General features: G+C 71.1%; 106 protein-coding genes (1 of these 106 cut by a window edge). 40 read left to right on the top strand and 66 right to left on the bottom strand.

All coding sequences use genetic code 11. From position 1 onward, the window contains the following. From ABZ815_RS13920 to ABZ815_RS13865, 12 genes are all read right to left on the bottom strand, one after another. Positions 1–547: the 5' portion of an electron transfer flavoprotein subunit alpha/FixB family protein gene (locus ABZ815_RS13920; protein ID WP_357697528.1), read on the bottom strand. Its footprint begins 407 nt before the window's first position; 547 of the gene's 954 nt are visible here — the first part of the coding sequence; its start codon is at positions 545–547; the stop codon falls past the left edge of the window. Between the two features lie 19 nt (positions 548–566). After that, the gene (locus tag ABZ815_RS13915) at positions 567–1,346 is read right to left on the bottom strand and encodes an electron transfer flavoprotein subunit beta/FixA family protein (protein ID WP_357697526.1); all 780 of its coding nucleotides are present in this window, start codon (positions 1,344–1,346) and stop codon (positions 567–569) included. Positions 1,347–1,598: 252 nt separating this feature from the next. After that, positions 1,599–2,819, bottom strand: a complete 1,221-nt coding sequence (locus tag ABZ815_RS13910; RefSeq protein WP_357697524.1) for a serine/threonine-protein kinase — start codon at positions 2,817–2,819, stop codon at positions 1,599–1,601. A gap of 35 nt (positions 2,820–2,854) precedes the next feature. Further along, complete coding sequence (locus ABZ815_RS13905) at positions 2,855–4,630, bottom strand: serine/threonine-protein kinase (protein WP_357697522.1); 1,776 nt, start codon at positions 4,628–4,630, stop codon at positions 2,855–2,857. A gap of 16 nt (positions 4,631–4,646) precedes the next feature. Beyond that, complete coding sequence (locus tag ABZ815_RS13900) at positions 4,647–6,836, bottom strand: serine/threonine-protein kinase (RefSeq protein WP_357697770.1); 2,190 nt, start codon at positions 6,834–6,836, stop codon at positions 4,647–4,649. A 198-nt stretch (positions 6,837–7,034) separates the two neighbouring features. After that, positions 7,035–7,547, bottom strand: a complete 513-nt coding sequence (locus tag ABZ815_RS13895; protein WP_357697520.1) for a YbaK/EbsC family protein — start codon at positions 7,545–7,547, stop codon at positions 7,035–7,037. Positions 7,548–7,610: 63 nt separating this feature from the next. Continuing rightward, positions 7,611–9,167 (bottom strand): flavin monoamine oxidase family protein, encoded by a 1,557-nt coding sequence (locus ABZ815_RS13890; protein ID WP_357697518.1) that lies wholly within the window; start codon positions 9,165–9,167, stop codon positions 7,611–7,613. Positions 9,168–9,197: 30 nt separating this feature from the next. After that, positions 9,198–10,040: a M55 family metallopeptidase gene (locus ABZ815_RS13885; RefSeq protein ID WP_357697516.1), complete on the bottom strand. Its 843-nt coding sequence runs from the start codon at positions 10,038–10,040 to the stop codon at positions 9,198–9,200. Between the two features lie 43 nt (positions 10,041–10,083). Continuing rightward, a complete protein-coding gene (locus ABZ815_RS13880; RefSeq protein ID WP_357697514.1) occupies positions 10,084–11,289 on the bottom strand; it encodes a DUF6395 domain-containing protein in 1,206 nt (401 codons plus the stop codon). Next, positions 11,280–11,639 carry a hypothetical protein gene (locus ABZ815_RS13875; RefSeq protein WP_357697512.1) on the bottom strand — a complete coding sequence of 120 codons (360 nt, stop codon included), beginning with the start codon at positions 11,637–11,639 and terminating at the stop codon, positions 11,280–11,282. Before ABZ815_RS13875 ends, ABZ815_RS13880 begins: the two co-directional genes overlap by 10 nt. 80 nt (positions 11,640–11,719) lie before the next feature. Then, entirely contained in the window at positions 11,720–12,493 is a 774-nt protein-coding gene (locus ABZ815_RS13870) for an enoyl-CoA hydratase-related protein (protein ID WP_357697510.1), read from the bottom strand. Between the two features lie 28 nt (positions 12,494–12,521). Next, the gene (locus ABZ815_RS13865; RefSeq protein ID WP_357697508.1) at positions 12,522–13,178 is read right to left on the bottom strand and encodes an endonuclease; all 657 of its coding nucleotides are present in this window, start codon (positions 13,176–13,178) and stop codon (positions 12,522–12,524) included. Positions 13,179–13,279: 101 nt separating this feature from the next. Here ABZ815_RS13865 and ABZ815_RS13860 point away from each other — a divergent pair, with 101 nt between their 5' ends. Continuing rightward, positions 13,280–13,564 (top strand): Fe-S cluster assembly protein HesB, encoded by a 285-nt coding sequence (locus ABZ815_RS13860; protein WP_357697506.1) that lies wholly within the window; start codon positions 13,280–13,282, stop codon positions 13,562–13,564. 76 nt (positions 13,565–13,640) lie between these two features. Here the strand turns inward: ABZ815_RS13860 and ABZ815_RS13855 are convergent, their stop codons facing one another. From ABZ815_RS13855 to ABZ815_RS13845, 3 genes are all read right to left on the bottom strand, one after another. Further along, positions 13,641–14,699, bottom strand: a complete 1,059-nt coding sequence (locus ABZ815_RS13855) for a 3-deoxy-7-phosphoheptulonate synthase (protein ID WP_357697504.1) — start codon at positions 14,697–14,699, stop codon at positions 13,641–13,643. A gap of 250 nt (positions 14,700–14,949) precedes the next feature. Further along, positions 14,950–15,642, bottom strand: coding sequence for a CBS domain-containing protein (locus ABZ815_RS13850; RefSeq protein WP_357697502.1), 693 nt, complete (start codon positions 15,640–15,642; stop codon positions 14,950–14,952). Positions 15,643–15,649: 7 nt separating this feature from the next. Further along, positions 15,650–15,853: a hypothetical protein gene (locus tag ABZ815_RS13845; RefSeq protein WP_357697500.1), complete on the bottom strand. Its 204-nt coding sequence runs from the start codon at positions 15,851–15,853 to the stop codon at positions 15,650–15,652. A 186-nt stretch (positions 15,854–16,039) separates the two neighbouring features. On the opposite strand from ABZ815_RS13845, the gene ABZ815_RS13840 reads away from it, so the two are divergent. Next, entirely contained in the window at positions 16,040–17,950 is a 1,911-nt protein-coding gene (locus ABZ815_RS13840) for a peptidoglycan recognition family protein (RefSeq protein WP_357697498.1), read from the top strand. Here the strand turns inward: ABZ815_RS13840 and ABZ815_RS13835 are convergent. Beyond that, complete coding sequence (locus ABZ815_RS13835; RefSeq protein WP_357697496.1) at positions 17,913–18,809, bottom strand: MurR/RpiR family transcriptional regulator; 897 nt, start codon at positions 18,807–18,809, stop codon at positions 17,913–17,915. The two genes, ABZ815_RS13840 and ABZ815_RS13835, sit on opposite strands and share 38 nt — an antisense overlap. A gap of 50 nt (positions 18,810–18,859) precedes the next feature. Next, entirely contained in the window at positions 18,860–21,439 is a 2,580-nt protein-coding gene (glgP, locus tag ABZ815_RS13830) for an alpha-glucan family phosphorylase (RefSeq protein ID WP_357697494.1), read from the bottom strand. 293 nt (positions 21,440–21,732) lie between these two features. Between glgP and ABZ815_RS13825 the strand changes: the two genes are divergently transcribed. From ABZ815_RS13825 to ABZ815_RS13815, 3 genes are all read left to right on the top strand, one after another. Then, positions 21,733–23,838, top strand: coding sequence for an alpha-1,4-glucan--maltose-1-phosphate maltosyltransferase (locus ABZ815_RS13825; RefSeq protein ID WP_357697492.1), 2,106 nt, complete (start codon positions 21,733–21,735; stop codon positions 23,836–23,838). Between the two features lie 71 nt (positions 23,839–23,909). Next, complete coding sequence (gene treS / locus ABZ815_RS13820; RefSeq protein WP_357697490.1) at positions 23,910–25,610, top strand: maltose alpha-D-glucosyltransferase; 1,701 nt, start codon at positions 23,910–23,912, stop codon at positions 25,608–25,610. A 3-nt stretch (positions 25,611–25,613) separates the two neighbouring features. After that, positions 25,614–26,945 carry a phosphotransferase gene (locus tag ABZ815_RS13815; RefSeq protein WP_357697488.1) on the top strand — a complete coding sequence of 444 codons (1,332 nt, stop codon included), beginning with the start codon at positions 25,614–25,616 and terminating at the stop codon, positions 26,943–26,945. Positions 26,946–26,977: 32 nt separating this feature from the next. Here ABZ815_RS13815 and ABZ815_RS13810 read toward each other — a convergent pair whose 3' ends face one another. Further along, on the bottom strand, positions 26,978–27,832 hold the full coding sequence (locus tag ABZ815_RS13810; RefSeq protein ID WP_357697486.1) for an NAD(P)-binding domain-containing protein: 855 nt from the start codon (positions 27,830–27,832) through the stop codon (positions 26,978–26,980). Positions 27,833–27,906: 74 nt separating this feature from the next. Between ABZ815_RS13810 and ABZ815_RS13805 the strand changes: the two genes are divergently transcribed. From ABZ815_RS13805 to ABZ815_RS13780, 6 genes are all read left to right on the top strand, one after another. Then, complete coding sequence (locus ABZ815_RS13805) at positions 27,907–31,026, top strand: BTAD domain-containing putative transcriptional regulator (RefSeq protein WP_357697484.1); 3,120 nt, start codon at positions 27,907–27,909, stop codon at positions 31,024–31,026. A 170-nt stretch (positions 31,027–31,196) separates the two neighbouring features. Next, positions 31,197–33,365, top strand: a complete 2,169-nt coding sequence (gene glgB / locus ABZ815_RS13800; protein WP_357697482.1) for a 1,4-alpha-glucan branching protein GlgB — start codon at positions 31,197–31,199, stop codon at positions 33,363–33,365. A 97-nt stretch (positions 33,366–33,462) separates the two neighbouring features. Then, positions 33,463–35,337, top strand: coding sequence for a S8 family serine peptidase (locus tag ABZ815_RS13795; RefSeq protein WP_357697480.1), 1,875 nt, complete (start codon positions 33,463–33,465; stop codon positions 35,335–35,337). Between the two features lie 166 nt (positions 35,338–35,503). Then, positions 35,504–36,883, top strand: a complete 1,380-nt coding sequence (locus ABZ815_RS13790) for a S8 family serine peptidase (protein ID WP_357697478.1) — start codon at positions 35,504–35,506, stop codon at positions 36,881–36,883. A 101-nt stretch (positions 36,884–36,984) separates the two neighbouring features. Next, positions 36,985–38,682 (top strand): signal peptide peptidase SppA, encoded by a 1,698-nt coding sequence (gene sppA, locus ABZ815_RS13785; RefSeq protein WP_357697476.1) that lies wholly within the window; start codon positions 36,985–36,987, stop codon positions 38,680–38,682. Positions 38,683–38,747: 65 nt separating this feature from the next. Continuing rightward, positions 38,748–39,494: a hypothetical protein gene (locus ABZ815_RS13780; protein ID WP_357697474.1), complete on the top strand. Its 747-nt coding sequence runs from the start codon at positions 38,748–38,750 to the stop codon at positions 39,492–39,494. On the opposite strand, the gene ABZ815_RS13775 is transcribed toward ABZ815_RS13780, so the two are convergent. The 6 genes from ABZ815_RS13775 to ABZ815_RS13750 are packed head-to-tail and all read right to left on the bottom strand — an operon-like array spanning position 39,442 to position 43,927. Then, positions 39,442–40,029, bottom strand: a complete 588-nt coding sequence (locus ABZ815_RS13775) for an NAD(P)H-dependent oxidoreductase (protein WP_357697472.1) — start codon at positions 40,027–40,029, stop codon at positions 39,442–39,444. The genes ABZ815_RS13780 and ABZ815_RS13775 overlap by 53 nt on opposite strands. Positions 40,030–40,032: 3 nt before the next feature. Then, positions 40,033–40,512 carry a flavin reductase family protein gene (locus ABZ815_RS13770; protein WP_357697471.1) on the bottom strand — a complete coding sequence of 160 codons (480 nt, stop codon included), beginning with the start codon at positions 40,510–40,512 and terminating at the stop codon, positions 40,033–40,035. A 37-nt stretch (positions 40,513–40,549) separates the two neighbouring features. Further along, positions 40,550–41,476 carry an ABC transporter substrate-binding protein gene (locus ABZ815_RS13765; RefSeq protein ID WP_357697470.1) on the bottom strand — a complete coding sequence of 309 codons (927 nt, stop codon included), beginning with the start codon at positions 41,474–41,476 and terminating at the stop codon, positions 40,550–40,552. A 39-nt stretch (positions 41,477–41,515) separates the two neighbouring features. Continuing rightward, complete coding sequence (locus tag ABZ815_RS13760; RefSeq protein WP_357697468.1) at positions 41,516–42,208, bottom strand: ABC transporter permease subunit; 693 nt, start codon at positions 42,206–42,208, stop codon at positions 41,516–41,518. Further along, positions 42,205–42,882, bottom strand: a complete 678-nt coding sequence (locus ABZ815_RS13755) for an ABC transporter permease subunit (protein WP_357697466.1) — start codon at positions 42,880–42,882, stop codon at positions 42,205–42,207. The genes ABZ815_RS13760 and ABZ815_RS13755 overlap by 4 nt, the downstream gene beginning before the upstream one ends. Next, a complete protein-coding gene (locus ABZ815_RS13750; protein ID WP_357697464.1) occupies positions 42,875–43,927 on the bottom strand; it encodes an ABC transporter ATP-binding protein in 1,053 nt (350 codons plus the stop codon). The genes ABZ815_RS13755 and ABZ815_RS13750 overlap by 8 nt, the downstream gene beginning before the upstream one ends. A gap of 263 nt (positions 43,928–44,190) precedes the next feature. Between ABZ815_RS13750 and ABZ815_RS13745 the strand changes: the two genes are divergently transcribed. Further along, positions 44,191–45,966 carry a sigma factor-like helix-turn-helix DNA-binding protein gene (locus ABZ815_RS13745; RefSeq protein ID WP_357697462.1) on the top strand — a complete coding sequence of 592 codons (1,776 nt, stop codon included), beginning with the start codon at positions 44,191–44,193 and terminating at the stop codon, positions 45,964–45,966. Positions 45,967–45,970: 4 nt separating this feature from the next. On the opposite strand, the gene ABZ815_RS13740 is transcribed toward ABZ815_RS13745, so the two are convergent. Genes ABZ815_RS13740 through ABZ815_RS13710 form a run of 7 tightly spaced genes read right to left on the bottom strand, consistent with a single transcriptional unit; the run spans position 45,971 to position 53,011 of the window. After that, positions 45,971–46,696, bottom strand: a complete 726-nt coding sequence (locus tag ABZ815_RS13740) for a DUF981 domain-containing protein (RefSeq protein WP_357697460.1) — start codon at positions 46,694–46,696, stop codon at positions 45,971–45,973. 41 nt (positions 46,697–46,737) lie between these two features. Next, positions 46,738–47,904 carry a lipid-transfer protein gene (locus ABZ815_RS13735; RefSeq protein WP_357697458.1) on the bottom strand — a complete coding sequence of 389 codons (1,167 nt, stop codon included), beginning with the start codon at positions 47,902–47,904 and terminating at the stop codon, positions 46,738–46,740. Continuing rightward, complete coding sequence (locus ABZ815_RS13730; protein WP_357697456.1) at positions 47,904–48,299, bottom strand: MaoC/PaaZ C-terminal domain-containing protein; 396 nt, start codon at positions 48,297–48,299, stop codon at positions 47,904–47,906. Before ABZ815_RS13730 ends, ABZ815_RS13735 begins: the two co-directional genes overlap by 1 nt. Then, positions 48,296–49,234 carry a bifunctional MaoC family dehydratase N-terminal/OB-fold nucleic acid binding domain-containing protein gene (locus ABZ815_RS13725; RefSeq protein WP_357697454.1) on the bottom strand — a complete coding sequence of 313 codons (939 nt, stop codon included), beginning with the start codon at positions 49,232–49,234 and terminating at the stop codon, positions 48,296–48,298. The genes ABZ815_RS13730 and ABZ815_RS13725 overlap by 4 nt, the downstream gene beginning before the upstream one ends. Then, positions 49,231–50,385 (bottom strand): acyl-CoA dehydrogenase family protein, encoded by a 1,155-nt coding sequence (locus ABZ815_RS13720; RefSeq protein WP_357697452.1) that lies wholly within the window; start codon positions 50,383–50,385, stop codon positions 49,231–49,233. Before ABZ815_RS13720 ends, ABZ815_RS13725 begins: the two co-directional genes overlap by 4 nt. After that, positions 50,385–51,407, bottom strand: a complete 1,023-nt coding sequence (locus ABZ815_RS13715) for an acyl-CoA dehydrogenase family protein (protein ID WP_357697450.1) — start codon at positions 51,405–51,407, stop codon at positions 50,385–50,387. The genes ABZ815_RS13720 and ABZ815_RS13715 overlap by 1 nt, the downstream gene beginning before the upstream one ends. Next, positions 51,407–53,011 carry an AMP-binding protein gene (locus ABZ815_RS13710; protein ID WP_357697448.1) on the bottom strand — a complete coding sequence of 535 codons (1,605 nt, stop codon included), beginning with the start codon at positions 53,009–53,011 and terminating at the stop codon, positions 51,407–51,409. The genes ABZ815_RS13715 and ABZ815_RS13710 overlap by 1 nt, the downstream gene beginning before the upstream one ends. Positions 53,012–53,198: 187 nt before the next feature. Between ABZ815_RS13710 and ABZ815_RS13705 the strand changes: the two genes are divergently transcribed. The 6 genes from ABZ815_RS13705 to ABZ815_RS13680 all read left to right on the top strand — a co-directional run bounded on the left by ABZ815_RS13705 (position 53,199) and on the right by ABZ815_RS13680 (position 58,846). Continuing rightward, on the top strand, positions 53,199–53,849 hold the full coding sequence (locus ABZ815_RS13705; protein ID WP_357697446.1) for a TetR family transcriptional regulator: 651 nt from the start codon (positions 53,199–53,201) through the stop codon (positions 53,847–53,849). Positions 53,850–53,933: 84 nt separating this feature from the next. Beyond that, on the top strand, positions 53,934–54,938 hold the full coding sequence (locus ABZ815_RS13700; protein ID WP_357697444.1) for a sigma-70 family RNA polymerase sigma factor: 1,005 nt from the start codon (positions 53,934–53,936) through the stop codon (positions 54,936–54,938). A gap of 43 nt (positions 54,939–54,981) precedes the next feature. Then, positions 54,982–56,097, top strand: coding sequence for a steroid 3-ketoacyl-CoA thiolase (locus ABZ815_RS13695; protein ID WP_357697442.1), 1,116 nt, complete (start codon positions 54,982–54,984; stop codon positions 56,095–56,097). Positions 56,098–56,134: 37 nt separating this feature from the next. Then, positions 56,135–57,160 (top strand): MBL fold metallo-hydrolase, encoded by a 1,026-nt coding sequence (locus ABZ815_RS13690; protein ID WP_357697440.1) that lies wholly within the window; start codon positions 56,135–56,137, stop codon positions 57,158–57,160. 25 nt (positions 57,161–57,185) lie between these two features. Then, positions 57,186–57,860, top strand: a complete 675-nt coding sequence (locus ABZ815_RS13685; protein WP_357697438.1) for a FadR/GntR family transcriptional regulator — start codon at positions 57,186–57,188, stop codon at positions 57,858–57,860. A 38-nt stretch (positions 57,861–57,898) separates the two neighbouring features. Further along, a complete protein-coding gene (locus tag ABZ815_RS13680) occupies positions 57,899–58,846 on the top strand; it encodes a DNA polymerase ligase N-terminal domain-containing protein (protein ID WP_357697436.1) in 948 nt (315 codons plus the stop codon). A 17-nt stretch (positions 58,847–58,863) separates the two neighbouring features. Here ABZ815_RS13680 and ABZ815_RS13675 read toward each other — a convergent pair whose 3' ends face one another. From ABZ815_RS13675 to ABZ815_RS13635, 9 genes are all read right to left on the bottom strand, one after another. Then, positions 58,864–59,784 (bottom strand): aldo/keto reductase, encoded by a 921-nt coding sequence (locus ABZ815_RS13675; RefSeq protein ID WP_357697434.1) that lies wholly within the window; start codon positions 59,782–59,784, stop codon positions 58,864–58,866. Further along, entirely contained in the window at positions 59,781–60,086 is a 306-nt protein-coding gene (locus tag ABZ815_RS13670; RefSeq protein ID WP_357697432.1) for an L-rhamnose mutarotase, read from the bottom strand. Before ABZ815_RS13670 ends, ABZ815_RS13675 begins: the two co-directional genes overlap by 4 nt. Beyond that, the gene (locus ABZ815_RS13665) at positions 60,086–61,075 is read right to left on the bottom strand and encodes an ABC transporter permease (RefSeq protein ID WP_357697430.1); all 990 of its coding nucleotides are present in this window, start codon (positions 61,073–61,075) and stop codon (positions 60,086–60,088) included. Before ABZ815_RS13665 ends, ABZ815_RS13670 begins: the two co-directional genes overlap by 1 nt. Further along, a complete protein-coding gene (locus tag ABZ815_RS13660; RefSeq protein WP_357697428.1) occupies positions 61,072–62,553 on the bottom strand; it encodes a sugar ABC transporter ATP-binding protein in 1,482 nt (493 codons plus the stop codon). Before ABZ815_RS13660 ends, ABZ815_RS13665 begins: the two co-directional genes overlap by 4 nt. Next, positions 62,553–63,593, bottom strand: coding sequence for a sugar ABC transporter substrate-binding protein (locus ABZ815_RS13655; RefSeq protein ID WP_357697426.1), 1,041 nt, complete (start codon positions 63,591–63,593; stop codon positions 62,553–62,555). The genes ABZ815_RS13660 and ABZ815_RS13655 overlap by 1 nt, the downstream gene beginning before the upstream one ends. Before the next feature lie 6 nt (positions 63,594–63,599). Then, entirely contained in the window at positions 63,600–64,343 is a 744-nt protein-coding gene (locus ABZ815_RS13650) for an SDR family oxidoreductase (protein WP_357697424.1), read from the bottom strand. Next, positions 64,340–65,629 (bottom strand): L-fuconate dehydratase, encoded by a 1,290-nt coding sequence (locus ABZ815_RS13645; protein ID WP_357697422.1) that lies wholly within the window; start codon positions 65,627–65,629, stop codon positions 64,340–64,342. Before ABZ815_RS13645 ends, ABZ815_RS13650 begins: the two co-directional genes overlap by 4 nt. Continuing rightward, positions 65,629–66,474 carry a fumarylacetoacetate hydrolase family protein gene (locus ABZ815_RS13640; RefSeq protein WP_357697421.1) on the bottom strand — a complete coding sequence of 282 codons (846 nt, stop codon included), beginning with the start codon at positions 66,472–66,474 and terminating at the stop codon, positions 65,629–65,631. Before ABZ815_RS13640 ends, ABZ815_RS13645 begins: the two co-directional genes overlap by 1 nt. A 294-nt stretch (positions 66,475–66,768) precedes the next feature. Beyond that, positions 66,769–67,050, bottom strand: a complete 282-nt coding sequence (locus tag ABZ815_RS13635) for a hypothetical protein (RefSeq protein ID WP_357697419.1) — start codon at positions 67,048–67,050, stop codon at positions 66,769–66,771. Positions 67,051–67,255: 205 nt separating this feature from the next. Between ABZ815_RS13635 and ABZ815_RS13630 the strand changes: the two genes are divergently transcribed. Then, positions 67,256–68,440, top strand: coding sequence for a cytochrome P450 (locus ABZ815_RS13630; RefSeq protein ID WP_357697417.1), 1,185 nt, complete (start codon positions 67,256–67,258; stop codon positions 68,438–68,440). Positions 68,441–68,466: 26 nt separating this feature from the next. Here the strand turns inward: ABZ815_RS13630 and ABZ815_RS13625 are convergent, their stop codons facing one another. The 4 genes from ABZ815_RS13625 to ABZ815_RS13610 form a co-directional block, all read right to left on the bottom strand. Continuing rightward, complete coding sequence (locus ABZ815_RS13625; RefSeq protein WP_357697415.1) at positions 68,467–69,045, bottom strand: hypothetical protein; 579 nt, start codon at positions 69,043–69,045, stop codon at positions 68,467–68,469. A gap of 279 nt (positions 69,046–69,324) precedes the next feature. Next, entirely contained in the window at positions 69,325–70,173 is an 849-nt protein-coding gene (locus ABZ815_RS13620; protein ID WP_357697413.1) for a CU044_5270 family protein, read from the bottom strand. Beyond that, on the bottom strand, positions 70,166–70,738 hold the full coding sequence (locus ABZ815_RS13615; RefSeq protein WP_357697411.1) for an RNA polymerase sigma factor: 573 nt from the start codon (positions 70,736–70,738) through the stop codon (positions 70,166–70,168). The genes ABZ815_RS13620 and ABZ815_RS13615 overlap by 8 nt, the downstream gene beginning before the upstream one ends. 97 nt (positions 70,739–70,835) lie before the next feature. Then, positions 70,836–71,675 (bottom strand): LLM class flavin-dependent oxidoreductase, encoded by an 840-nt coding sequence (locus ABZ815_RS13610; protein WP_357697409.1) that lies wholly within the window; start codon positions 71,673–71,675, stop codon positions 70,836–70,838. A gap of 76 nt (positions 71,676–71,751) precedes the next feature. On the opposite strand from ABZ815_RS13610, the gene ABZ815_RS13605 reads away from it, so the two are divergent. Then, on the top strand, positions 71,752–72,225 hold the full coding sequence (locus ABZ815_RS13605; protein ID WP_357697407.1) for a MarR family winged helix-turn-helix transcriptional regulator: 474 nt from the start codon (positions 71,752–71,754) through the stop codon (positions 72,223–72,225). A gap of 5 nt (positions 72,226–72,230) precedes the next feature. Here the strand turns inward: ABZ815_RS13605 and ABZ815_RS13600 are convergent, their stop codons facing one another. The 3 genes from ABZ815_RS13600 to ABZ815_RS13590 form a co-directional block, all read right to left on the bottom strand. After that, positions 72,231–73,070 carry an SRPBCC family protein gene (locus ABZ815_RS13600; RefSeq protein WP_357697406.1) on the bottom strand — a complete coding sequence of 280 codons (840 nt, stop codon included), beginning with the start codon at positions 73,068–73,070 and terminating at the stop codon, positions 72,231–72,233. Beyond that, entirely contained in the window at positions 73,063–73,620 is a 558-nt protein-coding gene (locus ABZ815_RS13595) for a helix-turn-helix domain-containing protein (protein WP_357697404.1), read from the bottom strand. Before ABZ815_RS13595 ends, ABZ815_RS13600 begins: the two co-directional genes overlap by 8 nt. A 262-nt stretch (positions 73,621–73,882) precedes the next feature. Then, positions 73,883–74,911, bottom strand: coding sequence for a GDP-mannose 4,6-dehydratase (locus ABZ815_RS13590; protein ID WP_357697402.1), 1,029 nt, complete (start codon positions 74,909–74,911; stop codon positions 73,883–73,885). Between the two features lie 265 nt (positions 74,912–75,176). Between ABZ815_RS13590 and ABZ815_RS13585 the strand changes: the two genes are divergently transcribed. The 4 genes from ABZ815_RS13585 to ABZ815_RS13570 all read left to right on the top strand — a co-directional run bounded on the left by ABZ815_RS13585 (position 75,177) and on the right by ABZ815_RS13570 (position 79,379). Then, positions 75,177–76,448 (top strand): glycosyltransferase family 4 protein, encoded by a 1,272-nt coding sequence (locus ABZ815_RS13585; protein ID WP_357697400.1) that lies wholly within the window; start codon positions 75,177–75,179, stop codon positions 76,446–76,448. A 46-nt stretch (positions 76,449–76,494) separates the two neighbouring features. Then, positions 76,495–77,205: a methyltransferase domain-containing protein gene (locus ABZ815_RS13580; RefSeq protein ID WP_357697398.1), complete on the top strand. Its 711-nt coding sequence runs from the start codon at positions 76,495–76,497 to the stop codon at positions 77,203–77,205. Next, positions 77,202–78,257, top strand: a complete 1,056-nt coding sequence (locus ABZ815_RS13575; RefSeq protein WP_357697396.1) for a prenyltransferase — start codon at positions 77,202–77,204, stop codon at positions 78,255–78,257. The genes ABZ815_RS13580 and ABZ815_RS13575 overlap by 4 nt, the downstream gene beginning before the upstream one ends. A gap of 75 nt (positions 78,258–78,332) precedes the next feature. After that, complete coding sequence (locus tag ABZ815_RS13570) at positions 78,333–79,379, top strand: DUF1702 family protein (protein ID WP_357697394.1); 1,047 nt, start codon at positions 78,333–78,335, stop codon at positions 79,377–79,379. A gap of 69 nt (positions 79,380–79,448) precedes the next feature. Here the strand turns inward: ABZ815_RS13570 and ABZ815_RS13565 are convergent, their stop codons facing one another. Continuing rightward, on the bottom strand, positions 79,449–80,090 hold the full coding sequence (locus ABZ815_RS13565; protein WP_357697392.1) for a class I SAM-dependent methyltransferase: 642 nt from the start codon (positions 80,088–80,090) through the stop codon (positions 79,449–79,451). A gap of 73 nt (positions 80,091–80,163) precedes the next feature. Between ABZ815_RS13565 and ABZ815_RS13560 the strand changes: the two genes are divergently transcribed. The 4 genes from ABZ815_RS13560 (at position 80,164) to ABZ815_RS13545 (ending at position 82,411) form a co-directional block, all read left to right on the top strand. Further along, positions 80,164–80,616: a pyridoxamine 5'-phosphate oxidase family protein gene (locus ABZ815_RS13560; protein ID WP_357697390.1), complete on the top strand. Its 453-nt coding sequence runs from the start codon at positions 80,164–80,166 to the stop codon at positions 80,614–80,616. After that, positions 80,613–80,804 carry a ferredoxin gene (locus ABZ815_RS13555; protein ID WP_357697388.1) on the top strand — a complete coding sequence of 64 codons (192 nt, stop codon included), beginning with the start codon at positions 80,613–80,615 and terminating at the stop codon, positions 80,802–80,804. Before ABZ815_RS13560 ends, ABZ815_RS13555 begins: the two co-directional genes overlap by 4 nt. 22 nt (positions 80,805–80,826) lie before the next feature. Further along, positions 80,827–81,915 carry a Zn-dependent alcohol dehydrogenase gene (locus ABZ815_RS13550; protein ID WP_357697386.1) on the top strand — a complete coding sequence of 363 codons (1,089 nt, stop codon included), beginning with the start codon at positions 80,827–80,829 and terminating at the stop codon, positions 81,913–81,915. A gap of 172 nt (positions 81,916–82,087) precedes the next feature. Continuing rightward, positions 82,088–82,411, top strand: a complete 324-nt coding sequence (locus ABZ815_RS13545; RefSeq protein WP_357697384.1) for a hypothetical protein — start codon at positions 82,088–82,090, stop codon at positions 82,409–82,411. A gap of 66 nt (positions 82,412–82,477) precedes the next feature. Here ABZ815_RS13545 and ABZ815_RS13540 read toward each other — a convergent pair whose 3' ends face one another. Then, on the bottom strand, positions 82,478–82,846 hold the full coding sequence (locus tag ABZ815_RS13540) for a MerR family transcriptional regulator (RefSeq protein WP_357697768.1): 369 nt from the start codon (positions 82,844–82,846) through the stop codon (positions 82,478–82,480). 101 nt (positions 82,847–82,947) lie between these two features. Here ABZ815_RS13540 and ABZ815_RS13535 point away from each other — a divergent pair, with 101 nt between their 5' ends. Further along, on the top strand, positions 82,948–83,643 hold the full coding sequence (locus tag ABZ815_RS13535; protein ID WP_357697382.1) for an SDR family oxidoreductase: 696 nt from the start codon (positions 82,948–82,950) through the stop codon (positions 83,641–83,643). A 31-nt stretch (positions 83,644–83,674) separates the two neighbouring features. Here the strand turns inward: ABZ815_RS13535 and ABZ815_RS13530 are convergent, their stop codons facing one another. Beyond that, positions 83,675–84,898: an FAD-dependent oxidoreductase gene (locus ABZ815_RS13530; protein ID WP_357697380.1), complete on the bottom strand. Its 1,224-nt coding sequence runs from the start codon at positions 84,896–84,898 to the stop codon at positions 83,675–83,677. 252 nt (positions 84,899–85,150) lie between these two features. Here ABZ815_RS13530 and ABZ815_RS13525 point away from each other — a divergent pair, with 252 nt between their 5' ends. Beyond that, the gene (locus ABZ815_RS13525; RefSeq protein WP_357697379.1) at positions 85,151–85,678 is read left to right on the top strand and encodes a hypothetical protein; all 528 of its coding nucleotides are present in this window, start codon (positions 85,151–85,153) and stop codon (positions 85,676–85,678) included. Positions 85,679–85,704: 26 nt separating this feature from the next. Here the strand turns inward: ABZ815_RS13525 and ABZ815_RS13520 are convergent, their stop codons facing one another. The 8 genes from ABZ815_RS13520 to ABZ815_RS13485 all read right to left on the bottom strand — a co-directional run bounded on the left by ABZ815_RS13520 (position 85,705) and on the right by ABZ815_RS13485 (position 94,741). Continuing rightward, entirely contained in the window at positions 85,705–86,712 is a 1,008-nt protein-coding gene (locus ABZ815_RS13520) for a sugar phosphate isomerase/epimerase family protein (protein ID WP_357697766.1), read from the bottom strand. Beyond that, complete coding sequence (locus ABZ815_RS13515) at positions 86,709–87,860, bottom strand: Gfo/Idh/MocA family oxidoreductase (RefSeq protein ID WP_357697377.1); 1,152 nt, start codon at positions 87,858–87,860, stop codon at positions 86,709–86,711. Before ABZ815_RS13515 ends, ABZ815_RS13520 begins: the two co-directional genes overlap by 4 nt. An 11-nt stretch (positions 87,861–87,871) precedes the next feature. Next, the gene (locus ABZ815_RS13510) at positions 87,872–88,918 is read right to left on the bottom strand and encodes a substrate-binding domain-containing protein (protein ID WP_357697375.1); all 1,047 of its coding nucleotides are present in this window, start codon (positions 88,916–88,918) and stop codon (positions 87,872–87,874) included. Then, positions 88,915–89,922 carry an ABC transporter permease gene (locus ABZ815_RS13505; protein WP_357697373.1) on the bottom strand — a complete coding sequence of 336 codons (1,008 nt, stop codon included), beginning with the start codon at positions 89,920–89,922 and terminating at the stop codon, positions 88,915–88,917. Before ABZ815_RS13505 ends, ABZ815_RS13510 begins: the two co-directional genes overlap by 4 nt. Further along, on the bottom strand, positions 89,922–91,406 hold the full coding sequence (locus ABZ815_RS13500; protein WP_357697371.1) for a sugar ABC transporter ATP-binding protein: 1,485 nt from the start codon (positions 91,404–91,406) through the stop codon (positions 89,922–89,924). The genes ABZ815_RS13505 and ABZ815_RS13500 overlap by 1 nt, the downstream gene beginning before the upstream one ends. Positions 91,407–91,418: 12 nt before the next feature. Beyond that, positions 91,419–92,576, bottom strand: coding sequence for an ROK family transcriptional regulator (locus tag ABZ815_RS13495; RefSeq protein ID WP_357697369.1), 1,158 nt, complete (start codon positions 92,574–92,576; stop codon positions 91,419–91,421). A 178-nt stretch (positions 92,577–92,754) separates the two neighbouring features. After that, positions 92,755–93,627 (bottom strand): SDR family oxidoreductase, encoded by an 873-nt coding sequence (locus ABZ815_RS13490; protein ID WP_357697367.1) that lies wholly within the window; start codon positions 93,625–93,627, stop codon positions 92,755–92,757. Between the two features lie 55 nt (positions 93,628–93,682). Beyond that, positions 93,683–94,741, bottom strand: a complete 1,059-nt coding sequence (locus ABZ815_RS13485; RefSeq protein WP_357697365.1) for an MBL fold metallo-hydrolase — start codon at positions 94,739–94,741, stop codon at positions 93,683–93,685. A gap of 46 nt (positions 94,742–94,787) precedes the next feature. Between ABZ815_RS13485 and ABZ815_RS13480 the strand changes: the two genes are divergently transcribed. Beyond that, positions 94,788–95,633, top strand: a complete 846-nt coding sequence (locus ABZ815_RS13480; protein ID WP_357697363.1) for a glutathione S-transferase C-terminal domain-containing protein — start codon at positions 94,788–94,790, stop codon at positions 95,631–95,633. Here ABZ815_RS13480 and ABZ815_RS13475 read toward each other — a convergent pair. Next, a complete protein-coding gene (locus ABZ815_RS13475) occupies positions 95,581–96,870 on the bottom strand; it encodes an MFS transporter (protein WP_357697361.1) in 1,290 nt (429 codons plus the stop codon). The genes ABZ815_RS13480 and ABZ815_RS13475 overlap by 53 nt on opposite strands. Further along, a complete protein-coding gene (locus ABZ815_RS13470) occupies positions 96,867–97,445 on the bottom strand; it encodes a helix-turn-helix domain-containing protein (RefSeq protein ID WP_357697359.1) in 579 nt (192 codons plus the stop codon). The genes ABZ815_RS13475 and ABZ815_RS13470 overlap by 4 nt, the downstream gene beginning before the upstream one ends. A 75-nt stretch (positions 97,446–97,520) precedes the next feature. Here ABZ815_RS13470 and ABZ815_RS13465 point away from each other — a divergent pair, with 75 nt between their 5' ends. From ABZ815_RS13465 to ABZ815_RS13445, 5 genes are all read left to right on the top strand, one after another. Next, positions 97,521–98,165 (top strand): phenylalanine--tRNA ligase beta subunit-related protein, encoded by a 645-nt coding sequence (locus ABZ815_RS13465; protein ID WP_357697357.1) that lies wholly within the window; start codon positions 97,521–97,523, stop codon positions 98,163–98,165. Between the two features lie 204 nt (positions 98,166–98,369). Then, positions 98,370–102,008: a multifunctional oxoglutarate decarboxylase/oxoglutarate dehydrogenase thiamine pyrophosphate-binding subunit/dihydrolipoyllysine-residue succinyltransferase subunit gene (locus ABZ815_RS13460; RefSeq protein ID WP_357697355.1), complete on the top strand. Its 3,639-nt coding sequence runs from the start codon at positions 98,370–98,372 to the stop codon at positions 102,006–102,008. Positions 102,009–102,098: 90 nt separating this feature from the next. Beyond that, on the top strand, positions 102,099–102,278 hold the full coding sequence (locus tag ABZ815_RS13455; RefSeq protein WP_352323532.1) for a DUF6104 family protein: 180 nt from the start codon (positions 102,099–102,101) through the stop codon (positions 102,276–102,278). Positions 102,279–102,377: 99 nt separating this feature from the next. Beyond that, positions 102,378–103,181 (top strand): DUF4097 family beta strand repeat-containing protein, encoded by an 804-nt coding sequence (locus ABZ815_RS13450; RefSeq protein WP_357697353.1) that lies wholly within the window; start codon positions 102,378–102,380, stop codon positions 103,179–103,181. After that, positions 103,178–103,906 (top strand): PadR family transcriptional regulator, encoded by a 729-nt coding sequence (locus ABZ815_RS13445; RefSeq protein WP_357697351.1) that lies wholly within the window; start codon positions 103,178–103,180, stop codon positions 103,904–103,906. The genes ABZ815_RS13450 and ABZ815_RS13445 overlap by 4 nt, the downstream gene beginning before the upstream one ends. Positions 103,907–103,954: 48 nt before the next feature. Here ABZ815_RS13445 and ABZ815_RS13440 read toward each other — a convergent pair whose 3' ends face one another. The 5 genes from ABZ815_RS13440 to ABZ815_RS13420 form a co-directional block, all read right to left on the bottom strand. Continuing rightward, entirely contained in the window at positions 103,955–104,812 is an 858-nt protein-coding gene (locus ABZ815_RS13440; protein WP_357697349.1) for an oxygenase MpaB family protein, read from the bottom strand. Between the two features lie 75 nt (positions 104,813–104,887). Beyond that, entirely contained in the window at positions 104,888–105,844 is a 957-nt protein-coding gene (locus tag ABZ815_RS13435) for a zinc-binding dehydrogenase (protein ID WP_357697347.1), read from the bottom strand. A gap of 101 nt (positions 105,845–105,945) precedes the next feature. Then, positions 105,946–106,821 (bottom strand): hypothetical protein, encoded by an 876-nt coding sequence (locus tag ABZ815_RS13430; protein WP_357697345.1) that lies wholly within the window; start codon positions 106,819–106,821, stop codon positions 105,946–105,948. Positions 106,822–106,950: 129 nt separating this feature from the next. Then, entirely contained in the window at positions 106,951–108,390 is a 1,440-nt protein-coding gene (locus tag ABZ815_RS13425) for an acetyl-CoA synthetase (protein ID WP_357697343.1), read from the bottom strand. A 332-nt stretch (positions 108,391–108,722) separates the two neighbouring features. Continuing rightward, on the bottom strand, positions 108,723–108,965 hold the full coding sequence (locus ABZ815_RS13420) for an SSI family serine proteinase inhibitor (protein ID WP_357697341.1): 243 nt from the start codon (positions 108,963–108,965) through the stop codon (positions 108,723–108,725). A 346-nt stretch (positions 108,966–109,311) separates the two neighbouring features. On the opposite strand from ABZ815_RS13420, the gene ABZ815_RS13415 reads away from it, so the two are divergent. From ABZ815_RS13415 to ABZ815_RS13405, 3 genes are all read left to right on the top strand, one after another. Continuing rightward, complete coding sequence (locus ABZ815_RS13415) at positions 109,312–110,433, top strand: hypothetical protein (protein ID WP_357697339.1); 1,122 nt, start codon at positions 109,312–109,314, stop codon at positions 110,431–110,433. Between the two features lie 197 nt (positions 110,434–110,630). Next, on the top strand, positions 110,631–111,791 hold the full coding sequence (locus tag ABZ815_RS13410; RefSeq protein ID WP_357697338.1) for a hypothetical protein: 1,161 nt from the start codon (positions 110,631–110,633) through the stop codon (positions 111,789–111,791). A 187-nt stretch (positions 111,792–111,978) separates the two neighbouring features. Continuing rightward, a complete protein-coding gene (locus ABZ815_RS13405) occupies positions 111,979–112,173 on the top strand; it encodes a hypothetical protein (RefSeq protein WP_357697336.1) in 195 nt (64 codons plus the stop codon). Positions 112,174–112,343: 170 nt separating this feature from the next. Here ABZ815_RS13405 and ABZ815_RS13400 read toward each other — a convergent pair whose 3' ends face one another. Continuing rightward, positions 112,344–112,628: a GntR family transcriptional regulator gene (locus ABZ815_RS13400; RefSeq protein ID WP_357697334.1), complete on the bottom strand. Its 285-nt coding sequence runs from the start codon at positions 112,626–112,628 to the stop codon at positions 112,344–112,346. A 179-nt stretch (positions 112,629–112,807) separates the two neighbouring features. Between ABZ815_RS13400 and ABZ815_RS13395 the strand changes: the two genes are divergently transcribed. Next, positions 112,808–113,023, top strand: coding sequence for a DUF397 domain-containing protein (locus ABZ815_RS13395; protein ID WP_357697332.1), 216 nt, complete (start codon positions 112,808–112,810; stop codon positions 113,021–113,023). The last annotated feature ends 108 nt before the right edge of the window (positions 113,024–113,131 follow it).

Here is a 113,131-nt window from a genome sequence, read left to right as displayed (position 1 = left end):
CGACGATGCGGGCGGCCTTCGCCGCCTCGCTCAGCGCGACCGACACCTCCTCGACGGCCCCGGCGCCCGCGGCGGCCTGCGGGGCCGTCGAGTTCGGGCGTACGGCGACGATCGGGGTGCCCCTGCGCACCTTGGAGTGCACGTTGACGCCGCCACCGAAGATCGACTGGTCGGCCACGAAGCCCTCGGACAGGCCCACGGCGTCGGTGATGACGCCGGAGTCGGTCTTGACGGCCAGGCGACCGGCGACCTCCTTGCCCTCGGCCGTGGCGGCCACGAGCACCGCGGCGGGCGACTTCCCGGCGACGAGCTGGGCCAGCAGCTCGGCCTTGGGCGCCACCACGTGGTCGACGATGTCGGCGGACGCGGCGTCGTAGATCTTCTCGGCGCCGTACTCGGCCAGCTTGGCCTTGGCGGCGTCGCCGAGGCCGGGGCCGGCCCAGACGGCGGCGGGCGTGCCGAGCGAGCGGGCCAGGGTCAGCAGTTCGAGCGTGACCTTCTTGACCTCGCCTTCGACCTGCTCCACGAGAACGAGAATCTCCGACATATCAGTAAAACCCCCGTTCTCAGATGAACTTCTTGGAGGCGAGGAAGTCGGCGGCCTTGGAACCGCCGTCGCCCTCGTCCTTGACGATCGTGCCGGCGGCGCGCGGCGGCGCGGCGGCGAAGTCGACCACCTCGGACCAGGCGGCACCCAGGCCGACCTGGGCGGCGTCGATCTCGGCGTCGGCGATGGCCAGCGTCTCGACCGGCTTCTTCTTGGCCGCCATGATGCCCTTGAAGGACGGGTAGCGCGGCTCGTTGATCTTCTCGACCACGGACACGACGGCCGGCAGCGTGGCCTGGACCTTGTCGTAGCCGTAGTCGGTGATGCGCTGGACGCTGATCGAGGAGCCCTCGACCTCGACCTTGTTGGCCAGGGTGAGCTGGGCCGTGCCCAGGCGCTCGGCCAGCATCGCGGCCAGCACGCCGGTACGGGCGTCGGTCGACTCGGAGCCCAGGACGACCAGGTCGAACCCGATCTTCTTGAGCACCTGGGCCATCGCGTACGAGGTGGACAGCGCGTCGGAGCCGTGCAGCGCGTCGTCGCTCAGATGGACGGCCTTGTCGGCGCCCATGGCCAGGGCCTTGCGGATGGTCTCGGTGGCCTTGCCCGGGCCCATGGTGAGCACGGTGACCTCGCCACCGTGCGCCTCCTTGAGCTTCAGCGCCTCCTCGACCGCGTACTCGTCAAGCTCGTTGACCACGCCGTCGACGGCGTCACGATCGAGCGTGTTGTCATCGGACCGCAGCTTGCGCTCGGTCGCCGTATCGGGGACCTGCTTCACGCAGACGACGATGTTCATGGCCGGTGGCCGACCTCCCGTGTTCGCGTGCGCCCACCGCGTCGCTGCGATAGGCGCCGAATGCAATGCTGACCAGACTGCCAGGTTCCCGACGGGCTCCTGACACGGGGTGGGTCAGAGTCGTGCCCTGGCTCCCGCGGTCATGTTACCCGTGGGTAGCTTACGCGCAAACCGGCGGTTCCCGCGAAAAGCCCTCCCGTTCCCACCATACCGAACTTTATTCGGTACGGTCCGACCGCCCCCATGGGGAAGTCAGGCGGACAACAGGAACACGATGCCCACCACCAGGGCCGTACCCGCGAACAGGGCCAGTGTGAACGTGCTGAACACCGCGGCGAGCCCGAAACAGAGCCCCACCACCCCCGCCACGCTCACCAGGTCGGTCACCATCCGGCTCCGCCGGAACGGCCCCCGCGAGAACAGCGCCACCCCGGCGTCGCTCACCACCCCCAGCGCGTAGGCGGCCAGCAGGAAGAGCGCCACCTCCGGCAGCGGCCCGCGGGCGGCCGCCGCCAGCAGCGACACGAACAGGCCCGAGCCGATGAGCCATCGCCTGCGCACCTTCTCCCGGTGCCGCGCCCTGGACTCCTCGACCGACCTGCGACGGCTGTCGCCCGGCCGCCACTCTCTCGTGCTCATGTCGTCGGCCGGCCGGGGACCCACCGCCGTGGCCGAGGGACGGGGACCGGCCGGGCGTACGTGCGGGACGGCGGCGACGCCCAGCCGGGCGCAGATCCGCGCGGCCGTGGGACGCGCGGCGGGGTCGGTGGACAGGCACTCGCGTAACAGCGGCGCCAGCCACTCCGGCACGCCCTCCAGGTCGGGCGGGTGGTGCACCACCCGGTAGGCCACCGCCGAGGCCGGCCCCTGCCCGTACGGCTGCCGCCCGGTGGCGGCGTAGGCCAGCGTCGCGCCGAAGGAGAACACGTCGGCCTCGACGCCCGCGCTCCCGCCTTCGAGGATCTCCGGGGCCAGGTAGCCGGGCGTGCCGACGACCGCGCCCGAGGCCGTGACCGACAGCGAGTCGAGTGCGCTGGCGATGCCGAAGTCGATGACGACCGGGCCGTCCTCGCTCATCATCACGTTGGCCGGCTTGAGATCGCGGTGGACGACCCCGGACTCGTGCATGGCGAGCAGCGCGTCGGCCAGCCCCGAGGCCAGGGCGGCCAGGTCGGCGACCGGCACGGGCACGGCGCTGAGCGGGCGGCCCTGGACGTAGCGGGTCACCAGGTAGGGCCTGGAGCCGTCGAGGGAGGCGTCGAGCACCTCGGCGACGTGCGGACCGCCGACCCGGCGCATGGTCTCGACCTCGCGGTCGAGGCGGCCGAGCGCGAGGCCGTCGGCCGCGACGTGCGGATGCAGCACCTTCACCGCGACCGTGCGCCCCTGGGCGTCGAGCGCCAGATGGACCTCACCGAAGCCGCCCGCGCCGAGCCGGGAGAGAAGCTCGTAGGGGCCGAGGCGCTCGCTCATACCTCATCTCTCCCCCGCCACGCCGAGGGGGACACTCAGGACCACGGGGTCAGGAAGCCCAACCCCAGTCCGTCGAGCAGACTTTCGATCAGACCGGTGATCAGCCCGATCGTGCTCTGCCTGGCGTCGCTCGCCAGGCCGTCGATCACGCTCTGCGGGGCCCGCCAGGGCGCCCAGACCGGGTCCTGGCCGAGCGCGAACATCGCCGCGAACAGCGCCGCCGTGCCCACCGCGACGACCGCCACCAGCGCGGCGCCGGGGCTGCGCAGCACGCCGGTGAGCGTGCGGGTCACGGCCTTGCGCGGCGCGCCGCCGCCCGGCAGCACGAACAGGCCGCCGGCGAACGCGCCCGCGGCGAAGGCGGCGGCCTGGTTGGTGCCCATGCCGCCGGCCCAGTGGAGCGCGCCCCAGACGCACGCGCCGAACAGCAGCGCGAGCGGCACGTGGACCAGCGTCACCAGCGCGGCCTTGACCAGCGCCCACGGCGTGCCGACCAGCGCGAGCAGCGGATCGGCCGAGCTGCTGCCGCGGATCTGGCGGCGCTTGACCATGTCGCCGAACAGGTACTCGCCCACGCGCAGCACCACCGCCAGCGCGACGGCCACCGCGCCCACCACGACGGGCATCATGACCGTCAGCGCCACCAGCGTGACCAGCAGCAGCAGCCCGGTCACCTGGGCGCCGAACAGATACCTCTTCCGCTCCGCCGGCGGCACGTGGCTGCGCGGCTGGGGCGGCGGCGTGTAGGGGCGCGGCTGCGGCGGCGGCGCCGGATAGCCCGCCACGCGCTGGTCGGTGCGCGGCACCGGGCGCGCCGACGTCGGCGCGGGCACGTAGGGCGGCGGCCGCTCGTCGCGCCGCGCGGGCGGCGGGGGTGGCGGGGGCGGCGGGGGCGGCGCGGCCTTGCGGTACTCGACCGGCGGCAGCAGGTCGGAGAACGTGTCCATGGCGCGCGTACCGCTGCCGATGCGCTTGGTGCCGGTCGGCCCCTCGAACTCGTTGAACGTCGTCACCGACGGGTCGAGCTCCCTGGCCATCCGCAGCAGCTCCTGCGCGCTCGGCCGGGCGGTGGGGTCGACCCGCAGCGCGCGCGACAACCAGCCGCGCAGCCACGCGGGCGCCCGGTCGAGCTGGGCCCGCCCCTCCATGATGTTGAAGCAGACCGCCTCGAACGTCCCGGTGCCGAACGGCGGCGCGCCCGTGGCGGCGAAGAACACCGTCGAGGCCAGCGCGTGCACGTCGGCCGCCTGGGTGATGTCGCTGTCGCGGATGATCTCGGGCGCCAGGTAGCCCGGCGTGCCGACGAACATGCCGGTCTGGGTCAGCCGGGTCGCGTTCACCAGGTGGGCGATGCCGAAGTCGATGACCAGCGGCTCGCCGTCGACCAGCATGACGTTGGACGGCTTGAAGTCGCGGTGGATCACGTCGGCCGCGTGGATGGCGACCAGCGCCTGGCACAGCCCCTGGGCCAGCCTGATGACCTGCCGCGCCTCCAGGGCGCCCTCGCTCAGCACGGTCTCTTCCAGCGTGCGGCCCGGGGCGAAGCGGGTCACGACGTAGGGCTGGCCCCCCACCAGCTCGGCGTCGATGACCTCGGCGACGTGCGGGCTGCGCACCCGTCGCATGGTCTCGACCTCGCGCGTGAGCCGGTCGCGGGCCTTGAGATCGGCGGCCACGTGCGGGTGGAGCACCTTGATGGCGACCTCGCGGCCCTCACCGTCGAGACCCAGGTGGACGACCCCCATGCCGCCCTCGCCGATCTTTCTGACGATGCGGTAGGGGCCGAGGCGTTCCGGCGCTTGGATGCTCATCGCCACCTTCCTCGGCTCAGCCGCCCTTCAGGCTGGTGAGCTGCTTCGTCACGGGTGTGACGTCCAGCGGACTCCATACACTCCCCCTTGGCGTGTCCCCGAACGTGCCATAGGCGAGGATCAGCGAGAGCGCGGCGCCCACCGCCAGCACTCCCGCCATCACCATGGCCGCTGTTCTCGAGGGTACGAGCGATGAGAGCGTTCTGCGCATCTGCCGCCCCGGGCCCTCGACGCCCGGCCCCGCGCAGAGGGTCCAGAGCGCGACCGCGGCGCCCCACGCGAGGGCGTTGGCCGAGTCCATCTTGACCACCACGCTGAGCAGCAGCGTCACCGGCAGGCCGAGGATGAGGGCGTACAGGACGAGGGCGAGCGTGATGCCGACGGACTTGGCCAGCGCCTGCGGCCGGGCGAAGACCCTGAGCACGTCGAGCGCGGCGGCGCCGGCGGGCCGGCGGCCGTTGAAGGCCGGCTGGGCCAGGTCGGCCGCCCGCAGCAGCACGGCGATCGGGATCGCCACCACCGCCACCAGGACGGGCGCCGTCACCGCCGCCACGATCATGAGGATCAGCAACATCGCGCTCGCCACCCCGTACGCCTTCGAGCGCTGCAACGTCTGCCCCGGACGCGCGCCCGGGTTGTACGGCTCGTGAGCGGCCTGCGGGTCATGGGGCGGATATTGCTGCTGCACCGGGATGTAGGGCGGCGGCTGCGCGGGCACCGGGCCCGGCCTGCCGTAGTCGTGCTGCTCGGCCGCCGCGTTGCCCCGCCGGTAGTCGATCGCGTCCGGGCCGGCGTTGACCCGTCCGTAGTCCATGGCTTCGGGGACGACGTTGGCACGGCCGTAGTCCATCGGCTCCGGGACGGCGTTGGCGCGACCGTGGTTCACGGGTTCCGGGCCGGCGGCGTACCGGCCGTGGTCCACCGGCTGGGGGCCGGAGCTGAGCCGGCCGAACTCGGCCGAGTCCGGGCGTACGCGCCGGGTGGGCACGTCGGCCTCGTGGTGGTCGACGTGCGGCTGCGGCTGGGGGTGGAGCGGGGGCTGCTGCTGCGGCCAGGGCTGGCTGGGCCCGGCCTCGCGCTGGATCTGGCGAAGCTCCTCCGGCGACACCCGGCGGGTCGGCCACGGGTCACCCGCGCCCGGCAGCTCCGCGCCGTGGTCGGCCGGCCCGGCGCCCTGTCCGGCCAGGCCCTGGCCGGGAAGCCCCTGGCCGGGAAGCCCCTGGGCCGGCGGTCCCTGAACGGGCAGCCCCTGGGCGGGCGGTCCCTGGCTGGGCAGCAGCGAGACGAAGTGGGGGTCGGCGGGCGGCTGGACCGGCTGCTCCTGGCCGTCGATCAGCCGGCGCGGCGTCATCGGCGGCGTGGAGACGTCGTAGGAGGGCTTCTCCCCCACGAACGGCGCCCGCCTGGTCGGGTAGTCCTCGGGCGCGTCGGGCCGCGGCACGGTGGAGATCTCGTCGGGCCCGCCCAGCGGCGGCCTCGGCAACATCCGGGCCGTCTGCTCGGCCAGGTCGGCGGCCTTGGGCCGCTTGGCCGGGTTGCGCTGGAAGCCCGCCTTGAGCAGCGGCTGCAGCTCGGACGGCACGCCGCTGATGTCGGCCTTGCCGGCGGTGATGTTGTAGAAGATCATCTCCAGCGTGCCCTTGCCGAAGGGCGGCTGGCCGGTGGCGGCGTAGAGCAGCGTGCCCGCCCAGGCGTGGATGTCGACCTCGGGGCCGGCCTCCTGGCCTTCGATGATCTCGGGCGCGAGGTAGCCGGGCGTGCCGATGAACATGCCGGTCTGGGTCAGCCGGGTCGCGTCGACCGCCTGGGCGATGCCGAAGTCGATCAGGACCGGCTCGCCGTCGAGGATGAGCACGTTGCCCGGCTTGAGGTCGCGGTGGATCACGCCGACGGAGTGGACCTCCGACAGCGCCGAGGCCACGCCATGGGCGATCCGGACCAGCGCGGGCAGGTCGAGCGGCCCGTCGTCCTTGACGATCTCGTCGAGAGGACGGCCGGGCACGTAACGCGTGACGATGTAGGGACGATGACCGGTTACGTCCGCATCGACCACTTCTGCAATGAATTTGCTGCGGACCCGGCGCATGGTCTCGACCTCACGCGAAAGCCGCCGCCTGGCGACCTCGTCACCGGCGACCTCTCCGCGCAGGACCTTGACCGCCACCTGCCGGCCCTGAGGGTCGACAGCGAGGTGGACAACGCCCATCCCGCCTTCACCGAGCCGCCTGAGCAGCCGGTAAGGGCCTAGTCGGTCATCGTTCATGGCATGAAGCACCATACCGGCTTAATCCCCGCCCACGAGATGAACCATGAGGCCACATTCCCAGTCGTACAACGTCCGATACGGCCTCATCGGTTTCCCATCCAACGGTCTCGAATTGGCTTCAGTTCGGCTTCGGCGCCTTCAGGTGGTCAGGGACAGGACCTCGGCGCCCTTCAGCCCGGCCAGCGTGGCCCCCGGGACGGCGAGCTTCGACCTGCGCAGGCCGCTGCCGATCACCACCCTGGGATGGGCGGCGACGTGCTCGTCCACCAGGACGGGCCAGTCGGAGGGCAGCCCGAGCGGCGTGATGCCGCCGTACTCCATGCCGGTCAGCTCGACCGCGTCGGCCATCGGCGCGAAACTCGCCTTCCGGGCGTCGAGGTGCCTGCGCACCACGCCGTTGACGTCGACGCGCATCGTCGCGAGCACCATGCAGGCGGCGTAGCGCGTCTCGCCGCCGCGCTTGGCGGCCACGACCACGCAGTTGGCGGACTCGTCGAGCCGTACGCCGTAGCGTTCGCAGAACGCGGCCGTGTCGGCCAGGTCGGGGTCGATCTCCGTCACCTCGGCACCCTCGATGCCCGGGACGGCGAGCGCCACCGGCTCGGCCAGCAGGTCACCACGGTCGGTCGCGGGCACCCAGTGCAACGTCATCCTCGTCTCCTCGATCGCTCTTCCCGACCGACCCTATGCCGGTCGCGGAAGCAGCGTGCGACGTCACGTGGACTGCAACACCCGCTGGTGCAGCAGGGTGACGACGCTGCGGGCCGACTCCATGGCGCCTGCCTGCCAGGCGATCAAGTGGGTGAGCCAGTCGCCCGCGAAGTAAACCCTTCCGGCGGGGCGTTGCAGAAGAGTGAAGGACGAATCAAAGGAGGGCCAGTACATCCAGCCTCCCTGGATGTGCTCCTGACGGTGCCAGGCGATGGAGACGCTGGACAGGAGGTCCTGACGGTATTTGTCGCCGTGGATCTTCCTGCCCTGGGTGAGCGCCTTGCGCCGTCTGTCCTCGGGGGTGAGGGAGCCGTACAGCTCGGCGTTCTGCTCGGTGTTGTAGTAGCCGACGATCAGGCCGCGTTCGGAGTGGTAGCCGTGAGAGGGGTACCAGATGTGGGTGATGTCCAGGTCGGTCTCGGTGACGCCGCCGTAGATGCGGTCCTCCAGCTCCCACCAGCGCCTGCCGTACTCCAGGCCGATCTTGCCGGCGGCGATCGGGATGGGGGTGCTCAGTGCGCTGGTGATCTGCGCTCCGAGGTTGTGCGGGATCTTGGCGAGGAGGTGCGGGGGGAGGGTGGCGACGCAGTAGTCGGCCTTGACGCTGCCGCCGCTGTACGCCACCTCGACGCCGTCGTCCAGGGTCGTGATCCTGGTGACCTTGGCGCCGGTCCTGATGCGGTCGGCCCCGACGGCCTCGGTCAGCTTCCTGACGATCGCGTCCATGCCGCCGACCGGCTGGAACATGGGGGTGGCCATGTCGTAGCCGAAGTCGTTGGTGATGGCGCGGCCGGTGGCGGCGGCCAGGACGTCGTGCAGGGTGCCGGGGGGCGGGACGGGGGTTCCGGTGTCGAGCGCCGGGTACTTGGTGAACCCGCGCCGGGATGAGCCCTCGTAGTCGAGCTTGGGCCCCAGGTCGCCGAACCGGCGGAGGAATTCGAGCAGGCGCTGCCGGTCGTCGGCGGTGATCGCCTTGTCGAGCGCACCGATATTTGTGGCTTTGGCCAGCAGTTCTGCGACATATCCGTACATGTCGGCTCGGGCGGTGCGGGCCCGCACGGTCCTGCCGTTGGTGTGGACGTACGCGGAGGCGTTGTTGTTGACGAACGTCTCGATCGGGACGCCCAGCTCGCGGCAGTAGTCGAGGGTGACCATCCAGGGGGCGATGCGTCCGGGCCCGGCGTTGAAGTAGACGCCCTCGCCGAGCCTGACGTCCTGGGCCGGGCCGTTCAGCTCGGTCAGGCGGTCGCCGCCGCGCAGCGTGAGGTTCCGGCCGCCGGCCCTGTCCCTGGCCTCCAGCAGGGTGCAGTCGTAACCGGCCTTGCCCAGCTCGTACGCGGCGGTCAGCCCGGCCACGCCCGCGCCGAGGATCACCACCTTGGCCGCGCCCTTGCCGCGCAGGGAGAAGTCGCCGGGGCGCGGCGCGGCGAACTCCTTGTCCTGCTCGGAGGGGGCAAGCCCGAGCGCGCCCATGGCGGCGTACATGGCGCCCGCGCCGCCCACCGCCCCGATCCCGACGAGCAGCCCCCGCCGGGTCAGCGCCGCGCCTTCCACCGTCACCCGCTCCCTAGGTCAGCAGTAACCGACATGTCAGCCGTAGGGCCCGCTGCCGCAGGCCACCTGGCCGCCGATGGTGGCGAAAATCCCGAGCAACGCCATGATCTGGCGGAAGTCGTCGGTGGTGAACTCGGTGTGCCGCGAGCCGACGGTCTTCACGCCGGGCACCAGCGCCACCGCCGCCGCGATGGCGGTCGAGTTCCACTCCACTCCCAGCGTGTACGGCGCCTCCACCCGGTAGGGCGTGAAGTCGCTCAACCTGGAAAGCCCGCGAGCGGCGGCCTCACGAATCTTCGCCTGGGCGACGCTCGGCGGCAGCAACTCGGCCGAGAACTTGTCGATCCCCTTCTTCACCGCGACCGTCTCGACGTCGCCGAGCAGCTCGCGCGCCTCCTCGCCGACGGCCTCGTCCCCGGTCACCAGCACCACGGGCACGCCGTGGAAGCCCGCGCACGCCGCGACCAGCCGGGTCTCGCCGCACAGCTCGCCGTTGAGGTAGACGTTCTGGATCTCCTTGCCCATCCACGTGTGGTTGAGCACGCCGTGCTGGACGCCGGCCCTGGCGTGGTAGCCCACGAAGCACGCGGCCTGGAACGTGCCGTCGAGCCCCTGGGCCATGCGCTGGGCCTTGCCCGGCCCCCTGATCAGGGTGGCCCGCGGGTCCAGGAGGTCGATCCGCAGGTTCTTGGTGGACCCGTGCGCGTCGTTGACCAGCACCGACCCGGCGCCGGCCGCGAACGCGCCCTCGACGGCGGCGTTGGCGTCGGCGGTCATCAGCTCGCAGCCGCGGTCGTAGCCGCGCTTGCCGGCGTGCATCTCCTCGGGGTCGGTCAACCCCGTCACGCCCTCCATGTCCACCGACAGATAAACCTTCACGCAGTCAACTCCTCGTACTTCACCGGATCCGTCCCGTGGACGGTCACGCGCCCCACGTCTCCACCTGCCGCACCTCGGCCTCGGTCATGAGACCGACCTTGGAGGTCAGGAAGGCGGCCGCCTCCGTCCGCCACGGCTCGGGGATCTCCTCGATCGCCGGCGGGTAGCAGTGGTCGAGCCAGCTCGTGGACTCCTCGGTGGCCTCGAAGTGGTCGAGGGCCTTGGCGAACAGGGACCGTTCGATGCCGGGGACGCGGGCCAGGCCGTACTCGATCATCTCCTGGCCGCCGTAGGGCGGCGGCTGCAGCCACTTGCGGGCCACGGGACGGTCGGCGGTGACGGGCGTGTCCAGGGGACGGCGCTCGACGGCGGCCTGGATGAGCTCCTTGTACAGGCACTTGCCGCAGGTGCGGCAGGGGCCGTCGGTGCCGCGCAGGCACCAGCGCACCTGGTCCTTGAGCTCTGAGTTCAGGGCCAGCCGCATGGTGACGGCCTCGCTCACGCCGCCGACCGGGAGCACGATGTGCACGCCCGCGGCGGCGAACAACCGGCCCCACGCGCCGTGCGGCGCCCACATGGGGTTGTCAGGCGTGAACCGCAACAAGTAACGGTCGCCGCCGAGCCAGCGTGAACCGAGTTCATAGCCGAAGCCCAGGCCACCGAGGTTCATCCGGTCGGCCAGCAGCAGCGCCCCCGCCGCGACGGCGTGGTGCTCCGGATAGCCCGGACGCGGCTCGGCGAGGGTGAACTCCAGGTCGGAGGTGACGGTGGTGAGCTCGCGGCCGGTCCGCTCGGCGAGCTTGGCCAGCACGTCGGAGCGGTAGTGCGTCCACCGGTTGGGCACCCTCGGATGCGGCACCCGGCGGAAGTGCACGAACGGCGCCGACGGATGGATGGCCGCCGCGGCCACGGAGTCGGCGCCGCCGCTGTAGGAGATGGCGAGCCTGTTCCCGGCCCGGCGGGGCTCGGCGCCGACCGGCCCGGCCTCGATGCCCCAGCCGTCGTGCAGGGCTCCGGCCACCTCCGCGGAGACGGCCCGGTCAAAGGTGATCCGCCGCCTGGTCCAGGGCGCCACGATCGTCCAGGCGGCCACGGCGAACAGGTCGGGGTGGGCGTCGGCGGGGACGCCGCCGATCGAGCAGGAGTTGGTGGCCAGCTTGACGGGGTGATCGTCGGCCGCCCTGCCGGTGATCTCGTCCTCGGGGTCGAGGCGGAAGGTCAGCTCGCCGCCGGACCAGGTCACGCGCACGGCCGGCCCCCCTCGGCGGCCCCGGGGACGCGGGCTCTCAGGTCGTCGACGGCCTGCCAGACGAGCACCTCGTTCTGGAGCACGCCGTCGAGGGCCTTCGCGGTCTCCTGCGCCAGCCGGTGCGCGTCGTCCAGCTTGGCCTTGTCGATCAGCGGGGTGATCAGCGGCGGGCGGGCGTCACGCAGGCGCTCGACCTCGCCGTGCAGGGTGGCCATCTCCCTGCGCAGGGTCTGGACCTCCCAGAGCGCGTCCCGGATGTCCTGCCGGTGGTCGGCGACGGAGATGTAACGGGAGTCGAACCACGAACGCACGGCTTGACGCAGCCGGGCGGGGACCGGGACGCGCATCATGGAACGCCACCATACTGGCAAACCCGCTCCCCCCTGGACGGCCTACTCCAAAGGGTTGTATTCGTACGGCGGCCGGACGGTCACCGTCCGGTGAACTTGGGCTTGGCCTTCTCCGTGAAGGCCCGCATGCCGATCCGGGCGTCGTCGGTGGCGAACAGGCCCGAGAACTGCAGGCGCTCGATCTCCAGGCCCGAGGCGAGATCCACCTCGATGCCCTGGTCGACGGCCTGCTTGGCGGCGCGCAGCGCCACGGCCGGCCCGCCGACGAACGTGGCCGCCCACTCCAGGGCCGCCGTGTAGACCTGCTCGTCCGGCACCACCCGGTCGACCAGCCCGATGGCCAGGGCCTCGGCGGCGGCGACGTGCCGGCCGGTGAAGATCAGGTCCTTGGCGCGGGACGGGCCGACGAGGCGGGGCAGGCGCTGGGTGCCGCCCGCGCCCGGGATGAGCCCGAGCAGGATCTCCGGCTGGCCGAGCCTGGCCGACTCGCCCGCGACCCGGAAGTCGGCGCACAGGGCCAGCTCGCAGCCGCCGCCCAGGGCGTAGCCGGTGACGGCGGCGATGACCGGCTTGCCGATGCGGGCCACCGTGGTGAAGCACGCCTGGAGCGTGCGGGAGTGGGTGGACATGTCGGCATAGGACATGTCGGCCATCTCCTTGACGTCCACGCCGGCGGCGAAGACCTTCTCGCCGCCGTAGAGGATCACCGCCTGGACCTGGTCGTCGGCATCGACCTGAAGCGCCGCCTCGACGAGCTCCCGCTGCGTCTGGACGTCGAGCGCGTTCATCTTCGGACGGTCAAGACGGATCGTGGCGATCTGGTCGGCCACCTCGACGCTCACAAACTCACCCATGAGGCGAACCTAACAGAGCGCTCCCCGCTCACCCCGCTGCGGCCGACCTCACCGCGTCGGCGGTCTTCTCGCTGTTCGACACGCGTACCAGCGCCGCCGACAGGCGGACGAGCTCGTCGCCGGAGCCGGCCAGGCGGACCAGGCCGCGTTCCTGTCGGGGCAGCCCCAGCCGGGCGGCGCCGTCCAGCACCCGTCTGTCCAGGTGCGGCGCGACCTGCGGCCAGACGCCCTGGACCTCGCGCAGGAAGATGTCGGCGCCGGTCGGGCCGATGCCGGGGAACTCCCGCAGCAGCTCGCCGATCCGCCCGGGATCGCCCCCCGCCTCGTCGCGCAACCTGCGCAGGTCGCCCTTCCAGCGGTCGAGCAGCAGCTCGGCCCCCTTGCCGAGCATGGTCGAGGTGCGTTCGTCGTAACGCCTGTAGTGGCCGCGGCCGAGGGCGTCCACGCGGTCCTGCCAGCTCGCCCGCGCCATGGCCCGTGGCGTGCGGTACCCGGCCGCGAACAGCTCGCGCGCCGCCGCCACCGCCACCCCGGACGAGATCCGCGCGCTCAGCAGCGTGGCCAGCACGAGGAGCTGGTACAGCGGCCGCGGCCGGTCGGCGAGCTTGATGCCCGCCTCCCCGGCGAACGTCTGGCCGCACTGTTCGAGCAGGGCGTCCAGCACGCCCTTGTCCTTGTCAGCCATGACGCTCCGCTACCCCCGTAGCGGGCGCTCATCCCGGCCCGGCGCGTTTGCCGCCCTGGTCGCGGGGGAGGCGGGGGTTCTCCAGCGGGAAGGAGCTCATCGTGCTGACCCTGACTGACAACGCCGTGGTCGCCATCCGTGACCTGATGGTCGGCGAGGACGTGCCCGCCAATGCCGGCCTGCGGATCTCCCCCAAGCCGGACGAGGCGGGCACCTTGGAGGTGTCGCTCGCGAGCACGCCGTACGCCGGGGACCAGGTCATCGAACAGGAGGACGTCCGGGTCTTCGTGGCCGAGGACGCGGCGCCCATCCTCGACGACAAGTCACTGGACGCCCAGCCGGGCACGCCTGGGCATCCGACGTTCCGGCTGGACCGCCGCACCTGACCGCCGTACCTGAACCGCAGCCCCTGACGGACGCTCCCGGCGGCCCGCCCGGCACCTCAGGGCCGCCGGGAGACCGTCAGTGCGCCTCGCGGCCGGCGCGCACGGCGTCGGCCAGCTCGACCAGCAGGCGCTCGGTCTCGTCCCAGCCCACGCAGGCGTCGGTGACGCTCTGCCCGTACGTCAGGCCCTCCACCGGACCGGGCTCCTGCCGCCCCGGCAGCAGGAAGCTCTCCACCATCAGCCCCGCGATGCCCTGCTCGCCCGCCGCCAGGCGCCCGGCCACCTCGCGGACCACCGCCGCCTGCCGTACGTGGTCCTTGCCGCTGTTGCCGTGGCTGGCATCGATGATCAGCCGTTCCGGCAGCCCGGCCTTGGCCAGCAGCGCGAGGGCGTCGCCGATGGACTGGGGGTCGTAGTTCGGGCCGGTGCGCCCGCCGCGCAGAATGACGTGGCAGTCGGGGTTCCCGGTGGTCGAGACGACCGCGGCCCGGCCCTCGTCGTCGATGCCGAAGAACACCTGCGGGTGCGAGGCGGCCTTGACGCCGTCGATGGCGACCTGCACGTCGCCGTCGGTGGCGTTCTTGAAGCCGACCGGCATGGACAGGCCGGAGGTGAGCTGGCGGTGCACCTGGCTCTCGGGCGTGCGGGCGCCGATCGCGCCCCAGGTGACGGCGTCGGCGATGTACTGCGGGCTGGTGGGCTCCAGGAACTCGCAGCCCACCGGCAGCCCGGTGTCGAGCACGTCGAGCAGCACCGTCCTGGCCAGGCGCAGCCCGCGCTGGACGTCGTGGCCGCCGTCGATGTCCGGGTCGTTGATCAGGCCCTTCCAGCCGATGGTGGTGCGCGGCTTCTCGAAGTACACGCGCATGACGACGCAGAGGGCGTCGCCGAGGTCGCGGGTGACGGCGGCCAGGCGGCGGGCGTAGTCGAGGGCGGCCTCGGGGTCGTGCACCGAGCATGGGCCGACGATGAGCAGCAGGCGGTCGTCGTCGCCGGCGAGCACGTCGCGCACCGCGTTCCTGCTCGCCGCCACCAGGGCCTCGCGCTCGGGGCCCAGCGGCTGTTCACCGATCAGCTCGCGGGGCGTGGGCAGGGGTTCGAACGAGTTGATACGCAGGTCGCTGGTCGTGGTCATGGGCTGTGTCCTCCGCTTTCGATGGGAGTTGCGAAGGCGGTACGGCCCACATCCGTGGCCCCCGGAGCCGTCCGCCTGAACGACGAAAGGCAGAGACGGACGTCTCTGCCTTTGGGCTCCGGGTGATCAGTAAGTCAGCGCATGTGACCTTCGGCTCCACCCGGAGCCGCCACATAGCGCCAAAATCGGCTGATCACTGACATGCTGTTGACGCTAGCAGACGCCCGGTGACGGCTCCAAATCCCGTCCGCTATCCGAGATCGGATTCCCAGCCCGGTTCGCGCAGGTCGCCGAGCCCGTAGAGCCCGACCAGGGTGCCGTCGGCGCGGGTGACGACCACATGGTCGACGTTCGCGCCTTCCATGCGCCTGGCCAGGGCGTCGAGCTGCTCGCTGGGCCGTACGGTGGTGACGCCGGTGTCCATGGCGGCCTCGGCGGTGCCGGTCAGGTCGGCGCCCTTGAGCTGGCGCGACCCGATGACCCCCTGCACCACGTCGTCCCTGTCCACCACGACGGCGAGCCCGGCCGGGTCGGCGACGATGCGTTCGCTGAGCTCCTCCAGCGGGTCCTCCAGATCGGCGATGACCGGGTCGCGCCGGGCGCCCGAGCCCACCAGGACGGCCTCCCCCTCGTACGGCAGGTCGGCCGACAGCCAGTCCATCTTGCCGAGGCCGTAGTCGTGCACGTCGGCGAAGCCGAGCCGGACGAGCCGGTGGGCGGCGCGCGGGCTGAGGTCGCAGAGCCAGTCGTGGCAGTAGACGACGACCGGGCGCGACCGGTCCAGCAGGTCGTCGGCCAGCCGGTCGAGCGAGCCGAGCGGCAGGTGCACGGCTCCGGGCAGGTGCGCCCAGGCGTACTCCCGCTCGGGCAGCACCTCGGCGAGCTGGGCGCCGCGCGTCGCCAGCAGGTCCTGGACGCCCTCACGGTCGATGATCTCCGTCATGAGGCGCTCAGCGCTCCCCGCCGTGGGGCCGTTCGGACTTGGGCCCTTCGGCGCGGTCGCCGCCCACCTTGCGCGGGCTCTTGGCCGGGTCCGACTGGAGTTTCCTGGCCACGCGCTTCTTGAGCTCCTGCTCGCTCATCCCTTGCCGGTCCAGCTGCTTGCGGAGCCGGCGGCGCTCGTTGTCGTAGGAGTGACTTCCGGGTCGAGGCATGACAGCTCCCCCTCTCCTCCGTAGGCCCGCCTACCCAGCCCCTCACCTGGTAGTCCTTCGTATCGGCCCGCCGGGCCCGGTCCGGCGGGCCGTTAAGCGATGAAAAATATCTTCGCAAAGTTCTCGCCAGAGAAGGAAAATGTTGAGACGCTGATCGCGCACCACCCCCCAGTCAAGGAGCGGTTCATGCGCAGAGCGCTGGCGATCGCGGTCGTCGCCTTGTTGCCCTTAACCCAAGTGCCCTCGGCCTCCGCCGAAGAGCCCGCCGACCGGCAGCAGGCATTCGCCGCGGCGGCCGACGAATTCAAGGTCCCACAGAGCGTGCTGCTCGGGGTCTCGTACCTGGAATCGCGGTGGGAGGCACACGCGGGCCAGCCGTCGAACAACGCCGGGTTCGGCCCCATGCACCTGACCGACGCGGCCGCGTACACCACCTCGAACCACCACGGAGAGGGCGAGGAGGACGCCCGCGGCGACGAGACCAGGCCGCTCGCGGCCACCCCGGCCCCCGCCCCGGCGGAGATCCCCGCCTCGCTGCGCACGATGGAGCGGGCCGCGCAGCTCACCGGCGAGAGCCACGAACGCCTGCGCACCGACGACGCGGCCAACATCCGCGGCGGCGCCGCGCTGCTCGCCGACTACCAGAAGAGCCTCGGCGCGCCCCTGAGCGCCAACCCGGGCGAATGGTACGGAGCCGTCGCCAAGTACTCCGGCGCCGAAGAGGCCGACGCGGCCAAGTTCTTCGCCGACGAGGTCTACACCACCATCCAGGAAGGCGCCGAGCGCACCACGGACGACGGGCAGAAGGTCACCCTGCCCAAGGTCCCGGACCTGGAGAAGATCGAGAAGTGGCTGGAGAAGCTCGGCCTGCGCCCCGCGAGGCGCGACGGCGTCGAGTGCCCGGCCTCGATCTCCTGCGAGTGGATCCCCTCGGCCTACCAGGAGCTCCCGCCGGACGACTACGGCCACTACGACCTGGCCAACCGGCCGGTCAGCCAGAAGGTCGACTACATCATCATCCACGACATGGAGGGCTACTTCCTCCCGTCGATCAAGCTCAACCAGGACCCGAACTACGGCGCGAGCTGGCACTACTCGGTCCGGTCCAGTGACGGGCACATCGCCCAGCACATCAAGACCAAGGACGTCGGCTGGCAGGCCGGCAACTGGTACATCAACTCCAAGTCCGTCGGCATCGAGCACGAGGGCTTCCTGGCCGAGGGCAGCACCTGGTACACCGAGGCGATGTACCGCTCGTCGGCCCGGCTCGTCCGCTACCTGGCGCTCAAGCACGGCGTGCCGCTCGACCGCGCCCACATCCTGGGCCACGACAACGTCCCGGGCACGATCCCGAGCACGGTGCGCGGCATGCACGAGGACCCGGGGCCGTTCTGGGACTGGGCGCACTACTTCCAGCTCATGGGCGCGCCGCTGCACCAGCTCGGCGGTCCGAAGTCCGGCTCGGTCATGATCAAGCCGGACTTCGCCACCAACAAGCCCTACTTCTACGGCTGCGACCGCAAGAACCCCGAGGCGGCCTGCCCGCCGCTCAGCGCCGGCACCGTGTGGCTGCGCACCGAGCCGCGCGAGGACGCCCCGCTGATCAAGGACATCGGCAAGCACCCGACCGGCGGCTCGCTCTACAGCGTGTACGACCACAGCGCCCGGGCCAGCACGGGCCAGCGCTTCGCCGTCGCCGACCGTCAGGGCGACTGGACGGCCATCTGGTACCTCGGTCAGAAGGCGTGGTTCAACAACCCGGCGGGCGCCCCGACCGCGGTCCCGTCCATGGGGCTGGTCGTCACGCCGAAGCCGGGCAAGGCGACCGTACCGGTGTTCGGGCGGGCCTATCCGGAGCAGGAGGCGTATCCGGCCGACATCCCGTACCAGGCGGTGACGCCGCTGCAGTACACGTTCTCGGCGGGCGAGAAGTACACGCTGGCCGGGCCGGCCGCCGCCGAGTACTTCCGGGCGGTCACGTTCAACCTGGAGGACCACAAGGTGGTCAGGGGGAAGACGAAGTACCTGGAGATCCAGTTCGGGCACCGCGTGATGTACGTCAAGGCTGACGACGTGCAGGTGACGTTCTCCGGGTGAACTCCTTGACGGCGCGCCTGGTGCTCGCGAGCGCCTCCTGAGAGGAGTCGAACGTACGCTGGGCGACGCCGACGAACACGCAGTCGACGACGAGGAGCTGGCTGATCCTGCTGGCCAGGGCGCCGGGACGGAACTCCGTCTCGCGCCCGGCCGAGATCAGCACGTGCTCGGCCAGCTCCGCGATCGTCGAGCGCGGGTTGTTGGTGACGGCCACCGTGGTGGCCCCCGCCTCACCCGCCCGGCGCAGCGGCTCGATCACGTCGGGGGTCTCCCCCGAGGTGCTGATGCCGATCGCCACGTCGCCCGTCTTCAGCAGGACGGCGCTGGTCAGGGCCAGATGGGCGTCCTGGAAGGCGTGGCTGGACAGGCCGATGCGCAGCAGCTTCTGGGCGACGTCCTCGGCGACTAATCCCGAGGCGCCCACGCCGTAGGCGTCGATGCGCCTGGCCCCCACGATCGCGTCGACGACCAGGCCCAGGCGCTCGCTGGTGAGCTGGGCGACGGTGTCGTTGATGGCCTCCGACTCGGCCCTGGCCACCTTCTGGATGACCTCCGACAGCGGGTCGTCGGGCGCCAGGTCGCCGGGCACGAGCCGGTCGGGCTGCGCGGCGGCCGCGGCCAGGGCCAGCCTGAGCTGGGGGTATCCGGCGAAGCCGAGCAGCCGCGCGGTACGCACGATCGTGGCCTCGCTGGTGCCGGAGGCGGCCGACAGCTCGGTGATGGTGCTGCGCGCGACCGTCGCCGGATCTTCCAGGATGAGCCGGGCGACGGTCTGCGCGGCAGGCGTCAGGGACGGCAGGACACCGCGGACCGTGGCCACCAGATTGTCGGCCCGCAGGCCGTTCCCGCTGTCGTCCACGGTCCTGATTATGCACCGCTCGACCACCGGCCCGACCTCGTCCGGATATATCAGCGCAACGTACCGTTCGTCATACCTACCGGCTCCTCGGGGACGGCGATCAGCCCCAATTCCGCCGGAGTGGCAGCGAACGGGTGATGCGGGACGACCCGGACGGTGTATCCGAAAGCCCCCGTACGGTCGAGCGGCACCCGGCCCGTGTAGTGGGCGTGGCCGTCGTCCTCCAGCGATTCCACCGCCAGCCGGGCGTACCGCGGGTGGACCAGCTCGTCGTGCGGCCCGACCTTGCCGTACGCGGCCTCGACCAGCACGTCGCCGGGCTCCAGGTCGCCGAGGGCGATCGTGGCCCGCAACTCGACCGCGGCGCCCACCTCAGGGGTGTCGCCCACGCCCGACGCCTCGACATGCTCGACCCGCACCCCCGGCCAGGCCCGCGTGACGCGCACCCGCCAGGCCGCGAACGCCCTGGCCGCGGCGTAGGAGTCGGCCGACAGCGCGCGGGCCGACTTGGCGGCCGGGGTGTAGAGGCCCACGACGTAGTCGCGGAGCATGCGCCCGGCCAGCACCTTGGGCCCGAGCGAGGCCAGGGTGTGCTTGACCATCTCCATCCACCTGCGCGGCAGCTCGTCGAAGGGCCGGTCGTAGAAGCGGTCGGACACCTCGTTCTCGATCAGGTCGTACAGGGCGCCGGCCTCCAGCTCGTCGCGCCGGTCGGGGTCGCTGACCCCGTCGGCGGTGGGGATGGCCCAGCCGTTGGTGCCGTCGTACCACTCGTCCCACCAGCCGTCGCGGATCGACAGGTTGAGCCCGCCGTTCAGCGCCGACTTCATGCCCGAGGTGCCGGACGCCTCCAGCGGCCGCAACGGGTTGTTCAGCCACACGTCGCAGCCCTGGACCATGAGCTGGCCGAGCGTCATGTCGTAGTCGGGCAGGAAGACGATCCGGTGGCGCACGTTGTGCTGGTCGGCGAACTTGACGATCTGCTGGATCAGCTTCTTGCCGCCCTCGTCGGCCGGATGCGCCTTGCCGGCGATCACGATCTGCACCGGCTTGTCCGGGTCGAGCAGCAGCCGGGCCAGCCGCCGGGGATCGCGCAGCATCAGCGTGAGCCGCTTGTACGACGGCACCCGCCGGGCGAAGCCGATCGTCAGCACGTCGGGGTCGAGCGCGTCGTCGATCCAGCCCAGCTCGGCGACCGAGGCGCCGCGCTCGCGCCACGACCTGCGCAGCCGCTCGCGGGCGCCCTCGACCAGCCGCCTGCGCAGCTTGCCGCGGATCTCCCAGATCTCCTTGTCGGAGATCTTCTGGACGCCCTCCCAGCCGCGGGCCCGCTCGATCAGCGAGGGCAGCTCGCGGCCGGCCAGCTCCATGAACTCGCGCCCGACCCACGTGGGCGCGTGCACGCCGTTGGTGATCGAGCCGATCGGCACCTCGTCGAGGTCGAAGCCGGGCCACAGGTCCTTGAACATCTCCCGGCTGACCTCGCCGTGCAGCTCGGAGACGCCGTTGACGCGCTGGGCCAGGCGCATGCCCATGACGGCCATGTTGAACCGGCCGGGCTCGGCCTCGGCCCCCAGGGCCAGGATGCGCTCGACGGGCACGGTCGGCCAGGCGGCCTCGCCGCCGAAGTGGCGTTCGATCAGGTCGCTGGGGAAGCGGTCGATGCCCGCGGGCACCGGCGTGTGCGTGGTGAACACCGTGCCCGCGCGTACGGCCTCCAGGGCCTCGTCGAAGGACAGGCGCGACTCGGTCAGCTCGCGGATGCGCTCCAGGCCGAGGAAGCCGGCGTGGCCCTCGTTGGTGTGGAAGACCTCGGGCTCGGCGTGGCCGGTGACGCGGCAGTAGGCCCTGATCGCGCGTACGCCGCCCACGCCCAGCAGGAGTTCCTGCATGAGCCGATGGTCGGTGCCGCCGCCGTAGAGGCGGTCGGTGACGTCGCGGGCGGCGGTGTCGTTGTCGGCCACGTCGGAGTCGAGCAGCAGCAGCGGCACCCGGCCCACCTGCGCCACCCAGACCTGGGCGTGCAGGACGCGGCCCTCGGGCAGGCCGAGCCGGATCTTGACGGGTTCGTCGCCGTCCTTCAGCAGGGTCAGCGGCAGCCCGCCGGCGTCGAGCGCCGGATAGTGCTCAAGCTGCCAGCCCTCCGGCGAGAGCGACTGGGTGAAGTAGCCGTGGCGATAGAGCAGGCCGACCGCGAGGATCGGCACGCCCAGGTCGCTGGCCGCCTTGAGGTGGTCGCCGGCGAGGATGCCGAGACCGCCCGAGTACTGGGGCATCGCGGCGGCGATGCCGTATTCGGGGGAGAAGTAGGCGATGGCGCGTGCGACGTCGGGCAGCGTCTGGTACCAGCGCGGCGATGTCATGTATTCGCGCAGGTCGTCGGCCGCGTCGGCGAGACGGCGGAGGAAACGGCGGTCGGCGGCCAGCTCGTTGAGCCGGGCCGGTGTGACGGCGCCGAGCAGGGCCACGGGATCGTGACCGACCTTTTCCCACAGAGCCGCGTCGACCTCGGCGAAGAGGTCGAGTGTCTCCGGGTGCCAGGACCATCGGAGATTGTGCACGAGCTCGCCCAGGGCGGCCAGCTCCGTGGGCAGGACGGTGCGGACGGTAAACCGGCGGATAGCTCTCACGTTTCTGCACCCTACGGGCTAGGAGGGACCTCTCAGTCCTTCACCCCCAAGAAGCACCTTCAAACCCCGGCCCGCAACAAGCATGAAGTCGGACGATTGGGGCAACTTTCCTCTTTGTTGGCTCTCCCGGGAACACACTCGGGAGGTCTATCCGCTGCTGTCCAGTATTTACGTGCAAGGATCGTTACTGCCGGGGTAGGCCGTATCCAGCGGTCCCTCACGGTTGCGAAATCTTGCACATACGGAAAGCCTCCGGCGGCGCCGAGCGCGCCGTCGCAAACCCTGCGATTGCGATGATCGGACGAATTCCCATCACGGACATCTCCCCCGTCGTCGACTGCGGGCAGTGGCCCGCCAAGGCGGTCGCCGGCGAGACCTTCCAGGTCTCGGCCACCGTCTTCCGAGAGGGCCACGATGCCGTGGCCGCGGGCGTGGTGCTCACCTCGCCCGATGGACAGCGTGGCCGCCTGAGACCCATGCGCGAGCTCGCCCCCGGCACCGACCGCTGGGGTGTGGACGTGTGCATGCCGGCCGAGGGCGACTGGATGTTCCGCGTGGAGGCGTGGAGCGATCCCATCAGCTCGTGGCTGCACGACGCCGAGATCAAGATCCCGCGCGGGCTCGACAGCGACCTGATGTGCGAGGAGGGGGCCCGCCTGTTCGAGCGGGCCGCCAAGGCCGTCCGTACGGGCGACTGCCCCGCCCTCCCCGGCGGCCAGGCGGGCGCCGCGAACGGCCACTCCAGGAACGGGATGGGCAACAGCAAGGGCAACGGCAACGGCGACAGTGCGTGCGGGCACCGGGCGGCGCTGCTGTCGGTCGCGGCCACGCTGCGTGACGAGGAGCTCGACCCGCGGGCGCGGCTGTCCATCGCCCAGCTCCCCGAGACGGCCGCGCTGCTGGCGGCGCACCCGTTCCGCGAGCTGGTGACCAGGGCGAAGCCGTACAAGGTCAGGGTCGACCGGCGCAGGGCGCTGTACGGCTCCTGGTACGAGTTCTTCCCCAGGTCCGAGGGCGCGGTCGTCAGCGAGACCGGCGTCTCGAAGTCGGGCACCTTCCAGACGGCGGCCAAGCGGCTGCCCGCCATCGCCAAGATGGGCTTCGACGTCGTCTACCTGCCGCCGATCCACCCCATCGGCCAGACCTTCCGCAAGGGCCGCAACAACACGCTCAGCCCGGAGCCCGACGAGCCCGGCTCGCCGTGGGCGATCGGCTCCGAGGACGGCGGCCACGACGCGATCCATCCCGATCTGGGCACCCTTGAGGACTTCGACGAGTTCGTCAGCCGCACCCGCGCCCTGGGCATGGAGGTCGCGCTCGACTTCGCCCTGCAGTGCGCGCCGGACCACCCGTGGGTCAAGGAGCACCCGGAGTGGTTCACGATCCGGGCGGACGGGACGATCGCCTACGCCGAGAACCCGCCGAAGAAGTACCAGGACATCTACCCGATCAACTTCGACAGGGACCCCGAGGGCATCTTCGCCGAGGTCCGGCGGGTGCTGCGGCACTGGATGGAACACGGCGTGCGGATCTTCCGGGTGGACAACCCGCACACCAAGCCGGTGTCGTTCTGGGAGCGCATGCTGGCCGACATCCACGCCACCGATCCGGACGTGGTGTTCCTGGCGGAGGCGTTCACCCGGCCCGCGATGCTCCAGACGCTCGCGAAGGCCGGCTTCCACCAGTCGTACACGTACTACACGTGGAAGAACTCCAAGTACGACGTGGAGACGTACCTCTCCGAGCTCGCGCACGAGACGTCGGCGTTCCTGCGGCCGAACCTGTTCGTCAACACCCCGGACATCCTGCACGAGTACCTGCAGCACGGCGGCGTGCCGGCGTTCAGGATCAGGGCCGTGCTGGCCGCTCTCGCGTCGCCGACCTGGGGGGTCTACTCCGGGTACGAACTCGCCGAGAACGTTCCTGTGCGCCCAGGGAGTGAGGAATACCTTGATAGTGAGAAATATCAGTACAAGCCACGCGACTGGGCGGCGGCCGAACGCGACGGAAGGACCCTCGCCCCGCTCATCACCCATCTGAATTTGTTCCGAAGAGCGCATCCGGCGTTGCAGGAATTGCGTAACCTACGGTTCCACAGGGTCGACCATCCGGACATCGTCTGCTTCTCCAAACGGCTTCCGGGCGCCTATGACACGGCCACACGAAGGCACGGGCTGGGCGACGTCGTTCTGGCGGTTGTCAATCTGGATCCGTACCACACCCACGAGGCGACGGTAGATCTCGACCTGCCCGCCATCGGTCTCGACTGGAACGCCGAATTCGTCGTGGACGACGAACTGTCGGGCGAGTCCTACCGCTGGAGGCAGAGCAACTATGTGCGTCTCGACCCTCACATCCAGCCTGCCCACATTCTCACCGTACGAGCCGCGCCACGGTAGAACAGAATTCAGCGGGGAGTCTTCAACGTGTGTGAAAGCGCCCTCCTCATGAGCCCCTCGTGGGGGAGCTCATGAGCGCCACACCCATTCCCAACACCTTTGACGAGGAAAAGCCGCGCGACCCTTACTGGTACAAGCGCGCCGTCTTCTACGAGGTTCTGATCAGGGGATTCGCCGACTCCAACGGCGACGGGACCGGAGACATCAGAGGTCTGATCAGCAAACTCGACTATCTGCAGTGGCTGGGCGTCGACTGCCTCTGGCTGCTGCCCCTGTACGAGTCGCCGCTGCGTGACGGCGGCTACGACATCGCCGACTTCATGAAGATCCTGCCCGAGTTCGGGGACCTGGGGGACTTCGTGAAGCTGGTCGACGAGGCGCACAAACGCGGCATGCGGGTGATCGCCGACCTCGTCATGAACCACACCAGCGACGCCCACCCCTGGTTCCAGGCCTCCAGGCACGATCCGGAAGGCCCGTTCGGCGACTTCTACGTCTGGTCGGACACCGATGAGAAGTACCAGGACGCCCGGATCATCTTCGTCGACACCGAGACGTCCAACTGGACCTACGACCCGGTGCGCGGCCAGTACTACTGGCACCGCTTCTTCCACCACCAGCCCGACCTCAACTACGAGAACCCGGACGTGCAGGAGGCCATGCTGGAGGTGCTGCGGTTCTGGCTGGACCTCGGCATCGACGGCTTCCGCCTCGACGCGGTGCCCTATCTCTTCGAGGAGGAGGGCACCAACTGCGAGAACCTGCCCAGGACGCACGAATACCTCAAGAGCATCCGGCGCGAGGTCGACCGCCTCTTCCCGGACCGGGTGCTGCTCGCCGAGGCGAATCAGTGGCCTTCGGACGTGGTGGAATATTTCGGCGATCCAGTAGGCGGCGGGGACGAATGCCACATGGCATTCCACTTCCCGCTCATGCCCCGCATATTCATGGCGGTCCGCCGGGAGTCGCGTTATCCCATCTCCGAAATCCTGGCACAAACGCCGAAAATTCCCGAACATTGCCAATGGGGGATTTTCCTCCGCAACCATGATGAGCTGACGCTCGAAATGGTGACGGACGAAGAACGCGACTACATGTACACCGAGTACGCCAAAGATCCGCGTATGCGGGCGAACGTCGGCATCCGCCGGCGGCTGGCGCCCCTGCTGGAGAACGACCGCAACCAGATCGAGCTGTTCACCGCGCTGCTCCTGTCGCTGCCGGGCTCTCCCGTGCTCTACTACGGCGACGAGATCGGCATGGGCGACAACATCTGGCTCGGCGACCGCGACGGCGTCCGTACCCCTATGCAGTGGGACCCCGACCGCAACGCCGGGTTCTCCGACTGCGACCCCGGGCGGCTGTACCTGCCCGTGATCATGGACCCGATCTACGGCTACCAGGCCATCAACGTCGAGGCCCACCAGAAGAACGCGGGATCGCTCCTCCACTGGACCAAGCGGATGATCGAGATCCGCAAGCGTCACCCCGTCTTCGGGCTCGGCGAGTTCGCCGAGCTGAACTCCTCCAACCCCAGCGTGCTCGCGTTCGTCCGGGAGCTGGGCGACGACCGGATGTTGTGCGTCAACAACCTGTCGCGCTTCCCGCAGCCGGTCGAGCTTGACCTGCGCAGATTCGTCGGCGTCTCCCCCGTGGAAACCATGGGAGGGGTCCCATTCCCGGCAATTGGCGAACTACCGTATCTTTTGACGCTTCCCGGGCATGGGTTCTATTGGTTCACACTCCCACCGGCACACACCCAGGAGGAGTAGGGCGTGATAGACGAGCTCCTTGCCGCATGGATCGGCCGCCAACGATGGTTCGGCGGCAAGGGGCGCCCGATCGACCGTTTGTCGATCGAATCGGACGTCGAGCTGACGCCAGGACTCCGGCACCTGATCGTGGCCGTCTGGCAGGAAGGCTCGCGCGACCGGTACCAGATCTTCATGGGCGAGCGGCACGAGCTGCCCGACCGGCTCAACCACGCCCTCATCGGCAGTCTCGGCGAGACCTTCTTCTACGACGCCGTCCATGACGCGGACAGCATGAGCTGGCTGCTGGAGGGCATGGCGGGCGACGAGACCCGCAGCGGGCTGCGCATGCGGCACGCGCCCGGCGTCACCATCGACACCGGCCAGCGCAGCCTGGTGCTGGGGGCCGAGCAGTCCAACACCTCGCTCGTGTACGGCGACTCCTACATCTGCAAGCTGTTCCGGCGGCTGATCCCCGGCGTCAATCCCGAACTGGAGATCATCAGCGCCCTGGCCGCCCGGCACGCGCCGAACATCGCCCAGCCGTTCGGGTGGATCGAGGCCGACCTGGACGGCACGGACACCACACTCGCCTTCATGCAGGAGTACCTGTCCAACGCCAACGACGGCTGGGACCTCGCGCTGACCAGCGTCCGCGACCTGTACGCCTCGCTGCCGGAGGTCACCGCCGCCGAGGCGGGCGGCGACTTCGCCGCCGAGTCCGTACGGCTCGGCGTGGCCACCGCCCGCGTCCACCACGAGCTGGCCGCCGCCTTCCCCACCGGGCTGGTCGAGATCCACGAGGTCAAACGCATGGCCGAGGGGTTTCGGCGGCAGCTCGGCCGGGCCGTGGCCGAGGTGCCCGAACTGCGGCCGCACATGCCGGCCCTGGAGGACGCCTATCACCAGGTGGAACTGCTCACCAGGGAAGTGCCCGTGCAGCGTGTTCACGGGGATTACCACCTCGGCCAGGTGATGCGCACGCCCACCGACTGGGTGGTGCTCGACTTCGAGGGCGAGCCGGGGCAGCCGCTGGCCGAGCGCCGGGCGCTGTCGTCGCCGCTGCGGGACGTGGCGGGGATGTTGCGCTCGTTCGACTACGCGGCCAGGCACCTGCTGGCCGGCCACTCGCAGGCCGCCGAGCTCCTGCCCCGGGCCGAGGCCTGGGCCGACCGCAACCGCACCGCCTTCCTGGAGGGGTACCGGGAGGGAGGCGGCGTGATCACGGTGGGCGACGCGGCGCTGCTGCGGGCGTTCGAGCTGTCGAAGGCGGTGTACGAAGTGGTCTACGAGGCCCGCAACCGCCCGTCCTGGGTCTCCATCCCCCTGGCCGCCTTCCAGCCCCGCCCCTCCTGACCCTGCCGGCCGGTCCGATGCCGGACTCGGGCTCAGCGCAGCTCTTCGACCAGGCCGGGCAGTCCTTCGGCGCCGTGTCCGCGGGCGACCCGCTGGTCGATGATGGTCTTCATCGGCAGCAGGAGGTCGGGCTTGACCTGCTGTTCCCTGAAGGCGCGCACCAGGTTCTCCATTCCGGACCTGTTGATCTCCAGGTTCGACATCAGGGTCGTGTAGTCGCGGGACTCGACGGACCTGGCCCACTCCGGCTGGAGGGAGGCCATCGCGTTGAGCCACGGGACCAGGAGGGTGCTGGTGAAGTCGGTCAACGGATAACCGGCGGCGTCGACGAGCGCCATCGCCTCCAGGGCGCCGGCGATCTGGCCGTACATGCCGGTCAGCATGGCCAGGTCGAGGAGCGGGGCCATGCCGGGGTCCGTGCCCACGTAGCGGGGCTCGGCCATGGCGCGGAACGCCTCCTCGTAGCGGTCGTACGCCGCCTGCGAACCACTGTAGAGCACGAGCGCGCCGGGCCGGCCGATCATCTGGGGCACGGCCATGATGCCGCCGTCCACGTACTCGCCGCCGCGCGCGGCCACCCATTCGGCCGCCTGGCGGGCCTCGACGGGCCGGCCGGTGGTCAGGTTCGCCACCACGCGGCCCTCCAGCGGGGCGTCGGCCAGCAGCTCGTACACGGCCGGGTAGTCGAGCACGCAGACGATCACCAGCGGACTCGCCGCGACCGCCTCCGCCACCGTCGCGGCGCGGGTGGCGCCCCTGGCGACCAGGGGGTCGGCCTTGTCCGCCGAACGGTTCCACACGGTGACGCGGTGCCCGGCGTCCAGGAGGCTTCCGGCGAGCGCCGCGCCCATGAGGCCGAGCCCAATGACCGAAATTTCTTGTGACATTTCGTGATTCCTTAGTGTTTGACTGATGCGTTCACCCTGCCTGCGGGGGGTTATGGTCTGATTCGGAGTTGCTTATGGGGGGCGGAGTGCGGTTCGGGGTGCTGGGGGCGCTCGCCGTGTGGGGGCCCGGGGGCGAGCCGGTCCAGGTGCTGGAGGTCAAGGTCCGAGCGCTGCTGGCCGACCTGCTGATCCACGCCGGACGGCCGGTCTCCGCCGACCGGCTGATCGAGGACCTGTGGGGCGGCAGGCCGCCGGCGAACGCCCTGGCCGCGCTCCGGGTGAAGGTGTCCCAGCTCCGCCGGGCGCTGGGCGACCGGGAGCTGGTGGCCTACCGGGCGCCGGGTTACCTGCTGCGGGTGGAGCCCGAGGCCGTGGACGCCGGGCGGTTCGCGGCCCTCGTCGGGCAGGCGCAACGCAGCGCCGACCCCCGGACCCGCGCCGGGCTGCTGCGGCAGGCCCTCGACCTGTGGCGGGGGGCCGCGTTCGCGGAGTTCGCCGACGAGGAGTTCGCCAGGACGGCCGTGGCCAGGCTCGACGAGCAGCGGCTGGTGGCCGTGGAGGAGCTGGCCGAGGCGCGGCTCGGGCTGGGCGAGCACGCGCTGCTGGCGGCCGAGCTGACCGACCTGGTGACCGAGCACCCGCTCCGCGAGCGGCTGCGGGCCGCGCACGTACGGGCCCTGTACCGGGCGGGGCGGCAGAGCGAGGCGCTGGCCGGCTACGCCGACCTGCGGACGCGGCTGGCCGACGAGCTGGGGCTCGATCCCGGTCCCGAGCTGGTGGCGCTGCACCAGGCGATCCTTGAGCAGGACCCGGCGCTCGACGGGCCTGGACGGCGGCGGACGAACCTGCCCGCGCCGCTCACCGGCCTCGTGGGGCGGGAGGAGGCGGTGGCCGAGGTGCGCGCCCTGCTGCGGGGCAACCGGCTGGTCACGCTCACGGGCCCCGGCGGGGTCGGCAAGACCCGCCTCGCGCTCGCCGCGGCGGACTCCCCCGGCCCGGCGGGCTTCGGCGGCGGCGTGTGGCTGGTGGAGCTGGCCGGGCTGCGCGCCGGGGCGCCGGCGGTCGAGGTGGCCGAGGCGGTCGCGGGGGTGCTCGGCCTGCGGGACGACGTGGCCGGCGCCGCCGAGGACCTGACCGCCCGGCTGGCCGGCGTCCTGGAGGGCATGGAGACGCTGCTCGTCCTGGACAACTGCGAGCACGTCGTCGAGCAGGTCGCCGCGCTGGCCGGACGGCTGCTGCGGGCCGCCCCCGGCCTGCGGATCCTGGCCACCAGCCAGGAGTCGCTGCGCATCGAGGGCGAGGCCCTGTGGAGCGTCCCGCCATTGGGACGGGAGGCGGCGGCGGAGCTGTTCGCCGCCCGCGCGGGCATCGAGCCGGACGCCGACGTCGCCGAGATCTGCGCCCGGCTGGACGGCATCCCGCTGGCCCTGGAGCTGGCCGCGACCCGGATGCGCACGCTCACCCCGCGCCAGCTCGCCGAACGGCTGGACGACCGGTTCAGGCTCCTCGCCTCCGGCCGGCGCGGCGCGCCCGCGCGGCAGCAGACCCTGCGCGCGATGATCGACTGGAGCTGGGAGCTGCTGGGCGAGGACGAGCGCGTCGTGCTGCGGCGGCTGGCCGTGCACGCCGACGGGTGCACGCTGGAGGCGGCCGAGGAGGTCTGCGCCGAGCCGGGGGTCGACGTCCTGGACGCGGTGGCCAGGCTGGTGGACCGGTCGCTGGTGGTGCGGGCGTGGGGTGACGGGGAGCCCCGGTTCCGGCTGCTGGAGTCGGTGGCGGCGTACTGCGTGGAGCGGCTGGACGCGGCGGGCGAGCCGGCGGAGGTCCGGCTCCGGCACGTGCGCCACTACACGGGCCTGGCCGAGCGCGCGGAGCCGTACCTGCGGGGGCACGGGCAGCGGCGGGCGCTCGCCCGGCTCGACGCGGAGAGCGGCAACCTGCGCGCGGCGCTGGAGACGGCGGTGCGGCTCGGCGCGGCGGCCGAGGCGCTGCGGCTGGTGAACGCCCTGGCCTGGTACTGGGTGCTGAGCGGCCGGCTGGGCGAGGGCAAGCGGGCACTGGAGGCGGCGCTCGCGATCCCGCCGGACGATGAGGCGGACGACGATCCGGGCGCCCCGCGAGCCAGGGCGTGGCTGGCGGGCATGCGCCTTCTGGTGGGACAGCCGCCGGGCCCGGACGTGGCGGAGCTGTTCCCGGCGATCGAGGACGCCCAGGAGCGGGCCAGGGCGCGGTGGTTCGTCGGGTTCGCCCTGTTCGGGTACGACGACCTCTCCGTCAGCGCAGGAATGGTCGAGACGGCGTTGTCGGAGTTCGGCGAGCTGGACGACGAGTGGGGCATGGCCGCCGCCCTGACCGTCAGCGCCAGGTGGGCGGGGATGCGCGGCGACCTGGAGGGCATGCGGCACGCCGGCGAGCGCGGCCTCGCGCTGTTCAGGCGGGCCGGTGACCGCTGGGGCGAGCTGCGGGCGGCGGAGTGCCTGGGCGGCCACGCCGAGATCATCGGCGACTACGACCGCGCCGCCGGGCTGCGCGCGGAGGGCCTGCGCATGGCCGAGGAGCTGGGCCTGTGGAGCTCGGTCTCCGACGCGCTGTCCCGTCTGGGCCGGATCGCCATGTTGCGCGGCGACCACGCGGCGGCCGAGGACTACCACGAGCGGGCCAGGCGGCTGGCGGTGTCGCAGTCGAACCGTCCGGCCGAGGAGTTCGCCGAGATCGGGCTGGCGCTCGGCGCCCGCCGGCAGGGACGCCTCGACGAGGCCGAACGGCTGCTGACAACCTGGCTGGACTGGGTGCTGGACGTCTCCGGCGAGCCGGGCGCGGCGCTGATCCTGGCGGAGCTGGGGTTCGTGGCCGAGCAGCGCGGCGACGCGGCGGGCGCGCTGGAGTTCCAGCTTCGCGGGCTGGCCGCCGCGCGCAAGATCGGCGACCCGCGCGCGACCGCCCTCGGACTGGAGGGCCTGGCTGGGGCGCGGGCGCTCGGCGGGCGGCACGAGGACGCGGCCCGGCTGCTGGGCAAGGCCGCCGCGCTCAGGGCGTCCGTCGGCGCGCCGCTTCCGGCGGGCGAGCGGGGCGACGTGGACCGGATCACGGCGCTCGTGACCGCGAGCCTGGGAGCGGCGGCGCTGGCGACCGGCCTCGCCGAAGGGGCCGGCATGACGGTGGACAATCTTCTCCAGGACGCCGCAGGGGGGTGACCCGCGCTCTTCAGGGCGTGTCCAGCCACGACACGGCCAAGGATCATCCATGACGATCCCGCCTACTTCTGCGATCATCCCGGGATTTTGCACATTCGGTGATTGTCACCGTGAAAGCGGGCAGTGCCTGAGATGGACGGTCATCATAAGGCAGGGTTGGGAGCATGCCCATGAGGACAGAGCTCGACCGCCTGGCTGGCGGGGCACACCACGATCCGCACTCCGTGCTCGGAGCGCATCCCGTCTCGGGCGGCGTGGTGTTCCGCGCGCTGCGCCCGCTGGCCGAGCGGGTGCAGGTGGTGCTCGACGACGGCACGGCCCACGACATGAGACACCAGGCCCACGGCGTGTTCGAGACCACGGTCGGCGGGCTGGACAAGGTGCCCGACTACAAGCTGCGCGTCCGGTACGCCGGCGGGGAGCCGTACGAGGTCAGGGACCCGTACCGGCATTGGCCCACGCTGGGCGAGGTGGACCTGCACCTCATCGGCGAGGGGCGGCACGAGCGGCTGTGGGAGGTCCTGGGCGCCCGCGTGATGGAGCACCAGGACGTGCCCGGCACCGCGTTCGCCGTCTGGGCCCCGAACGCGCGCGGCATCAGGGTCGTCGGCGACTTCAACCATTGGGACGGCACCGCCTACCCGATGCGCTCGCTCGGCCGGTCGGGCGTGTGGGAGCTGTTCGTCCCCGGCCTGGACGCCGGTGAGCGGTACAAGTTCCAGATCCTCGGCGCCGACGGCCTCTGGCGCGACAAGGCCGACCCCATGGCCCGGCGGACCGAGGTGCCCCCGATGACCGCCTCCGTGATCGACCAGTCCTCCTACACCTGGGCGGACGACGACTGGATGGCCGAGCGGCACGACCGGCCGGCGCAGCTCGGGCCGATGAGCGTCTACGAGGTGCACCTCGGGTCGTGGCGGCCGGGGCTGTCGTACCTGGAGCTGGCCGACCAGCTCTCCGAGTACGTGGCCGACATGGGGTTCACGCACGTGGAGCTGCTGCCGGTCGCCGAGCACCCGTTCGGCGGCTCGTGGGGTTACCAGGTGACGTCCTACTACGCGCCGACGGCCAGGTTCGGCACCCCTGACGAGTTCCGGCACTTCGTGGACCGCATGCACCAGCGCGGCATCGGCGTGCTGCTGGACTGGGTGCCGGCCCACTTCCCCATGGACGAGTGGGCCCTGGCCCGCTTCGACGGCACCCCGCTGTACGAGCACGCCGACCCGGCCAGGGGCGAGCACCCCGACTGGGGCACCTACGTCTTCGACTTCGGCCGCAGGGAGGTCAAGAACTTCCTGGTCGCGAACGCGCTCTACTGGCTGAAGGAGTTCCACGTGGACGGCCTGCGCGTGGACGCGGTCGCCTCGATGCTCTACCTCGACTACTCGCGCCGCGAGGGCGAGTGGACCCCCAACGTCTACGGCGGCCGGGAGAACCTGGACGCGGTCGAGTTCCTCAAGGAGATGAACTCGGTCTGCTACCGGGAGGCTCCGGGCATCTCGACCGTCGCCGAGGAGTCGACGGCCTGGCCCGGCGTCTCGCGGCCGGTGCACCTGGGCGGGCTCGGCTTCGGGTTCAAGTGGAACATGGGCTGGATGCACGACACGCTCGAATACCTGCGCCGCGAGCCGATCTTCCGCCAGTACCACCACCACCAGATGACGTTCTCCCTCATCTACGCCTATTCCGAGAACTACGTGCTGCCGCTGTCGCACGACGAAGTCGTGCACGGCAAGGGCTCGCTGCTGGGCAAGATGCCGGGGGACGAATGGCAGCGCTTCGCCCAGCTCAGGGCGTTGCTGGCGTTCATGTGGGCGCATCCGGGCAAGCAGCTGCTGTTCATGGGCGGCGAGTTCGGCCAGGGCTCGGAGTGGTCGGAGGAACGCGGGCTCGACTGGTGGGTGCTGGAGTTCGACGGGCACAAGGGCGTCCAGCGGCTCGTCCGCGACCTCAACAGGCTCTACAAGGAGACCCCTGCGCTGTGGGAGCTGGACGGCAGGCCGGAGGGGTTCCGCTGGATCGACGCCGACGACGCGTCCGGGAACACGTTCTCGTTCGTCCGGTACGCGGCCGACGGGTCGGCGGCGGCCTGCGTGGTCAACTTCAGCGGCGGGCCGCACGAGAGCTACCGGCTCGGCCTCCCGTACGGCGGCCACTGGGCGGAGGTCGTCAACACCGACGCCTACGACTACTGGGGCAGCGGCGTGGGCAACATGGGAGGGGTTGAGGCCGAGGCCGAGGCGTGGCACGGGCTGCCGTTCTCCACGACGTTGCGGGTGCCGCCGATGGGCGCGGTGTGGCTGACCAAGGAGGCGCCGGCCGATCCGCTGAACATTTGAGGTGCGTGCGCTGAAAGTTCGGTGAGAAACAGGGCTGGACCCTGTGCTAGCGGGATAAATCGCCCTAAACTCCGAGATCATCCCCTTCGGAGGACGCGTGCGATTTCGCCCCCTGATCGTGAGCTCGATCGTGCTGGCCCTGTTATCAGCCTCGGTCCCGGCGTTCGCCGACGACCCGACGCCGACGCCCACGCCCTCCCAGAGCAAGCTGGAGGAGGGCCTCGCGCTCGACGGCGACACCACCCGCGCCATCGTGGAACTGACCGACGCGGCGCAGCACGAGCCGGTGGCCGGCGCGGCGGCGGCCCAGAGCGTCGACGTGCTGCTGCAGCCGCAGAGCCAGCCGTTCATGGTGGTGGAGGGCACCGCCGAGGAGCTGGCCAGGCTGGCCGAGGACCCGCGCGTGACCTCCATCCACCGCGACCGGACGTACGCGCCGGCCGAGGTGGGCTCCAACATCACCCAGATCGGCGCGGACAAGGCCCACGAGAAGAACTTCACCGGCGCGGGCCAGAACGTCGTCATCCTGGACACCGGGATCGACCGCGACCACCCGTACTTCGCGGGCCGGCTCGCCGGTGAGGCGTGCTTCTCGGCGGTGGAGAGCGGCGTGGAGTCGCTGTGCCCCAACGGGCAGCCCCAGCAGACCGGCGAGGGCGCGGCCGACGCCACCACCGCCAGGTGCCTGTCCGGCGGCGTGAACCTGTGCGAGCACGGCACGCACGTCGCCGGCATCGCGGCGGGCAGCGGCGGCGTGGCCCCGGGCGCCGGGATCATCGCGGTGCAGGTGTTCAGCCGGGTCAACGACGAGGACACCTGCATGGGCGAGTCGTCGTGCCTGCTGGCCTTCGAGTCGTCGCTGCGGCTGGCCATGGACTACGTGACCACGCTGACCCAGCCCATCGCGGCGGTGAACCTGAGCCTGGGCGGCGCGCTTTCGGAGACCGACTGCGACGCCACCGAGGAGGGCGCGGTCTTCAAGCCGAAGATCGACGCCCTGCTGGCCAAGGGCATCGCGACCGTGGTCGCCGCCGGGAACGAGTTCTTCGAGGGCGCCTCCTACCCCGCCTGCGTCTCCTCGGCGGTCGCGGTCGGCGCGAACGACGGCGCCGACGCCATCGCCGACTTCTCCAACCGGGGCTCGCTGGTCGACTTCTTCGCCCCGGGCGTGGACATCCAGTCCTCGGTGCCGGACAACCAGATGGCCGTGCACAGCGGCACCTCGATGGCGACGCCGCACGTGGCCGGCGCGCTGGCGCTGATGAAGGCGGCCTCGCCGCAGACGCCCATCGCCGACCTGATCAACACGCTGAAGACCACGGGCCGGCCCTACCAGTACGAGGCCAACGGCGCGCAGGTCACCACCCCCCGCCTGGACGTGGGCGCCGCCCTGGCCGGCACCGCCACCCAGCCGCCGATCAGCCAGGCGCCGACGGCCGGCCCCGACCCCGACCCGACGGACGGCAGCGGCCCCACGCCCCAGCCCGACCCCACGGACGAGCGGGACCCCGCGCCGGTCCCGACGTCCTCGGCCACGCCGGTCCCGCTGCCCACGGTCACGGTCACGGTGACCGTCACGCCGACGCCCGCCCCCTCGGCCGCCGCCGTCTGCACGCGCGGCACGGCCGGCGCCCGGATGACGGCCGGGAAGTGGGCCGTGGAGATCCACCGCAGCAGCGGGACGATCCCCGACAACACGCTCAACTGCTACCTGAAGCTGATCGGCAAGGCCAGCAAGGTGTTCCCGGAGCTGACCAAGGCGTCGTCGCTGGGCAAGGCGTACCGGGTGCTGAAGGGCACGAAGACGACCAGGGACAAGCTGGACGGCGCGCTGCTGACGGCCTGGCTGAACTGGGCGCACGGCACGAACGGCACCACCGTGCTGACCGCCGCGGAGAAGGTGCGGCTGAGCGGCTCGGCGTCCAAGGCGGCGCTGAAGAAGGCGACGAAGAACGTGCTCAGATCCCTCTGAGCGGCTTCACCAGGGCGAGGACCGGTCACCTCCGACCGGCCCTCGCGCTTTCCCGCCGCAAGGCAAAAAGGCACTCAGCTTTCCCTGCTTTCACATAGGTCACGCACATCGCACTTGTCACACCCGGGGATGGACACCTCACATCGGACGATCCTCGGAGGAATAAGTGAGGCTACGGTCCCTGTCGGCCTGCGCCGCCGCGCTGGCCGCGACATCCGCCGTGCTCTGTACGGCGCCACCCGTGCACGCCGACGCGCACGACACCGGCGACCCGGTCATCAGCCCCGCGCTGGTCGCGGAGGTCCAGGCCAAGAGCAAGGTGCGCTCGATCATCCAGCTCAAGCCGGGTCAGAACGTGCAGGCCGTGGCCAAGGACCTCGAACAGGCCTCCGAGGGCAGCCGGGTCCTGGAGGCGGCCCAGTCCCCCCACTTCTTCGTCGCCGAGCTGGACGGGAAGACCCTGGCCCAGCTCAGCAACGACGAGCGCGTCCAGGCGGTCTACAAGGACGAGCTGCGGCCGGCCGTCCTGGACACGAGCACCCGGCTCATCGGCTCCGACCGGGCCAACGCGGCCGGCTGGACGGGCCGGGGCACGACGGTCGCCATCCTCGACACGGGCATCGACCGCGACCACCCGTTCTTCGCCGGCCGGATCGTGGACGAGGCGTGCTTCTCCTCCTCCGACGCGAGCGACGGATCGGTCTCGCTCTGCCCGAACAACCAGCCGAGCCAGACCGGCCCGGGCGCCGCCGACGCCGAGACCGCCCAGTGCGTCGTGGACGGCGTCAACGCCTGCTCGCACGGCTCCCACGTCGCGGGCATCGCCGCCGGCCGGATGACGACCGGCGCCCCCTCCGACGGCGTCGCGCCCGGCGCGGGCATCCTGCCGATCCAGGTGTTCAGCCGCATCGACAGCGCGATGACGTGCGCGGTCATCGGCTCCCAGGCGCCCTGCTTCCTCAGTTACACCTCCGACCAGAAGCTGGCGCTGGAGTACGTTGCGCGGGTGGCCACGGCCCAGCACGTCGCCGCGGCGAACCTGAGCCTGGGCGGCGGCGGGCCCTACCGGGCGAGCTGCGACTCCGACCCGAACGCGGCAGGGCTCAAGCCGGACTTCGACGCGCTGATCTCCCTCGGGGTCGCGCCCGTGGTCGCGGCCGGCAACAACGGCTTCCCCGACGGCGTCTCGGCGCCCGCCTGCATCTCCTCCGCGATCGCGGTGGGCGCCACCGACGACCGGGACGCGGTGGCCGGCTTCTCCAACCGGGGCACGCTGCTCGACCTGTTCGCGCCGGGCGTGGGCATCAGGTCCGCGGTCCCGGACGACACCTACGCCGACAAGAGCGGCACGTCGATGTCCACGCCGCACGTGACGGGGGCGTTCGCGCTGATGCGGCAGGCGTACCCGAACCTCACGGTGGCGCAGCTCCTCCAGCGGTTGCAGTCCACCGGCCGGAGCATCGGCTACGCCTCGGGAGGCGCCCAGGTGCGCACGGCACGCATCGACGTGTTCGCGGCCACGGCCCAGGGCGCGCCCAGGGCCTGAGACCGGAAGGGCCGGACGCCCGATCCGGCCCTTCCACGACGAAGCCTTGCAAACCACCCTCTTCCACGCCCCACCCGAAATGTGTCGCTTAGGGTGGCTATATGGACGCAGGCAGGGCGATCTTCGAAACCGTCTACAAGCTTCGCCAGCGGCGCACCGGCCCGCTGGTCCTGGAGCTCGATCTCACCGAGGGCCTCACGGAGGGACCGCCGGCCGACCCGGTCGCCGCGGTGTTGTCCATGCGCAGGACCCGCCTGTCGGACGTGCTGTCCGGGCTCCGGCGGGCCGGCCGGGACTCCAGGGTCAAGGCGCTGGTGGTCAAGCTCGGCGGCAACCCCCTGGGCCTGGCCATGGTGCAGGAGCTGCGCGAGGCCGTCACCCGCTTCCGCGCCTCCGGCAAGCTGACCGTGGCCTACGCCGAGACGTTCGGGGAGTTCAGCGGGGGCACGGTCCCCTACTACCTGGCCACCGCGTTCGAGCGGGTCTACCTCCAGCCCAGCGGCGACGTCGGGCTCACGGGCGTGGCGATGGAGCAGCGCTTCCTCAAGGGCGCGCTGACCAAGCTGGGCGTGGAGGTCGAGGCGGGGCAGCGGCACGAGTACAAGACCGCGGTCAACACCTTCACCCAGGAGCACATGACCGAGCCCCACCGCGAGTCGATGACCCGCATCGTGGAGTCGGTCGCCGAGCAGCTCGTCCGCGGCATCGCCGAGGGCCGCAGGCTCGACCCCGGCAAGGTGCGCGAGCTGATCGACCGCGGCCCCTTCACCGCGTCCGAGGCGCAGGAGACCGGTCTGGTGGACGCCCTCGCCTACCGCGACGAGGTGTACGACGAGGTCAGGCAGGCCGCGGGCGGCGAGGCGCACCTGCTGTTCGTCTCCCGGTACGCCAGGAGCGCGGCGGTGCGGAAGCTGCCGCATCCCATGGCCGACAGCATCGCGCTCGTGCACGGCCACGGCCAGATCAGGAGCGGCCGCAGCGGACGCAGCCCGCTCGGCGGGGGCGGCGCGATGGGCTCCGACACGATCAGCGCGGCGCTGCGCGCGGCCCGCCGGGACGAGCACGTCAAGGCCGTGGTCTTCCGCGTGGACAGCCCCGGCGGCTCGTACGTGGCCTCCGACACGGTGTGGCGCGAGGTGACGCTGACCCGCCGGGTGAAGCCGGTGATCGTCTCCATGGGCGACCTGGCGGCGTCGGGCGGCTACTTCGTGTCCATGGGCGCCGACGTGATCGTGGCCCAGCCCGGCACCCTGACCGGCTCGATCGGCGTTTATGGCGGCAAGCCCGTCATGGCTGACTTGCTCCAAAAAATCGGGATAAATACTGAACTGGTCGCTGACGGGGTGAACGCCGGCATGTTCTCCACCGCCCGCGGCTTCTCCCCCGAGCAGTGGGACCGGGTGAACGCCTGGCTCGACCGCATCTACGACGACTTCGTGGGCAAGGTCGCCCAGAGCCGCGGCCTCACCCGCGAACGCGCCCACGAGCTGGCCAGAGGCCGCGTCTGGACCGGCGCGGACGCCCACGCCAACGGCCTGGTGGACGAGCTGGGCGGCCTTGAGCACGCCCTCGGCCTGGCCCGCGAACGCGCCGGGCTGGCCGACGACGCCCCCGTGCGCACCTATCCCAGGCTCAACCCGCTGGAGCGCCTGCGGGGCCCGGAGTCCAGCGAGGACAAGTCCGCCGCCCTGGCCAGGATGCGCCTGGACGCCTGGGGCCCGCTGGCCCGCCTGTCGGCCGAACTGGGCCTGCCCGCCACCGGCCCGCTCTCTTTGCCCGGTTGGTACATCATCAGATAATTTGATCTTGTATCCCCCCTGATCCACGGGGATCGGGGAACCCGGCCAAGCGCGCCTGGACCCGGGTGGACGGCGCGGTCAGCGTCTCCCCGGACGAGCGCTGGCAGGTGAAGCAGGCAGACGGTGCGAGTGGCGCGCCGAAGGTGACCTTCCTGGACCGCCGGTCGGGCAAGGAGAGCGAGGTCGAGCTGCCCGTGCCGGAGGACCCCGAGCGGGAGGGCCAGTACCTGCAAACGCTCTGGCCCACCTGGTCGCCGGACGGCCGCCGCCTGCTGCTCAACGTGTTCGAGCCGGGCGGCGAGCCGCGTTCGGCGGGCATCGTGCTGGTCGACGTGCCCTCGCTGGAGGCCCGGTTCGTCCGGATCGAGAAGGCGCTCATCACCGTGGGCGGCTTCCAGTGGACGCACGACGGCAAGGGCGTGGTCGTGCGCTGGGGCAAGAACGGCTCCTCCGCGGTCCGCCGCTACGACCTCACCGGCGCCGTCACCCGGACCTGGCACGTGCGGGGACGCCCGGCCGCCTCCGGGCTCGGCGCGTTCAGCCCGTCGGGCCGTCGCTTCGTCACCGCCTGCACCTCGCTGGAGAAGGCCGCCTGCGTCTGGGACACCCGTACCGGCAAGGCCGTCACCCAGATCAAGCTGGCCTTCAGCCCGGTGTGGGGCCCGACGCTCGGCTGGTACGACGAGCGGCACCTGCTCGCCCCGGTCAAGGACGGCGTGGGCGTCGTCGACCTCACGGGCCGGGTCGTCGAGACGCTGGTCAAGGCCGGTAGGAAGACGAACCTGTATCCGCATTTCGAGCGCCGGGGCTGAAGAAGGCCGCGGCCCGCTCCAGGGCGCCGGTGTCGCGCAGGATGTCGCCGGGGCGGTTGGCGTAGCCCACGAGCGCGCCGCCCCACGACCCGAAGTACTCCGCCGACAGGCGCAGCGTGCCGACCAGCGGATCGGCCACGGACTCGTCCTCCTCGCTGATCGTGGTGACCGCCCAGACGGTCTTGCCCGCCATGCGCGCCTTGAAGTCGTACCCGGGGACGCGCATCCAGGCCGACCAGTAGTCCAGGTAGAGCTTGGTGGTGGCGGAGACGCTGTACCAGTAGAGCGGGGAGACGATCACCAGGTCGGTGGCGTCGAGCGTGGCCTCGGCGAGCAGCTTCTCCGCGCCCTCGGGGACGGGGTAGACGCCGTCGCCGGTGTGGCGGATGTCCTGGAAGGGCGGGAGCGGGTGGTCGTCCAGGCGCAGCCAGCGTTGCCGGACGTCCGGCGCGAGAGTGGCCGCGGCGTGCCTGGCCAGGGTCTCGGTGTTGCCGTCACGGCGGCTGCTGCCCAGGAGGAAGAGGAAACTGCGCATGCATCATCCCATCGGCCGGTAGCGGGCGCGCAGCCGTACCAGTGGCTGAAGCCCGGGGGTGACATAGGGGACGGCGAGCACCTGGGCGACGAAGAGCGTGTGGTCGCCGGCCGGGACGACCTGGGTCGTCTCGGCCTCCAGGGCCGCCACACCGCCCTCGACCACCAGCGCCTCGGTGTGCGTCCCCCGGTGGTGGGGGGTGCCCGCCACGAGGAGGCGGGCGCTGGGACGTCCGGCGGTGGCGAAGCGGCTGGCGACGGCGGCCTGGCCGGAGGACAGCAGCGAGGCAGCCCACCGGTCCTGCCGGAGCAGCACCTCGCAGAGATAGCCGCGCGAGGCCAGGCTGACCAGCACGAGCGGCGGCTCGGCCGAGACGGACATCAGCGTCGAGACGGTCACGCCCAGGTCGTCCCGCCCGTCCTGGACGGTGATCACCGCGACGCCCGCGGCCAGTTGCGCCATCGCCTCCGTGAACTCGCTCACAGCGGGGACCTCCCCCCGGAGGCCCCCGCCGCGGGCGTCAGGCGAGGCCGTTGGAGGTCAGCCATTCCTTGGCCACCGTGGCGGGCTCGTCCTTGTTGACGGAGATCTTCTGCATCATGTCGAGCAGGGACTGCGTGCTCAGCTTGGCCGAGACGCCGTTGAGCGTGGTGCGGATCGTGTCGTTCGCACCGGCCTTGAACAGCAGGGGCGTGACGTTCTGGGCGGGGAAGATGTTCTTGGTGTCCTGGAGCGGCACCAGGTTGTTGGCCAGCATCTTGGGGTCCGTGGTGAACACGTTGCCGACCTGGATCGAGCCGTCCTTCAGGGCGTCGGCCGTGGCCGGGCCCTTGGGCTCCCACTGCTTGAACTCGATCCCGTAGACCTCCTTGAAGCGCGCCTCCCACCGCTTCTTGAACTCCGGCGGGCCGCCGACCACCATGTTCTTGGAGACCTTGGCCAGGTCCTCCATGCTGTTCAGCGACTGCTTGGTCTGGGTCTCCTTGGTGACCGAGAGGCTGTCCTTGTCCTCGGCCGGGGAGGAGTCGAGCACTTCGAGCTCGGACGGGAGCTTCTCCTTCAGCGCCGCGTTGACCTCGTCGGTCGTCGAGGCGGTGTTCTTCAGGTCGATGAAGGCCAGCAGGTTGCCGTTGTACTCAGGAACGATGGTCAGGCCGCCGTTCTTGACCTGGTCGTAGACCGCCTCGCGGCTGCCGATGCGCGGCTTCTCCTCAACCTGCACGCCCTTGGCCTCAAGCGCCTGGGCGTAGATCGACGCGAGCAGCACGCTCTCGTCGAAGTCGAAGGAGCCGATGACGGCCTTGCCCCCGGCCGCCGCGGCCGACCCGCTGGGCGCCGCGCTCGTGGTGTCGAGCGGGTTGCCCCCACCGCCGCCACCGCCACCGCAGGCGGCCAGCGCCAGCGTCGCCGACACGAGCACCGCCGCGGTGCCGATCATGCGTCTCATCTCGAATTTCCCTTCTAAAGCGGCAGGTAATACCGGAGACTATCGAACCTTCAGTCTCTGGCTCACCCCCGGCGAAACGGTCACCCTCTGGATGAGGGCGAACACGATCTGCACGACAAGCGCGAACAGCACAATCAGTACTGAACCCCCCACGACGCTCGCGTAATCCTTCGTCGCGAATCCGTCGATCACGAATCGGCCGAGCCCGCCGAGCCCCGTGTACGCGGCGACCGTCGTGGTGGAGACCACCTGGATCGCCGACAGCCTGAGCCCGAGCAGGATCAGCGGCAGCGCCACCGGGACCAGCACCCGGCCGAGCACCTGCCCGCCGCGCAGCCCCATCCCGTACGCCGCGTCGCGCAGCTCCGGATCGACGCCCTTGATGCCCTCGTAGGTGTTGACCAGGATCGGCGGCACCGACAGCAGCACCAACGGGATGATCACCGGCCAGATCGAGGACGTGCCCAGCAGCAGCACGAACAGCACCAGCAGGCCGAGCGTGGGCAGCGCCCTGGCCAGGTTCGCCGAGATGACGACCACGACCTCGCCCCGGCCGGTGTGCCCGATGGCCAGGCCCAGCGGCACCGCGATCAGCATCGCCAGCGCCAGCGCCAGGACCGAGAACTCCAGGTGCTCCAGCAGCCGCGCCGGGATGCCGTCGGGGCCGGTCCAATTCGCCCCGGTGCCGAAGAAGTCGGCCAGCCAGCCGAAGAACGAGCCCAACCAGCTCACGACGTCCCCTTCCGCGCGCGTACCCAGGGGGTGAGCAGTCGCTGGGCCAGGACCAGCAGGCCGTCGGCGACCAGCGCCAGCGCGACGATCAGCACGATGCCGGTGATCACCGGCGGCATGAACGGGTTCTGGTAGGCCCGGGTGAACAGCCCGCCGAGCCCGCCCTGGCCGATCAGCGCGCCCACGCTGACCAGGCTGATGCTGGAGACCGCGACCACGCGCAGCCCGGCCAGCACCACCGGCGTGGCGATGGGCAGCTCGACCTGGAGCAGGCGGCGCATGGGCGTGAACCCCATGGCGACGGCCGACTGTCGGACGTGGTCGGGCACCGAGTTCAGCCCGTCGACCACGGCGGGGATGAGCACGGCCATGCCGTAGAAGGTCAGCGGGATGATCACGGTGGTCTGGGACAGCCCGGTCACCGAGATCAGCAGCATGAACACCGGCAGCGACGGCAGCGCGTAGACGACGTTCATCAGGCCCGAGGTGGGCTGGTAGAGCCAGCGCCAGCGCACGCAGGCCAGGCCGAGCGGCAACGCGAGCACCAGCGCGGCCAGGATCGGCACCAGGGACATGGTCAGGTGGTCGGTCAGCAGGTTCCTGATGCTGTCGGCGCGGCCGGTGTCCCAGTTGCGCGCGATCCACTCCCAGATGCTGGGCGGACCTTCACGCATCGGCGGCCTCCGCCAGCGCCTCGTCCAGGGCCTCCCTGGTGGCCACGCCGACGACCCTGCCGTCCTCGTCCACGGCGACCGAGCAGCCGGAGGGCGACAGCAGCGCCGCGTCCAGCGCCGACCGCATCGAGTCGCGGCCGAGCACGAACGTCCCGTACGGCTCCAGCTCCTCGGGCCGCGAACCGGCGAACCAGCCCACGGGCCGGTCGTCGTCGCTCACGACCAGCAGCCACGGCTCGTCGCTGGCCGCCCGCTCGCGCACGGTCAGGTCGGTACGCAGCCTCAGCCCCTTCGTGGAGATGAACTGCAGCCGCCTGATGCCCCGGTCGTGGCCCAGGAACTCGCGGACGAAGTCGTCGGCCGGCTCCGACAGCAGCGTCTTGGGGTCGGCGAGCTGGGCCAGCCGTCCGCCCACGCGCAGCACGGCCACGCGGTCGCCGAGCTTGATCGCCTCGTCGATGTCGTGGGTGACGAACACGATGGTCTTGTTCAGCTCCGCCTGGAGCCTGATCAGCTCGTCCTGGAGGCTGGTGCGGACGATCGGGTCGACCGCGCTGAACGGCTCGTCCATGAGCAGCACCGGCGGGTCGGCGGCCAGCGCCCTGGCCACGCCCACGCGCTGCTGCTGCCCGCCGGAGAGCTGGAACGGGTAGCGGTCGGCGAACGCCGCGTCGAGCCCGACGCGTTCGAGCAGTTCCATGGCCCGCGCGCGGGCCTTCTTCCTGTCCCAGCCCAGCAGGTACGGGACCGTCGCGATGTTGTCGACGATCTTCCGGTGCGGGAAGAGACCCGCCTGCTGGATGACGTACCCGATGCCGCGGCGCAGCGTGGGCGGGTCGATGCCGCTCACGGGCACCCCGTCGAGGAGGATCTGTCCTTCGGAGGCGTCGATCATGCGATTGATCATCCGGAGGGACGTCGTCTTCCCGCAGCCCGAGGGGCCCACCAGCACGGTGATCTCGCCGGTGGGCGCCTCAAGGCTGAGTGCGTCCACGGCGGTGGTGCCGTCTGGATAGCGTTTGGTGACAGCGTCGAATGTGATCACGCGTGACCTCTCGCTCGATGGCAGGGCCGCGGCCCCCCTGCCACGACCGCCGCATGATCTCGGTGGCCCACAAGACTACGGCGGCCCGGACCCCCGTGTCCCCACGGGGGACGGCTTAAGCGTTTCACTGACCAGGGAGATTTACCGAAATTTCCGATCAAGTGGTGCGCCGGACCTGGGTGAGTTGGCATGATTACCTCCACAATCTCCAGACGCGTACCCCTCACCTCAGCGTCCGCACATTTAGCAAGAGGATCGGCCCCGTGCCCCAGCCGCTCACCGGTCAGCGCCCCCGCGCAGAACTGATCGCAGAGCTCTACGACCGCCATGCCGCCGGGCTGTTCGCGTACTGCGCCGACCAGCTCGGCGATCCGGGCACCGCGTCCGACGTCCTGGCGTCCGTGCTCGGCGGAGTGCTCGCCGGCGTCCCCGACGCCGTCCCGCCCCGCGCCGCCCTGTACGCCTACGCCCGCCGCCAGATCCACCGGCGGGACGTCGTCTACACCCCTCCCGTCGTGGACCCGCTCGTCGACCCGGCCTCTGCGCTGGTCGAGCGCGTGCTGCGCGAGCTTCGCCCGCAGCAGCGCGAGGTGCTCGTGCTGTGCGCGGTGTGCGAGCTGAGCAGGGCCGAGCTGGCCTGGGTGCTCGACGTCGCTCCCGACACCGCCGAGGAGCTGGTCGTCGGGGCGAGCCACCGCTTCCGCCAGGTCCTGGGCATGGCCCTGGCCGCGCTGGCCGAAGGGCGGGTGCCGAAGCCGCTGTCCGATGTGTACGGCGCGCTCGCGGTCGCGCCGCTGCGGGACGTCCTCGGGCGTCTGCCCTGGCCGGAGCCGCCCGCGATCCTGCGCGTGCACTTCGCCGGGTCGGTTCCCGCCGAGCCGGGGCCGCTGTTCGTCAAGCCGCTCTGGCCCGCGCCGCCGCAGTGGCCGCTGCCGCTCGCCGAGGCCGACCCGGCGACCAGCACCGGGATCTTCCCGGCGGACCTGCTCACGCCGCCCTCCGGCGAGCGGCCGTCCGTGCACGAGGCGACGACCGCGCCGATGCCCAAGTTGCGCGACCCGCTGGGCGCGCTGGACTCGATGGGGCCGCTGCGGGACCCGGCCGCGCGGGCGGCGGCCGTGCGGCCGTTCCTCACCAGACACCCGCAACCGTCGCAGGCCCTGCCGGAGTCGGACCGCCCCTCGGTCCAGCCCTTCAGTACGGGCGACTTCACCGCACCTCCCGTGGCGGACGCCGCGCCCGAGGCCGTCGTTCCGCCGCCTGGGGAGCGGCCCTTCTTCCTGGGCACGCCCGTGCCCGCGGACGTGCTGGACGACGAGCCGGTGACGTTGGAGATGCCCGCCATCAGGGACGTGCCGCCGCGCACGGACCCGCCCCACGCCCCGCAGCGTCCCGCCGCACAAAGCCCCACCGCACAACGTCCCGTCCCGCAACGGCCCGCGCCGCAGCGGCCCCTCGCGGCGGAGCAGCCGGTCAAGGAGGCCGCGCCGCTGTTCACCCCGAGGTCCAGGGCCACCGCCGAGCCGGTCTACCGCATGCCCGCGCCCGAGCCCCCGTCCGGCCCGGCCGCCTCCGACCCGGCCCCCGCCACCTCGGCCTTCTCCGACCCGGCCCTGTCCGGCTCCGACCTGTCCGGCTCCGACCTGCCCGAATCCCCCCTGTCCGGCTCCGGCCTGTCCGACCTCAACCGGCCCGGCGCGGCGCCCGGCGAGCGGAGCCGGGCCGCGGACTTCGCCTTCGAGCTCGCCCGCGAGCTCGCAGCCGACCGCGAACTCCACCCCGATCCGATCCGCGACCTCCAGGGCCCGTCCCGCCGCAAGCCCGGCGCCGGACCGGCCCGCTCACCGGGGAGAGGCGGCGCCAAGCCCGGCGCCCGCAAGCAGCCGGCGGGCAAGAAGAAGGCCGCGGCCAGGAAGAAGGCGCTCAAGCGGCGCAGGGAACGGCACTACGACTGGGCCTGGGAGTTGATCGGGTTCCTGATCTGCGTGGCGATCGCGATGATCGTGTTCTTCTCCGTGCCGATGTTCCTGGGCCCGTGAACGCCTACATGGTGTTGACGATCAGCCCGATGTGCGTGAAGTAGTTCAGCGCGCCGAACAGGAGGAACGCCACCCCGGCGATCCCCCAGCACACCCCGGTCACGGTCGTGACCGGGCCCCCCCTGGCCCGCAGCGCGAACGGGAACAGCACCGCCCCCACACCGACCAGCACGTACAGGCCGGAGATGAAGGTTGCCTCCAGCAGCGGCATGCCGGCGAAGGCCCCCGAGATCGGCTCCTGCGGCGGCGCGGCGAACAACATGTACGTCCACCCCGCCGCGGCGATCCCGAAGCAGGCCAGCCCCATGGCGAAGACGAACAGCGAGATCGGCCCGGCCGTACGCGCCACGAGTTTGCGCCGGTCGGGCGCCACGGCGACCAGCGCCCAGCGTTTCCACAGGTAGATCGCGGCGGCCAGCAGCAGCACGCCGAACGCCAGCGAGGGCTCCCCGAAGATGATGTTGTCGAACGGGAAGCCCTGCCCGGCCAGCGGCCAGGTGAGCGTCATGTGCAGCCCGGTCACCGTCAGGACGGCCCCCATCGCGCCGAACGCCAGCGCCCAGCCCTCCACGTGCTCCAGCGGGTCGCCTCTGAGCAGCCGGCGGCCGAAGGAGACCACGAGCAGCAACCCGACGCCGGCCGCGACCGCCATGATCGTGTTGTACGTGGGCATCCTGGTCCAGTCGATCTTCAGCTCCGGCTGCGCCAGGACTCCCCAGAATCCACTCATACAGACGCGATTACCCAAAGCGTCCAATTGCTAACACAATGTCACGCCGACGACAGGATCAGGCCGCTCGTCGGCACGCCCGTCCCCGCCGTGACCAGGACGTTCCGCACCCCGGCCACCTGGTTGGCGGCCGTCCCGCGGACCTGCCGGACGGCCTCGGCGATGCCGTTCATGCCGTGGATGTACGCCTCGCCCAGTTGCCCGCCGTGCGGGTTGACGGGCAGGCGGCCGTCCAGCTCGATGCCGCCGTCCCGCAGGAAGTCCGGGGCCTCGCCGCGCCCGCAGAAGCCCAGCTCCTCCAGCTGGGCCAGGACGAACGGGGTGAAGTGGTCGTACAGGATGGCCGTCTGGATGTCCTGCGGGGACAGCCCGGACATCTCCCACAACTGGCGGCCGACGACGGACATCTCCGGCAGGCCGCTCATGTCGTCCCGGTAGTAGCTCGTCATCATCATCTGGCCCGCGCCCGCCCCCTGCGCCGCCGCCGTGATCACCGCGGGCGATCTGCGCAGGTCGTGGGCGCGTTCGGCGGATGTCACGACCAGGGCCACCGCGCCGTCGCTCTCCTGGCAGCAGTCGAGCAGGTGCAGCGGCTCCACGATCCACCTGGACGCCTGGTGCTCCTCCAGCGTGATCGGACGCCCGTGGAACCAGGCGGCCGGGTTCGTGGCGGCGTGCCGGCGCATGGCCACCGCCACCCGCCCGAAGTCCTCCGACGTCGCCCCGAACTCGTGCATGTACCGCCGTGCGAACATGGCGACCCACGCGGCCGGGGTCATCAGCCCGTACGGCACGTGCCAGCTCATCTCCAGGCCCTGGGAGGTGGGCTCCCCGGTCAGCCGCGCGTTCGGCTGGCCGAAGCGGCGGCCGGAGCGCTCGTTGAAGGCCCGGTAGCAGACCACCGTGCGGGCCATGCCGGTGGCCACGGCCATGGCCGCGTGCGCGACGGTGCCGCAGGCCGCGCCGCCGCCGTACTCGACGCGGGAGAAGAAGGTGAGGTCGCCGACCCCGGTCTCCCGGGCGACGGCGATCTCCTGGTTGGAGTCCTGGGTGTAGGTGACCATGCCGTCCACCTCGGACGGCGGCACCCCGGCGTCGTCCAGGGCGGCGAGCACGGCCTCGGCCGCCAGCCGCAGCTCCGACCGGCCCGAGTCCTTGCTGAACTCGGTGGCGCCGATGCCCGCGATCGCCGCGCGCCCGCCCGGCATCACGCGCTCCCCGGCAGGACGAAGGTGACGGTGCCGGTGGCGTGGTCGCCCAGGCTCACCCTGCCGCGCACCTGCGCGGTGTACCGGTCGCCGTCGCGCTCGACGATCACGCCGCTGAAGCTCAGCCGGTCCCCCGCGTACGCCGGGACGCCCAGCCTGACGTTGATGCTCGTGATGACCGCCTCCGGGCCCGTCCAGTCGGTGACATAGCGTTCCACCAGGCCCATGGTGGTGAGGATGTTGAGGAAGATGTCCTTCGAGCCCTGGGCGCGGGCCTTGGCGGTGTCGTGGTGCACGGGGGTGAAGTCCCTGGTGGCCAGGGCCGTGGCGATCACCGTCGTCGGGGTCAGGTCGACGATCAGCTCGGGCAGGGCCGTGCCGGTGGCGGGGGTCACGGCTCCTCCGGCGTCCACATCGGCAGGACGAGCTCGTCGTCCATCGACCGGTACGTCACCCGCAGGGCCATCCCGACCTCCACCTTCTCGGCCGGGCAGTCCACGACGTTGCCCACGATCCGCACTCCTTCCGGCAGTTCCACCACGCCCACCACGAACGGGACCTCGCGCCCCGGCACCGGCGGATGGTGGTGGACGACGTAGCTGTACAGGGTGCCGCGGCCGCTCACGACGACGTGCGACCGGTTCGCCGAACGGCAGGCCGGGCACATCGGGCCGGGCGGGTGCCGCAGCTCGCCGCAGTCCGCGCAGCTCTGGACGCGCAGCTCGCCGTCCCGCACGCCCTCCCAGAAGAACGCGGTGTCCCTGTTGACCGCCGGCCGCAGCGGGTACGGCTCCCGCGCGCGCGGGGCAGGAGCCTTGGGACGGAACTTCAGCACCCGGAAGAGCATCTCGGCGACGGGCCGGTCGTCGTCGCCGTACCAGGTGACGTTCCAGGTGGCGAAGTAGCCCTCACCCAGGGCGGTGCGCTTCGGGCCGGACAACGACGTGAAGCGGGTGGCGGGCGTCAGCAGCTCGCCGATCCCGGCGTACCGGTGGTAGGTCTGCTCGCAGTTGGTCGCCACGACCCCGGTGAAGCCCGCGGCGTCGAGCGCGGCCAGCAGGTCGTCCACCGGCGAGCGGTCCTTGGCCTGCGAGCCTGGCCCCTGCATGGTCCACACCTGGGCCATCGCCGGCGGGGCCACCCCCTCCTCCAGGTAGCGCGGGTTGGCGTCGCCCATGGCCTCCAGCCAGTGGCGGATCATGGGCGCGTTCACCGGGTCGGCGGCCGGGGTGCCGCGCAGCTCCCCCATCGCCACCTGCTTGCCGGCCAGCTCGCGCAACTCGGCGTCTGTCATCGCGGCGGTCATCGCGACGGCCATCGGGTCGGTCATCGCGGCGGCCTCGGCAGGCTCAGGCCGAGCATCGCGATCAGCTCGCGCTGCACCTCGTTGACCCCGCCGCCGAACGTCAGCACCACCGCGCCCTTGACGCCGTGGTCCATGCGCTCGGCCAGCTCGGCCGTCTCCGGGTCCGAGGGGTCGCCGTACCTGGACACGACGTCGCAGACCAGCCGGCCGATCTCCTGCATGCGCTCGGAGCCGTAGATCTTGGTGGCCGAGGCGTCGGGCGCGCCCAGCCAGCCGAGGTCCATGTTGGCCGCCACCTGCCAGTTCAGCAGCTCGTTCGTACGGAAGGCGGCCCGCACCCGGGCGAGGGCGCGGCGTACGTCCGGGTTGTCCGTCAGCCCGGCGTGCCTGGCCCAGGCGAGGAAGCGGTCGTAGGTCTGGCCGAGGTTCCCGGCGGGGCCGAGGGTGACGCGTTCGTGGTTGAGCTGGTTGACGATCAGGTCCCAACCGCGGTCCACCTCGCCGACCACCATGTCCACCGGGACGCGGACGTCGGAGAAGTAGGTGGAGTTCGTGTGGTGGCGGCCGTCCATGGTGACGATCGGGGTCCAGGAGAAGCCGGGGTCGTCGGTGGCGGCGATCATCATCGTGATGCCCTTGTGCTTCTTGGCCTCCGGGTTCGTCCGGGCCGCCAGCCAGATGTACTGGGCGTAGTGCGCGCCGCTGGTGAAGATCTTCTGGCCGTTGACGACGTAGTGGCCGCCGTCGAGGACCGCCGTGGTGCGCAGGGAGGCCAGGTCGGTGCCGGCCTCGGGCTCGCTGTAGCCGATCGCGAAGTGGCACTCCCCGGCCAGGATGCGCGGCAGGAAGCGGTCCTTCTGCTCCTGGGTGCCGTACTGCATCAGCGTCGGGCCCACCGTCTGCACGGTGATGATCGGGTACGGCACGCCCGCACGGGCGATCTCGTTGGCGAAGATCTGCTGCTCCAGCGGGCCGTAGCCGCCTCCGCCGTACTCCTTGGGCCAGCCCAGCCCGAGCTTGCCGTCGCGGCCGAGCCGGCGGCAGTGCTCCATGTACGCCTCGCCGAACGGATCGTCGGCGATCTTGGCGCGGTCCTCGGCGGTCAGGCAGCCGCGGAAGTACTCGCGCAGCTCGTCGCGGAGCGCGCGCTGCTCGGGGGTCAGGTCGATCAGCATCAGACGAGGGCTCCGATCAGGTCGAGCTGGGCGTCGGCGCCGCCGAGCAGGTGGGACAGGTGCTTGGCCTGCGCGAAGTAGCGGTGCAGCGGGTAGGTGACGTCCAGCCCGAGGCCGCCGTGCAGGTGCTGGCAGGTGTAGAGGGCCTTGACGGCCTCGCAGACGTGGAACGCGGCCAGCGCCACGTCCTCGTCGGCGGACAGCCCCTCGCCCAGCCGCCAGGCGGCCGACCACATGGCGACGTCGAGGGCCCGTCCCGCGATGTAGATGTCGGCGATCTGCATGGTCACGGCCTGGAACTCGGCCAGCGCGCGGCCGAACTGCCGCCTGGTCCTGATGTAGGCGGTGGTCAGGTCGAGCGCCCCGGCCAGGACGCCGCTCGCCTGCGCGGCGACGGCCACGGTGAACAGCCGCCCGGCGTCGGCGGCGGCCTCGGGCCCGGCCACCCGCTCGGCGGGCGTGCCGTCCAGCAGGACCGTGGCGGCCGGCTCGCCGGTCGAGGTGAACTCCGGGCTCGTGGACGGCGACGTCACCAGGAACAGCCCCTCGTCCGCGGTGACCAGGACGTCGTCCGCCGGGTACGGCACCGAGACCTTCCGCCCGGTCAGCGTCCAGCCGTCACCCTCGCGGCGGGCGGCCGTCTCGGGCGGATCGGCCGGGGCCCGGCCGGGCTCGCGGCGGGCCAGCGTGCCACGCGTGACCCGTCGCCGCTGGTCAGGGCCGCCGTGACGGGCCAGCGCCAGCGTGCTCACCAGGACGGGCAACGCCGGTACGGCCGCCGCCCGCGCCCCGACCTCGCGCAGCACCACGGCCATCTCGACCGGTCCGAGCCCCGCGCCGCCCGCCTCCTCGGACGCGCACACGCTCATGAGCCCGGCCCGCCACAGCCCGTCCCCGGCCGTCGCGCCGCCCTCCTTCCCGGCGGCTCCGGTCCCTTCCCCGGCGGCGGCCTCCTCCCTGGTCAGAACTTCGGCGGTCAGCTTTTTCAGGTCCTGCTGGGTCTCGTCCAGGTTGAAATCCATCAGCTCTCCAAGAGGTGGTGCCTGCCGTGCTCGACGAACTCGTCCTCGATGGCCTTGACGTCCGCGCCGGTCAGGGGGCGCAGCCCGGCCGGGGACCGCCACCAGACGGGGTCGCCGGTCCGCCACGCCTCCTTGGCCAGGATCCGCTTGATGACCTTGTGAGAAGGGGTCAGCGGAAGTTCACTACAAATCCGGATATAGCGGGGTAAGGACTTGGGGCCCAGGTCGGTCCGACCTGCCAGGAACGTGGTGAACGCCCCGGCGTCGAAGGGGCCGTCCAGGATCAGCGCCGCCATCACCTGGTCGCCGGCCGCCGCGTCCGGCACCGGGTAGACCGCCGCCTCCACCACGCCGCCGAACTCGCGCAGGGCGGCCTCCACCGGCGCGACCGCCAGGTTCTCGCCGTCCACGCGCAGGCGTTCGGTGCCGCGCCCGGCGAAGAAGACGTGCCCGGCGGGGTCGGCGTAGGCCAGGTCGCCGGACCAGAACGCGCCGTCCCTGACGCGTTCGGCGTCCGCGTCCGGGTCGTTGTAGTAGCCCTCGAACAGGCCCGGGCCGGAGGTGTTGACCAGTTCGCCGACGGCCTCGTCCGGGTTGAGCAGGCGGCCGCCCTCGATGCGGGCGGGCGGGCACGGGCGTCCGGTGAGTGGGTCGAGGATCTCCACGCCCGCGCCCAGCCTGCCGAGGCTGCCGGGCGGGCCGCCGGGGTCGGGGGTGAAGGAGATGGCCGTCTCGGTGGAGCCGAAGGCGTCGATCACCCGGCAGCCGAACCGTTCGCCGAACCGCCTGGTCGCGACCGCGCTGCCCTCGTTGCCGAAGGCGATCCTGAGGGGGTTGTCGGCGTCGTCCGGGCGTTCGGGCGTGGCCAGGACGTAGGAGAGCGCCTTGCCGACGTAGTGCAGGTACGTGCAGCCGTGCCGCCGTACGTCCGGCAGCAGGCCGGAGGCCGAGAACCGCCTGCGCACGGCCAGCGCCGCCCCCGAGGCCACGGCCGGGGCGTAGGCGGCCATCAGGGCCCCGGAGTGGAACAGCGGCATCGAGCAGTAGACGACGTCCTCGGGCGTGAGCAGCGCCGCCAGGCTCAGCCCCGGCAGCGCCAGCTTGCGCTGCGTGATCCGGACGGCCCTGGGCCGACCCGAGGTGCCCGACGTGAAGATCAGCATCACCAGGTCGCCGGGCCCCGGCTCGGCGGCCCGGCCCTCGCCCTCCCCCAGGGACGACACCGTGGACAGCGGCAGGCTCTCCAAACCCAGCGCCTCGGCGACCGGCCGGGCCAGGCCCGCGAAGGGGACGTCCCAGAGCAGGAGGTCCACGTCGGTGGCGCGGGCGTCCCGGATCAGCTCGTCCACCGGGCGCGTCGGGTTCAGCGCGACCAGCACGTGCCCGCCGAGCGCCGCGCCGCCGAGCAGGAAGAGCAGCTCCGGGACGTTCTCCCCCAGCACGCCCACGTGCAGACCCCGGCCGCGCCCGCTCAGCCAGGCCGCCGCCGCCCGGCAGCGGGCGACGTGCTCGCGCCACGACCACACCGCGCCCTCGAACATCAGCCCAGGTCGGTCGTCCTGCGCCCGGTCGAGGAGCAGGGCCGCCAGCGTCTGCGCGATCATCGAGCCTCCAGCAAGCGCTAGGTAAGCCGAATGGCAAACTAGAACAGATTCTAATATCTGTCCAGTGCCGGCCTTGTTCGCCATGTTCCGACATAGTCCTGTAACGCCGTAGACATGGGCCGATACGGCCTGTTTGTGACTCGCGAGTAACAAGCCGCGTTGTCGAGAAATCAGATAACGTGTTCTTATGCGTACCTCGCCCGGGTCATTCTCCGCGCCCCCCAGCGACACCGAGGGGGCCGCCGAGGGCCGCGCCGCGGCGGGCGGTCGCAGTGTCCGCACCCGCAGCCAGCACCAACGCCGCAAGCGCATCGTCCAGGCCGCGGCCGCGCTGGCCTCGCGCGGCGGCGTCGAGGCCATGCAGATGCGCACGGTCGCCGAGCGCGCCGGCGTGGCGCTGGGCACGCTCTACCGCTACTTCCCGTCCAAGATGGACCTGGTCGTGGCGGTCGTGGGCGAGGAGATCGACCTGCTGGAGAGCAGCATCGAGCGCCGCCCGCCCGGGGCCTCCACGCCGGCCAGCCGGGCCGTCGACGTGCTCATGCGGGCCACCCGGGGGCTGATGCGCGAGCCGGAGCTGGCCGACGCGCTGATCCGGTCATTGATCATGGCCGAGGTCCAGACACCGTTCGGCGACCGCATGACGGGGCTGCTGCTGCGCGTGTCCGCCGACGGGCTGACGGTCGACCAGGCCGGCGAGGAGCAGCTCGACCTCGCGGGCTCGCTGGCCAGCGTGTGGGTGCAGGAGCTGCTGGAGATGTTGCGGGGGCGGCGCACGTACGACCAGATCCAGCGGCGCATCGAGACCGCCGCGAATCGCCTCCTGTCCGACATCTAGCCTCTTGTCGGACATCTCCGTCATGCCCTAAAAGCGGCCGGGGCCGCCACCGAAATTGTCGGTGGCGGGAGCTATACAGGGGACATGAGCGACAAGCCGACGAGCGACGACTTCCTCCGGCTGGCCGATCCGATGCGGCGCGAGCTGTTCGCACACTGCTACCGGATGCTGGGGTCGGTGCACGACGCCGAGGATCTCGTGCAGGAGACGTATCTGCGCGCGTGGCGGGGTTACGACGGGTTCGAGGGGCGGTCGTCGCTGCGTACGTGGCTCTACCGCATCGCCACCACCGCCTGCCTGACCGCGCTCGACAGCCGCGGCCGGCGGCCCCTGCCGACCGGCCTCGGCGCCCCGAGCACCGAGGCGAGCGCGCCGCTGGTCCAGGACGGCGAGGTGCCCTGGCTGGAGCCGGTGCCCGACACGCTGGCCGGGGTCGAGGCGGGCGGCGACCCGGCCTCGATCGTGACCTCGCGCGAGAGCATCAGGCTCGCGCTCGTCGCCGCGCTGCAGCACCTGCCGCCCCGGCAGCGCGCGGTGCTGATCCTGCGCGACGTGCTCAGGTGGCGGGCGGCCGAGGTGGCCGAGGCGGTCGGCCTGTCCACGGCGGCCGTCAACAGCATCCTCCAGCGGGCCCGCGCGCAGCTCAGCGAGGTCTCGCCGACTCTCGACGACCCGGTCGAGCCGCTGTCGGCCGAGCAGCGCCACCTGCTCGACCGCTACGTCGCCGCGTTCGAGAACTACGACGTCGACGAGCTGGTCTCGCTGTTCACCAAAGACGCGATCTGGGAGATGCCGCCCTACGTGGGCTGGTACGAAGGTCCCGACGCGATCGGCGAGCTGGTCTCCAACCAGTGCCCCGCGAGCCGGCCCCACGACCTCAAGCTGCTTCCGGTCGCCGCCAACGGCCAGCCCGCGTTCGCCGTCTACTTCCGCGAGGGCGACACCTACCGCCCCTTCGCGATCATGGTGCTGGCGCTGCGCGACGAAGGTATCAACCACGTCGCCATGTTCTTCGACCTGCAGCTTTTCGACACCTTCGGGCTGCGTGCCGAGATCCCCGCCGGAAGCGAGGCTTCCACCGGAAAGTAGAACGCGTTACAGTCACGGCCAGAGCAACGTTCTGGAGGCGACTGTGGGCACACCGGTGATCGTCGAGGCCGTTCGCACGCCCATCGGCAAGAAGGCGGGATGGCTGTCGGGGCTCAAGCCGCAGCAGGTCCTGGCCGCGGCGCTGAACGGGCTGGTCGAGCGCGCCGGCGTCGACCCGGCCGCCGTCGGCCAGGTGTTCGCCGGATGCGTCACCCAGGCGGGTGAGCAGGGCGGTCACGTCGGCCGCCATTCCTGGCTCTACGCCGGGCTCCCCTACCAGACGGGGGTCACCACGATCGACGCCCAGTGCGGCTCCTCGCAGCAGGCCGTGCACCTGGCGGCGGCGTTGATCAGGGCGGGCGTCATCGAGGCGGGCATCGGGTGCGGGGTCGAGGTCATGAGCAGGGCGCCGCTCGGCAGCAACGTGCGGCCCGCCCGGCCGCGTCCCGACGACTGGAGCATCGACCTGCCCGACCAGTTCACCGCGGCCGAGCGGATCGCGCGGCGGCGGGGGCTGACCAGGGAGCGGCTCGACTGGTTCGGCGCGCGCTCGCAGCGCCTGGCGGCCAAGGCGTGGGCCGACGGGCGGTTCGACCGGGAGATCGTGCCCGTCGGGTCCGTACGCAGAGATCAGGGGTTACGCGAGACCACGGTGGAGAGCCTGGCCGGGCTCAAGCCGGTCGCCGAGGGCGCCCTGCACACGGCCGGCACGTCCTCGCAGATCTCCGACGGCGCGGCCGCCGTGCTGGTGACGAGCGAGCAGGAGGCCCGCCGGCAGGGGCTGCGGCCCAGGGCGCGCATCCTGGCGCAGGCGCTCGTCGGGGCCGAGCCGTACTATCACCTCGACGGTCCCGTGGAGGCGACCGCGAAGGTGCTGGCGGCGGCCGGGATGACCATGGGCGACATCGACAGGTTCGAGGTGAACGAGGCGTTCGCGTCCGTGGTGCTCTCGTGGGCCGCCGCGCACGAGCCCGACTTCGACCGGGTCAACGTCAACGGCGGGGCCATCGCGCTCGGCCATCCCGTCGGGGCCACCGGCGCCCGGCTCATCACCTCCGCCCTGCACGAGCTCGAACGCTCCGACGGCAACACCGCGCTGGTCACGATGTGCGCGGGCGGCGCACTGGCCACGGCGACGATCCTCGAACGCATCGCCTGATCTACCATTCAACGCACGTGCTCGATCGGGGGAACCGGTGGGGAAGACCAGGCGCAGGCCGTACTCGGAGCAGCGGCCGCAGGAGCTCGGCGGCGGGGTGTGGAGCGTGCCGGTGCCCATCCCGGGCAATCCTCTCGGCTACACGCTGGTCTACGCCGTCGAGTCGCCGCGCGGGCCGGTGCTGGTCGACGCCGGCTGGAACCATCCCGATGCCTGGGAGGCGCTCAGCGGCGGCCTGGCCGAGCTCGGGCTCGACGTCGCGGCCGTCAGCGGTGTGGTCGTCACCCACTTCCATCCCGATCACGCCGGGCTCGCCGGGCAGGTCAAGGAGGCGTCCGGGGCCTGGATCGCGATGCACGAGGCGGACGCGGCGCTGGTCCGGCTCATGCACGGGCTCGCCGCGGAGGAGCACGCGAGCTTCCAGTCCGACATGCTCCGGCGGGCCGGGGCCGATCCCGCCGAGGCGCGCGAGGCGATGGGCGCCCGGCCGACGCCGCCCGCGCTGCCCGACCGCGAGCTGCGCGACGGCGACCTGGTGGACCTGCCGGGCCGCAAGCTGCGGGCCGTGCACACCCCCGGTCACACGCCGGGCCACATCTGCCTGCACCTGGAGGACGCCGACCGGCTGTTCACCGGCGACCACGTCCTTCCCGACATCACCCCGCACATCGGGATCTATCCCTACGACCGGGACGACGTCGATCCGCTGGGCGACTTCATGGACTCGCTCGACCGGGTCGGCGAGCTGGGCCCCCTGGACGCTTTGCCCGCACATGAGTGGATATTTCCCGATGTTGCCGCACGCGCCGCCGAGATCCGCCACCATCACGAGGAGAAGCTGATCCGGTTGCGCACCCTCCTGGCCGAGCGGTCGCGACCGCTGACCATCTGGGAGGTCGCCGCGATGATGACCTGGAACCGGCCCTGGGACGACCTGGCCCCCGTGCTGCGCGGCATGGCGGCCGGCGAGGCCGCGGCCCATCTGCGCACGCTGGAGGCCCGGGGTCTGATCCGCCGCGTCCCGAACGTCGATCCCGTACGCTTCCAGGCTCTAGACTCCTAGACATCCGATGTCTAGGGAGAAGAGTGTGGCGGTCACCGACGCGGCCATCGACAAGATCAAGCAGATGATCCTCTCCGGCGAGCTGACTCCGGGCGACCGCCTGCCGAAGGAGGCCGACCTCGCCGAGCGGCTCGGCCTGTCGCGCAACTCGCTGCGCGAGGCCGTCCGCGCGCTCGCCCTGATCAACGTGCTCGACGTACGCCAGGGCGACGGCACGTACGTCACCAGCCTGGAGCCGCACCTGCTGCTCGACACCATGTCGTTCGTGCTCGACCTGCACCGCGACGACACGGTGATCCAGTTCTTCGAGGTCCGGCGCATCCTTGAGCCGGCCGCGACGGCCATGGCCACCGAGCTGATGAGCGAGGCGGACATCGAGGAGCTGCGGCTCATCCTCGACTCGCTGCCCGCCGAGCCGACGGTCGAGGAGCTGGTCGCCAACGACCTGGAGTTCCACCAGCGCATCGCGCGCGGGTCGGGCAACAGCGTGCTGTGTTCGTTCATCGAGAGCCTTTCAGGTCCGACCACTCGGGCCCGGGTGTGGCGCGGCCTCACCCAGGAGGGCGCGATGACGAAGACCCGCGAGCAGCACACCGCGATCTACGAGGCCATCGCCGCCCGCCAGCCGGACGTGGCGCGCTCCTGGGCCACCGTGCACGTCGCGGGCGTGGAGGCGTGGCTGCGCAAAGCGCTCGACTGATCGGCACGCGGGACCGCTCCCCGGGCAGTACCCGTGTCGTGCCCGACAAACTGGAGCGATACCGCAGCAAACGCGACCCCAGCCGGACCCCCGAGCCCGTGCCCGCCACCTCCCCCGAGGACGGTGGCGGCGCCGCGTTCGTCATCCAGGAGCACCACGCCCGGTCCCTGCACTGGGACCTGCGGCTGGAACACGACGGCGTGCTGGCCTCCTGGGCGGTCCCCAAGGGCCTGCCCGCCGACCCCGGCACCAACCACCTGGCCGTGCACACCGAGGACCACCCGATGGAGTACCTCACCTTCCACGGCGAGATCCCCCAGGGCGAGTACGGCGGCGGCACGATGACCGTCTGGGACACCGGCACGTACGAGACCGAGAAGTGGTCCGACCGCGAGGTCAAGTTCGTCCTGCACGGCAGGCGGGCCTCCGGCCGGTTCGTGCTGTTCCGGACGCGGGGCAAGAACTGGATGATCCACCGCATGGACGCCCCCGTCCGCGACCCGTTCCCCGACGTGGAGCCCATGCTGCCCACCGAGCGCGTCCGGCCGCCCAGGGACGCCACCGCCTACGCCTTCGAGTTCGCCTGGCGCGGACGCCGGCTCCTGGTCCCCATCGACGGCGGGCGCACGACAGCCGCCCGCGAGCACCCCTGGCTGCGTCCGCTGGCCGAGTCGTTCGGCAGCCGGACGGCGGTGCTGGACGGCGAGGTGGTCACGCTGGGCGGGACCGAGATCCTGGTCGTCCACGACCTGCTGTACGACGAGGGCCGTTCCCTGCTGGACGAGCCGTTCGCCGACCGGCGGGCCGCCCTGGAGGCGCTGGAGCTGGCCGGTCCGCGCTGGCAGACCGCGCCCTCGTGGCCCGGCGAGGCCGGTCCGGTGCGGCAGGCGGCACGCGAGCAGGGCCTGCCCGGCGTGGTCGCCAAACGCCTGGACTCCCGCTACGAGTCCGGCACGTCCAGGTCCTGGCTGTTCATCCCCTCCTGACGCCGCCGGCGTCGCGGTCAGGCCGTCAGCAGGCCCTCGTCGGCCAGTTCCAGCCACAGGTCCTCGGGGACCGGGCGGGACCACAGGGTGGCGTTGGCCAGCACCTCCTCGGGCGCGCGGGCGCCCAGGACGATCGAGGCGACCGCCGGATGCCGCAGCGGGAAGGCCATGGCCGCCTGCGGCAGGGTGACGCCGTGGCGCTCGCAGGTCTTGGCGATCCGGACGGCCCGGTCGAGCAGCGGCGCCGGCGCGGGCGCGTAGTCGAAGGTGCCCGACGGCGTCGGCGTGGCCAGCAGGCCGCTGTTGAAGACCCCGGCCGCCAGCACCCTGACGCCGCGTTCGGCGCACTCCTCCAGCAGCGGCAGCCCCGACTGGTCGAGCAGCGTGTAGCGGCCGGCGAGCATGACGACGTCGATCCCGGTCTCCCGGACGAACCGCAGCGGCGCCCGCCACTGGTTCATGCCGACGCCGATCGCCTTCACCACGCCCTGTTCCCGCAGCTCGGCCAGCGCTGGGTACGCCTCGGCGAGCGCCTGCTCCACGTGGTCGTCGGGGTCGTGGATGAGCGCGATGTCGATCTCGGGCAGGCCGAGCCGGGCGAGGGAGTCCTCCAGGGAGTCGCGCACCCCGTCGGCCGAGAAGTCCCATGCGCGGCCCAGCCCGACGGGGACGTCGAAGATCTCGTCGTCCTCGCGGACCTGCGAGGGCACCACCAGCCGGCCCACCTTCGTGGACAGGACGTAGCCCGACCGCTCGGCGAGCGCGGCGCCCAGGCGGCGCTCGGACAGCCCGAGCCCGTAGTGCGGCGCGGTGTCGTAGAGCCGCACGCCGCTGTCCCAGGCCGCGTCGACCGTGGCGCGCGCCTGCTCGCCGGAGACCGCCTGGTACAGGTTGCCGATCGGGGCGCCGCCGAAGCCGACGCGGGGCAGGTCGATCACGTCATCTCCCAGACCGGCCGCAAACCGCCCGCCGACTTGTCGAAGTCGCCGTCGAGCAGGCGGTTCATCTGACGCTGCCAGGCCTGGTCGGCGGGGTCGTCCTTGAGCGCGGCCTGCAGCGCGGCGTAGTCCTCGACCTCCACGAAGTGGAACAGGTCAAGGCCGTCGCGCCAGATGCGCCACGAGATCACGCCGTTGGCGCGCATGGCGGACTCCAGAGCGGCCGGGATCTCGGCGTGCTCCCTGTCGTAGATCTCCTCGCACCCGGCCTTGAGCCTGGTGCGGAGGGCGAGGCGTTCCATCAGTCCTGCGCCTTTCCGCCGGCGATCCTGCTGATGATCAGTGCGATCAGAATGATGCCACCGTAGATCACCGGTTGCCAGAAGCCGGAGACCCCGATGAGGGTCAGGATGTTCTGGACCAGGCCGATCACCAGCACGCCGGTCAGCGCGCCGAGGACGGTGCCCTTGCCGCCGTCCATGCTGACGCCGCCGATGACGGCCGCGGCGAAGACCATGAAGATCCAGCCGTCGCCCATCTCGTTGCCGATCCCGCCGAGGCGTCCGGTCTCCAGGATGCCGGCCGTGGCGGCCAGGATGCCGCCGAGCACGAACACGCCGAACAGCACGCGGTCCACCCGGATGCCGGCGGCGCGGGCGGCGTCGGCGTTGCCGCCGATGGCGTACAGGGCGCGGCCGAGCCTGAGGTAGGTCAGGCCGAAGACCCCGGCGGCGAACAGCAGCGCTGCGATCCAGATGGCGGCGGGCAGGCCGAGCCAGGTGGCGCTGCCGAGGTAGAGCAACGAGTCGGGCAGCTCGAACAGCGTCTTGCCCTGGGTGAGCCCCTGTTGGAGGCCGTCCACGATGATCAGCATGGCCAGCGTGACGATGAACGCAGAGAGCTGGAACCTGATGATCAGGAACCCGTTGAACGCGCCGATGGCCGCGCCCACGAGCAGGGCCAGCGGGATCACCAGCCAGCCGGGCAGCCCGAGGCCGAACCCGCCCGCCGACGCCGGGACGACCAGCATCACGGCGATGCTGGGCGCGCTGCCGACCGTCGACTCCAGCGACAGGTCGAACTTCCCGGCGATCAGGATCATCGCCTCGGCCAGCACGAGCAGCGAGATCGCCGCCTGCTGCTGCAGGACGTTCGTCAGGTTGCCCGCCGTCAGGAAGGTCGGGTCGAGGAACGCGCCCACGACGAGCAGGAGCAGGATCACCGGCACCAGGGTCAGGTCGCGGAACCTGGCCAGCCGCAGCCGGGGGGCCGGAGCAGTCAATGTGGTCACTCTTGTATGCCTTCCATCACGGCCACGAGCTCGTGGTCGGTCCAGCCACGCGGCACGTCCTTGACGACCCGGCCGTGGAACATCACCAGCACCCGGTCGCAGATGCGCAGGTCGTCGAGCTCGTCGGAGACCACGACGGCCCCCGCGCCCCGGCCGACCGCGTCCTCGACCGCGCCGAGCAGGGCCTGCTTGGCCTTGACGTCGACGCCCGCGGTCGGGTTGATCACGACCAGGGCCCTCGGGTCGTCCACGAGCGCCCGCGCGAACACGACCTTCTGCGCGTTCCCGCCGGACAGGTCGCCGACGGGCTGGTCGGGCCCCTCGGTCTTGATGTCCAGGCTCTCGATCATCTGGACGGCCCTGGCCCGGCGCCGCGCGGGCGAGACGATGCCGTAGGGGCCCAGCTTGTGGGCGATCGGCAGGGTGGCGTTCTCCCCCACGGACAACATCGGGACGAAGCCCTCGTGATGCCGGTCCTCGGGCACGAACCCGAGCCCGGCCCGCATGGCGGCGGGCACGTCGCCCGGCCTGACCTGGTCGCCGTCGATCGTGACCGTGCCCGTGTCCGGTTTGCGCAGCCCGACCAGGGTCTCGGCCAGGCCGACCTTGCCGCTGCTCGCCGAGCCGGCCAGGCCCACGACCTCGCCGGACCTGACCGCGATGTCCACCTCCTGGTAGCGGCCGGCCAGCGACAGGCCCGCGCCCGCCAGCACGACCGCCTCGCCCGGCGTGCGCTGCCGGGCCTGGTAGGCGGCCGTGGCCTCGCCGGTCATCGCGTCCACCAGCTCGTTGTGCGGGAAGCCCTCGACCGGCCGGGTCACGATGTGCCGGGCGTCGCGGAAGACCGTGACGCTCTGGCAGATCTCGTACACCTCGTCCAGGTGATGGGAGATGTACATCATCGTGACGCCCTGCTCGCGCAGCGAGCGCATGCGGGTGAACAGCCGCTCGATGGCCGGGCCGTCGAGCCTGGCGGTGGGCTCGTCGAGGATGATGAAGCGCGCGCCGAACGACAGCGCCCGCGCGATCTCCACGAGCTGCCGCTGCTCGACGCTCAGCTCGCCGGCCAGCGCCCGCGGGTCGACGTCCACCTCGTACGTGTCCAGCAGCTCACGCGCCTTGGCCCGCAGCGTCCGCCAGTTGATCACCCGGCCGCGCTCGGTCTGGCGGTTGACGAACAGGTTCTCCGCGACCGTCAGCGCCGGGATGATCGTGGACTTCTGGTACACGCAGGCGACGCGCCGCCGCCAGGCGTCGCGGTCGCCGAGGGCGGGCGCCGTCTCTCCCGAGAACAGCACCTCGCCCTCGTCCGGCCGCTGGAGCCCGGTGAGGATCGACACGAGGGTGGACTTCCCCGCGCCGTTCCGGCCGACGAGGGCGTGGGTCTGGCCCTCGGCGATGGCGATCTCCGCGCCGTTCAGCGCGGTGGTCGGGCCGAAACGCTTGACGACATTTCGGGCTTCAACGTGATATTTCATCACTTGACCTGGTTACCCCAGAGGTTCTGGTCGTCCACGTTGTCCTTCGTCACCAGCGGCGCCGGGAGCTGGTCCTCGAAGCCGTTGGGGAGCTGGATGATGTTGCTGCCGTGGTCGGTCGGCCCCGGCTGGAACGTCTTGCCGTCGACCGCGGCCTTGGCGTAGAAGATCGCGTACCGGGCGTAGAGGTCGGCCGGCTGCGACACCGTGGCGTCGATGTTGCCCTTGCGGATCTCCTCGAACTCCTGCGGGATGCCATCGTTGGAGACCACGAAGACGTGTTTGGGGTCGGTCGGCGGGACCAGCAGGTTCTTCTGCTTGAGCACCTGCAGCGTCGGGGCCAGGTGCACGCCGCCGGCGTGCATGTAGATGCCCTTGATGTCCGGGTTCTGCTCCAAGCGGGTCTGGAGCATGGACGCCGCCTTGCTGCCCTCCCACTCGGTCGGCTCGCTGAACACCGTGATGCCGGGGAACTTGCTCTTCATGCACTCGTTGAACGCCTCGGACCGGTCGCGGCCGTTGATCGAGCTGAGCGCGCCCTCAAGCTGCACGACCTTGCCCTTGCCGCCGAGCTTCTCACCGAGGAACTCGCACGCCTTGGTGCCGTACGCGCGGTTGTCGGCGCGTACGACCATGTAGACCTTGCCCTTGTCGGGGCGCGTGTCCACGGTCACCACGGGGATCTTCTTGTTCTCCAGCTGCTGGAGCGTGTTGGCGATGGCGCCGGTGTCCTGGGGGGCCATGACGATCGCCTTGGCGCCCTGGCCGACCAGCGCCTGCACGTTGTTGACCAGCTTGGAGACGTCGTTCTGGGAGTTCGTGGCGGGCATCAGGTCGACCTTGAGCTCGGTCGCCATCTGCGGGACGTACTTGATGTAGGAGTTCCAGAAGTCGGAGTCGGCGCGCGGGTGGTCGATGCCCACCTTGCCGCCGCCTCCCCCTTCCGCCGTGGAACCGCTGGTGCCGCTCGTGCCGCTGGAGCCACAGGCGGCGACGACCGCCAGCAGGGCCGCGCTCGCGACCACCGGACCGATCTTCATGGGGGGTTACCTTCCTTGGTTGGTTGGCCGGAGCCGCAGCCCCTGCATGCCGCCGTCGACCGCGAGCGCGGTGCCGGTGGTCGAGGCGGCCTCGGGACCCGCCAGATAGGCGATCGCCGCGGCGACCTCCTCGGCGCTGACCAGACGGCCCATGGGCTGCCGGGCGTTCAGCGCCGCTCGTTCGGCCTCGGGATCGTCGGCCGAGTCGAGCAGCCGCCCCACCCACGGGGTGTCGGCGGTGCCCGGGTTGACGCAGTTGACGCGGATGCCCTCGCGGACGTGGTCGGCGGCCATGGCGAGGGTCAGCGACAACACCGCGCCCTTGGTCGCGCTGTAGAGCGCCCGGTCCGGCAGCCCCGCGGTGGCCGCGATCGAGCAGGTGTTGACGATGGCCGCGTGCCGCGACTCGCGCAGGTACGGCAGCGCCGCCCGGCTCACCCGCACCATGCCGAACACGTTGACGTCGAAGACCTTCCGCCACTCCTCGTCCGGGTTGTCCTCGACCGTGCCCTGGGCGCCGACGCCCGCGTTGTTGATCAGGATGTCGATGCCGCCCAGCCGCTCGGCGGCCTCGGCCACCGCCGCGCGCACGGACGCGTCGTCCGCCACGTCCGCCTTGATCCCGACGAACGGGTCGCCGGGCGGGACGAGGTCGAGGCAGGCGACCTTCATGCCGCGCGCCACGAGCAGGGTGGCGGTGGCCAGGCCGATGCCCGAACCGCCGCCGGTCACGATGGCCTTGAGCGTCATGACGCGGACCTCCAGACCTCGCCGTCGGGGAACGTGTGGGCGGCGATCGACGCCGTGTGCATCTCGGCGCTGAAGCCGGGCGCCATGGGGGCGGCGTAGCGGCCGTTGTCGATGACGACCGGGTGCACGAAGTGCTCGTGGAGGTGGTCGACGTACTCGATCACGCGGCCGTCCATCGTGCCGGTGACGGCCACGTAGTCGAACATCGACAGGTGCTGCACCAGCTCGCACAGCCCGACGCCGCCCGCGTGCGGGCAGACCGGCACGCCGAACTTGGCCGCGAGCAGCAGGATCGCCAGGTTCTCGTTGACCCCGCCGACCCTGGCCGCGTCGATCTGCAGGAAGGAGATCGCGCCGGCCTGGAGGAGCTGCTTGAAGACGATGCGGTTCTGGACGTGCTCGCCGGTGGCGACCGGGACCGGCCTGATGCCCTCGGCGATGGCGGCGTGACCGAGCACGTCGTCGGGGCTGGTCGGCTCCTCCACCCAGTGCGGCCGGTACGGGCTCAGCGCGCCGACCCACTCGATGGCCGAGGCGACGTCCCAGCGCTGGTTGGCGTCGATCGCGATCGGGTAGTCGGGGCCGCAGACCTCGCGGGCCACGCGGAAGCGGCGCAGGTCGTCGTCGAGGTCGGCGCCGACCTTGAGCTTGATCTGGCCGAAGCCCTGGTCGAGCGCCTCCTTGCAGAGGCGTCGCAGTTTGTCGTCGTCGTAGCCCAGCCAGCCGGGGGAGGTGGTGTAGGCGGGGTAGCCGGTCTCGATGAGCCGCTGGATCCGCTCTTCCTTCCCCTCTTCCGCGTTTTTCAGGATCTGGAGGGCTTCGTCCCGGGTGAGCGCGTCGCTCAGGTAGCGGAAGTCGATCAGCCCGACGATCTCCTCGGGAGACATCTCGGACAGCAGCCGCCACACCGGCTTGCCCGCCCGCCTGGCCTTCAGATCCCACAGGGCGTTGACCACGGCGGAGATCGCCATGTGCATGACGCCCTTCTCCGGCCCCAGCCACCGCAGCTGCGAGTCGTTGACCAGCTCCTTGTACAGGGCGCCCAGGTCTTCGACGTCCCGGCCGAGCACGTACGACTCAAGCGCCCGGATCGCCCCGGTCTGCACGTCGTTGCCGCGCCCGATGGTGAACGCGAACCCGTGCCCCTCAACCCCGTCGTCGGTCCTCAGCACCACGTACGCCGCGGAGTAGTCGGGGTCGGGGTTCATCGCGTCCGACCCGTCCAGCTCGCGCGAGGTGGGGAAGCGCACGTCGTGCGTCTCCAGCGCGACGATTCTGTACGACATCAGCCCTGCCCCACCGTCTGGCGCTGGCGGCCGAGCCCGTCGATCTCCAGCTCCATCACGTCACCGGCGCGCAGGTACGGCTGTCCGGGGATGCCCATCGCGACCCCGGCCGGGGTGCCGGTGTTGATCACGTCACCGGGTTCGAGCACCATGAACCGGCTCAGATAGCGCACGATCTCGGCCACGTCGAAGATCATGTCCTTGGTGGCGCCGTCCTGGCGCTGCTCGCCGTTCACCCAGAGGCGCAGCCCCAGGCTCTGCGGGTCGCCGACTTCGTCCGCCGTCACCAGCCAGGGGCCCAGCGGGTTGAACGTCTCGCACGACTTGCCCTTGTCCCACTGACCGCCGCGTTCGAGCTGGAACTCACGCTCGGAGACGTCGTTGGAGATCGCGTATCCGGCGATCACGTCGAGGGCCTCCTCCCGGCTGTCGAGGTAGCGGGCCTGCTTGCCGATGACGACCGCCAGCTCCACCTCCCAGTCGGTCTTCACGCTGCCACGCGGCACCAGCACCTCGTCGTACGCGCCGATCACGGTGTTGGCGGCCTTCATGAACACCACGGGCTCGGCGGGCGGCTCGGCGCCGGACTCGGCGGCGTGGTCGCGGTAGTTCAGCCCGATGCAGACCACCTTGCCCGGACGGGCGATCGGCGCGCCCACCCGCAGCCCGGCGGCGTCAACGACGGGCAGGTCGCCACGCTCCAGCGCGGCACGCACGCGCGCCACTCCCCCGGAGGCGAGAAAAGCCCCGTCGATCTCGGGCTCCCCGATGTCGCGCAGGGTGCCGGAGGCGTCCATCACCACCGGCCGCTCCTGCCCGACAGGTCCCACTCGCAGCAGCTTCACACCGCACCCTTCAGTCATTCATCGGATGTCTGTATCTCAGATGCTGCTGCGGGATGGCGGCGCATGTCAAGGGCGTCCAGCGGGATACATCCGATCCGTAACCTGAACCCACACCTCGAACCCCAAGCAAACCACCCAACCCAGCCCCCACAGCTCCGACGGCTTCCTCTTCTCTGCCGATCACCTCGCCTTGGAAAACATCGGACGTGCCTCAGAGGTGCGCCGCTCGGCGTGGAACGGGGGCTGGGGCCCTGTGCGCCGGCCGTGGTCGTCTCGCACGTGCGCCCGCGGGCACTACACCGGGGCGACACCCCTTCCCACGCTCGCTCCCCTGCGTCGTGGCCGGAGCAGCAGCAGCCCGGTGACGGTGAGCGCGCAGGCCGGGATGACGAATTGCACGCCGTGGTGGAGGGGCCTCGTCGGGAGCAGAAGGTGGCCGGTGTACACGCCGACCGCCATCCACAACGTGCCCGTACACGCCCGCGCCGCCGCGCACGCGAAGCCGAGTGCGACGGCCTGCAACACGTAGAGCAGGCGTTCGGCCGGTGAGCGCCTAGCTCTCCACCTCAGGACCACCGACCACCCCACCCCCCGACCGCCCGCCCCCCAGAGGGCGGGCGAGAGGACGGCAGTTGGGGGTGGCGTTCCGCGGGGTTACATCGAGGTGTCCGGTCGGACGGGAGCTCGGCGCCGACCGGGGCTACTTGACGGGCGTACAGTGGCGTAATAGAACACGTTTCAGTACATATAAAACAAGCGCTTGATCAAGAGGTGACCGCGCGTGCATATCGACCTCGTCGACAGGGACCGTTACGCCACTTCCGGCCCACCCCACGAACAGCTCGCCTGGCTCCGCGCCAACTCCCCCGTCCACTGGCACGAGGGCGAGCCCGGGTTCTGGGCGGTCACCCGCTACGAGGACGTCGTGCATGTGTCCCGCCACTCCGAGCTGTTCTCCTCGGCCAAGAAGCTCGCCCTCTTCGACGAGATGCCCGAGGACCAGATCGCCCTCCAGCGGCTGATGATGCTCAACCAGGACCCGCCCGAGCACACCAGGCGGCGTTCGCTGGTCAACCGCGGCTTCACCCCCCGGACGATCGGCGCCCTCGAACAGCACATCCGCGACATCTGCGACGACCTCCTCGACAAGTGCTCCGGCGAGGTGGACTTCGTCACCGAGGTCTCCGCCCCCCTCCCCCTGTACGTGATCTGCGAGCTGCTCGGCGCCCCCGCGACCGACCGCGACAAGCTGTTCTCCTGGTCGAACCGCATGATCGGCGCCCAGGACCCCGACTACGCCGCGACGCCCGAGGAGGGCTCCGGCGCGGCCATGGAGGTGTACGCCTACGCCAACGAGCTCGCGGCGCAGCGCAGAGCCAGCCCCAAGGACGACATCATCACCAAGCTCCTCCAGCCCGACGAGAAGGGCGAAAACCTCAGCGAGGACGAGTTCGACCTCTTCGTCCTGCTGCTGATCGTCGCGGGCAACGAGACCACCCGCAACGCGGCCTCCGGCGGCATGCTGGCCCTCTTCGACCACCCCGACCAGTGGGACCGCCTGGTCGCCGACCCCACGCTGGCCAGGACGGCGGCCGACGAGATCGTCCGGTGGGTGTCGCCGGTCAACCTGTTCCGGCGCACCTCCATGGCCGACCAGGTGCTCGGCGGGCAGCCCGTCAAGGACGGCGACAAGGTCGTGGTCTTCTACTCCTCCGCCAACCGGGACGCCTCCGTCTTCCCGGACCCGGAGGTCTTCGACATCGGGCGCACGCCCAACACGCACATCGGGTTCGGCGGCGGCGGCGCGCACTTCTGCCTCGGCAACCACCTCGCCAAGCTGGAGCTGCGCGTGCTGTTCGAGCAACTGGCCAGGCGCCGCCCGCGCATCCGCCAGGCCGGCCCGGCCCGCCGCCTGCGCTCGAACTTCATCAACGGCATCAAGGAGCTGCCGGTCACGATCGCCTGACCCTCCCGTAGGCACCGGGAACGCCCTCACGAGAAGCGCCGGTGCCGGGGATGGCGGTGGGTCCTGCGGCGGGCCGCGCGGATCTGGCGAAGGACGTGGACAGTGCCCTCCGGGCCCGGTTGCCAGCCTTGCTGGATCAGCGCGTCGGCGACGTGGCGGAGAAGGCCGGCGATCTGGCCGGGGATGACGTCGCGGCGTACGGCGATCACGCGCCAGCCGAGCCTCCGCAGCTCGGCGCGGCGGTCGTCGTCGCGCCGCCGGTCCTCGGGCGAGGTGTGGTGCTCCCGGCCGTCGTACTCGACCCCCACCTTGTACGGCTCCCACCCCAGGTCGAGGTAGGCCCGCCTGCCGCCGCCCAGGTCCACGGCGAGCTGCGTCGTGGGCCGTGGGAGGCCGCCGTCGACGAGGATGACCCGCAGCCAGCTCTCCCGGGGCGAGGCGGCACCCGCGTCGGCCAGGCTCAGCGTGTCGCGCAGCCGCCAGGAGTTGAGCGGACGACGCCACAGGGCCTCCATGTCGACCCCCAGCCGGGCGAACTGGTCGAGCGCCGCCACGGCCTCCGGACGCGGCAGCGACCGGGCGCAGTCGAGGGCCGTGCGCGCCATGGTGGTGAGCGGGGGCGATCACCTCCACCGGCCAGTCGGCCTCCTGGACGGAGGGCACGCTCAGGCCCCAGACATGTGCGGCCGTCTGCCGGCAGGCGACGGCCTGCCGGCAGGACCGGGTGATGCGCTCGGCGCGGCCGAGCAACGAGAGTGAGCCGTTCACGGGCCCAGGGTGACGGCCTTCCCCAGGCCCCCGCAGAGCCGAGCCACGTTCTGTGGAAAACCAGCGAACTCCGCGCCCTCCCGAAGCCCGCCCGCCCAACCGGCGCCCACCCCACGTCAGCGCGGAGGCTGATCGGTCCAGCCTGCGGTGACCCAGACGAAGCTCGGGCCCCACGCCACTCCCCCGTCGCCGCCGTAGAGGTAGTTGGTCCGGATCACCCGGGCGCTCGCAGGGTCGACGACCGTCCTGATCTCGGGGCCGCCGTCGGGGTTGGGGAACCGCAGCTCCTGCCCGTCCTCCACCTCGCCCGCGTTCTCGACCCCGGGTGTAGCGGCGAGTGCCCGGAACGCCGCGGACCGGACCTCCGGCGGCGCCGGCAGCTCCGAGATCAGCGCGACCAGTGAGAACAGCGGGTCACCACGCTGCTCGGAGGAGGTCATGGCGCGGGCGAGCCCGGGAAGGGCGGCGATCCGGGCGATCAGGGCGGCCGGCTCCGTCGGCAGCCCTTCGAGCTCCTCGATGCTCACCTCGGCCCCCTTGAGCCTGAGCGGGTTCGGGTCGGGCACGACGACACCCGCGGGGGCGTCCGGCCGGCCCCTGGACCAGCGACGCCCGTCCCGCGTCGTCCAGCTCTCCCGTGAGGGGATGTCGGCGTCCCGGTACTCGCGGGTGACGTGCCAGTACCGGCCGGCGCCCTCGGGCGTACGCTCGGCGCTGGCGGCGGCCATGAGCAGGACGTCCTTGCCCGAGGCCGGTGTGCCGGCAGGCGCGATCACGCCCGTGGCGAGCACCGTGACGACAGCGGCGGCGGCGGCCAGGGCGAGCGACGGCACGAGCCACCCGGTCCGCCGCCGCGCCGTACGGCCGCGCATCCTGTCCTGGAGGCGGCCCCTGCTGCGCGCGATCGCCTCGGTGGCCGGTTCGGGCTTGGCCAGCAGGGTGGCGAGCTCGTTCAGGTCATCCATGAGCGGTCTCCTTGTCGACGAGGGCGTGGATCTTCGCGCGCGCCCGGCTGAGCCGGGAGCCGACCGTGCCGGCGGCGATGCCGAGCGCCTGGGCCACCTCGTCGTAGCTGAGCTGGCCCAGGGCCACGAGCAGCAGGACGTCGCGCTCGCCCCCGGACAGCGCGGCGATCGCCCTGGCCAGGTGGGGCTGCATGCGCTGGGCAGCGACGGAGGCCACGACCCGGTTCTCATGGCCTTCCACGGCGGGTTCCGTGCCCAGCCGGGCCAGCGCCCGGTAGTGGCGGACCTCCTTGCGCCGGTGCCTGGCGATCAGGTTGGTGGCCAGGCCGAACAACCAGGGCCGCAAACCCCCGCGTTCCGGGTCGAACCGGTCGCGCTGATCGAAGGCCAGCAAGAACGTCTCGGCCGTGATGTCCTCGGCGATCTGCGTGTCCAGCCGGCCGGCGACGTACAGGTAGATGTCGCGGTAGTGGCGATCGTGCACGATGGTGAACAGCTCGGGGTCCCGCCGGTACCGGGCGACCAGCTCGGCGTCGGTCAGCTGTTCGCCCGCTTCGGCGATCACGTTGTCGTCTCCGTCATCAGGCGCCTTCACGAAGTGGTGGACTGTCACCCATCCTTCGCCGCAGGCCCGGATCGTCTTCCGCGCGTCCCGCCGCCGGTCAGGAAGTCAGCGCGCGGAGGGCGGGCAGCACCTCCCCGGCCAGGCGCTCCGCCTGGGCGCGCGGGTCGGGGCCGACCGGCGTGAAGTTCATCGACGTGAACCCCATGGCCACGAACTCCGCCAGGCGGCCGGTCACCTCCGACGCCGAGCCCGCGACCATCCCGTCCCCCTCGGCGGCGGCGCCGATGCGGAAGGCGACGTTGTACACGCACTCGACCGGGCGACCGGCCGACAGGACGCGCTCCCTCATGGGTGCCGCCCGTTCCGGCGGCGCGAACCCCAGGGAGGGGATCCAGCCGTCGGCCAGCCGTCCGGTGGCGTCGAGGGCGCGCGGTCCGTACGTGCCCAGCCAGATCGGGATGGGGCTGAGGGGCTTGGGCTCGATGGTGGCCCGATCGGTGTGGTAGCGAGAGCCTTCGTACGTGAAGTGCGATTCGGACCAGAGGCCGCGGATGACGTGGATGGCCTCCACCATGCCGTCCACCTTCTCGCGGGGTGTGGGCACGCCCAGCCCGAACGCGCGGAACTCCTCGTCGGAGTAGCCGCCCCCGAGCCCGAGGATCAGCCGGCCGCCGGAGAGCCGGTGCAGCGTCTCGGCCATCTTGGCGACCATCGCCGGCGGCCGGTACGGCACCCCCAGCACCCGCGTCGCCACCCTGATCCGCGAGGTGGCGGCGGCCACCCAGGTCAGCATCGTCCACAGCTCGTACGTCGGCTCGCTCCCGCAGGGATGGTCCGAGGCCGAGACGAAGTCGAAGCCCAGCTCCTCGGCCGCGCGAGCGTCCCCCACAGGATCGGCCCCCGGCCCCGCCGAGGTCGATATGCCCAGTCCGAACACGACGTGCCTCCTCCAGATTGGTTTACATGTAAACCTAGATCTGAGGTCGGTTACACGTCAACTAAACTCCGGGGACATGGAGCCCAACTGGCTGGACGACGCCGAGTTCCGAGCCTGGATCGGCTACCGCAGGATGCGCCTGCTGCTGGACGCCCAGGTCAGCCGCGACCTCGCGCGCGACTCAGGGCTGTCGGCCCCCGACTACGACGTCCTGTCCGCGCTGACCTCCGCGCCCGACCACCGGTGGCGTCTCACCAGGCTGGCCGACCGGATGCTCTGGTCGAAGAGCCGCCTCTCGCGGCACATCTCGCGGATGGAGCAGCGCGGGCTCGTCACGCGCGAGGGCTTCGAGGGGGACGGGCGCGGCGCCGTGGTCGTGCTGACCGAGGGAGGGCTGCGGGCCATCCAGGAGGCGGCGCCCGCCCATGTGGCGTCCGTCCGCAGGCACTTCATCGACCTGCTCTCGCCGGAGCAGATCGAGGTGCTCGCGACGATCGCCGAGACCGTCCTCGACCACCTGCCGGACGCCGCTCACGACAAACCCGGCTGAACCGCTCAGGCCTCGACCCACATCGGACGCCAGTCCGGCACCTCGTGGAAGCGCCGCAGCTCCGCCACCCCGGACAACATCCCGCCCCAGGCCGCGTACGGCGGGCGCTCGGCGTCGAAGCCGCTCTGCACGAGCGTCAGCCGCGTCCGGCCGGCGGACCCGGCGAGCTCCCACGAGCTCACCCCCGGGCCGCCCCAGTCGACGGAGAACCGGCGCTCCGGCTCCAGCTCCAGCACCTTGGCCGGCGACGGGTCGTTCGCGAACCCGCCCATGGCGAACCGGCCCCCGACGTACGGCTCGATCTCGATCGGGAACCCGAACCACTTGGTGACCGTCTCCGAGTCGATCAGCGACTCGAAGACCTGGGCGGGCGCCGCGTCGATGGTGACCTCGGCGCGCAGCTCGCGCGCGGTGAAGTCGACGCGCGGCGTGAGCGGCCGGCCCTCGACGTGCTCGGCCAGGCTGGCCAGGACCTGGTACCAGTACGTCTGCAGCACGCCGCGGATGCTCGCGCCGGTGACGACGTCCTGGAAGTCGTAGTGCGACTGCGACACCGAGACGATCGTCGCCGACTCGCCGTCCTCCTCGACCGTGATGCCGGCGGTCGTCTCGACCCCGTCCAGCAGCCAGGCGAACTGCACACTGCGGTCGTCGGCCGACAGCACCCGCTGGTGCGGCGCGTCGCCCTCCGGCGTCGTACGCCCCCAGAACTCGAACCGGTCCGGCAGGTCCACCTCGGCGTGCTCGGCCAGCCAGACGCGCGCCGCGGCCGAGTCGGTCAGCGCGTGCCACACCTCCTTGACCGGCGCGTGGACGCGGACCTTCGCGATCATCGGCTCACTCATGCTCTTCTCCCTTGGGGTAACAGGCCACGGCGAGCTTGAAGGCGTCACCCTCAGCGCCGCCGTAACGAGTGAAAAGCTCCTGCAGCATGCCCTGCAGGTCGTTCAGGAACTGCTGGCGGCTCTCCGGACGTACGTGGATCTCTCCGGACAGGCCGATGGACGGCAGCTCGGGCGCGTCCCGGTCGAGCGCGGCGATGTCGGCCTGGACCTCCTCCATGAGGTCGAGCAGGTAGCCCAGGCTCAGCTCGTCGCGTGCCTTGCGCAGCCCGATCCGCCCGACCAGCCGCGGTGACAGCCAGTACGAGCGGGCGCCGGCCTGGTAGATGCCCTCGTGGATGCCGCGCACCTTGCGCTCGGACACCAGGTCCACGAGGCCCGCCTCGACCAGCCGCTTGACGTGGTAGTAGACCCGCTGCGGCGTCTGCCCGAGGCGTTCGGCGACCTCCGAGCACGTGCGCGGCTCGGCCAGTTGCCTCAGCACTTCGACCCGCTGCGGCTTGAGCAGCGCCTCGGCCTGCTCGATCTGTTCCAGATACAGGACATCTCTCATCGCAAAACCAATCTTTTACGTAAAAATCCTCTTTGTCAATGGGATCTGCGGGATCGCCGTGAGGACTCAGAGGGCCCACAGAGCGCCGCGTGACGGCGGGTCACGGGTGAAGGGTCAGCGGCCGTGCCCCTGGAGGGCCCTCAGCCGCAGTACGGCGGATGGCCCGACCACGCGAAGCCGTGAAGAAACAGCAGAACCCGCACCGGAACAGGCGGCCACAACCGCACAGGCCCCGGGAAACAACGACCGGAGGCAGTCCGGTCTACGGCCAGGAGCTGTCCTGGTCGGGGTCGCCGCCGGCGGAGAGGAGGCGGAGGTCGCTCTCGACCATCATGGCGACCAGCTCGTCGAACGACACGCTCGGCTCCCACCCCAGCTGCGCCCGCGCCTTCTTCGGGTCGGCGCACAGCAGGTCCACCTCCGCCGGCCGGTGCAGCGCCTGGTCGACCACCACGTGCCGCTCCCAGTCCAGCCCGGCGGCCGTGAAGGCGGCCTCCACCAGCTCGCGCACCGACTTCATCCGCCCGGTGCCGATCACGTAGTCCTCGGGGCTGGCGGCCTGCAACATCAGGTGCATCGCCTTGACGTAGTCGCCGGCGTAGCCCCAGTCGCGGCGCGCCTCCAGGTTGCCCAGCCGCAGCTCCGTGGCCAGCCCGAGCTTGATCCGGGCCACCCCGAGCGTGACCTTCCTGGTCACGAACTCCGCGCCGCGCCGCGGCGACTCGTGGTTGAACAGGATGCCCGACACCGCGAACATCCCGTACGACTCGCGGTAGTTCTGCGTGAGGAAGTGCCCGTACGCCTTGGCCACCCCGTACGGCGAGCGCGGGTGGAAGGCGGTGCGCTCGGTCTGCGGCGTCTCGGTGACCTGCCCGAACATCTCCGACGACGAAGCCTGGTAGAAGCGGATCTGCCCCGACGGTGACGATCCCCCACCTCTCGACACGCCCGAACACACCCGGATGGCCTCAAGCATCCGCAGGACGCCCATCCCGGTCACCTCGGCGGTCAGCTCGGCCTGCTCCCACGACATGGGCACGAACGAGATCGCCCCCAGGTTGTACACCTCGTCGGGTTGAACGCGTTCCACCGCGGAGATCAGCGACCCCTGGTCCAGCAGGTCACCCCGTACCACCTGGACGTCGGCGAGCAGCTTGCGCATGCGCGAGACGCGCGGGTTCGCCTGTCCGCGGGCCAGCCCCCACACCTCGTACCCCTGGTCGAGCAGGTGCTCGGCCAAGTAGGAACCGTCCTGGCCGGTGATGCCGGTGATCAGAGCGCGCCTGGCCAAGGGGTCCTCCAACTATCACGTAGGTACGGTGGCCCGCACCGCGTCCCTTTGGGACGGGAATGTACAGCTAAGCGCCTGGACGCAGCACCAAGCCACCTAGAACATGTTTCACCGAACCACGCTCGGTTACCTTAATGTCGCAGTTCGCACGGCCTGTGGAGACTGTTGTGAACAATTCCAGGTGACCTACCGAATGGTAGCCTTCTCGGACTAAGGTCATCTTTCACGGTACACGCCCGCCTCTTGGGGCCTTACCGCAGAAAACATGGGCCTACCGGCGGAGAAAGGGGTGTCCGTGAGCGAGGCGCTGCGGATCGCGCTGCTGTCCTATCGCAGCAAGCCCACCTGCGGCGGGCAGGGCGTCTACCTCCGGCACCTGAGCCGTGAACTGGTCGCGCTCGGTCACCACGTCGAGGTGTTCTCCGGACCGCCCTACCCCGAGCTGGACGAGGGCGTCGTCCTGCGCAAGGTGTCCAGCCTCGACCTCTACCGGGACGAGGACCCGTTCAGGACCCCGAAGCTGGCCGAGTACCGCGACTGGATCGACCTCCTGGAGGTCGGCACCATGTGGACGGCCGGCTTCCCCGAGCCGCTGACCTTCACCCTGCGCGCCTACCGCGAGCTGAAGAAGCGGGTGGGCGACTTCGACGTCGTCCAGGACAACCAGACCCTCGGCTACGGCCTGCTCGGCATCCAGAAGCTGTTCCCCGTGGTCGGCACGATCCACCACCCGATCAGCGTCGACCGGCGGATCGAGCTGGAGGCCGCCACCGGCTACAAGAAGCTCACCATGCGCCGCTGGTACGGGTTCGTGAAGATGCAGTCCCGCGTCGCCCCCAGGCTCAGCCCGATCCTCACCGTCAGCGAGTCGTCGCTGGCCGACATCCACCGGGACTTCAACGTCCCGCAGGCCAACATGCGGCTGATCCCGCTCGGCGTGGACACCCGCTACTTCCACCCGCGCCCGGACAAGCCGCGCCGCAAGGGCTCGATCGTCGCGGTCGCCAGCGCGGACTCGCCGATGAAGGGCGTGGCCACGCTGCTGCGCGCGGTCGCCAAGCTGGCCACCGAGCGCGACGTGAACCTGACCGTCGTCAGCAGGCCCACCCCCGGCGGCCCGACCGAGCGGCTCGTCCAGGAGCTCTCGTTGCAGGACCGGGTGCGTTTCGTGCACGGCATCTCCGACGACGAGCTGGGCGAGCTGATCGCCACCTCGGAGATCTCGGTGGTCCCTTCGCTGTACGAGGGCTTCTCGCTGCCCGCCGTCGAGCACATGGCCTGCGGCACGCCGCTGGTGGCCAGCCGTACGGGCGCGCTGCCCGAGGTCGTGGGCGACGCGGCCGTCCAGGTGCCGCCGGGTGACGCCGAGGAGCTGGCCGCGGTGCTGCGCCGCCTGCACGACTCCCCCGAGGAGCGCGAGCGGGTGGGCAAGGCCGGCTACGACCGCGTCATGGAGCGCTACACCTGGCACGTCGTCGCCAAGCGGACGGTCGAGGCGTACCGCGAGGCGATGGCGGCGCACAAGAGCCGCCGCTGACCCCCGTACGAAAAGCCCCAAGAGCTGATCAAGGAGAAGCGACAAAGTGCTGACCGTGGACTTCGACCGGCTCCCCGTGGGCCCCGGCGTGCGTGTGCTCGACCTGGGCTGCGGCGGCGGCAGGCACGCCTTCGAGGTGCTGCGCCAGGGCGCCGACGTCGTCGCCTTCGACATGGACCAGTCCGAGCTGGACAACGTGGCGGCCATGTTCGTGGCGATGGACAAGGCGGGCGAGGTGCCGCTGGGCGCGACCGGCGAGACCGTCCAGGGCACGGCGCTGGACATGCCGTTCGAGGACGGCGGCTTCGACCGGGTCATCGCGGCCGAGGTGCTGGAGCACATCCCCGACGACATGGCGGCCATGCGGGAGATCTTCCGCGTGCTCAAGCCGGGCGGCACCGCGGCGATCACCGTGCCGAGCTTCCTGCCCGAGCGCATCTGCTGGGCCCTGGACGAGGACTACCACACCGCGCCGGGCGGCCACGTGCGGATCTACACGCTGGCCGAGCTGTCGGCCAAGCTCAAGTCCGTCGGCTTCGAGATCGGCCCGCACCACCACGCCCACGGCCTGCACGCGCCCTACTGGTGGATCAAGTGCGCGGTGGGCGTCAACAACGACGACCACCCGGTCGCCAAGGCGTACCACGAGCTGCTGGTGTGGGACATCATGAAGCGCCCGGCCGCCACCAGGATCGCCGAGGCGCTGCTCAACCCGCTCATCGGCAAGAGCGTGGTCCTCTACGTCAAGAAGCCATGATCTCCCGCGAGGAGGTCGTCCGCACGGCCCTCAGCATCGCGGCCATCCAGCAGGACGACGGCGGCGTGCCCTGGCCCGAGGGGCACGTGGACGCGTGGAACCACGTCGAGTGCCTGATGGGCATGTGCGTGGCCGGGCTGGCCGAGCCGGTGCGGCGCGGCTGGGAGTGGCTGGCCCGCCACCAGCGCCCCGACGGCTCCTGGCCGATGAAGCTGCTCGACGGCGTGGCGGCCGAGGCGGGCGGCGAGTCCAACCACGCCGCCTACGTGGCCGCCGGCGCCTGGCACCACCATCTCGTCACCGGCGACCGTGAGCACGCCGAGCGGTACTGGCCCATGGTCAAGGCCGCCCTCGACTACGTGGTGGGCCTGCAGACCGAGCGCGGCGAGATCGTCTGGGAGCGGGACGCCCACGGCCGGCCCGCGGCGTACGCGCTGCTGACCGGGTGCGCCTCGATCCACCAGGGCCTGCGCTGCGGCGTGCTGCTCGCCGACCACCTGGGCGACCCGCAGCCGCACTGGGAGCTGGCCGCCGACCGGCTCGCCCACGTGCTGTCGGCGCACCCGGAGGCGTTCGCCGACAAGAGCCGGTTCTCGATGGACTGGTACTACCCGGTGCTCGGCGGCGCCGTACGCGGCCGGCAGGCGTTCGAGCTGCTGGAACGTGAGTGGTCCACGTTCGTGGTGCCGGGGCTCGGCATCCGGTGCGTGTCCGACCAGCCGTGGGTGACCGGGGCCGAGACGTGCGAGCTGGTGCTGGCCCTGGACGCCATGGGCGACCGTACGCGGGCCGCCGCGCTCTTCGCCGACGTGCAGCACCTGCGGCACGAGGACGGCTCCTACTGGACCGGCTGGCAGTTCGTCAACCGCAAGCACTTCCCGCACGAGCGTTCCGGCTACACCGCGGCCGCGGCCGTCCTCGCCGCGGACGCGTTGCAGCGCCTCTCCCCCGGTTCCGGGCTGTTCCGCGACATCGCGGGCACGTCGGTGTCCGATCCGGAGGCGTGCGGGTGCGTGGAGCGGCAGTCCTTCAGGTCGGCGCCCCCCGGCTGACCCGCCGCAGATGGCGCAAGGGCTTTTGCGGGTTCTTTGCCGGGGACATCCGGTGCGCCGCCGGTGAACGGCGCAATGGGGTTACTAGCTTCGTGTCTGGCCGTAGGAGGCGTCTTCGGGGGAAGCGTGGGCGACACGGGCACAACAGCGTTCTTGGACCAGGTCAGGATCGAGCTGACACTGTCCCCGGCGAGGGGGCTGCGGAGGTTTCTGACCAAGGATCCTTCGGAGTCCGATCTGAGCCGGCGCAGGTTCCGGTCGCGCGCCGGGGCTCCCCGAACAGTCTTCGCGGATGCCGAAAAGTCGTACGTATTCGGCTTCAACGCGGTGATGTCGCGGGAAGTCGAGAAGATCGAAGAACTATCACCTGAGCAGCGGCCTTACGGCTACGAGGGCGCGGCGGCGGCCTGCACCGTGCTCGACCTGCTCACCCTGACCCGGGGCCGGCGCCTTCACGAGCTACTGGCCGGCCCCGCCCAGCATCACCGCCACGCCGCGTACGTCGGCGCCGGACGCGGCTACGCGCTGCTGCGGCTGCGTCCGGTCTGGGGCGCGCGGCGGGCGCACCCGCTGATGCGCTGGCTGGCCGTGGACGGCTTCGGCTTCCAGTGGAGCCTGTCGCGCGCCGACCGCATGGTGGGCCGCAGGAGCATGCCCGACCTGCTCACCCGCGCCCACTGCGCGGTCTTCGACCAGGGGCTCGGACGGCTGCTGTGGTACCACGACTGCGCCTCGCCGGACGACGTCGGCGCGCGGATCGCGGGCTTCCCGGCGACGCGGCGGGCCGACCTGTGGAGCGGCGTGGGGTTCGCGGCCACGTACACGGGCGGCGCCGACAGCGACGAGCTGTGGTGGCTGACCGAGCACGCCGGGGCCGACGGCTTCCGCGCCCACCTCGCACAGGGCTGCGCCTTCGCGGTCACGGCGCGGCTGCGGTCGGGGGCGCTGCCGGACCACGCGCGGCTGGCCGTGCCGATCCTGGCCGCCGTCGCGCCCGACGAGGCCGCCGCGTGGACCGACCAGGCCCTCCTCGCCCTCGGCCACGACGCCCACACGCACGAGGACTTCCAGCGCTGGCAGGCCCACACCCGCAGGTCGTGGAACCGCCGCCACCGTGGCTAGACGCGTTCCGGAACGCTTCTGCCCGGATGCCATGCCCGACGCGTTCGAGGACGCGCGGCGAGCCCTCGGCTAGATGCCCGGGGCCACGCGTTCGAGGACGCGCAGCGAGCCCTCCACCGACACCTCGCGGAAGGCGCCCGACGCGAGGGCCCGCAGGTAGACCCGGTACGGCGCCTGCCCGCCGTCGGCCGGGTCGGGGTAGATGTCGTGGAAGACCAGCGCGCCGCCCTCCATGACGTGCGGCGCCCAGCCCTCGTAGTCGCGGGTGACCGGCTCCTCGGAGTGGCCGCCGTCGATGAAGAGCATGCCGAGCGGCGTGTTCCACAACGCGGCCACCCGGTCGGACCGCCCGACGACGGCGATCACCTCGTCCTCCAGCCCGGCGGCGGCGATCGTGGCGCGGAAGACGGGCAGCGAGTCCATCCGCCCGAAGCGCGGGTCCATCAGCGTCGGGTCGTGGTGGGCCCAGCCCGGCTGGATCTCTTCCGAGCCCCGGTGATGGTCGACGGTGACGACCACCGAGCCGACGTGCCGGGCCGCCGCGCCGAGGTAGATCGCCGACTTGCCGCAGTAGGTGCCGATCTCGCAGACCGGGCCGCGACCGCCGTACCGGCAAGCCGCCTCGAACAGGGCCAGACCCTCCTTCGGCGGCATGAATCCCTTGGCGTGCTCCGCTGCGAGGAGCAGCTCCGGCGGCATCGTCATAGGCATGCACCCTAGCCGAACCGAACAACATTCCAGCGACCTCTTGCCGTGCTTCTTTGCAACCTGTTCTACTTGGCACGTGAATCAGCGCGCTCGCATCGCGATGTCCGACGACGAGGTCACGGCGTTCCTGGAGGGTTCGCGGAAGGTCCAGCTCGCGACCATCAACCCCGACGGGACACCGCATCTGGTGACCATGTTCTACGGGCTGGACGAGGGCCGCATCGCCTTCTGGACGTACGGCAAGGCGCAGAAGGCACGCAACCTGGCCCGCGACCCGCGGGTGAGCTGCCTGGTCGAGGCGGGCGACGACTACGACGAGCTCCGGGGCGTCCTGGTGTACGGCGTCGCCGAGCAGGTGGACGACCGCGACCGCGTGCTCGGCATCGGCATGGCGATCGCCCGCAGGATGACGCCGGGCGTCCCGGACGACCTGCTGAGCCCGTACGTCGAGCAGACCGGGAGGAAACGGATCGCCTACGTCGTCGAGCGCACCAAAGTGGTCTCATGGGATCACAGGAGGCTCACATGAAGGTCAAGGTCGATGAACTGGTCTGCGAGGCCAACGCCGTGTGCATGGGCCTCGCGCCCGAGGTGTTCGAGGTCGATGACGACGACCAGCTCCACATCCTGCTCCCCGAACCACCCCCCGAAATGCGGGACCGCGTCCGCAGCGCGGTCAGGTCCTGCCCGAAAGCCGCCCTGTCGCTAGAGGACTAGCCGTAGCCGGAGGAGGAACCCCATGCGCGCCGCGATCCTGCACGCCGTAGGCAACGACAAGCTGGACATCCGCGACGACATCACCCTGGCCCCCGTCGGGCCGACCGATGTCCGCGTACGGATCAGAGCCACAGGCGTGTGCCACTCGGACCTGTCGGCCATGTCCGGCGTGCTTCCGCAGCCGGTGCCGCTGGTCCCGGGCCACGAGGGCGCGGGCGAGGTGGTCGAGGTGGGCGAGCACGTCACGTCGGTCGCGCCGGGCGACCACGTCGTGATCAGCTGGCGCCCGGCCTGCCAGACCTGCGACCTGTGCGTGGGCGGGCAGCCGTACATGTGCATGAAGTACGTCATCGAGTCCTTCAGCAAGGGCAACTTCCGCTTCGGCGGCGACAACGCGACGGCGTTCGGCATGGCGGGCTGCGGCACCTGGGCCGAGGAGGTCATCGTGCCCTGGCAGGGCGCGATCAAGATCGACGAGGACGTGTCGTGGGAGGCGGCGGCCCTGATCGGCTGCGGCATCACGACCGGCGTCGGCGCGGCGATCAACACCGCCAGGGTGCGTCCCGGCTCCACGGTCGCGGTGATCGGCTGCGGCGGCGTCGGCCTGTCGGTCATCCAGGGCGCCCGCCTCTCCGGCGCCAGGACGATCCTCGCCATCGACCCGCTGGAGTCCAAGCACGCCCTGGCCAAGAAGGTCGGCGCGACGCACGCGATCACGCCCGAGCAGGTCCCCGAGGCCCTGAACGAACTGACCGGCGGCAGCGGCTTCGACTACGGCTTCGAGGTCGTCGGCAAGGCGGCGACCATCCAGAGCGCCTGGCAGATCACGCGGGCGGGCGGCGACGTGGTCGTGGTCGGCGCCGGCGCGGTGGACGACATGGTCTCCATCTCCGCCTTCAGCCTGCTGTTCGAGGGCAAGAAACTGCTGTCCAGCCTGTACGGCGAGGCCGACGTGCGGCACGACTTCCCGTACTTCGCCAAGCTCCACAAGGCGGGGCAGCTCGACCTGGAATCGCTGATCAGCGCCCGCATCCGGCTCGGCGACCTGAACGACGCCGTCGCGGCCCTGCGGGGCGGCGAGGTGCTGCGCCAGATCGTCATCATGGACTGACACCGCCCCCCAGCCCGCCGAGGCCGGAAACCGGGCCCCCGGTTTCCGGCCTTCGCGGTCGCGGAGCGATCGGCGACCCTGGTCGCATCCCCTTGCTGTCGCAGCCCATTGCTAAGGAAACTTTCCTAATAGATACTCCGGGTTGAGTGCCCACACCCCCCAAGGAGTATCCATGCTTCGTCGCGGCCTCGCCCTGCTCTCGCTCGCCTCCGCCGCCCTGCTCGCCGTCGCGGCGCCCGCCCAGGCAGCCGTCGTGGACGTGCCCTTCGGGCCGCTCTCGATCGGCGACTACTGTCACGCCAAGGTCAACTCGGCCTCGTGGATCGGCTTCTACGAGTCCGGCGGCCTGCGCTGCTACACCGAAGGCCCCGGCGGCACCAGGGCCTACGCGGGCTCCGGCGACCCCTACCTGGCCTGCAAGTTCCTCACGACGGACGTGGTGATGTCCGCGCTGCGCGGCACGTCCGACGCCCTGATCTGCCGCGTCGTCCGCTGACCGCCCCCGGCGGCACGGCCCCGGGAGCGGCCCCCGCCCCCACCGTGCCGCCCCGGCCGTCAGGCGTCACCGGGGGCAGGGTTTTCCCTCGTGGGCGGCCTTGGCGGCCAGCGTGATGACCGAGTCGAGCTTGTCGCGCGCCTTGACCAGCTCGCCGATGCGGTCCTCGATGCGGCTCCGCTCGGCCGAGAGCCGGCCGAGCAGCTCCGGGGTCACCTGGCCGCTCTCCACGCACGGCATCAGGTCCACGATCGACCGGCTCGCCAGGCCGGCCGCGTAGAGCTGCCTGATCAGCCAGACGCGTTCCACCGCGCTCTCGGGGTAGTGCCGCTGGCCGCCGGAGCTGCGTTCGGAGACGAGCAGGCCCTGCTCCTCGTAGTAGCGCAGGGCCCGTACGCTCACGCCCGCCCTGGTGGCGAGCTCGCCGATGCGCATGGCGGCTCCCGCCGTGATCCTGCTCACAACACTTGCCTCTCACGTCAACGTCAGGTTTTAGCGTAGCCCCGAACCCGACACCGACCTGCCAGGAGGCAGTCATGGACATCTCCGGATCCGTCGCCCTCGTGACCGGCGCCAATCGCGGCATCGGCCGCCACTTCGTCACCCAGTTGCTGGAGCGGGGGGCGAAGAAGGTGTACGCCGCCGCCCGCAGGCCCGAACTCGTCGCCCTCCCGGGCGTCGAGGTGCTGCGCCTGGACATCACCGACCCGGCCTCCGTGTCGGCCGCCGCCGAGGCCGCCCAGGACGTCACCCTGCTGGTCAACAACGCGGGCATCGCCACGTTCACGAACCTCGTCGACGGCGACCCGGCGAGGATCCGCCAGGAGATGGACACGCACTTCTACGGCACGCTCGGCATGGTCCGCGCGTTCGCCCCGATCCTGGGCGGCAACGGCGGCGGCGCCATCCTCAACATGTTGTCCGCGCTGTCCTGGTTCTCCCACGACGGCGCGAACGCCTACAGCGCCGCCAAGGCGGCCGCGTGGAGCCTGACCAACGGCGTCCGCCTCGAACTGCGCGCCCAGGGCACCCTCGTCACCGGCGTGCACCTCGGCGCCGCCGACACCGACATGATGGCCGGCTACGAGGGCCCGACCCTCGACCCCGCGGACGTGGCCGGGGCCGCGCTCGACGGCGTCGAGGCCGGCCGGTGGGAGGTGGTCGTGGACGAGTGGAGCCGCACCGTCAAGGCGTCCCTGGCGGCCGACCCCGGCCTGTTCTACGCGCTCTGAGCGCGCGGCGGGGCCGACCGTCGAGGGCGGCTCAGGACGGCAGGAGAGTGTCGAGGGGGACGGCGGGGTCGGCGAGCCCGGCCCGGTCCACGGGCTTGCGGGAGCGGATGAGGGCCTGGGTGTGGTCGGTGACGTCCCAGACGTTGACGTTCATCGCGGCCAGCACCTTGTCCTCCTCGTCCAGCCAGAACGCGATGAACTCGCGGGCGTCCAGGTCGCCGCGCACCACGACGTCGGGGGTGTGGCCGGGCGGGATGTGGCCGACGTACTCCATGCCCAGGTCGTACTGGTCGGTGAAGAAGTAGGGCAGCTTGTCGTAGGCGTCCTCCCGGCCGAGCATCGCGCGGGCGGCGGTGGCGGGCTGGTTGAGCGCGTTCGCCCAGTGCTCGACCCGGACGTGGTGGCCCAGCAGCGGGTGGTAGGCGTTGGCGATGTCGCCGGCCGCGAAGATGTCGGGGTCGGAGGTGCGCAGGTCGGCCCCGACCTTGACGCCGTCCTCGACGGTCAGCCCGGCGGCCCGGGCGAGGGCGGTGTCCGGGTCGGCCCCGACGCCGGCCACGACGACGTCCGCCTCGACGTGGGCGCCGCCTTCGAGCAGGACCCCCGAGTCGGTGATCTCGGCGGGGCGGGCGTCGAAGAGGAAGTTCACGCCGTGCTCGCGGTGCAGCGCGGTGAACACCTGGGCGACGTACGGCCCCAGCACGCGCAGCAGCGGCGCGGACGCCGTCTCGATCACGGTGACCTCGGCCCCGGCGGCCCGCGCGGCGGCGGCCACCTCCAGCCCGATCCAGCCGGCTCCGAGGATCGCGACGCGACCGGCGCGGGCCAGGGTGGCGCGCAGGCGTTCGCTGTCGTCGACGGTACGCAGGTACAGCACGTCGGACCGGTCGGCCCCGGGGATGCCGGGACGGCGCGGCCGGGAGCCGGTGGCCAGCAGCAGCTTGTCGTAGCCGAGCCGCTCGCCGCCGGTGAGCGTGACCTGGTGGCCGCCGGGGTCGATGGCGGTGACCTCGACGCCCAGCCGCAGCTCGACGTCGTGCTCGGCGTACCAGGAACGGTCGTGGACGAAGATCTTGTCGCGTTCGGTGCCGCCCTGGAGGTAGTCCTTGGACAGCGGCGGCCGCTCGTACGGCAGATGGGTCTCGCTGCCGACCAGCACGAGCCGGCCGTCGAACCCCTCCTCACGCAGGGCCTCCGCGGCCTTGGCGGCGGCGAGGCCGCCACCGGCGATCACGATGGTCACGGGTTCGGGCATGGTCGGATCTCCTCTTCCTGTCCTGGACGACGGGCTCGGCGCCCGGACGGGGCCGGGCATCGACGCGATGATCGCGGCGCACCTCAGCTCTTACCCACACCGAGCGCGCTGAGCCCGCCGCCGGCCCCGGCGTGTGCCGGGACCCGGGTTCGGGCAAGGGTTGCGCATTGGCCGGTCCACAGCCGGGCGGGCGCTCTATCTTGGGACCCTCCAGCTCCGCCGGAGCGGCGACGTGGTCGGGGAAGGCGTCTGATGGTCGCAGCCATCGCCAGGGTCCATGGCCTGTCGGCAGCGCTGGTCCCGTGCGCGTACGGGGCCGCGGTGCTGACGCTGACCTGGCTGACCCAGGACGGGAACCTGGGCGACGTGATGTACGGGGACCTCGCCATGATCGTCATGGCCTTCCCGCTCTACCTCGCCGCCGGCCCCCTGAACGGCACACTGCTCCAGGCGGTCCGTCCGAGGCCGTACGACGACCCCGCCTACGGATGGGACTACCCCTACAGCTGGGACTACGTCCTCATGGCGTGGCCGGGGGTCGTCATGGCGGCCCTGCTGGCGGTCCTGCTGGCACGTCGGCGCACCCGTACGGCGGGCCGGGTGCTCGGGTGGCTCTCGGCCGCGGCCGTCACCCTGGTGGGGGTGGCGACCACCTTCGACGGCTGGGGACCGCGCCGGCCGTTCGGGTGGCCGTTCCTCGTCTACGGGCTGGCGATGATCATCGGGTTGATGACCGCGCGGAGCCCGGCCACGAAGAAGACCGCCACCCCGGACGTCTAGCACGGTCCCCCGGTGGGCCGGACGTCCTACGTGGTGGAGAAGGCCGCGTCGAAGGACGTGGCGGGCGGCGTGATGGAGTTGAGCCTCCTGATGTACCCCAACGCCTCCCGGGCCCCGTCCAGCCGGTCCATGCCCGCGTCCTCCCACTCGATCGAGATCGGGCCGTCGTACCCGATCGAGTTGAGCGCCCGGAAACAGTCCTCCCACGGCACGTCCCCGCGCCCGGTGGAGACGAAGTCCCAGCCCCGGCGCATGTCCGCCCAGGGCAGGTGCGACGACAGCCGCCCCTTCCGCCCGTCGCCGATCCGCACCCGCGTGTCCTTGCAGTCCACGTGGTAGATCCGGTCCTTGAAGTCGAGGATGAACGCCACCGGGTCCAGGTCCTGCCACACCATGTGCGACGGGTCCCAGTTCAGCCCGAACGCCGGCCGATGCCCGATCGCCTCCAGCGTCCGCTGCGTCGTGTAGTAGTCGTAGGCGATCTCGCTCGGGTGGATCTCGTGCGCGAACCGCACCCCCACCTCGTCGAACACGTCGAGGATCGGGTTCCAGCGGTCGGCGAAGTCCTGGTACCCGGCCTCCACCATCGAGGCCGGCACCGGCGGGAACATGGCCACGGTGTGCCAGATCGACGACCCCGTGAACCCCACCACCGTGTCCACGCCGAGCGCCGCCGCCGCCCTGGCCGTGTCCTTCATGTCCTCGGCCGCTGCCCGCCGTACGGACTCGGGGTCGCCCGAGCCCCAGATGCGCGCGGGCAGGATCGCCTTGTGCCGCTCGTCGATCGGATGGTCGCAGACGGCCTGGCCGACGAGATGGTTGGAGATCGTCCACACCTTCAGGCCGTGCTTGTCGAGCTGGGCGCGCTTGTGCTCCACGTACGACGGGTCCGCCACGGCCTGCGCCACGTCGAAGTGGTCACCCGAGCAGGCGATCTCCAGGCCGTCGTAGCCCCATTCGGCCGCCAGCCTGCACACCTCCTCGAACGGCAGGTCCGCCCACTGCCCGGTGAACAGCGTTACTGGTCTCATCAGTCCTCCACAGGGGTGTACCGGCTGCCGTCGGCCGCGCTCGCCTCCACCGCCGCCAGCACGCGCTGCACCCGCAGCCCGTCGGCGAACGACGGCGAAGGGTCGGTTCCGGCCGCGACGGCCTCCAGGAAGTCCTTGATCTCGTGGGTGAAGGTGTGCTCGTAGCCGAGCCCGTGCCCCGGCGGCCACCACGCGCCGACGTAGGGGTGGTCGGGCTCGGTGACCAGGATCCGCTCGAACCCGCCCCCGCCCGCGCTGAACCACAGCTCGTTCATGGACTCGAAGTCGAACGCCAGGCTGCCGAGCTGCCCGTTGATCTCGATGCGCATCGCGTTCTTGCGCCCGGTCGCGAACCTGGTGGCCTCGAAGGAGGCCAGCGCGCCGCCCGACATCCGCCCGATGAACAGCGCGGCGTCGTCGACGGTGACCGCCCCCCGCTCCTCGGTACGCGAGCCGCCCAGCCCCGCCGACTCCCCGGCCAGCGGACGTTCCTTGACGAACGTCTCCGTCAGCCCCGACACGCCCACCACGTGCTGGCCGGTGACGAACTCGGCGGCGTCCACGATGTGCGAGCCGATGTCGCCCAGCGCCCCCGCGCCCGCCTTGTCCTTCTGCAACCGCCACACCAGCGGGAACTCCGGGTCCACGATCCAGTCCTGGAGGTACTGGGCCCGTACGTGCCGGATCTCGCCGAGCCTGCCCTCCTCGACGTACCGGCGGGCCAGCGCGACCGCGGGGACCCGCCGGTAGTTGAAGGCCACCATGCTCCTGCCCGGCGCCTCGGCCGCCGCCGCGACCATGGCCTCGGCCTCGGCGACGGTGTTGGCCAGCGGCTTCTCGCAGATCACGTGCTTGCCGGCGCGCAGCGCGGCGACGGCGATCTCGGCGTGCGAGTCACCCGGCGTGCAGATGTCGACGATCTGCACATCGTCCCGCCGTACGAGCTCTCTCCAGTCCGTCTCGACGTCGGCCCAGCCGAGCCGGGCCGCCGCGGCCGCGGTGTGCTCCTTCGACCGGCCCGCGAGCACCGCCATGCGCGGCGTGAGCGGCAGGTCGAAGAACGCGCCGACGCTCCGCCACGCCTGGGAGTGGACGCGGCCCATGAACGCGTAGCCGATCATGCCCACGCCGATGGTGGTCTTGTCTGACATGCAACCCCCGATCAGGATTCGAATCCGAGCGCCAGATACTTGTCGACGTTCTCCTTGGTGATCGTCTCCGACGCGAGGGTGATCGACTGGGGGACCTGGTTCTCCACGAGGTCACTCATGCCCTTGCCCTGCGCGATCAACCTGGCGAGCCTGATGGCCGAGGAGGCCATCGTGGGACTGTAGGTGACGGTGGCCTTGAGCACCGAGGTGCCGGCCTGGATCTCCTTCATCGCGTTCAGCGAGCCGGCGCCGCCGACCATGACGAACTCGTCGCGGTTGGCCTCCTTGATGGCGGCCAGCACGCCGATGCCCTGGTCGTCGTCGTGGTTCCACAGGGCGTCGATCTTCTTGTGCGCCTGCAGCAGCGAGGTCGCCACCTGGTTGCCGGTCTCGACGGTGAACTTGGCGTCCTGCTTGGCCGTGACGCTGAACCCGTACGTCTTCAGCGCGTCGGCGAAGCCCTTGCTGCGGTCCTGGGTCAGCGGCAGCGTGGCGATGCCCTGGATCTCGACGATCACCGGGTTCGCGACGCCCTTGTCCTTGAGCTGCTTGCCGATGTAGTGCCCGGCCGCGACGCCCATGCCGTAGTTGTCGCCGCCGATCCACGTGCGGTAGGCCAGCTTGTCCGGGAACACCCGGTCGAGGTTGATGACCGGGATGCCCGCCTGCGCCGCCTGCAGCGCGACCTGGTTGAGCTGCTGGCCGTCGTTCGGCAGGATGACCAGGGCGTTCACCTTGGCCGCGATCAGCGACTCGACGGCCGAGATCTGCTGGTTGATGTCGTTGGTCGGCTCGACGGGCTTGAAGTCGACGTCGCCGTACTGCTTGGCCGCGGCCTCGGCGTTCTTGGCGATGGCCGCGATCCAGCCGTGGTCGGCGGCCGGGGCGGAGAAGCCGATCGTCACCTTCTGACCGGGTTCGTCGTTGCCGCTCGCGGCGGGGGCGGGCGCGGGCGCCGCCGAGGTGGGTGCGGCCGCGGGCTCGTTGCTGGTGCAGCCCGCAGCTAACAGCACCGCCCCGCCGACGAGGAATCCCCTGCGCGCGACGTTCTCACTCATATTGCTCTCGCTTTCAGGTTCCGCCGCTGGAGAAGGACGGCGACGACGATGATCAGGCCCTTGGCGATCAGCTGGTCGCTGGTGTTGAGCCCGTTGAGGATGAACAGGTTCGTGATGAGGGTGAAGATCAGCAGGCCCAGGATCGAGCCGATGATCGTCCCCCGGCCTCCGGTGAGCAGGGTGCCGCCGATGATGACGGCGGCGATGGCGTCGAGCTCGTACAGGTCGCCGTGGGTGGACGAGCCTGTCGTCGTGCGGGCCATGATGAGGATCGCGGCGACGCCGCAGCAGAAGCCGGACAGGGCGTACAGGAGCATCGTGTGCCTGCGTACGTCGATGCCGGCCAGCCTGGCCGCCTCGGGGTTGCCGCCGACCGCGTACGTGCGGCGGCCGAACGTGGTGCGGTTCAGGACGATCCACCCCAGCACCACGACCAGGGCGAACACGTAGACCAGCAGCGGGATGCCGAGCAGCCGCGTGGTGGACAGCTGCACGATGCCCTCGACCTGGATGAGCTGCGTCTTCCTGTTGGACATGCGCTGGGCCAGGCCGCGGGCGGCCACGAGCATGGCGAGGGTGGCGATGAACGGCACCATCCGCCCGTAGGCGATCAGCAGCCCGTTGACCAGCCCGGCCCCGGTGCCGACGAGGATCGCGCAGACGGCCATCACCACCGGCCCGTACGACTGGGTGGCCAGTGTGGTCGCCCACACCGAGGCCAGGGCCATGACCGCGCCGACGGACAGGTCGATGCCACCGCCGATGATCACGAAGGTGGCCCCGACGGTGATCACGCCGATGGTGGCGGCCAGGGCGAGGATGCTGACCAGGTTGGAGGTGGTGGCGAAGTTGTCGAACCGGGTGACGAGGCCGACGACCACGAGCAGCGCCAGCGCGCCCAGCAGGCCGAGATGGCGGACCTCGGCGATCCCGTTCAGCAGGGACGGTCTCGGCCGGGCGACCCCGGCGGCGGGTCGTTCGGGCGCCTCAATGGGGTCGCTCATCACGCGGCCCTCCCATCCATGATCATATCGAGTACGCGGTGCTCGTCCAGGCCGGCCGCCTCGCCCTGGTGGATGACGGCGCCCTCGCGCAGCACGAGCACCCGGTCGGCCAGGCCGAGCACCTCGGGCACCTCGCTGGAGACCAGCAGCACGCCGATGCCCTGGTCGGCCAGGTCGCGGATGACGGCGTACAGTTCGGCGCGGGCGCCGACGTCGACGCCGCGGGTGGGCTCGTCGAGCAGCAGCAGCCTGCGTCCGCCGAGCAGCCAGCGGGCGAGCACGGCCTTCTGCTGGTTGCCGCCCGACAGGGTCCTGATCGGGCGTTCGGGGTCGGGCGGGCGGATGTCGAGGAGCTCGGCCAGGCGGGCGGCCTCGGCCCGCTCGCGCCGGCGGTCGATCCAGCCGAACCTGGAGAACTCCGGCAGCGTGCCGAGGGTGATGTTCGCGGTGACGCTCTGGTCGAGCATCAGGGCCTGGGCCTTGCGTTCCTCGGGGGCCAGGCCCATGCCCTGCCGGACGGCGCCGGTCACGCGGCGGCTCGCCGGGCGGCCGGCGAGCGTGACGCGGCCGGAGGCCGGACGGGCGCCGTAGACCGCCTCCAGGATCTCCGAGCGTCCGCTGCCGACGAGCCCGGCCAGCCCGACGATCTCCCCGGCGCGGACGGAGAAGGAGACGTCGGCGAACAGGCCGGGCGCGGTCAGGTTCTCGACGCGCAGCACCTCCTCGCCGGGGGGCCGGGTGGGGCGGGGCGGGAAGACGTACTCGACGTTGCGGCCGGTCATGAGGGAGACGATCCGGGCGGTGGGCGTGTCGCGGGCGGGCAGGCCGACGGCGACGGTGCGCCCGTCCTTGAGCACGGTGACGCGGTCGCCGATCTCGCGGATCTCCTCCAGCCGGTGGGAGATGTAGACGACGGCCACGCCCTGGGCGGTGAGCTCGCGGATGATGCGGAACAGGTTGGCGACCTCGTCGTGGGCCAGGGCGGCCGACGGCTCGTCCATGATGATCAGGCGGGCGTCGTGGGAGAGGGCGCGGGCCATCGAGACGACCTGCTTGGCGGCCGGCGAGAGCCGTCCGACCTCGGTGGACGGGCGGATCTCGCCGTGGCCGAGCCGTTCCAGCACCTGGCGGGCGGCCCGGCGGCCGGCCTGGCGGTTGACGAAGCCGAAGCGGGCGTGCTCGTGGCCGAGGAAGATGTTCTCGGCGACGCTGAGGCCGTCGACGAGGTCGAGTTCCTGGTAGATGGTGGCGAAGCCGAGCCGGATGGCGTCGATCGGGCTGCTCGGCCGGACCGGCTCGCCGTTGAAGACGATGGTGCCCTCGTCGGGCTGGTGGGCGCCGGCCAGCACCTTGATCAGGGTGGACTTGCCCGCGCCGTTCTGGCCGAGCAGGCAGTGCACCTCGCCCGCCCGTACGTCGAGGTCGACCCCGTCGAGCGCGCGCACGCCGGGGAACTGTTTGACGATGCCCTTCATGACCAGCATCGGGGGTCCCCTTCAGGCGTTGACGATGCGGTTGATGTTGTCCGGTGACAGGTAGTGCTCGATGGCGAGCAGGCCCGCGCCGAGTGCGGCGGCGTTGATCCCGGTGCGGCTCGGGGTGATGGACAGGTGGTGGGTGGCCAGCGGCAGCGACCGGCGGTAGATCGTCTCCCTGATGCCGGCGAGCAGGTGTTCGTGGACGCGGGACAGCGCGCCGCCGATGACGATGACCTCGGGGTTGAAGAAGTTGACCAGCCCGGCCAGCACCTCGCCGATGAGCCGGCCGGCCTCCCTGACCAGCCGCAGCGCCTGGGTGTTGCCCGACTGGACGAGCGCGACGACGTCGGCGCCGCTCTCGGCGGCCAGCCCGAGCTCGGCGAGCCGGCGGGCGATGGCGGCGCCGCCGGCCACGGCCTCCAGGCAGGCGCTGTTGCCGCAGCGGCAGCCGGCGTCGTCGTGGCCGCTGACGCGGATGTGCCCGATGTCGCCGGCCGAGCCCTGGGCCCCTCTGTGGAGCTTGCCGTCGGCCACGATGCCGCAGCCGATGCCGGTTCCGACCTTGACGAACAGCAGGTGGCTGGTGCCGGCGAAGGCGTTGCGGTGCTCGCCGAGCGCCATGACGTTGACGTCGTTGTCGACCAGCACCTGGATGCCGTCGAAGTACTCGGGGACGGGGTAGTCGTTCCAGCCGGGCATGATCGGCGGGTTGTTGGGGCGGCCGGTGGCGAACTCCACCGGGCCGGGCACGCCGATGCCCATCGCGCGCAGCGCGGCGCGTGGGCGTCCGACCTCGGCGAGCAGCCGGTCGAGCCGCTGGTCGACGTGGGCGAGCACCTTCTCGGGGCCCTCGCCGATCTCCAGCGGGTCCTCGCATTCGGCCAGCAGGCCGCCGGTCAGGTCCATGAGCGCGACCCGGCAGTGGGTGGCGCCCAGGTCGACGCCGGCGAAGGCGTGCTGCTCGGTGTGCAGGCGGAGCTGGCGGGGCGGGCGGCCGCCGGTGGACTCGCCGCTCTCGGTCTCCTCGACGAGGCCGCGCTCGATGAGCGCGTCGACGCGCTGGGAGATCGTGGATCTGGCCAGTCCGGTGAGGCGCGCGAGATCGGAACGGGTGGTCGCCGATCCGGCGCTGATGAGCGTCAGGACGTCGGCAGCCGAGCCCGGCTGGGGGGTCATGCGGGAACAATAAGATCACTCATGCGGCAAATCAAGAGTCTGATTCGACCGAACTTCCCAGACTTATGCCGAAGATCGAACAAAGCCTGCCATGTGACGCCCGCCGAAACCTCCCCGAACGCGCGGAAGCCGGCCGCCGCCCGGACGGGCGGTGACCGGCTTCCGGCAGGTGCGGGCGCTAGAGCATGGCCTTCATCGAGTCGCCGGCCGTCAGCACGTACGGCTGCTCGGCCATCACCGACCCCCAGTTGTCGGCGATCGCCTCGGGCGTGAGGTCGTCGGTCTTCCAGCCCGGCCCCTCGGCCACGAACACGCGGGCCACCCGCCCGCCGCCGACGGTGAACACCTCTCCGCTCGACTCGCACGAGTCGTGCGCGAGGTAGGCGACCAGCGCGCTCACCCGCTCGGGCGTGAACTTCGCCTCGAACTCGGCCGGCAGCAGCGCCTCGGTCATCCTGGTCCAGGCGATCGGCGCGATGGCGTTGGCCTTGATGCCGTTGCGCGCGCCCTCGATGGCCAGCGTCTTGGTCAGGCCCACCAGGCCCATCTTGGCCGTAGAGTAGTTGGCCTGGCCGAAGTTGCCGAACAGGCCGGCCGGGCTGGAGGTGTTGACGATCCAGCCGTGCCCGGCCTCCTTCATCAGCGGGTACGCGGCCTGGCTGACCAGGTACGACCCGCGTACGTGCACGGCCAGCACGCCGTCGAAGTCCTCGACCGTCATCTTCCCGAACGACCGGTCGCGCAGGATGCCCGCGTTGTTGACGACGATGTCGACCCCGCCGAACGCGTCGACGGCCGTCTGCACGAGCGCCCTCGCGCCCTCGGGGGTGGCGACGTTGTCGGCGTTGGCGACGGCCTGGCCGCCGTTCTTGGTGATGAGCTCGACCACCTCGGCCGCCGGGCCGGTGGAGGCGCCGGTGCCGTCGAGGGCGCCGCCGAGGTCGTTGACCACGACCTTGGCGCCCCGCTCGGCGAGCAGGAGCGCGTGCGCCCTGCCGAGGCCGTGCCCGGCGCCCGTGATGATCGCGACCCTGTCATCGAACCGAAGCATCGAACCTCCAGAGCAAGAGAACAACATTCTGGTAGGAGTACGATAACCGACCGGCTCAGGCGCGTCTCCAGAGCTCGGGCTCGCCCTCCTCCCTGCGTACCCTGCCCCGTCCGGCCAGCCACACCAGGTGGGCCAGCGTCTCGTTGTTGGCCGCGCGGCGCATGAACGGCGGGATCGTCTCCCAGGGCCGCGACCAGCTCAGCCGGGTGGCGACCTCCCAGCAGGTCACGCCGTCGTCCTCGCCGACGACCCGGTCGATCTCGGCCAGCCGCTCGTCGTGGTGCGCCAGCACGTGGTCGACGCGTCCGGCCAGCTCCAGGAAGCGGTACTCGTGGCCGGGCAGCACCTCGTCCACGTCCAGGTCGCGCACGGCGGCCAGCGAGCCGAGGTAGTCGGCCAGCGGGTCCGGGCCCGACTGGGGGTGCACGGCCACGATCGGCGTGATCTTCGCCAGCACGTGGTCGCCGGACAGCAGCAGCCGGCGCCCCGGCGAGAGGAAGCACAGGTGGCCGGGCGTGTGCCCGGGGGTCCAGACGGCCCGCAGGTCCCAGCCGGGCAGCCCGAGGTCCTCGCCGTCCTCGATCAGCCGGTCGGGGCGGGCCATCGTGACCATGTGCCTGATCATCATGGAGGCCCCGGCCAGCTCGTCCAGGCTCAGCTCGGGCACGCCGGAGCGCCGGAGCAGGGCCCGCTCGCGCTGGACGAGCGAGTCGATGGCGTCGTCGTCGTACCGCTCGCGCACGAGGCCCGCGTCGGCCGGGTGCAGCCCGATCCAGGCGCCCGACGCCTCGCGGACGCGCCCCGCCAGGCCGTAGTGGTCGGGGTGCAGGTGGGTGACCAGGACGGCCTTGACGTCGGCGATCCCGTAACCGGCCACGGCCAGCCCGGCGGCGAGGGCGTCGTACGCCTCGTCGGTGTTCCAGCCCGCGTCCACGATCGCCACGCCGTCGGGCAGTTCAAGGGCGTAGACGAGCACGTACCGCAGCGGGTTGACCGGAATGGGCACCGGGATCGACCACAATCCCGGCCGGACCCGCTCGACCTCGGGAACCGCCCCACTCACCCATGCCTCACGCTGCGCCACGCTGGAAGGAGTCACCACGAACTTCGCCATGGCCCCGAATATAGTTCTGGTCCCGAATCATGTTCTACTAGGGGTCATGAAGCTGAGCCGCGAGATCTCAGACGATGGCCGCTTCGTCCGGCAGCCGAACCGCTTCACCGACCGGCTCGGACCGCCCGAGCCCGGCCGTTACCGGCTCTACGCCTCCTACGCCTGCCCGTGGGCACAGCGCGTGCTGATCGTCCGCGCCCTGCTCCGCCTGGAGGACCTGCTGGACGTCACGATCGTCGACCCCGTCCGCGACGACAAGGGCTGGCGGATCCCCGACGGGGACCCGCTGTACCTGTCGGAGCTCTACCACGCCACCGAACCGGGCTACACGGGCCGCTACACCGTGCCCTGCGTCTGGGACGCCCGGGACGAACGCATCGTCACCAACGACTTCCCACAGATCACCCTCGATCTGGAGACGTCGTGGGGCACCGCGCCCGACCTGTACCCGGAACGCCTGCGCCCGGACATCGACATCATGAACGACCGCCTCTACCACGGCCTCAACAACGCGGTCTACGAGGCCGGCTTCGCGCGCGGGCAGCAGGCGTACGAGGACGCGGTCACACGCGTGTTCACCACGCTCGACCTGCTGGAGGTGCGCCTGGCCGAGTCGGAGTTCCTGTTCGACACGCTCACCGACAGCGACGTGCGGCTGTTCACCACGCTGGTCAGGTTCGACACGGTCTACCACGGCCACTTCAAGTGCTCGATCAGGCGGCTGACGGACTATCAGGCGTTGTGGGCGTACGCCCGCAGGCTCTACGCCATCCCCGCCTTCCGCGACACCACGGACTTCGACCACATCAAGCGCCACTACTACCTGACCCAGACGAACATCAACCCGAGCAGGATCGTTCCGGTAGGGCCGGAACTCGACTGGAGCCTGTGACCCCCGGCCTCGGCATCGCCGCGAACAGCAGCGCCGAGGCCAGCACCACCCCCGAGGCCACCCACCAGGCGGCGGACGCCCCCGTCTGCGCGGCCAGCAGGCCGAGCGTGGAGTTGGCCAGCACCCCACCCGCCTGCAATGACAGCGAGGACGTCGAGGTGACCGTGGTGCGCTCGGCGGCGGACACCGCGTTGTGCTGCATCTCCAGGCAGAGCAGCCCGGTCACCGACAGCCCGGCGAACATGACGAGGTAGGCCAGCCCGGCCGTCACCAGGCCCGGCACGCCGTCCAGCCCGGCGGTGGCGGCCAGCGAGCCGACCGACAGCGCGCAGAGCACCGCGCCCGCGGCGGCCCCCCGGGCCGAGCTCCCGGCCAGGCGCGCCACGCGGGGGGCGAGCACGCTGCCCGTGGCGCTGGCGGCGTAGCCCAGGGCGGCCACGACGGCGTAGGCCAGGCTGCCGCGCTCGGCGGTGCCGGCCAGCTCGGCCAGCCGCCCGGGGGTCAGCAGCTCGATCGTCATCAGCAGCACGCCGGACGCGGCGGCGGCGAGCATCAGGCGGCGCAGCACCGCGCCCCCGGCCGCCAGCCGGATCCCGGAGACCACCGTGGCGGGCACCTCGCGCAGCACGCCGCCCAGCGACCGCCGCGCGTGCGCCGGCTCCGGCAGCGCGAACACCACCACGACCAGCAGCACGACGGCCGCCGCCGCCCCCAGCAGGGGCGGCACGGCCAGCGGCGTCATCAGCCCCGGCGGCACCAGCAGCGGCACCGCGCCGCCCACCAGCACGCCGACGCACAGGGCCGCCGACTCCATCGCGCCGCCGCGCGCCAGGCCCGGCTTGAGGTCGGCGCCCTCGCCTTCGAGCCCGTGCAGGGTGTCGACGTACCAGGAGGTCGCCGGACCGCTGGACAGGGCCCTGGCCACCCCCTTGAGCACGCCGCTGACCACGAACATCCAGAACGCCGTGGAGACGCTCATCAGCGCGAGCCCCGCCGCGGTGAAGACCGCCGAGCAGGCCAGCACCATCCGCCGCCCGACGACGTCGGCCAGGCCGCCCGTGGGCAGCTCCAGGCTCGCGGTGACGACCGAGAAGACGGTCACCGACAGGCCGATCTCGGCCAGGCCGAGCCCCCTGTCGGTCATCAGCAGCACCATGCAGGCGACCATGAGCCCGGGCGGCAGCCAGGTCAGGAAGCTGACGAGCATGTAGCGCCGCAGGGCGGAGCGAGCGGTCATCGGTCCTGCTCCTCTTCCTCGGTACCGGGGCGGGGGAAGCCGCCCCTCCAGATGTGCACCTGCCGGACGTCGGGATCTCCGCAGTGACGCGCCACGAGCTCGCGGAGCAGCTCGTCGACCCGCTCGTCGAACTCCCTGAGCCCGGCCGGCGACAGCTCGACGAAGTCGTCGCTCAGGCCCGCCGCCCGCACCCACTCGGGGGACCAGCGGCTCTCGTCGTGGTCCTGGGCCACGCGGGCGAGGGTCTCGACCTGGCGCATCCGCATGATCCGGACCGCCTCGCGGCCCTCGTCGGTGCCGGACAGCTCGCTGTTGTCCCAGGAGGTGTAGCGGTGGCGGGCCCGCCAGCGGCGTTCGCGCCCGTCGCGCCGGTCGGGGTCCTCCTCGATGAAGCCGTACTTGAACAGCTCGCGCAGGTGGTAGCTGGTCGAGCCGGAGCTCTCCCCCACCTTGCGCCCCAGCTCGCTGGCGGTGGCCGGGCCGTCGCTGCGCAGCAGCCCGAGCAGCCGCACCCGCAGGGGATGGGCGACCACTTTGAGCACCTGCGGGTCACTGATCTTGTATTGCTCCTCCATGAGGACGACCCTAGACCGCAAAGGCTTTTTTGCAAAGTGATTTTTGCGAATTTCCCGGCCTTCTAAACTGGGCGCATGCTCGACGACATCCGCGTGGACGACGCCGTCCTCGCCCTGCGCCCCGACTTCGCCGTCCTGGTCATGCTGGCCCACGACCTGCGGAACGGCCCCACCGACGACCTCACCCGCGCCTGGCTGGCCGAGGCGTCGCAGGCCGAGGTGCAGAGCGACAAGATCGACGCCTGGAAGGACGCCTACCGCGCCTTCGGCGCCAAGCCGCAGCGCACCAGGCCCTCGGTCGACGCCCTGACCCGGCGCATGCCGCTGCCGGAGATCAACCGGGTGGTCGACGCGTACAACACGATCAGCGTCAAGCACGCGCTGCCCATCGGCGGCGAGGACCTCGACCGCTACCAGGGCCCGGCCCGGCTGGTACGGGCGACCGGCGACGAGCACTCGGAGGAGGCGCTCGGGCAGCCCGAGCCCGGCGAGGTGATCTGGCGCGACGACGCCGGCGTGACCTGCCGGCGGTGGAACTGGCGTCAGGTGGCGCGCACCCGGCTCACCGAGGAGACCACCAACGCGATCTTCCTTCTCGAACGCCTTGAGCCGATGTCGATGGAGGAGCTCCAGCAGGCCGGGAAGGAGCTGGCGGACCTGCTGTCGCAGCTGTCACCCGGGGTGCGGATCACCAGCAGAATCGTGCCCGGCGGGAAATAAACCTGGCGGCCACACGTTGATACCAAACAGTAACAATGGCGACTCTCCCTGGATTGACTAGGCGGGCGTGACCTCTTCGGCGTGTCCTGAGAGGATCGTTCGGGGCGGCACGTGCTCTTCGGCGCGCGCTGCCGGTCCGGGCGAGTAGCCTTGGACAGGTTCTCTAACATCAACGCCGATCTGCGGAAGAGGGCGATTTCCGCCGTGTCGTCTGAGTCGTCGCGGACAAACCCGCTGGCAAGCTTTGGTCAGAACGAGTGGCTTGTCGACGAGCTGTACCAGAAGTACCTTCAAGATCCAGAGTCTGTCGACAAGGCCTGGTGGAACTTCTTCGCTGACTACAACCCTGATAGCGGGCCGGGCCGTACCCCGGTCAGGGAGGCGGCGAACGGCACTGCGACCGCGCCCGCTCCTCCCAAGGCGCCCCCGAAGGCGCCTCCGGCAGCTGAGAAGCCGAAGCAGCCGGCCACCCCGGTGCCCAAGGGCGCCGAGGAGGTGAAGCTGCGCGGCGCCGCCGCACGCACGGCCGCCAACATGGACCTGTCCCTGACGGTCCCGACGGCGACCAGCGTCCGGGCCATCCCGGCCAAGCTGCTCATCGACAACCGCATCGTGATCAACAATCACCTCAAGCGGGGGCGTGGCGGCAAGATCTCCTTCACGCACCTGATCGGCTTCGCGATCGTCAAGGCGCTGAAGGCGATGCCGGAGATGAACCACTCCTACACGGAGATCGACGGCAAGCCGACGCTGGTCAAGCCCGAGCACGTCGGGTTCGGCCTGGCGATCGACGTCCAGAAGAGCAACGGTGAGCGCCAGCTCCTCGTGCCCTCGATCAAGGGCGCCGAGGAGATGGACTTCCGCCAGTTCTGGGTGGCCTACGAAGAGGTCGTCCGCAAGGCCCGCGCGGGCAAGCTGGGCGTCGACGACTTCTCCGGCACCACGATCTCGCTGACCAACCCCGGCACGATCGGCACGGTCCACTCGGTCCCGCGCCTGATGCCGGGCCAGGGCACGATCATCGGCGTCGGAGCGATGGAGTACCCGGCCGAGTACCAGGGCGCCTCGCCCGACACGCTCTCGCGCCTGGCCGTCTCCAAGGTCATGACGCTGACCAGCACCTACGACCACCGGATCATCCAGGGCGCCCAGTCGGGCGACTTCCTGCGCCAGATCCACCGGCTGCTGCTCGGCGAGGACGGCTTCTACGACGAGATCTTCGAGGCGCTGCGCATCCCGTACGAGCCGGTGCGCTGGGTCCAGGACATCTCGGCCTCGCACGACGACGACGTGGCCAAGTCGGCCCGGGTCATCGAGCTGATCCACGCCTACCGCGTGCGCGGCCACCTGATGGCCGAGACCGACCCGCTGGAGTACAAGCAGCGCAAGCACCCCGACCTGGACATCCAGTCCCACGGGCTGACCTTGTGGGACCTTGAGCGCGAGTTCGCCACCGGCGGTTTCGGCGGCCGTGCGCTGATGAAGCTCCGCGAGATCCTGGGCGTGCTGCGCGACTCCTACTGCCGCACGGTCGGCATCGAGTACATGCACATCCAGAACCCCGAGGAGCGGGCCTGGATCCAGGCGCGGGTGGAGAAGCCGCACGCCTCTCCCGAGCGCGACGAGCAGCTCAACATCCTGTCCCGGCTCAACACCGCCGAGGCGTTCGAGACGTTCCTGCAGACGAAGTTCGTCGGCCAGAAGCGCTTCTCGCTGGAGGGCGGCGAGTCCCTGATCCCGCTGCTCGACTCGGTGATCAGCGACGCCGCCGACGAGGGCCTCGACGAGGTCGTCATCGGCATGGCCCACCGCGGCCGGCTCAACGTGCTGGCCAACATCGTGGGCAAGTCCTACGCGCAGATCTTCGGCGAGTTCGAGGGCAACATCGACCCGCGCACCGCCCACGGCTCCGGCGACGTCAAGTACCACCTGGGCGCGAGCGGCGAGTTCACCGCGCCCAGCGGCAAGACGATCACCGCGTCCGTGGTGGCCAACCCCTCCCACCTGGAGGCGGTCGACCCGGTGCTGGAGGGCGTCGTCCGCGCCAAGCAGGACCTGCTGGAGCGCGGCGAGGAGGGCTTCACCGTCCTTCCCGTCCTCGTCCACGGCGACGCGGCCTTCGCCGGCCAGGGCGTGGTGGCCGAGACGCTCAACCTGTCGCAGCTGCGCGGCTACCGCACCGGCGGCACCGTGCACGTGGTGGTCAACAACCAGGTGGGCTTCACCACCTCGCCGGCCTCCTCCCGCTCGTCGGTCTACGCGACCGACGTCGCGCGGATGATCCAGGCGCCGATCTTCCACGTCAACGGCGACGACCCCGAGGCCGTGGTGCGCGTGGGCCAGCTGGCCTACGAATACCGCCAGGCGTTCCGCAAGGACGTCGTCATCGACCTCATCTGCTACCGCCGCCGCGGCCACAACGAGGGCGACAACCCCGCCTTCACCCAGCCGCTGATGTACGACCTGATCGACGCCAAGCGCTCGACCCGCAAGCTCTACACCGAGGCGCTGATCGGCCGGGGCGACATCACGGTCGAGGAGGCCGAGTCGGCGCTGCGCGACTACCAGGCCAAGCTGGAGCAGGCGTTCACCGAGACGCGCGAGGCGGCCAAGAAGCCCAAGGAGGCGGCCGCCATGCGGGTGCCCCCGGCCGAGGTCGTCAAGTGGTCCCACGCCGACACGCCGACGGCGATCAGCGACGAGACGCTCAAGCGCATCGTCGACACCCAGCTCAACCTGCCCGACGGCTTCACGCCGCACCCGCGCCTGGCGCCGGTGCTGCAGCGCCGCGGCCAGATGGTCGAGACCGACTCGATCGACTGGGCGATGGGCGAGACGCTGGCGTTCGGCTCGCTGCTGATCGACGGCCACCCGGTGCGCCTGGTCGGCCAGGACTCCCGGCGCGGCACGTTCACCCAGCGGCACGCGGTGCTGGTCGACCGGATGACCGGCGCCGACCACACCCCGTTGAAGCAGTTCAACGAGGGCACCACGAAGTTCTACATCTACGACTCGCTGCTCAGCGAGTTCGCGGCGCTCGGCTTCGAGTACGGCTACAGCGTCGTGCGTCCCGATGCCCTGGTGGCCTGGGAGGCGCAGTTCGGCGACTTCGTCAACGGCGCCCAGACGATCATCGACGAGTTCATCTCGTCCGGTGAGCAGAAGTGGGGTCAGCGGTCGTCGGTCGTGCTGCTGCTGCCGCACGGCTTCGAGGGTCAGGGCCCCGACCACTCCTCGGCCAGGATCGAACGGTTCCTGCAGGTCTGCGCGCTCGACAACATGACGGTCGCGCAGCCGTCCACGCCGGCCAACTACTTCCACCTGCTGCGCTGGCAGGTGGAGTCCAACCGGCACAAGCCGATGGTGGTCTTCACGCCCAAGTCGCTGCTGCGGCACAAGGCGGCCACGTCGAAGGCGTCCGACTTCACCACCGGCACCTTCCAGCCGGTCATCGGCGACACCACGGTCGATCCGGCCAAGGTCACCCGGGTCGTCCTGGTCTCGGGCAAGCTCTACTACGACCTGGCCGCGCAGCGTGACAAGACGGGCCGCGACGACGTCGCGATCGTCCGGCTTGAGCGGCTCTACCCGTTCCCGACCGAGGAGCTCACCGCCGAGCTGGCCCGTTACGGGCAGCAGGCCGAGCTGGTGTGGGCACAGGACGAGCCGGTGAACATGGGCCCGTGGCCCTACCTGACGCTGAAGCTGGCCGAAGACCCGCAGACGCTCGGCGGCCGGTCTCTCCGCCGCGTCTCGCGCACCCCGAACAGCTCGCCTGCGACGGGTTCGCACAACTCGCACGACACCGAGCTGGAGGAGATCCTCCACCAGCTCTTCGGCTGAGCAGGCCGCCAGTGAGCCCCCGGCCGTCCGGCCGGGGGCTTCTGTGTTGACCGGTGGGGGTGAGGCCCTGCCCGCACGAAGGAGAAACCCATGTACTTCACCGATCGAGGCATCGAGGAGCTGGTCGATCGGCGGGGCGAGGAAGAGGTCAGCGTGCTCTGGCTGGGCGAGCGGCTGCGCGAGTTCGTCGATCTCAACCCCGAGTTCGAGACCCCGATCGAGCGGCTGGCCACCTGGCTGGCCCGCCTCGACGACGAGGACGACGACTGACGCGAACCAGCCCTCCAGACGCGATACATCTTGAGTTTTCGAGTAACGCGACATATCGTGTTCTCGTAGCAGACGTACTCGTCGAGGAGGCATACGTTCATGGAGAAGTGGACGCTGGAGGCCCCTGAGCAGCTCACGTTCGGGCCGGTGGAGTCACTTGACGTGCGGATCGTCGCGGGCAGGCTGGCCGTCCTGGCCAGCGAGGGCCCGCCCACGCTGGAGCTGACGGAGATCGAGTCGGCCGCGCCGCTGCTGGTCAGCTACGACGCGGTGACCAAGGAACTGGTCGTCACCTACGAGGGCCTGACCCTGGACGGCCTGCTCACCTGGCTGCGGCGCGACCGGCGCAGGACCAACCTGACCCTCACCGTGCCCAAGGGATGCAGGGTGAGCACCGAGGTGGTCTCGGCGTCCACGGTGCTGGCCGGGTTCGAGCGTTCCACCCGGGTCAAGAGCGTGTCCTCCGAGGTCGTCCTCGACGGCGTGAGCGGCGAGGTGAGCGCCACGACGGTCTCCGGCTCGATCGAGAGCCGGGCCATGGAGGGCGACCTGGCGTTGAAGACCGTCTCGGGCGAGCTGACGCTGGCCGACGGCAGCCCGCGCCGGCTCAAGGCCAGCACGGTGTCCGGCCGCATCACCGCCGACCTGAGGCTCCGGCCGACGAGTCACGTGACGCTCAACAGCGTCTCGGGTGCCATCCTGGTGCGGGTGCCGGAGAACGCCGAGTCCGACGTCAGCATGAGGTCCACCTCCGGCCGGCTGAGCTCGACGTTCGACGGGCTGTCGGCGGCCAACAGCCCCGGCTCCAAGACGCTGTCCGGGCGGCTGGGCGGCGGCATGGCCTCACTGTCGGCGTACACCGTCTCGGGCGAGGTCGCGTTGCTCAAGGGAGAGAAGGAATGAGCCCTGTCTTCGGTCACGGCCGGCTCCGGCTGTACCTGCTCAAGCTGCTGGAGGAGAGCCCGCGGCACGGCTACGAGGTCATCCGGCTGCTCCAGGACCGCTTCCTCGGCGTCTACTCGCCCTCCCCCGGCACGATCTACCCGCGCCTGGCCCGCCTGGAGGAGGAGGGCCTGGTCACGCACGAGGTCGTCGACGGCAAGAAGGTCTTCTCCATCACCGACAAGGGCCGCGAGGAGCTCAACGCCCGGCTCGACGAGCTCGACGACCTTGAGCAGGAGATCTCCGCCTCGGTGCGCGACATCGCCCGCGAGGTCAAGGAGGACGTCCGCGACACGGTGAAGTCGCTGCGCGACGAGCTGACCCGGATGGCCAAGGACGTCCGCACCGGCACCCGCGACAGCGCCAAGACCCGGGCCGAAGACCTCAAACAGCTCAAGGAGCAGCAGAAGCGGCAGTGGATGGCGCACGCCAGCCAGTGGCAGGTGGAGAGCGACCGGCTGGCCGGCGAGTGGCGCCGGATCTGGTCGGACATCTGGACCACGCTCGGCGGCGACACCGTGCGCCGCATCGAGCTCGACAGCGAGCTGGGCGAGCTGCTGGCCGACTTCGTGGCCCAGGCCCGTACGGAGGCCGCCGACGCCGCCCTGACCACGCAGAAGCTGGCCGAGCTGCACGCCGTGCTCGACGAGGCGTCCGCCCGCATCCGCGACATCCTCGAACGCTGAGCCGCCACTGGCCGCCGCTGAGCCTGCCTGGCCGCCGGTGAGGCGTCGTCAGGCGGAGCGCAGTGAGCGTGCCGGGCGTTCGAGGCCGCGGGCCGCCCTGCGGGCGTGGTAGGCGACCGGCATGTAGCGCAACCGCTCGGGCAGGCGCGCGGTCAGCATCGCCACCGCGTGCCCGAGGTGCCGCAGCCGCCGCTCGTCCCGGGCCGTCCAGCGCAGGCCGAGCTTCCTGCGGGCGGCCGGCGGCAGGGTGCCGACGGTGACGAAGTGGTTGAACTCCCCCGACCCCAGCCCCACCGGCGTCCACAGGCGGCGCAGCGGCCTCGGCAGGCCGGGCGGGGCGGGCGTGCCGCGCATCACGGCGAGCACCTCCAGCGCGGTCGGGTGCGGCTCCAGCCGCTCGGCGATCATCATGTCGAAGTAGCGCCAGAACGCCTCCAGATCCGCCGGCATCTCCCGCTCCGGCACGTGCAGGATCGCGCCGAGCCGGCGCGACTCGGCGTACATGCGGCGTTGCTGCTCCTCGGTGTACGGGGTGCCGAAGTAGCGGTTGAGCGTGACGAACCGCTCGAACAGCGACAGGTGCACCCAGGCCCACGCCTCGCCGTTCAGGGCGTGGTAGGCGCGGCCGTGCTCGTCCACGCCGCTGATGGACCGGTGCAGCTCGCGCAGCCGCCGCCCCTCGGCCAGGCCGCCCTCCCCGCCGTAGACCCACTTCTGGACGGAGGCGAGCGTGCGGTTGAGCCGCCCCCACGGGTCGTCCTTGTACGTCGAGTGCTGCGCCACGGCCGCGCCGACCGCCGGATGCATGGTCTGCAGGACCAGCGCGCTGCCGGCCACGAGCAGGTTGCGGTATTCGCCCGCGGTCTCCCAGTGCATCGAACCCGGGCCGAACGGCTCCACGTCCATGGTGACGCCTCCAGGGTGATACGGCCTCATTCTTCGTGTATCACCCGGAAGGCGGACAAGTAACCCTTCACTTATTCAGCCGGTAAAGACGATCTTTCCGAAGATCTCCCCTTCGGCCATGGCGGCGAAGCCGTCGCGGGCCTCGGCCATCGGCAGCGTGCGGTCGATCACCGGCCGCACGCCGGTCTGCTCCAGGAACACCGCCAGCCGCTGGAGCTGGTCGCGCGTGCCCATGGTGGTGCCGACCACCGAGAGCTGCAGGAAGAAGACACGGTTGAGGTCGGCGGGCGGGACCGCGCCGCTGGTGGCCCCGGAGACCACGATGCGGCCGCCCGGCCTGAGCGACTTGAGCGAATGGTCCCAGGTGGCCTGGCCGACGGTCTCCATGACCGCGTCCACCCGCTCGGGCAGCCGCGCGCCGGTCTCGAAGACCTGGTCGGCGCCGAGTTCGCGGGCCCGCTCACGCTTCTCCTCCGAGCGGCTGGTCGCCCAGACCCGGAAGCCGCCCGCCCGGCCGAGCGCGACGAGCGCGGTGGCGACGCCGCCGCCGGCCCCCTGCACCAGCACGGTCGAGCCCGGTTCGAGCCCCGCCTTGTCGAACAGCATGCGGTAGGCGGTCAGCCAGGCCGTCGGCAGGCAGGCGGCCTCCTCGAAGCTGAGCGCGGCCGGCTTGGGCACGAGGTTGCGCCGCGGCACGGCCACCCGCTCGGCGAACGTCCCGTCGTACACCTCCGACAGCAGGGAGCGCCTGGGGTCGAGCGTCTCGTCCGCGCCCGTGCCGATGACCGCGTGCACGATGACGTCGTTGCCGTCCTCGTCCACGCCGGCGGCGTCGCAGCCGAGCACGATCGGCAGGCGGTCCTTCCTGATGCCCACGCCCTTGAGCGTCCACAGGTCGTGGTGGTTGAGGGCGGCGGCGCGTACGGAGACGGTCGTCCAGCCGTCGGGCGCCTCGGGGTCGGGGTGCTCACCGAGCGTCAGCCCGGCGAGCGGATTGTCGGGATCGGTCTGTGTGGCGGTTACGGCGAACATGGCCGCACCTTACTAACCGGCCCACCGCCACCCACGGCACCGCCCCGCCGCGCGACGCCTTGCCGGCGTTCGACCTTCACCCGGACCCCCTGGCCCGCCTGTCACCGCCCGACCTTCACCCGGATCCCCGCCAGGGCGCGGCGTCTGAAGTCCTCGGAGCCGGCGACGGCGACCTCCACGTCCCCCCGGCACGTCCACTCGCCCGGACGCCCGCGCCCCTCGATCACCTTCGGCAGCCGGGCCTTCTCCGCGCAGTCGGGCGTGGGCACCAGCACGACCATCTCCCGCACTCCCCCGCCGAACCAGAGCTGCGGCCCGGCCGGATCCCCCTGCACCGTGGCCCCCGGCCCGGCCAGCCGCACCGACCCCTTGCCCGACAGCACGAGGTAGCCGTCCCTGGTCACCTTCCCGCGCAGCTCCCGCGCCAGGGCCGTGCGCTGGTCGAAGGTCAGCCCCTCGCCCCGGTCCTGCATCGCCACCCGCCACCGTCCGAACGAGAACAGCAGCACCTGCCCGCTCCCCCCGCCGGGCTGACGCGGCCACAGGGTGACGCCGGGGCCGTAGCTCCTGATCGGCCGGCCGCCGCCGGTCACCTCGGCGACCCCGTTGTACGGCACGCCGAACTGCCGGAACTGCCCGTCTATCCACGCCCCCTGGAACGGCCGCACCCCCAGCTCGTTGAGGTCGAGGTCGGCCGGATAGCGCACCTCGGCCTTCAGCCCGTCGGGGAAGACGACGTCGATGATCTCGTCCCGTCCCTTGGTCCTGGCCGGGATCCGCAAGGTGCTGGGGCCGTTGTCGATCGTCGTGAGGGACCGGATGGGCGCGGTGGCGGACGGCGCCGGCGGCGGCTGCGGGTCGCGGCTGAGCAGCAGGCTGACGGCCGGGATCACCAGCAGGGCCACTACCGACGCCAGCCCGATCCATCGGCGGCGGCCACGCCCACCTGCCTCGATGACGTCGAACTGGTCGGACACGACGTGCCTCGCCGGGTTAGTGCGGGTTGCGCCCTTCACTCCCAGTTCAGTTGAGCGACCTCCACCCGCGCAAGCCCTCGGACCCGGCGAAGTCGCCGTCCGAGGTCACAACTTCACAACCTCCCGGGCTCACCAGGTGGCGATGTTGAGCCTGCCGTCGGTGACCAGCTCGACCCGCTGCCCCACCAGCTCCCTGGACATGGCGTCGGCCAGCAGCTCCGGCTCCAGCACGTGCGCGTGCGCCCGCCCGCCGTCCGGCAGGTCCACGACGAGGATGCCCTTCTCCGGCCCGCCGTCCCGGCCGTGCGCGACCGTGTACCCGGCCACGGCGGCAGGGCCGGCGTACGCGTCCACCACCGGCACCCCGGACGCCGTGAACACCGGCGTGGCGTCCCCCAGGAGCCCTCCCGGCTCGCTGGACCACACCGCGTACGTGTGCTTCGTCAGGTGCATCCCCACGCCGGTCACCAGCCCGTGCCCCGGCCGCGCGCGCAGCAGCCCGGCCATCGTGGCCGTCGAGTGCAGCACGTAGTCGCTGGACGGGCCGCCGGCGTACGGCAGGCCGCCGGTGACCGTCAGGCCGCGCCGGTCGAACGGGTCGAGCCCGATCGCGTCGCACGCCTGCCGCAGCGCGACGGCGAAGCAGCTGTACAGGTCGAGGGCGTCCATGTCGCCGAGGCCGAGCCCGGCGCGGCGGAAGGCGGCCTCCGCGGCGGCCCCGATCGCCTGCGAGGAGCCGAGCGCGGGCCGGGCCGCCACCTCCCAGGTGTCCTCCGCGTACGCCCAGCCGCGCAGGTGGACCCGCCGCTCGTCCGGCACCCCGAGGCGGTCGGCCAGCTCCGCGGAGGCCAGGACGACGGCCGCCGCCTGGTCGACCTCCATGACGGCCACGGTGTTCCTGGTGTACGGCCAGCCGACGAACCTGTTGCCCTTCACCAGTTCCTCGGGCGTGCGCACGGACCGCCGCCACGCGTACGGGTTGGCCGCGGCCACCTCGGTCATCGGCGCCATCATCCGTCCACGGTCGAGCATCTCCTCCTCGACCGTCATCCCGGCCGCCGCCCGCCGCGCGGTCTCCATGATCGCGTACGTGTGCACCGGCAGGAACAGCTCGTGCGCCAGCTCGGCGGGGTGCGGCGGACGTTCCCAGCCGTAGGGCGGCTTGGGGTCGGCGGCATGGCTCCACGGCACGTGCTCGCCCGCCTGCCGGTAGGCCCGCCGGGTGGCCAGCGCCTCGGCCCCGGTGATCAGTGCGCAGTCCAGCTCGCCCGCTGCGATCCGGGCCGCGGCCTCGCCGACGAGGAGCTGCGGAGCCGTGCCGCTGACCTTGGAGTAGGACTCGTGGCGCGGGGTGGCGCCCAGGCGCTCGGCCAGCCGCCCGGTCGGGGAGTCGTACTGCCAGGAGTCGGTGTACACGACCTGGATCGAGTCGAGCCGTCCGAGGGGGAGCCGGGCGTCCTCGGCCGCCTCGCGGGCGACCGACTCCCACAGGTCGAGCGGTTCGGGGCCGGGCTGATCGCGAATGGTCCGTTGGGCGATGCCGATGAGACAAGGGGTGCGTGGATCCATGCGCACATCCAACCAGAACAACATTCGGTTGATAAGTGTCGGCGTTTGATAATCAGCGTTACCGGTATTGCCGCAGGCTAATTACCGCCACTCTGACCTGGGAGAACGCCTTCTTTTCGTAACGGGACCGAACCGGTGCCCGCTTTTTCTCGTTCCTTCCTGGCCGACGGGTTGCGCCATTCATCAGCGTTCTCGACGTTTTCCTGACCCACCCGCAGACCGGCGACAGGACGCGATCCGGCCCGTCGGTCGAGGCCCCGGATCCTCCTCGGGCGGGATCCGGGGGCCCTCCCCCGCCGTTTCGCGTCCCACGGCCCCTTCAGGGGTCTGGTTCAGACGCGGAAGACCGGTCCCGTGGCGACGGCGAGCGCGCAGGCGTTGGGGAACGTCTGCGAGTAGCGGTAGCGGTCGCCGTCCCAGACGCCCCACGCCCGTACGTCCACCGGCTCGTAGTCGGCGGTGCAGGAGACGCCCGGACGGCCGGTCAACTTGGCCGGGTTCCCGTGCACCTGTTCGAGAGCGGCGCAGGCGGCGACCTGCCCCGGGGCGACCCGGCCAGGCGTGCACTGCAGCACGCCCTGACGATCTCCCACACTGATCCGGAAAAGCCTTTGGTCCTTGTGCGACGTCTGGACATCGGACGGACCGGTCGTGGCGTACGCCACTGGAGCGGCCGCGAATGCCACACAGGAAAGCGCGGCGATGGCGAGAATTCGGTGCATACGCGAAGCCTCTATCACCCCTCTGACCTGCGGCAACGACCGACACGCGTGATCATTTAGACGTATCGGGAGGGATCGGCTGATGGTGTCCTTATCGCACACGGTGCACTCTTGATCAGGTAACGAATCTCTATCCGGGCTGCAATACAGGCAGTTGATCTGGAAAAATCCACCCTTACGACCCTAAGAAAGGCATTTCATGATCTCCCGGGCCAGGCAACTGGCAGCGGCCGCCCTGGGCGGCGCGCTGCTGCTGCTGCCTGCCTTCACGGGGATCGCGAACGCCGCGCCGGCGAGCGCGTGGACGAGCGCGTCGGCCAGCAAGGTCTTCGGCGTCACGCTGGCCAGGACCGCCACCGACATGAGGAAGGTCGCCGACTACTGGCGGCCCGACCGGCTCAAGCAGGCCGACAACTACAGCCCCGCCACGCCGGGCGCCCAGGCCGCCCCGACGTCCTCGGCCGGCGCGGTCTCCGGCCCGATCTCGCCCGCCACGACGGCGCGGCGGACGTCCGCGACGCAGGACGTGGTGCCCGTGCTTCCCAGGCAGGGCGGCGCCGCCAAGACCATGGGCAAGGTCTTCTTCCGGTTCGGCACCAAGGAGTACTGGTGCTCGGCCAGCGCGGTCGCGTCCAGAAACCGCAGCGTCGTGGCCACGGCCGGGCACTGCGCGTACGACTCCCGGCAGGCCAAGGCCGCCGAATACTGGATCTTCGTCCCCAACCCCGGCCCCAACGGCGAGACGCCCGACGGGATCTACGTGGGCGCCGCGCTCAGCCTGCACGAGGACTGGCCCGGCAAGGGCGACTACGACTACGACTACGCCTTCGTGACCGTGCACCGCGGGTTCGTCTGGGAGCAGGCCAAGGACGGCACGTACTCGATGAAGGACGTCGGCAGGCTCCAGGACAACGTGGGCGCCCAGGGTATGGAGATCAACAAGAAGCCGGCCGCCTACACCGTGGCCGCCTTCGGCTTCCCGGCCGGCGCGCAGCCCGACGGCACCCGCCCGTTCGACGGCAAGACGTTGCGGACGTGCCAGGGCGGCGTCACGTACTGGACCGTGGCCCCCGCGCTCGACCTGCAGAAGGGCGTGCGACTGCAGCCGTGCGACTTCAGCCCCGGCGCCAGCGGCGGCCCCTGGCTGGTCGACTACGACGCCACCCGCAGGCTCGGCAGCCTGAACGGCGTCAACAGCCTGACTTGGAACAGGGACGCCAAGGGGGCCTACGACGCGGTGTCGTCGCCGTACTTCGACACGACCACCGCGGAGGTCTACCGACGCGCCGCCGCGATCACCACACCGGGAAATGTGGCGTAAGTCACATGAAACGGTGTGATCACTGCTGGTGATCAGCCCATCCGTTGATCTCGACACGGTAACGGGGCACTTGGGAGCGCTGACACGATCTTCCTAAAATTTTCATAAGCACTGTCAGCGTTATAGGTTCCGGGTCGTCCGTTTGCTGAGTTATGGGGTGCAAGAGGCGCCTCCTGTCAGCGCAACCTGGAGATACCTTGAAGCGAATCCTCCTCCCCGTCGGCGGCGCGGTCCTGGCGACCGGTCTCCTCGCCGCCGGGCTCTCCGCCACCGCCCAGGCCGACGGCGACGTCTCCAACGACCCGATGGCCGGCAGCAACTCGCAGGCCGCCTCGATCGCCTCCTTCTGGATCGCCTCGAACGGCGCCGCGCTCCGCCAGGCCACCCAGTACACCTGGGACTCCAAGGAAGTGCGGAAGGTCGTCTCCAAGGGCGGCTACGACCCCGACGGCCGTCCCGGCATGACCGCGCCCACCGGCGCCCAGAAGGCCGGCGCCTCCCAGAACGTGAACCTCCCCAAGAGCATCGGCAAGGTCTTCTTCGTCGACGGCTCCGGCAAGTTCCGCTGGTGCTCGGCCACGTCCATCCAGTCGGGCAACCGCAACCTGGTGGCGACCGCCGGCCACTGCGTGTACGACACGGACAGCAACAGCGACACGCTGTCCAACTGGGTCTTCGTCCCCGGCTACTACCAGGGCAAGGCTCCGTGGGGCATCTACGTGGGCAAGCAGGCCTTCACCCACTACGACTTCGACAACTACGAGGACTACGACCGCGACTACGCGTTCGTGACCGTCTACAACGGCATCCAGTTCGACGGCGTGAAGCAGGTGGACCGCAAGGACTACGACAGCTTCAGCGGCCCGAAGCGCTCCTGGGGCGGCCACTACTACATCCTGCTGTCCAAGGACGCCGGCCGGCTCGGCGACGCCGTGGGCGGCCAGGGCTTCGCCTGGAACCAGCCGACGGGCAAGTTCGTCCGCACCTTCGGCTACCCGGCGGCCCCGCACCCCGACGGCAACAAGCCGTACAGCGGTGTGACGCCGAAGAACTGCTACGGCAAGACCACGGCCAAGACCGTGGGCGCGTCCTGGCTCAAGATCGAGGAGCACGTCGGCCTGAAGTGCGCCGTCACCCCCGGGTACGACGGTGGGCCGTGGCTGCTCAACTACAACAACGCCAAGCGCCTCGGCTACGTGAACGGTGTCACCAGCACCTTCGCGGACCAGGACGGCAACGACCGCATCGACTACATCACGTCGCCTTACTTCGACGGTGAGACGGCGGCCGTTTACAAGGCAGCCACCAACTTCCCGTCGGGGAAGATCGTGGGCCCGAACGGCGAGCTGTACAAGTAAGCCCTCACCAGGGGAAAGAGGGTCCCGGCGTTGCTCCTTGCCGCCGGGGCCCTCACTTGTGTCCACACCAATCCCCCCTCACCGAAGAGGGCGCGCCGCGCCCACATGCTCAGGCCCTTGCGCCACCTCTCGAATCGGAAGCGCTTCGGGACGTGATTCGCCGGCGCTTGTGGCGCAAGATGTCGGTATGACCGAGGATCACCGCGAGACCACCACCGCTCCCGCCTTGCCGGGCCCAGAGGTCACGATCACCCTCGACCCTCACGTCAAGGCGTACGTCGACCGGGCGGTCGAGAACGGCGAGTTCGATTCCGTGTCCGCCGCCTTCAACGAAGCGATGCTGGAACGTATGCGCCGCCGCCCCCGCGTCCGCAGCTGGTGACCACGGACAAAGCCACAGGGCTCTCCCGGACGCCGCCGAAGAGAACGACCCGGCCGTCCGCCCCGGACGCAGGGCCGGGCCCATGACCAGCGGACGGTGACGCGGTCACCCGCCGACGCCGACACCGGCGCATGGGCGCCCAGAATGCCTGCGCCCGCAAGAGCATCAAGTCAAGCGCTTGTACCCGGCGCCCCAGGCGCGGAGGCGCGGGACACGAACGTCCCCCGCCCATGGACGACGACCAGCAGGCCGCGCTCCGCCAGATCCTTGACCGCGCGCCGAACGGTCACTCGACTGACGCCATACTGGCTCGCCAGCTCCAACTCGGTCGGCATCTTGGCGTTCGGAGCGAGCACCCCGGCGGCGATGTCGCTCTCGACGTCCTCGGCGAGCTGCCGCCACACCAGGTCTGGCCCGACGTGATCGATGCGGTCACTTTTATCCTGCAAGGCCATGCGGAAACGCTAATGGGCGGGGAACCTACGAGTACGAGCGACTACCTCCTCCAAGGTATGGAGAGGTCTTATCATGTCTACTGCTTGTATCCTCGACCGCTCCCCCGCGGGCCGCGATGACGACGAGCTCCATGAGCGTGTCCCTCCTCGCCCCGACGGCCCTGACGAAAGGAAGCAGCATGACCGACCTGTATGGCGGCAGCCTCGACGGCGTGCCCTTCACCCAACTGTGCGGCGGCAATCAACAGGAAGAGCACTTGGAGACCTGCGTCCTGATCGCCCCGATTCCCGGCATCGAGGACGCCTACGCGCTCCGTGACTCGAAGAACCCGGACGCCGGGACGCTCCGCTTCACCGGTACCGAGCTTCGCGCCGCCGGGATCGCCACCATCTAGCCAAGACCCGAGACGGGCCGGGCCCCCCCGGGGGGGCCCGCCGGGGCCGGGCCCGCCCCCGGGGGGGGGGACCCAACGCGCGGGCCCCCACGACGGGGGCGCGGGCGC

This window comes from Nonomuraea sp. NPDC047529 (genome assembly GCF_040642995.1).
GTDB lineage: Bacteria > Actinomycetota > Actinomycetes > Streptosporangiales > Streptosporangiaceae > Nonomuraea.
This window is presented reverse-complemented; position numbering and strand designations above follow the sequence as displayed.

Excerpts from the sequence above, each read along its gene's own strand:
- ABZ815_RS13915 (WP_357697526.1), bottom strand. The coding sequence starts at position 1,346 with ATGAACATCGTCGTCTGCGTGAAGCAGGTCCCCGATACGGCGACCGAG.
- ABZ815_RS13910 (WP_357697524.1), bottom strand. The coding sequence starts at position 2,819 with ATGAGCGAGCGCCTCGGCCCCTACGAGCTTCTCTCCCGGCTCGGCGCG.
- ABZ815_RS13905 (WP_357697522.1), bottom strand. The coding sequence starts at position 4,630 with ATGAGCATCCAAGCGCCGGAACGCCTCGGCCCCTACCGCATCGTCAGA.
- ABZ815_RS13900 (WP_357697770.1), bottom strand. The coding sequence starts at position 6,836 with ATGGGCGTTGTCCACCTCGCTGTCGACCCTCAGGGCCGGCAGGTGGCG.
- ABZ815_RS13895 (WP_357697520.1), bottom strand. The coding sequence starts at position 7,547 with ATGACGTTGCACTGGGTGCCCGCGACCGACCGTGGTGACCTGCTGGCC.
- ABZ815_RS13875 (WP_357697512.1), bottom strand. The coding sequence starts at position 11,639 with ATGATGCGCGTCCCGGTCCCCGCCCGGCTGCGTCAAGCCGTGCGTTCG.
- ABZ815_RS13870 (WP_357697510.1), bottom strand. The coding sequence starts at position 12,493 with ATGGGTGAGTTTGTGAGCGTCGAGGTGGCCGACCAGATCGCCACGATC.
- ABZ815_RS13865 (WP_357697508.1), bottom strand. The coding sequence starts at position 13,178 with ATGGCTGACAAGGACAAGGGCGTGCTGGACGCCCTGCTCGAACAGTGC.
- ABZ815_RS13855 (WP_357697504.1), bottom strand. The coding sequence starts at position 14,699 with ATGACCACGACCAGCGACCTGCGTATCAACTCGTTCGAACCCCTGCCC.
- ABZ815_RS13850 (WP_357697502.1), bottom strand. The coding sequence starts at position 15,642 with ATGACGGAGATCATCGACCGTGAGGGCGTCCAGGACCTGCTGGCGACG.
- ABZ815_RS13845 (WP_357697500.1), bottom strand. The coding sequence starts at position 15,853 with ATGCCTCGACCCGGAAGTCACTCCTACGACAACGAGCGCCGCCGGCTC.
- ABZ815_RS13840 (WP_357697498.1), top strand. The coding sequence starts at position 16,040 with ATGCGCAGAGCGCTGGCGATCGCGGTCGTCGCCTTGTTGCCCTTAACC.
- ABZ815_RS13825 (WP_357697492.1), top strand. The coding sequence starts at position 21,733 with ATGATCGGACGAATTCCCATCACGGACATCTCCCCCGTCGTCGACTGC.
- treS (WP_357697490.1), top strand. The coding sequence starts at position 23,910 with ATGAGCGCCACACCCATTCCCAACACCTTTGACGAGGAAAAGCCGCGC.
- ABZ815_RS13810 (WP_357697486.1), bottom strand. The coding sequence starts at position 27,832 with ATGTCACAAGAAATTTCGGTCATTGGGCTCGGCCTCATGGGCGCGGCG.
- ABZ815_RS13805 (WP_357697484.1), top strand. The coding sequence starts at position 27,907 with ATGGGGGGCGGAGTGCGGTTCGGGGTGCTGGGGGCGCTCGCCGTGTGG.
- glgB (WP_357697482.1), top strand. The coding sequence starts at position 31,197 with ATGAGGACAGAGCTCGACCGCCTGGCTGGCGGGGCACACCACGATCCG.
- sppA (WP_357697476.1), top strand. The coding sequence starts at position 36,985 with ATGGACGCAGGCAGGGCGATCTTCGAAACCGTCTACAAGCTTCGCCAG.
- ABZ815_RS13775 (WP_357697472.1), bottom strand. The coding sequence starts at position 40,029 with ATGCGCAGTTTCCTCTTCCTCCTGGGCAGCAGCCGCCGTGACGGCAAC.
- ABZ815_RS13765 (WP_357697470.1), bottom strand. The coding sequence starts at position 41,476 with ATGAGACGCATGATCGGCACCGCGGCGGTGCTCGTGTCGGCGACGCTG.
- ABZ815_RS13755 (WP_357697466.1), bottom strand. The coding sequence starts at position 42,882 with ATGCGTGAAGGTCCGCCCAGCATCTGGGAGTGGATCGCGCGCAACTGG.
- ABZ815_RS13740 (WP_357697460.1), bottom strand. The coding sequence starts at position 46,696 with ATGAGTGGATTCTGGGGAGTCCTGGCGCAGCCGGAGCTGAAGATCGAC.
- ABZ815_RS13735 (WP_357697458.1), bottom strand. The coding sequence starts at position 47,904 with ATGCCGGGCGGGCGCGCGGCGATCGCGGGCATCGGCGCCACCGAGTTC.
- ABZ815_RS13725 (WP_357697454.1), bottom strand. The coding sequence starts at position 49,234 with ATGACCGACCCGATGGCCGTCGCGATGACCGCCGCGATGACAGACGCC.
- ABZ815_RS13720 (WP_357697452.1), bottom strand. The coding sequence starts at position 50,385 with ATGCTGATCGACCTGACCCCCGAGCAGCGCGCGCTCCGCGACGAGCTG.
- ABZ815_RS13715 (WP_357697450.1), bottom strand. The coding sequence starts at position 51,407 with ATGGATTTCAACCTGGACGAGACCCAGCAGGACCTGAAAAAGCTGACC.
- ABZ815_RS13710 (WP_357697448.1), bottom strand. The coding sequence starts at position 53,011 with ATGATCGCGCAGACGCTGGCGGCCCTGCTCCTCGACCGGGCGCAGGAC.
- ABZ815_RS13705 (WP_357697446.1), top strand. The coding sequence starts at position 53,199 with ATGCGTACCTCGCCCGGGTCATTCTCCGCGCCCCCCAGCGACACCGAG.
- ABZ815_RS13700 (WP_357697444.1), top strand. The coding sequence starts at position 53,934 with ATGAGCGACAAGCCGACGAGCGACGACTTCCTCCGGCTGGCCGATCCG.
- ABZ815_RS13670 (WP_357697432.1), bottom strand. The coding sequence starts at position 60,086 with ATGGAACGCCTCGCCCTCCGCACCAGGCTCAAGGCCGGGTGCGAGGAG.
- ABZ815_RS13660 (WP_357697428.1), bottom strand. The coding sequence starts at position 62,553 with ATGAAATATCACGTTGAAGCCCGAAATGTCGTCAAGCGTTTCGGCCCG.
- ABZ815_RS13655 (WP_357697426.1), bottom strand. The coding sequence starts at position 63,593 with ATGAAGATCGGTCCGGTGGTCGCGAGCGCGGCCCTGCTGGCGGTCGTC.
- ABZ815_RS13650 (WP_357697424.1), bottom strand. The coding sequence starts at position 64,343 with ATGACGCTCAAGGCCATCGTGACCGGCGGCGGTTCGGGCATCGGCCTG.
- ABZ815_RS13645 (WP_357697422.1), bottom strand. The coding sequence starts at position 65,629 with ATGTCGTACAGAATCGTCGCGCTGGAGACGCACGACGTGCGCTTCCCC.
- ABZ815_RS13625 (WP_357697415.1), bottom strand. The coding sequence starts at position 69,045 with ATGGCGCGCACGGCCCTCGACTGCGCCCGGTCGCTGCCGCGTCCGGAG.
- ABZ815_RS13620 (WP_357697413.1), bottom strand. The coding sequence starts at position 70,173 with ATGGATGACCTGAACGAGCTCGCCACCCTGCTGGCCAAGCCCGAACCG.
- ABZ815_RS13605 (WP_357697407.1), top strand. The coding sequence starts at position 71,752 with ATGGAGCCCAACTGGCTGGACGACGCCGAGTTCCGAGCCTGGATCGGC.
- ABZ815_RS13600 (WP_357697406.1), bottom strand. The coding sequence starts at position 73,070 with ATGAGTGAGCCGATGATCGCGAAGGTCCGCGTCCACGCGCCGGTCAAG.
- ABZ815_RS13595 (WP_357697404.1), bottom strand. The coding sequence starts at position 73,620 with ATGAGAGATGTCCTGTATCTGGAACAGATCGAGCAGGCCGAGGCGCTG.
- ABZ815_RS13585 (WP_357697400.1), top strand. The coding sequence starts at position 75,177 with ATGGGCCTACCGGCGGAGAAAGGGGTGTCCGTGAGCGAGGCGCTGCGG.
- ABZ815_RS13575 (WP_357697396.1), top strand. The coding sequence starts at position 77,202 with ATGATCTCCCGCGAGGAGGTCGTCCGCACGGCCCTCAGCATCGCGGCC.
- ABZ815_RS13570 (WP_357697394.1), top strand. The coding sequence starts at position 78,333 with ATGGGGTTACTAGCTTCGTGTCTGGCCGTAGGAGGCGTCTTCGGGGGA.
- ABZ815_RS13565 (WP_357697392.1), bottom strand. The coding sequence starts at position 80,090 with ATGCCTATGACGATGCCGCCGGAGCTGCTCCTCGCAGCGGAGCACGCC.
- ABZ815_RS13555 (WP_357697388.1), top strand. The coding sequence starts at position 80,613 with ATGAAGGTCAAGGTCGATGAACTGGTCTGCGAGGCCAACGCCGTGTGC.
- ABZ815_RS13550 (WP_357697386.1), top strand. The coding sequence starts at position 80,827 with ATGCGCGCCGCGATCCTGCACGCCGTAGGCAACGACAAGCTGGACATC.
- ABZ815_RS13545 (WP_357697384.1), top strand. The coding sequence starts at position 82,088 with ATGCTTCGTCGCGGCCTCGCCCTGCTCTCGCTCGCCTCCGCCGCCCTG.
- ABZ815_RS13540 (WP_357697768.1), bottom strand. The coding sequence starts at position 82,846 with ATGCGCATCGGCGAGCTCGCCACCAGGGCGGGCGTGAGCGTACGGGCC.
- ABZ815_RS13535 (WP_357697382.1), top strand. The coding sequence starts at position 82,948 with ATGGACATCTCCGGATCCGTCGCCCTCGTGACCGGCGCCAATCGCGGC.
- ABZ815_RS13530 (WP_357697380.1), bottom strand. The coding sequence starts at position 84,898 with ATGCCCGAACCCGTGACCATCGTGATCGCCGGTGGCGGCCTCGCCGCC.
- ABZ815_RS13525 (WP_357697379.1), top strand. The coding sequence starts at position 85,151 with ATGGTCGCAGCCATCGCCAGGGTCCATGGCCTGTCGGCAGCGCTGGTC.
- ABZ815_RS13515 (WP_357697377.1), bottom strand. The coding sequence starts at position 87,860 with ATGTCAGACAAGACCACCATCGGCGTGGGCATGATCGGCTACGCGTTC.
- ABZ815_RS13510 (WP_357697375.1), bottom strand. The coding sequence starts at position 88,918 with ATGAGTGAGAACGTCGCGCGCAGGGGATTCCTCGTCGGCGGGGCGGTG.
- ABZ815_RS13505 (WP_357697373.1), bottom strand. The coding sequence starts at position 89,922 with ATGAGCGACCCCATTGAGGCGCCCGAACGACCCGCCGCCGGGGTCGCC.
- ABZ815_RS13500 (WP_357697371.1), bottom strand. The coding sequence starts at position 91,406 with ATGCTGGTCATGAAGGGCATCGTCAAACAGTTCCCCGGCGTGCGCGCG.
- ABZ815_RS13495 (WP_357697369.1), bottom strand. The coding sequence starts at position 92,576 with ATGACCCCCCAGCCGGGCTCGGCTGCCGACGTCCTGACGCTCATCAGC.
- ABZ815_RS13490 (WP_357697367.1), bottom strand. The coding sequence starts at position 93,627 with ATGCTTCGGTTCGATGACAGGGTCGCGATCATCACGGGCGCCGGGCAC.
- ABZ815_RS13485 (WP_357697365.1), bottom strand. The coding sequence starts at position 94,741 with ATGGCGAAGTTCGTGGTGACTCCTTCCAGCGTGGCGCAGCGTGAGGCA.
- ABZ815_RS13480 (WP_357697363.1), top strand. The coding sequence starts at position 94,788 with ATGAAGCTGAGCCGCGAGATCTCAGACGATGGCCGCTTCGTCCGGCAG.
- ABZ815_RS13475 (WP_357697361.1), bottom strand. The coding sequence starts at position 96,870 with ATGACCGCTCGCTCCGCCCTGCGGCGCTACATGCTCGTCAGCTTCCTG.
- ABZ815_RS13470 (WP_357697359.1), bottom strand. The coding sequence starts at position 97,445 with ATGGAGGAGCAATACAAGATCAGTGACCCGCAGGTGCTCAAAGTGGTC.
- ABZ815_RS13465 (WP_357697357.1), top strand. The coding sequence starts at position 97,521 with ATGCTCGACGACATCCGCGTGGACGACGCCGTCCTCGCCCTGCGCCCC.
- ABZ815_RS13455 (WP_352323532.1), top strand. The coding sequence starts at position 102,099 with ATGTACTTCACCGATCGAGGCATCGAGGAGCTGGTCGATCGGCGGGGC.
- ABZ815_RS13450 (WP_357697353.1), top strand. The coding sequence starts at position 102,378 with ATGGAGAAGTGGACGCTGGAGGCCCCTGAGCAGCTCACGTTCGGGCCG.
- ABZ815_RS13445 (WP_357697351.1), top strand. The coding sequence starts at position 103,178 with ATGAGCCCTGTCTTCGGTCACGGCCGGCTCCGGCTGTACCTGCTCAAG.
- ABZ815_RS13440 (WP_357697349.1), bottom strand. The coding sequence starts at position 104,812 with ATGGACGTGGAGCCGTTCGGCCCGGGTTCGATGCACTGGGAGACCGCG.
- ABZ815_RS13435 (WP_357697347.1), bottom strand. The coding sequence starts at position 105,844 with ATGTTCGCCGTAACCGCCACACAGACCGATCCCGACAATCCGCTCGCC.
- ABZ815_RS13425 (WP_357697343.1), bottom strand. The coding sequence starts at position 108,390 with ATGGATCCACGCACCCCTTGTCTCATCGGCATCGCCCAACGGACCATT.
- ABZ815_RS13415 (WP_357697339.1), top strand. The coding sequence starts at position 109,312 with ATGATCTCCCGGGCCAGGCAACTGGCAGCGGCCGCCCTGGGCGGCGCG.
- ABZ815_RS13405 (WP_357697336.1), top strand. The coding sequence starts at position 111,979 with ATGACCGAGGATCACCGCGAGACCACCACCGCTCCCGCCTTGCCGGGC.
- ABZ815_RS13400 (WP_357697334.1), bottom strand. The coding sequence starts at position 112,628 with ATGGCCTTGCAGGATAAAAGTGACCGCATCGATCACGTCGGGCCAGAC.
- ABZ815_RS13395 (WP_357697332.1), top strand. The coding sequence starts at position 112,808 with ATGACCGACCTGTATGGCGGCAGCCTCGACGGCGTGCCCTTCACCCAA.